At 32.1% G+C, this 115,343-nt stretch carries 103 protein-coding genes, 8 tRNA genes, 1 pseudogene and 1 riboswitch (2 of these 113 cut by a window edge); of the genes and pseudogenes, 75 read left to right on the top strand and 37 right to left on the bottom strand.

From position 1 onward, the window contains the following. From DER71_RS00835 to DER71_RS00735, 21 genes and pseudogenes are all read left to right on the top strand, one after another. A protein-coding gene (locus tag DER71_RS00835) for a polyribonucleotide nucleotidyltransferase (protein ID WP_114474193.1) crosses the window boundary here: on the top strand, nt 1-536 show its final stretch. 1,555 nt of this gene lie to the left of the window's left edge; only the last 536 of its 2,091 coding nucleotides appear in the window; the start codon falls outside the window, past its left edge; it ends in the stop codon at nt 534-536. A 50-nt stretch (nt 537-586) separates the two neighbouring features. After that, a pseudogene (locus DER71_RS00830) lies at nt 587-775 on the top strand (endonuclease); the annotation flags it as partial. Between the two features lie 2 nt (nt 776-777). After that, nucleotides 778-3,249: a helicase C-terminal domain-containing protein gene (locus DER71_RS00825; protein WP_114456988.1), complete on the top strand. Its 2,472-nt coding sequence runs from the start codon at nt 778-780 to the stop codon at nt 3,247-3,249. Beyond that, entirely contained in the window at nt 3,239-4,150 is a 912-nt protein-coding gene (locus tag DER71_RS00820) for a cell wall hydrolase (protein WP_114474192.1), read from the top strand. Before DER71_RS00825 ends, DER71_RS00820 begins: the two co-directional genes overlap by 11 nt. A gap of 10 nt (nt 4,151-4,160) precedes the next feature. After that, a complete protein-coding gene (locus tag DER71_RS00815; RefSeq protein WP_158531775.1) occupies nt 4,161-4,379 on the top strand; it encodes a polysaccharide deacetylase family protein in 219 nt (72 codons plus the stop codon). After that, nucleotides 4,376-4,813: a dUTP diphosphatase gene (gene dut / locus DER71_RS00810; RefSeq protein ID WP_114456985.1), complete on the top strand. Its 438-nt coding sequence runs from the start codon at nt 4,376-4,378 to the stop codon at nt 4,811-4,813. The genes DER71_RS00815 and dut overlap by 4 nt, the downstream gene beginning before the upstream one ends. A gap of 111 nt (nt 4,814-4,924) precedes the next feature. Further along, nucleotides 4,925-5,965, top strand: a complete 1,041-nt coding sequence (gene mtnA, locus DER71_RS00805) for an S-methyl-5-thioribose-1-phosphate isomerase (protein ID WP_199505516.1) — start codon at nt 4,925-4,927, stop codon at nt 5,963-5,965. A gap of 12 nt (nt 5,966-5,977) precedes the next feature. Beyond that, entirely contained in the window at nt 5,978-6,931 is a 954-nt protein-coding gene (locus tag DER71_RS00800; RefSeq protein ID WP_369834873.1) for an alcohol dehydrogenase catalytic domain-containing protein, read from the top strand. Nucleotides 6,932-7,019: 88 nt separating this feature from the next. Beyond that, nucleotides 7,020-7,955 (top strand): homoserine kinase, encoded by a 936-nt coding sequence (gene thrB / locus DER71_RS00795; protein WP_114456982.1) that lies wholly within the window; start codon nt 7,020-7,022, stop codon nt 7,953-7,955. A 2-nt stretch (nt 7,956-7,957) separates the two neighbouring features. Further along, nucleotides 7,958-9,232 carry a homoserine dehydrogenase gene (locus tag DER71_RS00790; protein ID WP_158531774.1) on the top strand — a complete coding sequence of 425 codons (1,275 nt, stop codon included), beginning with the start codon at nt 7,958-7,960 and terminating at the stop codon, nt 9,230-9,232. Between the two features lie 96 nt (nt 9,233-9,328). Continuing rightward, complete coding sequence (locus DER71_RS00785) at nt 9,329-10,552, top strand: aspartate kinase (protein WP_114456980.1); 1,224 nt, start codon at nt 9,329-9,331, stop codon at nt 10,550-10,552. 87 nt (nt 10,553-10,639) lie between these two features. Continuing rightward, nucleotides 10,640-10,765 carry a desulfoferrodoxin FeS4 iron-binding domain-containing protein gene (locus DER71_RS00780; protein WP_114456979.1) on the top strand — a complete coding sequence of 42 codons (126 nt, stop codon included), beginning with the start codon at nt 10,640-10,642 and terminating at the stop codon, nt 10,763-10,765. 203 nt (nt 10,766-10,968) lie between these two features. Next, nucleotides 10,969-12,360, top strand: a complete 1,392-nt coding sequence (gene asnS / locus DER71_RS00775; protein WP_114456978.1) for an asparagine--tRNA ligase — start codon at nt 10,969-10,971, stop codon at nt 12,358-12,360. Nucleotides 12,361-12,379: 19 nt separating this feature from the next. Then, nucleotides 12,380-14,227 carry an FAD-dependent oxidoreductase gene (locus tag DER71_RS00770; protein WP_114456977.1) on the top strand — a complete coding sequence of 616 codons (1,848 nt, stop codon included), beginning with the start codon at nt 12,380-12,382 and terminating at the stop codon, nt 14,225-14,227. After that, on the top strand, nt 14,211-14,750 hold the full coding sequence (locus tag DER71_RS00765; protein WP_233486929.1) for a methylated-DNA--[protein]-cysteine S-methyltransferase: 540 nt from the start codon (nt 14,211-14,213) through the stop codon (nt 14,748-14,750). The genes DER71_RS00770 and DER71_RS00765 overlap by 17 nt, the downstream gene beginning before the upstream one ends. Next, entirely contained in the window at nt 14,743-16,539 is a 1,797-nt protein-coding gene (pepF, locus tag DER71_RS00760) for an oligoendopeptidase F (protein WP_114474189.1), read from the top strand. Before DER71_RS00765 ends, pepF begins: the two co-directional genes overlap by 8 nt. A gap of 129 nt (nt 16,540-16,668) precedes the next feature. Next, entirely contained in the window at nt 16,669-18,063 is a 1,395-nt protein-coding gene (gene pepV / locus DER71_RS00755) for a dipeptidase PepV (protein WP_114456975.1), read from the top strand. 56 nt (nt 18,064-18,119) lie between these two features. Next, nucleotides 18,120-19,409 carry a M18 family aminopeptidase gene (locus tag DER71_RS00750; RefSeq protein WP_114456974.1) on the top strand — a complete coding sequence of 430 codons (1,290 nt, stop codon included), beginning with the start codon at nt 18,120-18,122 and terminating at the stop codon, nt 19,407-19,409. Between the two features lie 31 nt (nt 19,410-19,440). Next, the gene (locus DER71_RS00745) at nt 19,441-20,646 is read left to right on the top strand and encodes a MalY/PatB family protein (protein ID WP_233486928.1); all 1,206 of its coding nucleotides are present in this window, start codon (nt 19,441-19,443) and stop codon (nt 20,644-20,646) included. A gap of 4 nt (nt 20,647-20,650) precedes the next feature. Beyond that, the gene (locus DER71_RS00740; protein ID WP_114456972.1) at nt 20,651-21,460 is read left to right on the top strand and encodes a M55 family metallopeptidase; all 810 of its coding nucleotides are present in this window, start codon (nt 20,651-20,653) and stop codon (nt 21,458-21,460) included. Nucleotides 21,461-21,508: 48 nt separating this feature from the next. Then, nucleotides 21,509-22,738, top strand: a complete 1,230-nt coding sequence (locus DER71_RS00735) for an NAD(P)/FAD-dependent oxidoreductase (protein WP_114456971.1) — start codon at nt 21,509-21,511, stop codon at nt 22,736-22,738. 38 nt (nt 22,739-22,776) lie between these two features. Here the strand turns inward: DER71_RS00735 and DER71_RS00730 are convergent, their stop codons facing one another. Further along, nucleotides 22,777-23,127: a YlbF family regulator gene (locus DER71_RS00730; protein ID WP_114456970.1), complete on the bottom strand. Its 351-nt coding sequence runs from the start codon at nt 23,125-23,127 to the stop codon at nt 22,777-22,779. A 190-nt stretch (nt 23,128-23,317) separates the two neighbouring features. Here DER71_RS00730 and DER71_RS00725 point away from each other — a divergent pair, with 190 nt between their 5' ends. From DER71_RS00725 to DER71_RS00665, 13 genes are all read left to right on the top strand, one after another. Next, a complete protein-coding gene (locus tag DER71_RS00725) occupies nt 23,318-23,599 on the top strand; it encodes an acylphosphatase (protein WP_114456969.1) in 282 nt (93 codons plus the stop codon). Nucleotides 23,600-23,648: 49 nt separating this feature from the next. Further along, the gene (gene pncA / locus DER71_RS00720) at nt 23,649-24,254 is read left to right on the top strand and encodes a bifunctional nicotinamidase/pyrazinamidase (RefSeq protein WP_114456968.1); all 606 of its coding nucleotides are present in this window, start codon (nt 23,649-23,651) and stop codon (nt 24,252-24,254) included. 3 nt (nt 24,255-24,257) lie between these two features. Then, on the top strand, nt 24,258-25,397 hold the full coding sequence (locus tag DER71_RS00715; protein ID WP_114457029.1) for a class I SAM-dependent RNA methyltransferase: 1,140 nt from the start codon (nt 24,258-24,260) through the stop codon (nt 25,395-25,397). Continuing rightward, nucleotides 25,352-26,341 carry a DMT family transporter gene (locus DER71_RS00710; protein WP_114456967.1) on the top strand — a complete coding sequence of 330 codons (990 nt, stop codon included), beginning with the start codon at nt 25,352-25,354 and terminating at the stop codon, nt 26,339-26,341. The genes DER71_RS00715 and DER71_RS00710 overlap by 46 nt, the downstream gene beginning before the upstream one ends. 1 nt (nt 26,342) lies before the next feature. Continuing rightward, nucleotides 26,343-27,359: an aspartate-semialdehyde dehydrogenase gene (locus DER71_RS00705; protein WP_114456966.1), complete on the top strand. Its 1,017-nt coding sequence runs from the start codon at nt 26,343-26,345 to the stop codon at nt 27,357-27,359. A gap of 179 nt (nt 27,360-27,538) precedes the next feature. Further along, the gene (locus DER71_RS00700) at nt 27,539-29,215 is read left to right on the top strand and encodes a ribonuclease J (protein ID WP_114456965.1); all 1,677 of its coding nucleotides are present in this window, start codon (nt 27,539-27,541) and stop codon (nt 29,213-29,215) included. A 115-nt stretch (nt 29,216-29,330) separates the two neighbouring features. Beyond that, nucleotides 29,331-30,113, top strand: a complete 783-nt coding sequence (locus tag DER71_RS00695; protein ID WP_114456964.1) for an undecaprenyl-diphosphate phosphatase — start codon at nt 29,331-29,333, stop codon at nt 30,111-30,113. Nucleotides 30,114-30,149: 36 nt separating this feature from the next. Continuing rightward, the gene (locus DER71_RS00690) at nt 30,150-32,405 is read left to right on the top strand and encodes a DNA translocase FtsK (RefSeq protein WP_114474188.1); all 2,256 of its coding nucleotides are present in this window, start codon (nt 30,150-30,152) and stop codon (nt 32,403-32,405) included. A 53-nt stretch (nt 32,406-32,458) separates the two neighbouring features. Next, a complete protein-coding gene (locus DER71_RS00685) occupies nt 32,459-33,982 on the top strand; it encodes an ABC transporter ATP-binding protein (RefSeq protein WP_114457028.1) in 1,524 nt (507 codons plus the stop codon). Beyond that, nucleotides 33,972-35,072, top strand: a complete 1,101-nt coding sequence (locus tag DER71_RS00680) for an ABC transporter permease (protein WP_233487350.1) — start codon at nt 33,972-33,974, stop codon at nt 35,070-35,072. The genes DER71_RS00685 and DER71_RS00680 overlap by 11 nt, the downstream gene beginning before the upstream one ends. Beyond that, complete coding sequence (locus DER71_RS00675; protein WP_114456962.1) at nt 35,062-35,988, top strand: ABC transporter permease; 927 nt, start codon at nt 35,062-35,064, stop codon at nt 35,986-35,988. The genes DER71_RS00680 and DER71_RS00675 overlap by 11 nt, the downstream gene beginning before the upstream one ends. 194 nt (nt 35,989-36,182) lie before the next feature. Next, nucleotides 36,183-36,962, top strand: a complete 780-nt coding sequence (locus DER71_RS00670; RefSeq protein WP_114456961.1) for a DUF3388 domain-containing protein — start codon at nt 36,183-36,185, stop codon at nt 36,960-36,962. Nucleotides 36,963-36,984: 22 nt separating this feature from the next. Beyond that, a complete protein-coding gene (locus DER71_RS00665) occupies nt 36,985-38,052 on the top strand; it encodes a helix-turn-helix domain-containing protein (protein WP_114474187.1) in 1,068 nt (355 codons plus the stop codon). Nucleotides 38,053-38,120: 68 nt separating this feature from the next. On the opposite strand, the gene DER71_RS00660 is transcribed toward DER71_RS00665, so the two are convergent. Beyond that, a tRNA-Tyr gene (locus tag DER71_RS00660) sits at nt 38,121-38,205 on the bottom strand. A 4-nt stretch (nt 38,206-38,209) separates the two neighbouring features. After that, nucleotides 38,210-38,285 (bottom strand) — tRNA-Glu (locus DER71_RS00655). A 193-nt stretch (nt 38,286-38,478) separates the two neighbouring features. Between DER71_RS00655 and surE the strand changes: the two genes are divergently transcribed. The 3 genes from surE to DER71_RS00640 all read left to right on the top strand — a co-directional run bounded on the left by surE (nt 38,479) and on the right by DER71_RS00640 (nt 41,282). Next, nucleotides 38,479-39,267 (top strand): 5'/3'-nucleotidase SurE, encoded by a 789-nt coding sequence (gene surE / locus DER71_RS00650; RefSeq protein ID WP_114456959.1) that lies wholly within the window; start codon nt 38,479-38,481, stop codon nt 39,265-39,267. Then, nucleotides 39,260-39,829, top strand: coding sequence for a class I SAM-dependent methyltransferase (locus DER71_RS00645; RefSeq protein WP_114456958.1), 570 nt, complete (start codon nt 39,260-39,262; stop codon nt 39,827-39,829). The genes surE and DER71_RS00645 overlap by 8 nt, the downstream gene beginning before the upstream one ends. Before the next feature lie 169 nt (nt 39,830-39,998). After that, nucleotides 39,999-41,282, top strand: a complete 1,284-nt coding sequence (locus DER71_RS00640) for a DUF362 domain-containing protein (RefSeq protein ID WP_114456957.1) — start codon at nt 39,999-40,001, stop codon at nt 41,280-41,282. Nucleotides 41,283-41,358: 76 nt separating this feature from the next. Here DER71_RS00640 and DER71_RS00635 read toward each other — a convergent pair whose 3' ends face one another. The 3 genes from DER71_RS00635 to DER71_RS00625 all read right to left on the bottom strand — a co-directional run bounded on the left by DER71_RS00635 (nt 41,359) and on the right by DER71_RS00625 (nt 43,211). After that, the gene (locus DER71_RS00635) at nt 41,359-42,762 is read right to left on the bottom strand and encodes an NAD(P)/FAD-dependent oxidoreductase (protein ID WP_114456956.1); all 1,404 of its coding nucleotides are present in this window, start codon (nt 42,760-42,762) and stop codon (nt 41,359-41,361) included. Between the two features lie 289 nt (nt 42,763-43,051). Beyond that, a tRNA-Thr gene (locus DER71_RS00630) sits at nt 43,052-43,127 on the bottom strand. An 8-nt stretch (nt 43,128-43,135) separates the two neighbouring features. Further along, a tRNA-Trp gene (locus DER71_RS00625) sits at nt 43,136-43,211 on the bottom strand. Nucleotides 43,212-43,619: 408 nt separating this feature from the next. Between DER71_RS00625 and DER71_RS00620 the strand changes: the two genes are divergently transcribed. From DER71_RS00620 to DER71_RS00510, 23 genes are all read left to right on the top strand, one after another. Then, nucleotides 43,620-43,913 carry a DUF2103 domain-containing protein gene (locus DER71_RS00620; protein ID WP_114456955.1) on the top strand — a complete coding sequence of 98 codons (294 nt, stop codon included), beginning with the start codon at nt 43,620-43,622 and terminating at the stop codon, nt 43,911-43,913. A gap of 125 nt (nt 43,914-44,038) precedes the next feature. Continuing rightward, a tRNA-Pro gene (locus DER71_RS00615) sits at nt 44,039-44,115 on the top strand. A gap of 67 nt (nt 44,116-44,182) precedes the next feature. After that, entirely contained in the window at nt 44,183-45,529 is a 1,347-nt protein-coding gene (gene rimO, locus DER71_RS00610) for a 30S ribosomal protein S12 methylthiotransferase RimO (RefSeq protein ID WP_114456954.1), read from the top strand. Beyond that, nucleotides 45,513-46,052 carry a CDP-diacylglycerol--glycerol-3-phosphate 3-phosphatidyltransferase gene (gene pgsA, locus DER71_RS00605; protein ID WP_114456953.1) on the top strand — a complete coding sequence of 180 codons (540 nt, stop codon included), beginning with the start codon at nt 45,513-45,515 and terminating at the stop codon, nt 46,050-46,052. Before rimO ends, pgsA (DER71_RS00605) begins: the two co-directional genes overlap by 17 nt. 12 nt (nt 46,053-46,064) lie before the next feature. Beyond that, on the top strand, nt 46,065-46,511 hold the full coding sequence (locus tag DER71_RS00600) for a phosphatidylglycerophosphatase A (protein WP_114456952.1): 447 nt from the start codon (nt 46,065-46,067) through the stop codon (nt 46,509-46,511). A 72-nt stretch (nt 46,512-46,583) separates the two neighbouring features. After that, nucleotides 46,584-46,805, top strand: coding sequence for a DUF2905 domain-containing protein (locus DER71_RS00595; RefSeq protein WP_114456951.1), 222 nt, complete (start codon nt 46,584-46,586; stop codon nt 46,803-46,805). 78 nt (nt 46,806-46,883) lie between these two features. Next, complete coding sequence (locus DER71_RS00590; RefSeq protein WP_114456950.1) at nt 46,884-48,104, top strand: competence/damage-inducible protein A; 1,221 nt, start codon at nt 46,884-46,886, stop codon at nt 48,102-48,104. Nucleotides 48,105-48,142: 38 nt separating this feature from the next. Beyond that, nucleotides 48,143-49,306: a tetratricopeptide repeat protein gene (locus DER71_RS00585; protein ID WP_114474186.1), complete on the top strand. Its 1,164-nt coding sequence runs from the start codon at nt 48,143-48,145 to the stop codon at nt 49,304-49,306. A 25-nt stretch (nt 49,307-49,331) separates the two neighbouring features. Further along, nucleotides 49,332-49,898 carry an RNA 2',3'-cyclic phosphodiesterase gene (thpR, locus tag DER71_RS00580; RefSeq protein ID WP_158531683.1) on the top strand — a complete coding sequence of 189 codons (567 nt, stop codon included), beginning with the start codon at nt 49,332-49,334 and terminating at the stop codon, nt 49,896-49,898. A 94-nt stretch (nt 49,899-49,992) separates the two neighbouring features. Beyond that, nucleotides 49,993-51,033, top strand: coding sequence for a recombinase RecA (recA, locus tag DER71_RS00575; protein WP_147267741.1), 1,041 nt, complete (start codon nt 49,993-49,995; stop codon nt 51,031-51,033). Between the two features lie 5 nt (nt 51,034-51,038). Next, complete coding sequence (locus DER71_RS00570; protein WP_114456947.1) at nt 51,039-51,488, top strand: regulatory protein RecX; 450 nt, start codon at nt 51,039-51,041, stop codon at nt 51,486-51,488. Nucleotides 51,489-51,707: 219 nt separating this feature from the next. Continuing rightward, nucleotides 51,708-53,252, top strand: a complete 1,545-nt coding sequence (rny, locus tag DER71_RS00565) for a ribonuclease Y (RefSeq protein ID WP_114456946.1) — start codon at nt 51,708-51,710, stop codon at nt 53,250-53,252. Nucleotides 53,253-53,340: 88 nt separating this feature from the next. After that, complete coding sequence (locus DER71_RS00560) at nt 53,341-54,117, top strand: TIGR00282 family metallophosphoesterase (protein ID WP_114456945.1); 777 nt, start codon at nt 53,341-53,343, stop codon at nt 54,115-54,117. Between the two features lie 100 nt (nt 54,118-54,217). Then, on the top strand, nt 54,218-54,478 hold the full coding sequence (locus tag DER71_RS00555; RefSeq protein WP_114456944.1) for a stage V sporulation protein S: 261 nt from the start codon (nt 54,218-54,220) through the stop codon (nt 54,476-54,478). Between the two features lie 120 nt (nt 54,479-54,598). After that, entirely contained in the window at nt 54,599-55,543 is a 945-nt protein-coding gene (locus DER71_RS00550; protein WP_114456943.1) for a dipeptidase, read from the top strand. A 13-nt stretch (nt 55,544-55,556) separates the two neighbouring features. Next, nucleotides 55,557-56,246, top strand: coding sequence for a response regulator transcription factor (locus tag DER71_RS00545; protein ID WP_114456942.1), 690 nt, complete (start codon nt 55,557-55,559; stop codon nt 56,244-56,246). Then, nucleotides 56,246-57,655: an ATP-binding protein gene (locus DER71_RS00540; RefSeq protein ID WP_114456941.1), complete on the top strand. Its 1,410-nt coding sequence runs from the start codon at nt 56,246-56,248 to the stop codon at nt 57,653-57,655. Before DER71_RS00545 ends, DER71_RS00540 begins: the two co-directional genes overlap by 1 nt. A 135-nt stretch (nt 57,656-57,790) precedes the next feature. Then, nucleotides 57,791-58,396, top strand: a complete 606-nt coding sequence (locus DER71_RS00535) for a MotA/TolQ/ExbB proton channel family protein (RefSeq protein ID WP_233486925.1) — start codon at nt 57,791-57,793, stop codon at nt 58,394-58,396. Next, entirely contained in the window at nt 58,377-58,781 is a 405-nt protein-coding gene (locus tag DER71_RS00530) for a biopolymer transporter ExbD (protein WP_114456939.1), read from the top strand. The genes DER71_RS00535 and DER71_RS00530 overlap by 20 nt, the downstream gene beginning before the upstream one ends. A 15-nt stretch (nt 58,782-58,796) precedes the next feature. Further along, nucleotides 58,797-59,738: an energy transducer TonB gene (locus DER71_RS00525; protein ID WP_114456938.1), complete on the top strand. Its 942-nt coding sequence runs from the start codon at nt 58,797-58,799 to the stop codon at nt 59,736-59,738. A gap of 3 nt (nt 59,739-59,741) precedes the next feature. Then, nucleotides 59,742-61,724 (top strand): hypothetical protein, encoded by a 1,983-nt coding sequence (locus tag DER71_RS00520; RefSeq protein ID WP_114456937.1) that lies wholly within the window; start codon nt 59,742-59,744, stop codon nt 61,722-61,724. Next, nucleotides 61,724-62,485 carry an S-layer homology domain-containing protein gene (locus DER71_RS00515; RefSeq protein WP_114456936.1) on the top strand — a complete coding sequence of 254 codons (762 nt, stop codon included), beginning with the start codon at nt 61,724-61,726 and terminating at the stop codon, nt 62,483-62,485. Before DER71_RS00520 ends, DER71_RS00515 begins: the two co-directional genes overlap by 1 nt. Nucleotides 62,486-62,505: 20 nt before the next feature. After that, nucleotides 62,506-63,090 carry a cell wall hydrolase gene (locus DER71_RS00510; protein ID WP_114456935.1) on the top strand — a complete coding sequence of 195 codons (585 nt, stop codon included), beginning with the start codon at nt 62,506-62,508 and terminating at the stop codon, nt 63,088-63,090. Between the two features lie 101 nt (nt 63,091-63,191). On the opposite strand, the gene gyrA is transcribed toward DER71_RS00510, so the two are convergent. Further along, nucleotides 63,192-65,576 (bottom strand): DNA gyrase subunit A, encoded by a 2,385-nt coding sequence (gene gyrA, locus DER71_RS00505; RefSeq protein WP_114456934.1) that lies wholly within the window; start codon nt 65,574-65,576, stop codon nt 63,192-63,194. A 155-nt stretch (nt 65,577-65,731) separates the two neighbouring features. On the opposite strand from gyrA, the gene gyrB reads away from it, so the two are divergent. From gyrB to DER71_RS00450, 11 genes are all read left to right on the top strand, one after another. Beyond that, nucleotides 65,732-67,642 (top strand): DNA topoisomerase (ATP-hydrolyzing) subunit B, encoded by a 1,911-nt coding sequence (gene gyrB, locus DER71_RS00500; protein ID WP_114456933.1) that lies wholly within the window; start codon nt 65,732-65,734, stop codon nt 67,640-67,642. 17 nt (nt 67,643-67,659) lie between these two features. After that, nucleotides 67,660-68,922: a chloride channel protein gene (locus DER71_RS00495; protein WP_114456932.1), complete on the top strand. Its 1,263-nt coding sequence runs from the start codon at nt 67,660-67,662 to the stop codon at nt 68,920-68,922. Nucleotides 68,923-69,068: 146 nt separating this feature from the next. After that, on the top strand, nt 69,069-69,230 hold the full coding sequence (rd, locus tag DER71_RS00490; protein WP_114456931.1) for a rubredoxin: 162 nt from the start codon (nt 69,069-69,071) through the stop codon (nt 69,228-69,230). 170 nt (nt 69,231-69,400) lie between these two features. Then, complete coding sequence (locus DER71_RS00485; RefSeq protein WP_114456930.1) at nt 69,401-70,048, top strand: TrkA family potassium uptake protein; 648 nt, start codon at nt 69,401-69,403, stop codon at nt 70,046-70,048. Between the two features lie 18 nt (nt 70,049-70,066). Beyond that, nucleotides 70,067-71,401, top strand: a complete 1,335-nt coding sequence (gene miaB, locus DER71_RS00480) for a tRNA (N6-isopentenyl adenosine(37)-C2)-methylthiotransferase MiaB (protein WP_114456929.1) — start codon at nt 70,067-70,069, stop codon at nt 71,399-71,401. 68 nt (nt 71,402-71,469) lie between these two features. After that, complete coding sequence (gene mutS / locus DER71_RS00475; RefSeq protein ID WP_114456928.1) at nt 71,470-74,073, top strand: DNA mismatch repair protein MutS; 2,604 nt, start codon at nt 71,470-71,472, stop codon at nt 74,071-74,073. 1 nt (nt 74,074) lies between these two features. Beyond that, complete coding sequence (gene mutL, locus DER71_RS00470) at nt 74,075-75,934, top strand: DNA mismatch repair endonuclease MutL (protein ID WP_114474185.1); 1,860 nt, start codon at nt 74,075-74,077, stop codon at nt 75,932-75,934. Beyond that, on the top strand, nt 75,934-76,857 hold the full coding sequence (gene miaA, locus DER71_RS00465; protein ID WP_114456926.1) for a tRNA (adenosine(37)-N6)-dimethylallyltransferase MiaA: 924 nt from the start codon (nt 75,934-75,936) through the stop codon (nt 76,855-76,857). Before mutL ends, miaA begins: the two co-directional genes overlap by 1 nt. A 210-nt stretch (nt 76,858-77,067) precedes the next feature. Continuing rightward, entirely contained in the window at nt 77,068-77,310 is a 243-nt protein-coding gene (hfq, locus tag DER71_RS00460) for an RNA chaperone Hfq (protein WP_114456925.1), read from the top strand. Nucleotides 77,311-77,357: 47 nt separating this feature from the next. After that, nucleotides 77,358-77,981: a lipopolysaccharide assembly protein LapB gene (locus DER71_RS00455; RefSeq protein WP_158531682.1), complete on the top strand. Its 624-nt coding sequence runs from the start codon at nt 77,358-77,360 to the stop codon at nt 77,979-77,981. Between the two features lie 18 nt (nt 77,982-77,999). After that, nucleotides 78,000-78,632 (top strand): uracil-DNA glycosylase, encoded by a 633-nt coding sequence (locus DER71_RS00450; protein ID WP_114456923.1) that lies wholly within the window; start codon nt 78,000-78,002, stop codon nt 78,630-78,632. Between the two features lie 59 nt (nt 78,633-78,691). Here the strand turns inward: DER71_RS00450 and lexA are convergent, their stop codons facing one another. Continuing rightward, nucleotides 78,692-79,318: a transcriptional repressor LexA gene (gene lexA / locus DER71_RS00445; RefSeq protein ID WP_114456922.1), complete on the bottom strand. Its 627-nt coding sequence runs from the start codon at nt 79,316-79,318 to the stop codon at nt 78,692-78,694. Nucleotides 79,319-79,475: 157 nt separating this feature from the next. Here lexA and DER71_RS00440 point away from each other — a divergent pair, with 157 nt between their 5' ends. Further along, nucleotides 79,476-79,805 carry a LysM peptidoglycan-binding domain-containing protein gene (locus DER71_RS00440; RefSeq protein ID WP_158531681.1) on the top strand — a complete coding sequence of 110 codons (330 nt, stop codon included), beginning with the start codon at nt 79,476-79,478 and terminating at the stop codon, nt 79,803-79,805. A 32-nt stretch (nt 79,806-79,837) separates the two neighbouring features. Continuing rightward, the gene (locus DER71_RS00435; protein ID WP_114456920.1) at nt 79,838-80,497 is read left to right on the top strand and encodes a recombinase family protein; all 660 of its coding nucleotides are present in this window, start codon (nt 79,838-79,840) and stop codon (nt 80,495-80,497) included. Between the two features lie 310 nt (nt 80,498-80,807). Here DER71_RS00435 and DER71_RS00430 read toward each other — a convergent pair whose 3' ends face one another. The 3 genes from DER71_RS00430 to clpB form a co-directional block, all read right to left on the bottom strand. Further along, nucleotides 80,808-81,308 (bottom strand): flavin reductase family protein, encoded by a 501-nt coding sequence (locus DER71_RS00430; RefSeq protein ID WP_114456919.1) that lies wholly within the window; start codon nt 81,306-81,308, stop codon nt 80,808-80,810. Between the two features lie 22 nt (nt 81,309-81,330). Further along, nucleotides 81,331-82,536, bottom strand: coding sequence for a tryptophan synthase subunit beta (trpB, locus tag DER71_RS00425; protein WP_114456918.1), 1,206 nt, complete (start codon nt 82,534-82,536; stop codon nt 81,331-81,333). 315 nt (nt 82,537-82,851) lie between these two features. Next, entirely contained in the window at nt 82,852-85,452 is a 2,601-nt protein-coding gene (gene clpB, locus DER71_RS00420) for an ATP-dependent chaperone ClpB (protein ID WP_114456917.1), read from the bottom strand. Between the two features lie 302 nt (nt 85,453-85,754). Between clpB and xerA the strand changes: the two genes are divergently transcribed. Beyond that, nucleotides 85,755-86,693 (top strand): site-specific tyrosine recombinase/integron integrase, encoded by a 939-nt coding sequence (gene xerA, locus DER71_RS00415; protein ID WP_114456916.1) that lies wholly within the window; start codon nt 85,755-85,757, stop codon nt 86,691-86,693. A gap of 76 nt (nt 86,694-86,769) precedes the next feature. Here xerA and DER71_RS00410 read toward each other — a convergent pair. From DER71_RS00410 to nth, 11 genes are all read right to left on the bottom strand, one after another. Beyond that, nucleotides 86,770-86,845 (bottom strand) — tRNA-Phe (locus DER71_RS00410). Between the two features lie 70 nt (nt 86,846-86,915). After that, a tRNA-Met gene (locus DER71_RS00405) sits at nt 86,916-86,992 on the bottom strand. Nucleotides 86,993-86,998: 6 nt separating this feature from the next. Continuing rightward, nucleotides 86,999-87,074: transfer RNA gene (locus DER71_RS00400), tRNA-Lys, on the bottom strand. A gap of 226 nt (nt 87,075-87,300) precedes the next feature. Continuing rightward, complete coding sequence (locus DER71_RS00395) at nt 87,301-88,707, bottom strand: LysM peptidoglycan-binding domain-containing protein (RefSeq protein WP_114474184.1); 1,407 nt, start codon at nt 88,705-88,707, stop codon at nt 87,301-87,303. A gap of 74 nt (nt 88,708-88,781) precedes the next feature. Further along, on the bottom strand, nt 88,782-89,273 hold the full coding sequence (gene trmL, locus DER71_RS00390) for a tRNA (uridine(34)/cytosine(34)/5-carboxymethylaminomethyluridine(34)-2'-O)-methyltransferase TrmL (protein WP_114457025.1): 492 nt from the start codon (nt 89,271-89,273) through the stop codon (nt 88,782-88,784). Between the two features lie 111 nt (nt 89,274-89,384). Continuing rightward, complete coding sequence (locus DER71_RS00385) at nt 89,385-90,143, bottom strand: MBL fold metallo-hydrolase (protein ID WP_114474183.1); 759 nt, start codon at nt 90,141-90,143, stop codon at nt 89,385-89,387. An 80-nt stretch (nt 90,144-90,223) separates the two neighbouring features. Next, a complete protein-coding gene (locus tag DER71_RS00380) occupies nt 90,224-90,775 on the bottom strand; it encodes an ECF transporter S component (protein ID WP_114456914.1) in 552 nt (183 codons plus the stop codon). A gap of 77 nt (nt 90,776-90,852) precedes the next feature. Further along, nucleotides 90,853-90,975, bottom strand: a riboswitch (FMN riboswitch). 53 nt (nt 90,976-91,028) lie between these two features. Further along, entirely contained in the window at nt 91,029-93,131 is a 2,103-nt protein-coding gene (locus tag DER71_RS00375; protein WP_114474182.1) for a SpoIID/LytB domain-containing protein, read from the bottom strand. 15 nt (nt 93,132-93,146) lie between these two features. Further along, nucleotides 93,147-94,463 (bottom strand): PhoH family protein, encoded by a 1,317-nt coding sequence (locus tag DER71_RS00370; protein WP_114456912.1) that lies wholly within the window; start codon nt 94,461-94,463, stop codon nt 93,147-93,149. A 24-nt stretch (nt 94,464-94,487) separates the two neighbouring features. Next, nucleotides 94,488-94,904 (bottom strand): PPC domain-containing DNA-binding protein, encoded by a 417-nt coding sequence (locus DER71_RS00365; RefSeq protein WP_114456911.1) that lies wholly within the window; start codon nt 94,902-94,904, stop codon nt 94,488-94,490. A gap of 2 nt (nt 94,905-94,906) precedes the next feature. Beyond that, nucleotides 94,907-95,542, bottom strand: coding sequence for an endonuclease III (gene nth / locus DER71_RS00360; RefSeq protein WP_114456910.1), 636 nt, complete (start codon nt 95,540-95,542; stop codon nt 94,907-94,909). Nucleotides 95,543-95,643: 101 nt separating this feature from the next. On the opposite strand from nth, the gene DER71_RS00355 reads away from it, so the two are divergent. Beyond that, nucleotides 95,644-96,243, top strand: a complete 600-nt coding sequence (locus tag DER71_RS00355; protein ID WP_114456909.1) for a hypothetical protein — start codon at nt 95,644-95,646, stop codon at nt 96,241-96,243. Here the strand turns inward: DER71_RS00355 and DER71_RS00350 are convergent. The 15 genes from DER71_RS00350 to DER71_RS00280 all read right to left on the bottom strand — a co-directional run. Then, nucleotides 96,208-97,851, bottom strand: coding sequence for a nucleoside kinase (locus DER71_RS00350; RefSeq protein ID WP_114474181.1), 1,644 nt, complete (start codon nt 97,849-97,851; stop codon nt 96,208-96,210). The genes DER71_RS00355 and DER71_RS00350 overlap by 36 nt on opposite strands. A gap of 119 nt (nt 97,852-97,970) precedes the next feature. After that, nucleotides 97,971-99,059, bottom strand: a complete 1,089-nt coding sequence (queG, locus tag DER71_RS00345; RefSeq protein ID WP_114456907.1) for a tRNA epoxyqueuosine(34) reductase QueG — start codon at nt 99,057-99,059, stop codon at nt 97,971-97,973. Between the two features lie 77 nt (nt 99,060-99,136). Then, a complete protein-coding gene (yfmH, locus tag DER71_RS00340; protein ID WP_114457024.1) occupies nt 99,137-100,423 on the bottom strand; it encodes an EF-P 5-aminopentanol modification-associated protein YfmH in 1,287 nt (428 codons plus the stop codon). A gap of 5 nt (nt 100,424-100,428) precedes the next feature. Then, complete coding sequence (gene yfmF / locus DER71_RS00335) at nt 100,429-101,700, bottom strand: EF-P 5-aminopentanol modification-associated protein YfmF (RefSeq protein ID WP_114474180.1); 1,272 nt, start codon at nt 101,698-101,700, stop codon at nt 100,429-100,431. 9 nt (nt 101,701-101,709) lie between these two features. Beyond that, nucleotides 101,710-104,472 (bottom strand): UPF0182 family protein, encoded by a 2,763-nt coding sequence (locus DER71_RS00330; RefSeq protein ID WP_114456905.1) that lies wholly within the window; start codon nt 104,470-104,472, stop codon nt 101,710-101,712. A gap of 35 nt (nt 104,473-104,507) precedes the next feature. Next, complete coding sequence (locus tag DER71_RS00325) at nt 104,508-105,806, bottom strand: amidohydrolase (protein ID WP_114456904.1); 1,299 nt, start codon at nt 105,804-105,806, stop codon at nt 104,508-104,510. A gap of 24 nt (nt 105,807-105,830) precedes the next feature. Beyond that, nucleotides 105,831-106,343 carry a CDP-diacylglycerol--glycerol-3-phosphate 3-phosphatidyltransferase gene (gene pgsA, locus DER71_RS00320; RefSeq protein WP_233486923.1) on the bottom strand — a complete coding sequence of 171 codons (513 nt, stop codon included), beginning with the start codon at nt 106,341-106,343 and terminating at the stop codon, nt 105,831-105,833. 355 nt (nt 106,344-106,698) lie between these two features. Continuing rightward, on the bottom strand, nt 106,699-107,511 hold the full coding sequence (locus tag DER71_RS00315) for a mechanosensitive ion channel family protein (RefSeq protein ID WP_114456902.1): 813 nt from the start codon (nt 107,509-107,511) through the stop codon (nt 106,699-106,701). A 132-nt stretch (nt 107,512-107,643) separates the two neighbouring features. Then, nucleotides 107,644-107,943 (bottom strand): HU family DNA-binding protein, encoded by a 300-nt coding sequence (locus DER71_RS00310; RefSeq protein ID WP_114456901.1) that lies wholly within the window; start codon nt 107,941-107,943, stop codon nt 107,644-107,646. A 133-nt stretch (nt 107,944-108,076) separates the two neighbouring features. Beyond that, nucleotides 108,077-109,108: an NAD(P)H-dependent glycerol-3-phosphate dehydrogenase gene (locus DER71_RS00305; RefSeq protein ID WP_114456900.1), complete on the bottom strand. Its 1,032-nt coding sequence runs from the start codon at nt 109,106-109,108 to the stop codon at nt 108,077-108,079. Beyond that, a complete protein-coding gene (gene plsY, locus DER71_RS00300) occupies nt 109,105-109,725 on the bottom strand; it encodes a glycerol-3-phosphate 1-O-acyltransferase PlsY (RefSeq protein WP_114456899.1) in 621 nt (206 codons plus the stop codon). Before plsY ends, DER71_RS00305 begins: the two co-directional genes overlap by 4 nt. Nucleotides 109,726-109,735: 10 nt before the next feature. After that, nucleotides 109,736-111,052, bottom strand: coding sequence for a ribosome biogenesis GTPase Der (gene der, locus DER71_RS00295; RefSeq protein WP_114456898.1), 1,317 nt, complete (start codon nt 111,050-111,052; stop codon nt 109,736-109,738). Next, nucleotides 111,045-112,349 (bottom strand): DUF512 domain-containing protein, encoded by a 1,305-nt coding sequence (locus DER71_RS00290; RefSeq protein ID WP_114456897.1) that lies wholly within the window; start codon nt 112,347-112,349, stop codon nt 111,045-111,047. The genes der and DER71_RS00290 overlap by 8 nt, the downstream gene beginning before the upstream one ends. 126 nt (nt 112,350-112,475) lie before the next feature. Beyond that, a complete protein-coding gene (locus DER71_RS00285) occupies nt 112,476-114,710 on the bottom strand; it encodes a bifunctional 4-hydroxy-3-methylbut-2-enyl diphosphate reductase/30S ribosomal protein S1 (RefSeq protein ID WP_114474179.1) in 2,235 nt (744 codons plus the stop codon). A 152-nt stretch (nt 114,711-114,862) separates the two neighbouring features. Continuing rightward, nucleotides 114,863-115,343 carry the 3' portion of a 1-acyl-sn-glycerol-3-phosphate acyltransferase gene (locus DER71_RS00280; protein WP_114456895.1) on the bottom strand. 107 nt of this gene lie beyond the right edge of the window, so the window shows 481 of its 588 coding nt (coding positions 108-588); the start codon falls outside the window, past its right edge; its stop codon occupies nt 114,863-114,865.

Raw genomic sequence — 115,343 nt, 5'->3', positions numbered from 1 at the left:
TGGAAAAAGCCAAAGAAGGTAGAATGTATATTATGAGTAAAATGCTAGAGGTTATACCAGAGCCTCGTCCAGAATTATCAGAAAATGCTCCTGCAATTATTACTATGAACATTGATCCAGAAAAAATTAGATTTGTTATAGGTCCTGGTGGAAAGATGATTAATAAAATTATTGATGAAACTGGAGCCAGTATTGATATAGAAGATGACGGCCTGGTAAAAATTATGACTGATAACCAGGAAAGTGGAGAAAAAGCAAAAGAAATGATTGAACGTCTGACTAAAGAAGTTGAAGTTGGTGAAATCTATCAGGGTAAAGTTAAAAGAATTATGAACTTTGGCGCCTTTGTAGAAATTCTGCCAAATAAAGAAGGACTTGTTCACATTTCTAAATTAGCTGACCACCATGTAAAAGAGGTTGGAGATGTTGTTTCGGTCGGAGATGAAATTCCTGTGAAAGTTATTGAAATAGATAATCAGGATAGAATTAATTTATCACTTAAAGATGCTAAAAAAGAGTTAGAAAACAAAGAATAAACAGCAGTACTGTAATAATGCTGGAAAATGTATCCGGGGCAGGAAGTAGTATTGGAGAAAACAAAGATGAACATGCTCATATAGGTGAGGGAAAAATAGGCAGAAATGGATCTGCAAATATTATAAATCATCCTAAATTAAAGAATATTCCATTTAATCTAGAAACCCCATGGTTTAATGATAGACCTGATGAAGATAGAATTCTTCTAAAAAATCTTAATAAAAGTCAGGAGGAATAAAAGTGCAGGCCAGCTCTGAACTATTAATTAATGTAAAAGGTAAAATTAAAAATGAAATTGATAATGCATCTGGAAATGAAATCTTTATACGAGCTAAATTATCTGAAAAAAAAGATATAATAGAGGATTTTGAAGTGCTGGCACGTGGTAATAGTTATTCTGCTCCAGCAGTAATTAACAATCTTATGGCTGGAGAAATGATTATTCATAATCACCCCTCTGGAGATTTAACACCTTCAGCTGCAGATATCAGACTTGCTTCAAGAATGGCTCAGCGAGAAGTTGGATTTGCTATAATTAATAATAGTGCAGACAACATTTATGTAGTTGTAGAAGCTGGAACAGCAAAAAAAATTAACCAACTAAACGAGGAAGAAATTCTATCTTTTTTTAAAAAAAACAGTAAGCTATCTGATAATCTAACTAATTTTTCAGAAAGGAAACAGCAGCTGCAGACAGCAGCTGAAGTTATTGATTCTTTTAATAGCAGCAAATATTCTTTTATAGAAGCAGGTACTGGTACAGGCAAATCTTTTGCCTATCTTATTCCTGCTCTTTTTTGGAATAAGATAAATAGCACCAGAGTTGTTGTATCAACAAATACAATTAATCTGCAGGAACAGCTGATAAATAAAGACCTTGTTTTGCTGAACAGGGTTCTTCCTTTTTCTTTTAATTCTGTATTAGTAAAGGGAAGAGGCAACTATTTATGTTTAAGAAAATTCAGAAATTTTAAGAAGGACTTTAAAAATAAAAATGAAAACTCCGTTAAAGATAAATTATTTGTTCAGCTTGTAGACTGGAAAAATACCACAAAAAGTGGTGAAAGATCAGAAATTAAATTTCCACTCCCGTCAGATATCTGGATGGATATTGCTTCAGAAAGTGATCTGTGTTTAAAAAGCAAATGTCCCTATTTCAGCAAATGTTTTTTTATGAATGCACGAAAAAAAGTTTTTACAGCAGATATTTTGATTGTAAATCATCATTTACTTCTTTCAGATGCAAGACTTAAGCAGGAAACAGGTTCAGTAGATAGAGGAATACTGCCAAATTATAACAACCTGATTATTGATGAGGCACACAATATTGAAGAAATTGCAACAGATCATCTGAGCTACAGTGTTTATTCAGCCGTTATAGAAAAATGGCTGAACAGATTAAGTGGAGAAAAAAATTCTCTGCTGTCAGTCATACGTGAGGACATTAATTTATTTGCAGCTGATCAGGAAAAAGAAAAATTAAGAAATATGCTTGATCAAAAAATTATTCCTTTAACACAAAAAGTTCGAGATATTTATCCACAGTACTTTAATTTTCTTTCAAATTTGATTAAGGATAAAAATATGAAAATAATTGTTGATGAAAAGATTAAAAAAAGTGAAGAGTGGCTAGAAATAGTTGCAAATGGAAGAAAATTATCAGGATTTATAAAAAATATTGCAGGATATCTTCAGCTCATATATAATAAACTTTATTTAAACCTTGAAGACAATCTTGATGAAAACGAAATGAAACTTACATCTGTAATCGACCGTTCTCAGGATCTCGTTAATAGAATAGATTTCAATTTAAACAGTGATGATAGTGATTATGTTTTCTGGATTGAATCTGGATATTTTAGAGGTAAAAGTCAGCTTGTACAGCAATCAGCCCCGATAGAAGTTGGCAAATTTCTGCCCGATTTGCTGTGGAAAAAAATGAACAATATAATATTTACATCCGCTACTTTAACAGTTGCCGATTCATTTGATTATATAAAAAATAATACAGGTATTAATGATTGTGCTGAACTGCAGGTGGATTCACCTTTTGATTACTCCAAACAGGCTGAATTAATAATTCCCAAAAAACATCCCGAACCCGGTAAAAAAAATTTCCTTAATACTGTCAAAGATAATTTATCCAGATTGATTTTAAAAAGCAGAGATTCTACTTTAGTTTTATTTACATCTTATAAAATGCTGGATTACTGCTTCCAAAATTTAAAAGAAGAATTTAATGAAAATGGAATAAGAATTCTTTCCCAATCAGAACTGAGCAGAAAATTTATAATTGAAGAATTTAGTTCTTCTTTTAATACTGTTATTTTTGGAACTTCAAGTTTTTGGGAAGGAGTCGATCTTCCTGGTTCTCTTTTAAAATACCTAATAATGGTCAAATTACCATTTCCAGTACCGGGAGAACCCCTTTATAAAGCTAAAGAAAAGCGCCTCAGGGAAAAAGGGCAAAATCCTTTTTATAATTTATCTTTACCAAAAGCAGTTATAAGATTTAAACAGGGGTTTGGCAGGTTGATCAGAACTAAAAACGATAAAGGGCTTATAATTTTATTTGACAGGCGAATAATAAATAGAAAATACGGTAGAGTTTTTCTGCAGTCACTTCCTGCTGGTTGTCCTATAAACGAACTATCTATTGATGAAATCTGCAAAAAAATAGACAGAAATGGAGTAAAGTTAGATGAAGGGTAAATATTTTAGTACAGTATTTTTTGTTTTTTTATTAGTTTTTAGCTCTAATTATACTGCTGCTCTAGAATTTAAACTTGTATATGTTGTACAGGATGGAGATACACTTTCTGAAATAGCAGAAGATTTTTCAATGTCAGTTAAAAAACTTAAAACATCTAATAATATTGAGTCTGATACTGTTATAAAAGTGGGAGATGAACTTATAATTCCAGAGATAAAAGAAAAAAATGGAAACTGGGAGTATAAAATTTTTTCTGATATAAAATCACCTGAAGAAAAATTATCTTTTCAGACAAACAGCCATTTTGCTGTACGCGTTGATCCAGGTTTTAAACTACCTGATGTAAATATTTCTGCTGACAAATTAATTGATTATTATGTCAGTCGTGGAGATACTTTATATGATTTAGCCAGAGATTTTAATACGAGTATTGGAGTTATTATGGCTTTAAATGATCTACAGCAGAGTAGTTTAAGAATTGGTCAAAAAATAAAATTACCGGTACATAATTTAACTCCTCATCAAATTTTAGGAAAAACTGTCAGCAAACAGGAGCTCAATCTGCTGGCACGAGCTATTTATGGTGAAGCAAGAGGTGAACCATTTATAGGTCAGATTGCAGTTGGAGCTGTAATTATTAACAGAGTTTTAAGCAGTCAGTTTCCTAATACATTTGCAGAAGTAATTTATCAAAATGGGCAGTTTTCTTGTGTATCAGATGGACAGATTAATTTAAGGCCCAATAACACTGCCTTCAGAGCGGCCAGAGAAGCAATTAATGGTAAAGATCCTACAAAAGGAGCATTGTATTTCTATAACCCTAAAACAGCTGCAAATAAATCCTGGTTTAAAAGCAGAAGAGTTATAGTTGATATAGGGGAACATGTTTTCACAAAATAGAGGTGATTTTTTGTCAAAAAAAATTAACATTATATTTACAACGGAACCTGGGGAAACAGCAGTATTTTTTCGTCCACCATATGGTGAATATAATAATACATTGATAAATATTGCCAGCCAAGCAGGATATCAGATTGTTCCTCTGTCTGAATTGATTTTTAAAAATGATTATAAAATTAAATCATTTGATGAACTGCAGTATCAAATTTCTGGAGGTGAATATAAGTGAAAATAAAAGTTCAAAAAGTTAATAAAGATGTTAAACTCCCTAAATACCAACATAAAGGAGAAGACTGTGGATTGGATCTTCATTCAGCAGAAAGTACAGTTATTTCTCCAGGTGAATATAAAATAGTAAAAACCGGTATAAAAATTGCTGTACCGCCAGGATATGGAGCTTTTATTTATCCAAGGAGTGGTTTAGCTCTTAAACACGGAATTACTGTTTTAAATGCTGATGGAGTTATTGACCCTGGCTATAGGGGAGAAATTGGTATTATACTCATCAATCACGGAAAAAAAGATTTTAAAATTAATTTTAATGATCGGATAGCACAACTTATTATTCACCACACTTTTGACATTGACTGGGAGGAAGTTGATAACCTCTCCAGTACAAATAGGGGTAGAGGTGGATTTGGTCATACAGGCCATAAAAATTAGAATTTTTATGGCCTGTAATTCGATTCTATTTCTCTTTTTTTCTTTAGTTGATATAATTTTTAAATTACATATAATTGAATTATAATAAAAAATAGGATAAGAGGTGAAATTATGAGATATAAAACTATTGAATTTAAAGAAAACAAATTAATTTTATTAGATCAGAGAAAACTGCCGACAGAAGTTAAATTTTTTGAATGCAGTAATTATAAGGATGTAGAATTTGCGATTTCTAATATGGTAGTAAGAGGAGCCCCTGCCATAGGTGCGGCTGCTGCTTATGGATATTATCTTGCAGCTGAAGAATTTTCTAATTTAGATAAAAATAATTTCAAAAAAGAATTAAAAAAAGCGGCAGACTTCCTTGTTGATGCAAGGCCAACTGCTGTAAATTTAAGCTGGGCGGTAAATATTATGTATCAGTTAACAGAAGAAAATGATGACAGGAATGTTGAGGATATTGTAGATCTTCTTTATAAAAAAGCCTGCCAAATTGCTGAAGAAGATATTAAAATAAATAAACAAATGGCTGAAGTTGGAAATAAAATTATTCCAGAAGGTGCTGTTATTTTAACTCACTGCAACACTGGTGCACTGGCTACTGTTGATTATGGTACAGCTCTGGGGGTTATCAGAGAGGCACATTTCAGCGGCAAAAACATTAAGGTTTTTGCAGATGAGACAAGACCTCGTCTTCAGGGAGCAAGATTAACAGCTTTTGAACTTGTAGAAGAGGGAATTCCATCTACATTAATAGCAGATAGCGTTGCAGCTACTCTAATTCGAGATGGAAAAATAGATGTTATTTTAACCGGTGCAGATAGAGTGGCTGCTAATGGAGACAGTGCAAATAAAATTGGAACTTATATGCTTTCTGAGATTGCAAATAAATTTGACGTTCCTTTTTATATTGCTGCACCACTTTCCACAATTGACAGGGATATCAACAGTGGAGATGAAATAGAAATAGAAGAAAGACCTGATAGAGAAGTAACCCATATTGAGGATGTTCAAATTGCCCCAGCGGGAATTAATATTTATAATCCGGCTTTTGATGTTACCCCTGCAGAAAATATTAGTGGTATAATTACAGAAAAAGGCATAGCCAGAAAACCATTTAAAGAAAGTATCAATTCTTTATTCAAAAAATAACAACAGGAGGAGATAACAATTAAGGCACTATTTTACAATGGAGAAAATCTTGAATTTATAAACAGAAATATTCCACAGCCTGATAAAGATGAAGTCCTAATAAAAGTTAAAATGGCAGGTATCTGTGGAACTGATTTAGAAATACAGGCAGGATATAAAAATTTTGTTGGGATACCTGGTCACGAATTTGTGGGAATCGTGGAAAAAGATCCCTCCTGTAAATTTACAGATAAAAGAGTTACAGCAGAAATTAATATCCCCTGTAATGACTGTTATTTATGCAAATCAGGGAAAAAGAATCATTGTGTTAACAGGAAAGTTGTGGGAATGCTAAATAAAGATGGTGCATTTTCTGAATATATGACAATAAAACGCGAAAATTTACACGTTATTCCTGAAAAAGTGAGTGATCTGGAAGCAGTTTTTATTGAACCACTGGCAGCTGTTTTGGAAATTCCAGAAAAAATTCATATTAAATTGACAGACAGTATAATTGTTTTAGGTGATGGCAAGCTTGGTCTTCTTACAGCTGTTACCTTACATCATCTTGGCTATAATATTAGTATTATCGGCAAACATCAACAAAAACTCGCTATAGCTGCTGAATATGATATTCCTGCATTTTTATTAAATGAAAATACGGAAAAATATGATATTGCAATCGACACAACCGGTAGTAAAAGCGGCATTCGGGATGCTCTAAAAGCAGTTAAACCGGAAGGAACAGCTGTTTTAAAAACAACTGTTGCTGATAAAACTTTTCTTGACCTCAGTCAGATTGCAGTTAATGAGTTATCAATTATAGGTTCCAGATGTGGTCCTTTTGCAGCTGCTATTCGGCTTCTTTCCCTACATGATTTAAAGTTACATAAACTGGTTGAAAAAATATTTAATTTTGATAATGCACTAAAAGCTTTTCAATATGCTGAAGAAAAAGGACCTCTAAAAATAATTCTGCAGTTTTAAATGATAAAGATTAAGTTTTAATGTTTTAGACTTTTTTTGATTTTAAGTCAGATTCTCTGAAAATAATTTTATTTGAAAGGAAATACTTATGATTAACTTTAATGTTCCTTCAACTTCAGCTAATTTAGGTCCTGGATTTGACACTTTAGGTCTTGCTTTAAATTTATTCAATAAATTTGAAGTAAGAAGCAGACCCGATAAAAAAATAAATATTTCGGTTATTTCTAAAAATAATAAAGTAAACTTTGATGATGCTGACAATCTTATTTTAAATTCTTATTTAAAATACTATGAATACATAAACAAAAAAATAGATGGAATCGATATTACAGAAAAAATGAACTCACCACTAGCAAGGGGAATGGGAAGCAGTGCTTCTGCAATTGTAGGAGGCCTTTTTTCTGCTGCCTGGAATGCAAAATCTTTGATTTCAGCAAAAGAATTCATTGACCTGGCTGTGGATATTGAAGGTCATCCTGATAATGTAATTCCTGCTATTTTTGGCGGTCTGGATATAAATTATAAAAAAGGTGACCGATTTTCTTATCATAAAATAAATATACCTGAAGAATTGAAATTCATAGTAATTATCCCGGACTTTGAATTAAAAACTTCAGAAACAAGAAAAATATTACCTAACAGATTGGATTATACTTCTACTGTTTTTAATCTGGGCAGGATAAGCCTTCTAATTACTGCATTTTTAGAAAAAAATTATTCTCTACTGGCAGAAGCAATGGAAGATAAACTGCATCAGCCATTTAGATCAAAATTAATTCCTGGTTTTGAACATGTAATTAAAACTGCAAAAAAGGAAGGTGCTTTTGGAGCATCTTTAAGTGGGGCAGGCCCTACAGTTATTGCTGTTACAACTTCAAATGAAAATCTTATCGCAGATGGTATGATTTCAGCATTTTTAGATCATAATGTTACAGCAGAGAAATATATATTAAAAGGATATAATATTAGCCTGTACAAAATTATTGAAAATATTATAGCTGATAATAAAAAAGGAGGTAATTAATAGTGATTAGCATTGCTCTGCTCGGTTTTGGTACAGTTGGGAGCGGTTTTTATGAAATTTTAAAAAGAGAAGAAGAAAAAATTGAAGAAAAAATTAATGATAAAGTATCTATAAAATATATTTTAGTAAATGATCTGAGCAAAAATAGAGAGCAGATTTCTTCTGATACAATAGTAACCGACAGTTTTGAAAAAATTATAGCTGATGAAAATATAGATATAATTATTGAATTAATTGGTGGAGAAACACCTGCTTTAGATTATATAAAAAGATCGTTATCAGCAGAAAAAATTGTTATAACAGCTAATAAACTGTTAGTAGCAAATTATTTTAAGGAATTAATAAAATTGGCTGAAAAAAACAAAACTCATATTTTTTTCGAGGCAAGTACTGCTGGAGGTATACCTGTCATCAATATGGTAGAGGACTATCTTGCAGGAGATAAAATAAATGAGCTGCACGGTATTTTAAATGGAACTACAAATTACATATTATCTGTTATGGAAAAAGAAACTGTAAGTATGCCAGAAACCATCAAAAAAGCTCAGGCATTAGGGTATGCAGAACAGGACCCAAGTTCTGATCTGGGAGGATTGGATGCTCTTTACAAAATAGTTATTCTGGCCAATCTTGCCTTTTCCTGTGCTGTTAATCCAGAAGATATTTACTGTAAGGGTATTAAAGGTATTACAAGCTATGACATTATGTATGCAGAAGAATTGGGATATAAAATTAAATTGATTGCAGCTGCTAAAAGAGAGGACAGCGGCTTAAGAATTTTCGTTAGTCCATTTCTAATCAAAAAAGATGATGATTTTGCTTCTACAGTTGGTGCAGATAACTCTTTAGAAATTAAATCAGAAAACCTCAATCACCTATTTTTAAAAGGACCCGGTGCAGGTAAATTTCCAACTGGAAATGCAGTAATTTTTGATTTGATAAAAGCTTCACGCTTTTTACTTGGTGATTATAAAAAAAGCCGAAGCAAAAAATTTAATAACATAAAAATTAATCGAAAATCTGATTTTAAACAGTCTTTTTATATTAGACTTCAAATTGAAAAAAATGATAGTATAATAAAAAATATTAAAAGCATGTTTGACGAAAGCAATCTTGCTGACATGATTCTTAAAGATGGAAGTTCAGATACACCTCTACTTCCTCTAATAATTTTAACCAGAAAAATTTCCATTCAAAAAATCGAAAAATTTATGGAATATGTTGAAAATATTAATGGTGTATTAACTATAAACAATATAATACCACTAAAAGAATAATAAATTATATTTAACAGAGCGGAATAAAAAAATATATTATTAGATGTTTCAAAAAATAGTTTATAGAAAATGAAGTTTTTAAGGAAGGTGTTTTGATTGTCTCTTATAGTACAAAAATATGGAGGAAGTTCAGTTGCAAATACAGATTTAATTAAAAATGTTGCAAAAAGAATTGTAAGCAATTACATATTGGGTAATCAGATGATTGTAGTTGTTTCTGCAATGGGTAATACAACAGATCATCTGATAGATCTGATGAATGAAATTAGCAGTGATCCTGACCCGCGTGAAGTTGATATGCTGCTTACAACTGGAGAACAGGTTTCGATAGCACTGCTTACTATGGCTGTCCAATCCCTAGGCTATCCTGCAATTTCATTAACAGGAAGCCAGATTGAAATTAAAACAGACGAAAAACACAATAGAGCAATGATAAAAGAAATAGACACACGCCGCATTTTAAAAGAATTAAATCAGGATAAAATTATTATTGTCGCCGGATTTCAAGGAATAAATGACAATCATGATTTTACCACCTTAGGTCGAGGAGGTTCAGATACCACAACAGTTGCTTTAGCGGCAGCTATGGAAGCAGATAGATGTGAAATTTATTCTGATGTTGATGGTATATATACTGGAGACCCCAGAATTATAAAATCCGCCAGTAAACTTAATTATATTTCTTATGAAGAGATGCTGGAACTGGCCAATCTTGGTGCAAATATTCTCCATCCCCGTGCTGTAGAACTAGCAAAAATCTATAATGTAGATTTATATATTGCTTCCAGCTTTAATAAAAAAAGAGGAACAGTAGTTAGAGGAGTTGAAGATATGGAAGGTAAAAAAAATGTAGTTGGTGTAACCTGTGATCTTGAAGATATTAAAATTACAGTTGAAAAAGTTCCTGATAAACCCGGTATTGCAGGATTTTTGTTTTCTTCTCTTGCTGATAAAGGTGTAAATGTTGATATGATTATTCAGAACCTTCAGCGTGATAATCTAAATGATATAACTTTTACTATTAAGAAAAATAATGTAAATAAAGTCAAAAAAGTTTTGGCTGATATTAAAAATGAGCTTAACTATAACAATTTAGAAATTGATACAGAAGTTGCAAAAATATCTATTGTAGGTGCCGGTATGAAATCCACACCGGGAATTGCAGCCCGAATGTTTAAAGCTCTTGGAAAAAATAATATTAACATTGAAATGATAACAACCTCAGAAATAAAGATATCATGTTTAATTGAAAGGAATATGGTTGATGGAGCACTCAACATACTGCATGAAGAGTTTGAATTAGATAAAATTAATGATTAAAAATTAACAAATGAATATTATTAAATTTTGCAAAAATTTACTTTTTAGATTATAATAAAATTAAAATATATGAGGGGGTAATTTTTAATGGCTGTAAAAAAAGCTGGTGAAGTTTATTGCTGTGAAGTCTGTGGTAATGTAGTTGAAGTAAAAGAAGTAGGTGGAGGAGAACTTGTTTGCTGTGGTCAGCCAATGAAACTGCAGGAAAATTAAAAACTAAACTTACCCGGAGAAAAGCTCCGGGTTTTTATTTGTATTGATAAGACAATTTTTTTAACTAATATCTTTTTTTAAGAAAATAAAAATTAAATTTGATATGATAAATTTTTCTTATAAAAAAGGAATTATCTTATCTTACGAGAATAAAATATATTACGAGAATAAAATATTTCGAAGAAAAAACAGGAGGGTTTTTGGTGGATTATTATTCTAAAGAAAAGATAAAAAATATACTCAAAGAAAATATTGAAAATTATAATGATGTTACTGTTATGGGATGGGTTAGAACAAAAAGAGTTTCAAAAAATATAGCATTTTTAGAAGTTAATGATGGAAGCAGTCTGGAAAATTTGCAGATTGTAATTCTGGATCCCGAAAAATTCCCTTTAGAAGATATTAACACTGGTGCCAGTCTTAAAATCAATGGATATATTGACAAAGTTGAAGGTAGAGAGCAGAATGTAGAGATGAAAGCTGAAGAAATTGAATTAATTGGTGAAGCTCCTTCAGATTATATTCTCCAGAAAAAAAGACACAGCTTTGAATTTCTGCGGGAAATTGCACATTTGCGTGCTAGAACAAATACCTTTGGTGTTGTAAATAGATTTAGAAGCAAAATGTCGTTTGCTGTACATAAATTTTTCAATGAAAGAGATTTTTATTATATTCATTCTCCTATTATAACATCTGGTGATGCTGAAGGAGCAGGGGAAATTTTTAGGGTTACTACTCTTGACCTGAACAATATTCCCAAAAAAGAAAATAACCTTGTTAATTTTGAAGAAGATTTTTTTGGAGAAGAAACTGGTCTGACAGTAAGTGGCCAGCTTGAAGCCGAACTTATGGCATCTGCGTTAGGTGATGTTTACACTTTCGGTCCTACATTTAGAGCGGAAAATTCGAACACATCAAGACATGCTTCTGAATTCTGGATGATCGAACCAGAAATGGCATTCTGCAATTTAGATGAAATGAAAGTACTTATAGAAAATTTCATTAAATATTTATTTAGATATGCACTTGAAGAAACAGATGAAGAAATGCAGTTTTTTAATAAGTGGATTGATAAAGGAAGAAGAAATAAAATTGCCGATATTATTGATTCAGATTTTGGCCATATAACTTATACTGAAGCAGTAAATATACTGGAAAAATCAGGTAAAGATTTTGAATATCCTATTTACTGGGGAGTAGATCTGCAGTCTGAACATGAAAGATATTTAACTGAACAATATTTTAAAAAGCCAATTATGGTTACTGATTACCCTAAAGAAATTAAAACTTTTTATATGAGGCAGAATGATGATAATAAAACTGTTGCAGCTGTTGATTGTCTTGTTCCAGGTGTAGGTGAAATAATAGGCGGCAGTCAGCGTGAAGAGCGCTATGATGTTCTGGAAAATAGAATGAAAGAATTAAATATGGATCTGGAAAAATATCAGTGGTTTTTAGATATAAGAAAATATGGTTCAGTGCCACACTCAGGTTTTGGTCTGGGATTTGAAAGACTTTTAATGTATTTATCGGGAATGCAGAATATAAGAGATGTTATACCATTTCCCCGTACACCCGGTAATGCAAAATTTTAGTCAGGAGAAGTCCAAAGTAATGAATAATAAATTAAACTACAATCTAATTATTACAGCAGTTTTTATATTTATTTTTTTAATAGCAGCAGCAGTTTCCGCAGATAATCACTCTATTAAGTCAAATGTCATTGTTTTTGGGGGAGAACCTGAAGGAGTTGCTGCTGCATGTGCATCTGCCCGTGCCGGCATGAATACAATAATTATTATGGAAAGAGAGAATCCTGGAGGTTTAATGACATATGGAGCGCTCAATTTTCTGGACTTAAACTACAATAAAAATGGTAAAAATATTAATAAAGGTTTTTTTAATGAATGGCACAAAATGATAGGTGGAAAAATTTCTTTTGATCCTCTAAAAGCAGAAAAAGCTTTTTGGAGGTTGCTCAATAATGAAAACAATATTGAAATTTTAAATAATGCCAGATTAAAAAAAGTTACAGTAAAAGAAAATAAAATTGAAAATATAGTAATAATTAAAAATGGTATACGAAAAACGCTAAAAGCAGATATAATTATTGATGCTTCTCAAGATGGAAAACTGGCAGCAGAAGCAGGAAACCCCTACTTTTATGGTCAGGAAGATATTAATATACCAAATAGAGTAATGGCTTCTACTCAGATATTAAAATTTAAAAATATAAATTATCATAAATTATATAAAAGTATTAAAAATAAAGAATTTTCTGATACCTATATTAATGAAAATCACGCCTGGGGTTTTCCTGATTTTGGAAAAAAATATATGCCGGTGGATGATATGCTGAAATTAAGAGGTCTTAATATAGTATTTACTGAAAATAGAAAAACAGCATATATTAATGCTTTACTCCTTTTTAATGTTAATCCACTTGATCCTCAATCAGTTGAAAACGCTAAAATAGGAGCCCACAGAGAAGCAGACCATATTTTGAAATATTTAAATGAAAATTTGCCTGGGTTTTCTAATGCTGTTCTGGCTGATTTTCCATCAGAACTTTACAGAAGAGAAAGTCGTCATTTTTTGACCAGGTATCAGCTCAGTGTTAAAGATCAGTTTATGCAGCGGATATTTAAAGACACAATTACCATTGCTTCTTATCCACTTGATTATCAGGCTTCTGGTAAACAATATCCTGGATTTGTGCTTTTTAATCCAGAATATTATGCTGTCCCACTCAGGTCATTATTATCTATCAACATAAATAATTTAATGATAGTTGGAAGAAGCAGTGGCTATAGTTCACTGGCAGCATCAAGTGCTCGTGTAATCCCTGTAGGAATGAATACAGGACAGGCGGCTGGTATCGCTGCTGCTGAAGCTGTAAAAAATAACTTGGAACTAATTGATATTGTATATGACAAAAATATATTAGAAAAAATAAGACAGAGTTTAAATATTGATTTAAAAAAATATCCTCAAGAAAAACCTCTTATCAGCGATGAAAAGGTTCTCCCATATTTAACCGAATTATTATCCTGGGGAATTAGTATTGGAGGATATAGTAATGATTTTAAATTAGAAGATAAAATTAATGAAAAAACATTTACTGCTATGATTCTTAAGGGGATGCAGAGAAAAGAAACTGAATTATTATATGAATGGGTTCCGGGAAGTCTGGAAACTTTGAGTAAAAATAGAAATTTAACATCTCAAAATGCCTTAAAACTATTATTAGCCGCCATGAGTAGACCTGTTCTGAAAATAAATCCAAAAGATTATTTTGCTCTTGCCGACAAATTAAACATTATTCCTGCAGAGATTAGAGATGTTTTTAAAAAGAATTCTGTGCTCCAAGGGCGGGAAGCAATAATTTTGGCAGGTCATTTTATAAATCAGTTTGAAACTCCGGAAAGACTAAAGTATATCAGAGGTGAATATTTTGACTGATTCAAATTACATTACATATTACCCTTCACCATTAGGACTGCTGAAAATAAAATTTAATATTTATGGGCTGGTTGGTATTGATTTTGAGGAAAAACTTAAAGAAATAAAAAGCAACTGTAAGGCGAACTTTTATCAGGATAAAAGACTTCTCCGTAATTATAATTTAATTTTTGATCAGTTAAATGAATATTTTACAGGTAAAAGGCATATTTTTGATTTACCACTTATTTTAGATGGTTCAGAATTTGAAATGAAAGTATGGAGTTATTTAATGAAAATACCGTATGGGAAAACAGCTGCATACAGTGAAGTGGCCAGTTCTATAGGCCATCCAAAAGCTGCTCGGGCAGTTGGTAATGCCAATAAAAAAAATCCTATAGCTATTGTAATACCATGCCATAGAGTGATTGGAGCTGATGGAAGCCTGCACGGTTATGCAAGCGGTGTATGGAGAAAAAAATGGCTTTTAAAACATGAATTAAAAAACAGTATCAAACTAGAAAGGAAGAACTGTCTTGTCTAAAGAACTACCCAAAAGAAGTGAATTATCGGAAAAATATAAATGGAATCTGAAAGATATTTATAAAAATGATGAACAGTGGGAAAAAGAATTTACTACACTACAGCAGGATATAAAAAATACGACAGAAATAAAAGCAAACATTATATCTGATGAAAAAAATCTTTTAAATGGTCTGGAAACAATATTTAATATTGAAAAAAGAATTTCCAGACTCTATACATATGCACATATGAAATATGATCAGAATACTAAAAAAGAAAAATATCAAAACTATAATAACAGAGCCATGATGCTTTATAATCAATTTTCTAACTTTGTATCTTTTTTAGTTCCCAAAATACTGGAATTAGGAGAGAAAAAATTAAATAATTATCAAGATAAAGAAGAAGATCTAAAACTATATCAGCATTTTTTTGACAATATTTTAAGGCAAAAAGATCATTACCTTTCTGAAGAAGAAGAAAAAATAATTGCACTGACAGGTGATTTAACTCAAGCTCCAGAAAGCATCTTTAGTATGCTGAATAATGCAGACCTGGAATTTCCAATTATTAAAGATGAAAAAGGTGAAGAAAAAAGACTTACACACGGTCGATATATTGATTTTTTAAAGACACAGGATAGAAATGTCCGCAAAAATGCATTTAAGGCAATGCACCAGGAATATGAAAAACTGGAAAACACCTTTGCGGCGGTACTTAATTCATCTGTGAAATCTGATATTTTTTATGCAAAGGCCCGGAAATATAGTGATTCTTTAACTGCATCACTTGATAATGATAATATTGATGTCAAAGTTTATAATAATCTGCTGGAAACAGTAGAAAAAAATCTTGACCCACTACATGAATATATGGCATTAAAAAAAGAAATTTTAAATCTGGATGAACTTCATATTTATGATACCTATACACCTCTTATTTCCAGTGTCAATTTACAGTACAAATATGAAGAGGCAAAAGAAATTTTTAAAAAAAGTATTTCACCACTGGGAAAAGATTATTTAAATATAGTTAAAAATGGGTTAAACAGCAGATGGATTGATGTTTATGAAAATGAAGGCAAAAGATCTGGTGCATATTCAAGTGGCTGTTATGGTGTACACCCTTATATTTTGCTAAATTATACTGAAGATATAAGCAATTTATTTACACTTGCTCATGAAATGGGACATGCAGTACACACCTATTATTCCAACAAAAATCAGCCTTATATATATTCAAATTATAAAATATTTGTTGCAGAAGTGGCTTCAACTTTAAACGAAAATCTTCTTGTTGATTATCTGCTTGATAATACCGATAAAAAAGAAGAAAAACTGTACCTTTTAAATCACTTTTTAGAAGGATATAGAGGTACTGTTTACAGGCAGACAATGTTTGCAGAATTTGAAAAAATTATCCATGAGATGGTAGAAGCATCTGAACCATTAACTGCCCAGAGTCTAAAAAATTTATATAAAAACCTCAATACAAAATATTTTGGAAAAGTATTAACCACAGATAAAGAACTCGATGTAGAATGGGCCAGAATTCCTCATTTTTACTACAACTTTTATGTTTATAAATATGCTACAGGATATTCAGCTGCAGCTGCGCTGGCAGAAAAGATATCTAATGAAGGTAAAAATGCATCTGAAAAATATATAAAATTTTTAAAAGCAGGTGGAAGTGATTATCCGCTCAATATTTTAAAAAAAGCAGGAGTCGATATGACAGTTCCTGATCCTATCAAAAAATCCGTAAATCGATTTGAACACTATCTAAAAATGCTTAAGGAATTAATATAAAACATGTCGTGCCTGGCCTGTGATTATTCAGCCAGGCATTTTGCAAAATAGACTTATAAATTATTTTTCGCAAGATTTAGAAAAACTATTAGATTTGACGTAACGTAAAATTATAGAGGAGTGATTAATATGAAAGAAATAATTACAAAAAAAGCTGAAAATTTACGTGAAGATATTGTTTCAACTATTCAGGAATGGATTAAAATCCCAAGTGTTGAAGGTGAACCAGCTGATAATATGCCGTTTGGTAAGAAAGTACACAAAGCTCTTACAGCTGCTTTAAAAAAAGGAGAAGAGCTGGGATTTAAAGTGAAAAATGTAGATAATTATGCTGGACATATAGAAATTGGTGAAGGAGAAGATATACTTGCAGTCCTCTGCCACCTGGATGTAGTTCCAGAAGGAAGTGGCTGGACATATCCGCCATATGCAGCTGAAATACATGATGGGAAAATATACGGTCGCGGAACAATAGATGATAAAGGACCTGCTGTGGCAGCATTATATGCACTAAAGATTGTAGATGAATTGGATATAAAATTAAATAAAAAAGTAAGACTTATACTTGGTACAAACGAAGAATCAGGAATGAAAGGAATTGATTATTATCTAAAAAAAGAAAAAATGCCTGACCTTGCCTTTAGTCCTGATGCAACTTTTCCTGCTATATATGCTGAAAAAGGAATACTTGATCTTGAATTTACGTACCCCCTGAAAAAAAGTAATTCCAGTGTCAGTATTTTATCTATAAAAGGTGGTAGTGCCAGAAATATGGTACCTGACTTCTGTGAAGTAAAATTGGAAGGTATTGATAAAAAAACAGCTGAAAATCTTTTATCAGATCTTGATTATGATAAAGGTGCTTTAAATTTAGAAGAAAACAATTCTATTTTAACTGCCAGCTATAAAGGTGTTTCAGCCCATGGAAGTACTCCTCAAGAAGGAGTTAATGCTATTTCTAGATTACTAAGACTACTGCCTGTTTTAGTAAATGATGACAACCCTGCTGCTGAATTTATCAATTTTTACAACAAAAAAATTGGATTAGAATCTGATGGTAAGTCAATCGGCTGTGCTGATAATGATCAGGTTTCCGGTGATCTTACTTTTAATGTTGGAGTTATTGATCTTGATACTGATAAAGTTAAATTTTATGTAAATATTAGATATCCTGTAAGTTCAGATGGAGATAAAGTTATTAATGATATTAAAGAAAGTATCCCGAAAAAATTAATTGTCAAAAAATATAGTGAAGCAAAACCTCTATTTGTAGAAAAAGATGATCCATTTATTGTAACTTTAATGAATGCCTATCGAGAATTTACAGGTGATGATAGAGATCCTATTGCAATTGGTGGAGGAACATATGCTAGAAAAATGAAAAAAGGAGTTGCCTTTGGACCTCTATTTCCTGGTGAAAAAGAGCTGGCCCACCAAAAAGACGAATTTATTTCCATTGATAATTTAATTAAAAGTACTGCAATTTATGCTAAGTCAATAATTGACATTGCTGGTGCAAAATAGTTGGTTTTAAAATTCAATGTTTTTTTAGGTTTATTAAAAACAGAGGAGGGATTATTATGAACCTGAAAAAAGAATATGCAGAAAAATTAATTTCTTTTTTGAATCAATCACCTACTGCATATCATGCTGCTGCAAATACTGAAGAAAAACTTAAGGCTGCTGGATTTCTTGAGCTGAATCCAGAATCTGACTGGGATCTACTGCCGGGAAAAAGTTATTTTTTGAGCAGGAACAAATCAGCTTTAATAGCCTTTACCATAGGTAAAGATGAGTTGGAAGAGGGGATTAGAATGATTTCCGCTCATACTGACAGTCCATCTTTAAAACTAAAACCAGAACCAATATATCAGAGCAGTGACAATTATATTCTTCTTAATACAGAAATTTATGGTGGTCCAATACTTAATACCTGGTTTGACAGACCATTATCAGCTGCAGGCAAAGTTGTAACAAAGGGGAAATCTACTTTTGAAGCAGAAGTTTCTCTTATTGATTTAGAAAAAAACATAGCTGTAATTCCCAATCTTGCTATTCATCTGAATAGAGATATTAATAATGGTATAAAAATAGATAAGCAGAAAGATTTAAGAGCAGTAATTGATTTAGCAAGCAAAAAAAATCCTGATTATCTGAAAGAAATTATTGCAGAAAAAATTGATAAAAAAATAGATAAAATACTGGATTTTGAATTATTTTTGTACAGCAGGCTGAAGGGAAGTTTTTGTGGAACAGATGATCAGTATATTTCTGCTGGCAGACAGGATAATCTGTCCATGGTACATGCAGGACTTACCGCACTGCTGGAAAGTAAAAATCAGTCGTGTTCTAAAATGCTCATTTTATATGATAATGAAGAGATTGGCAGCAGAACCCGTCAGGGAGCAGATTCTCCTTTTTTGCTTGATACAATAAATAGAATTCTGAAAAGCCTTAATAAAAGTGATGATTTTTACAAAATTATGGAAAAATCTTTTTTGATATCAGCAGATATGGCTCATGCTGTTCATCCCAATTTTGAAAAAAAATATGATGAAACAAATAAACCACTTTTAAATAGAGGATCTGTATTAAAATATAATGCAAATCAGAATTATACCACCAATTCAGAAACAGCTGCTGTTTTAATAGATATTATGAAAAATAATAATATTCCATTTCAGACATTTGCTAATAGATCTAATCAAAAAGGAGGTTCAACTATTGGTCCACTTGCAGCAACTCAGGTAAACATAAAAAGCATAGATATAGGCAGCCCATTACTGGCCATGCATTCTATTAGAGAAATGGGTGGAAGTAGTGATCATTACTATATAATTAAAACTATGCAGAACTTTTATGATATTTAATATTTTTGAATAATTTAGGGAGATGATATATTTGCAGAATTCTTTTGATAAATTTGATAAAATAGTCGAAAGAAAAAATACTTTATCGGTCAAATGGGATAATTGCCAGTCAATATTTAATAATGATGATATTTTACCAATGTGGGTGGCTGACTCTGACTGGAAAACCGTTCCAGAGGTTATTGAAAAATTGAAAAGCAGAGCTGAACACGGAGTTTTTGGCTACTGCTATGCAGATGACAAAATAAAAGAAAGTATTATAAACTGGATAGAAAGAAAATATAACTGGAAAATAAAAAAAGAGTGGATTGTATTTGATACAGGGGTTGTGCCTGCACTTAATTTTACTCTAAACATGATTACAGATCCATCAGACGGAGTTATTATTCAGCCACCTGTATACCGGCCCTTTTTTGAAGCAGTAGATAACAATCACTGTGAACTGATAAAAAATAACCTAATCTACAAAAATGGGAAATATGAGATGAATTTTAATAATCTGCAGAAAATAATAGATGATTATAAAAATAATAATAAAACTGTCAAAGCGGTCATTTTATGTAGCCCACATAATCCAGTAGGAAGAGTCTGGAATAAGAACGAAATAAATAAATTAATAAAAATTGCAGAAAAAGAAAACATTTATATATTATCAGATGAAATTCACTGTGATTTAACATATCCAGGTATCAAACACTTTCCTACCGCACTTATAGGTGAAAATTACAGAGAAAAAATTATTACTTATATGGCTCCCAGTAAAACTTTTAATATTGCAGGACTACATACTTCATATACAATTATTACTAATAAAAAGCTGCGTGATAAATATACTGATATTAAACACGGTTTTTCTTCTGGAAACAGTCCTTTTGGCCTGGATGCACTAAAAACTGCCTATAATAAAGGGGATAACTGGCTTAATAATCAGCAGCATTATTTAAAAGGAAATCTGGATTATACAGCTGATTATTTAAAAAAAGAGATTCCAGAAATAAAATTGATCTATCCAGAAGGAACTTATCTGCTCTGGCTTGACTGCAGAGATTTGGGGTTTGAAAACAATGAAAATTTAATTGACTTTTTCAATAATAAAGCTGAGGTTGGACTCAACCCAGGCATTTGGTTTGGAGAAAGCGGCAGCGGATTTATGAGAATGAATATAGCCTGTCCAAGATCAATTTTAAAAAAAGGGCTGGATAGGATTAATAAGGCTGTTAAAAAAATTAGGGGATGATTTTATGAAAATATATATATCTGCTGATATGGAGGGTATTTCCAGTATAAATTCTGGCGATGAGACATACAGAGAAAATAAAAAATATCCTGCTGCCTGCAGGAAAATGGTTAAAGAAGTTAATAAAGTAATAGAATATCTGCAGGCTGAAGGGGTTAATGAAATCCTGGTCAATGACTCACATGGTGATATGAAAAACATCAAACGCAGTGAACTTTCTTCTGCAGCTGAATTAATTACTGGTAATGAAAAATCACTGAGTATGATGGAAGGTATAGATGAAAGCTTTGATGGTGCAATTTTTGTGGGTTATCACGCGCGAGCTGGAACATCTGAAGCAATTTTAGATCATACTTATACAGGTAAAATACATAATATTAAAGTCAATGGAAAATTGATGGGCGAAATAGGAATTAATGCCAGGATAGCAGGATATTTTTCTGTGCCTGTAATTGCTGTGACCGGTGATCAATCTGCTATCAGAACTGCAAAAAGTGAAATAAATGATCATATTGGAATAATAGTTAAAAAATCTTTGGGCAGAGAGTGTGCTATAGTATCTGACTTTTCCGCAGTAGCTAAAAAAATAAAAAGTGGAATTTCTAAAGCAATATCCCAAATAGATGAATTTAAACCAACTATGGAAAAAGGAGAAATTAATTTTGATGTTGAATTCAGCAAATCAATATTTGCAGAGAGAGCAGCTGTAATACCTGGTATTGAAAAACTAGATACGAGAACAATTAGAATAAAAGATGAAGATTATATAGATGTCTTTAAACTATTTAGAGCAGTTATTAATATAAACAGCTGACTAATTTAAAAATATGCTGAATAACAGCAATTTTGTAGGAGGATTAATTTGAAAAAGATAATTATTATCGGCGGTGGACCAGCAGGTATTATGGCTGCACTGCAGGCTGTTTCTAATAACAGTGATGTAAAAATAATAGAGAGAAATAAAAAACCTGCTCAGAAAATTCTCTATACAGGAAAAGGCCGCTGCAATATTAGTAATTATTCGGATATTAATGTACATATAAACAATATAGTTGATAATGCCAGATTTTTATACAGCTCTCTTGCTGAATTTGATGCTTATTCTTTATTTTCCTTTTTTTCCAAACTTGGTTTTGAACTAAAAATAGAGCGAGGCAACAGAATATTTCCAGCTTCTGATCGAGCCAGGGATGTTCAAAATATATTAATAAAAGAACTTAAAAAGAACAATATTGCCGTAATAAATGATTTTGCTGAAGAAATAACTGTAAAAAACAAAAAAGTTGCCGGAGTTAAATTAAAAAAAAGAGGTTACTTAAAGGCAGATAAAATTATACTCGCAGCTGGTGGAGCTGCTTATCCTTTAACAGGTTCAGATGGTAACGGATTTGCGTCTGCTGAGAAATTAGGCCATACAATTATTACTCCAAAACCTGCCTTAGTACCGCTGCGCACACAAGAAAAGTGGATAAAATATTTAAAAGGTTTAAAATTAAAAAATACTGCTGTTTATGTATACGGCAACAGTGGAGAAAAAATATATGAAGATTTTGGGGAAATGGAATTTATAAAAGGTGGAATTTCCGGCCCGATTGTTCTGTCAGCAAGTATGTATATTGATTTCAGCAAATCTCCAAAATACACATTTTCAGCAGATTTAAAACCTGCTCTAACTACTGAACAGTTGAATAAAAGACTGATTAGGGACTTTAAAAAATATGGCAGCAAAAAATTTAAAGACGGTCTTGATGCTCTACTACCACAGAAACTGATACCAACTTTTGTAGAATTATCAAAAATTCCATATGATAAAAAGTGCAGCCAGATAACTGTATTGGAAAGAGAAAAAATTGTTCATCTGCTAAAGAATTTTAATTTAACAATAACGGACAAATTTAGTTTTTCCAGAGCTATTATAACAAGGGGAGGAGTATCTACTGCAGAAATCGATCCTCAGACTATGGAATCAAATTTGATTAAAAATCTCTATTTTGCAGGAGAAATAATAGATTGTGCAGCTTTAACCGGTGGCTTTAATCTGCAGATTGCCTTTTCAACAGGCTATAAAGCAGGCAGAAACGCAAAAGAATAGCCACAGCTAAAAAGCTGTGGCTTTATATTCAGCATGAGTTATTCAGCATTTTCTTTGTCATAATTCTGCAGTTTGTTAGTAATAACCTGATTTACAGAATTCATCAACTGATTAAAATGTTTCTGTGCTTCATTAAAATCAGAGATAAGTTCGTTTTTTTGCATTTTTTGTTCCATTGCAGCTAATTCTTGCTGCTGATCCTGAGTTATCTGCTTACCATTCTGCTGCATCATCTGTACCTGCTGATATTTGGCATTTAACTCATCTAACATTTCTTTTGCCTCACTATCTTCTACCATGTTAGATTCCTTTTCTTTCAGGTCCTGAAATTCTTTTGATTCTACAATTGCATCTGCCAGTTTTTCGGCATGATTCATTACTGTTGCCATTATTTCACCTCATTTTTTAGTTTTATCAACCAATACTTATGTTAACATCTGCATAAGCCAATGTCAAATTAGCAGTATTCGATAAAAAAATAGAGTATAATAGAGCTAAAAATATCTTAAAATCTTATTTGCATATATAATAAATTTTTGATTATAATAGATTAAAGAAAAGCTGATGGAGGTGTATTAATTGAGCAGTAATATTGTTCAGAAACACATTTTTGTATCAGGACGAGTACAGGGGGTTGGTTTTAGAGCCTTTTTGCGCAGTCAGGCTGCCGGACTTAAAATAAAAGGATGGGCTAAAAACCTCCGTGATGGCAGAGTAGAAATAGTAATTCAGGGAGAAAAAGAAAAAATAAAACAGATGATTTCTTTTATTAAAGAAGGACCTTCATTTGCAGATGTTAAGCATATTGAAATTCAGGATGAAAATCTCGGTGAATTTGAACAGTTTGAAATAAGATTTTAAAAACAAAATCTTAAATATCAAGATACAGATTAAAAGGGAGGGAAAAACTTTGCGTAAAGCCTTATTACTTGTTGACCTTCAGAATGATTTTTATGAAAATGGTAATCTTGCAGTTTCTGAAGCATCTAAAATTAATCCTGCTGTAAATAAACTGCTATCTAATAATAGTTATAATATTGTTATAGCATCACAGGACTGGCATCCTGCCGGCCACAGGAGTTTTGCCTCCACTCATAATATGGAAGCATTTACACCTTATGAAAAAGAAAAGGGAATTGGTCCTGTACTATGGCCTGATCACTGTATTCAGGGCACATATGGGGCTGATTTTCACCCGGATATAGATAGCAATAAATTTGATTATATACTGCGTAAAGGTACCGAAAATGATGTTGACAGTTATTCTGCATTTCAGGATAATGATGGTACAGACCTGGGCTTAAATGGACTGTTAAAGGGATTAAATATTAAAGAAATAGATATCTGCGGCCTTGCATTTGATGTCTGTGTAAAATATACGGCTTTAGATGCAGTAAATAATAATTTTAAAACAAATATATTTCTACCGGCTGTAAAAGCTGTAGATAAAAAAAATTTTAATCAGCATGCAGATGATTTAAAAGAAAATGGTGTTAATTTAAAGAGGGAGGTTTAATTGTTGGATGATATATTAATCACAGCTACAAGTACTTTTGGAATGGAAGCACTTGTAAAAAAAGAAATAAAAAAATTAGGATATGAAATTACTGAAGTAAAAAACGGTAGAACAACTTTTAAAGGAGATCTAAAGGCAGCAGCAGAAGCCAATCTCTGGTTGAGAACAGCAGAAAGAGTATTAATTAAAATGGGAGAATTTAAAGCGGAGAACTTTGATCAGCTTTATGAAGGAGTAAAAAATCTTCCCTGGAGTGAGTGGCTTCCTAAAAACGCTGAATTTCCTGTCAGTGGAAAATCTATTGATTCAAAACTTGACAGTGTACCTGCCTGTCAGTCTGTCACCAAAAAAGCTGTCGTAGACAGTATGAAAGAAAAATATAATATCAGCTGGTTTGAAGAAGATGGAGCAGAATTTCCAATAGAAGTGGCACTTTATAAAGATAAAGCAGTACTTACAATTGACACTTCTGGAACAGGACTCCACAAAAGAGGCTACAGAAAAGCTTCTGTAGCAGCTCCCCTGCAGGAAACTATTGCAGCAGGTATGATTTATCTAAGCAGATGGGACAGAGATCGCATACTGATTGATCCTTTTGCTGGATCAGGTACCATACCTATAGAAGCTGCCATGATGGCAAAAAACATTGCACCAGGTTTAAATAGGGATTTTGCAGCAGAAAAGTGGTCCATCTTTGAAAATGGACTCTGGGGGAAAGTAAGAAAAGAGGCTGAAGAAAAAATAAACCATTCTGCAGATGCTAGATTAATAATGGGATATGATAGTGACCCGGATTCTGTAAGTGCAGCGCGTTATAATGCTGAGAATGCTGGAGTATCTGATCTGATTCACTTTCAGGAAAAAGATTTTAAAGACTTTTCTACAGGTCGAAAGTACGGCTATATTATCTGTAATCCACCTTATGGGGAAAGGCTGTCAGAACGTAAAGAGGTAGAAGAACTTTACCGTCAGATGGGAGAAAAACTTCTTCCTCTTGAAACCTGGTCCTATTATATTCTATCATCACACTCTAATTTTGAAGATATTTTCGGAAAAAAAGCCAGCAAACGACGCAAACTATACAATGGTGGTATAGAATGTCAGTATTATCAATATTACGGCCCCTGGCCGCCGAGAAATTAGTTGAAAGGAGCTTAATTTTGTTTAAAAATATAAAATCATATTTACCTTATATTTCAGGCTCTATTTTCAGCATAATATTCGGATTTTCGTTTTTGTTCACCAAGGAGGGACTGGAGATAATATCTCCTTTTCACCTGCTTGGTTTTCGTTTTGCACTTGCAGCAGTTTCCCTGACTATTTTAAAAATAGCTGGATTTATTGATATCAGCTTTAAAGGAAAAAATATTAAAATGCTGTTAGTTCTGGCACTGTTTCAGCCCGGCCTTTATTTTATATTTGAAACAAGTGGAATAATGTATACTACTTCTTCAGAAGCCGGAATGATGATCGCACTAATTCCTGTTATTGTAACTATAATAGGTGCCATTTTTTTAGATGAAAAACCCACTTTCAAGCAGATATTATTTGTCATACTATCTGTGGCCGGTGTGTTATTTATAGTATTAAACAGAGGCAGCAGTAAAATAGAAGGTAATTTTTTAGGACTGGCTTTATTATGTGGTGCTGTTACTGCAGGTGCCTTATACAATGTCCTTTCGCGAAAATTATCACTACATTTTCGTCCGGTAGAAATTACTTATATTATGATGTGGTTTGGAGCCATATTATTTAATCTTATATCTTTAGTTAATAAAAATTTTTCTTTAAGCAATTATTTTACTCCATTAACCAATATAAAGGTGCTAAGTGCTGTTATATATCTTGGTATATTTTCATCAGTAATTGCATTTTTTATGATGAATTACACTCTTTCGAGAATCAATGCAGCTCAGGCTGCTGTATTTGCCAATTTAACTACAGTTGTCTCAATAATTGCCGGTGTTTTTTTTAGAGATGAAAGTTTTTATTTCTTTCAGGGTATTGGTGCTTTTATGATTATACTTGGAGTTTGGGGAACAAATTATTTTGCAAAACCTGTAAAATTAAAGAAGGAGGAATTATAATTTGAAAAATTATAATATAGCTGTAGTTGGTGCCACTGGACTTGTTGGCAGAGAAATGCTTAAAATTTTTAAAGAAAGAAATTTCCCGATAAATACTCTCCGCTTATTTGCTTCCAGCCGCTCTGCAGGAAAAAAATTAGAATTTTTAGGGAAAGATATAATAGTAGAAGAGGTAGAGGAAAATTCTTTTAAAAATATCGACATAGCACTTTTTAGTGCAGGCAGCAGTGCTGCTGAAGAAATTGCACCTCTAGTTACAAAAAATGGTGGTGTAGTTATTGATAACAGCAGTGCTTTTAGGATGAATAAAGATGTTCCATTGGTAGTACCTGAAGTAAACGGCAGTATACTTACTGATAAGGTGTCAATAATTGCTAATCCAAACTGTTCTACCATACAGATGGTAGTTGTTTTACAGCCACTATTAAAAAAATATGGTCTTAAAAGACTGGTTATAAGTACATACCAGGCTGTTTCTGGAGCCGGTAAAAAGGCAGTAGATGAACTGCTTTCTCAGAGTAGATCATTTTTAAATAATGAAGAAATTAAAAAAGAAAATTTTAACCATCAGATAGCGTTTAATTCTATTCCTCAAATTGATGATTTTTTGGAAAATAATTATACAAAAGAAGAGATAAAAATGGTAAATGAAACCAGAAAAATTTTAAATGAGAACAAACTGTCCATTACAGCAACCTGTGTAAGAACTCCTGTAATATTCGGACATGCTGAATCAGTTAATGTGGAACTTAAACGCGAATTTGATCTTGAGGAATTAAAAAATGAATTAAATAATTTTAAAAATATTAAAGTAGTAGATAATCCAGAAAAAGAACTTTATCCTTTGCAGACTGATACTGAAAAAACAGATAAAATTTTGGTGGGACGTATTAGAAGAGATTATTCTCAAAAAAATTCTGTTAATCTCTGGATAGCTGCTAATAATCTCCGCAAAGGTGCTGCTTTAAATACTGTTCAGATTGCTGAATACTTAATTGAAAATAATTTAATAAGTTAAGAAAACTATTTGGCCACTTGTTTTTTTATCATCATCAATGTATAATAGTAATAACGCTTTGAGAACGGATATGTATTATTTTGTCGTTAATTATATTTTATTTTAAGTATGGTAGTTGTTGTTTTAATTTGATGAAAATGTTTGTTTTTTAAATATTTTGGAGGTGTTTTGTTTTATAAATGAGTAAGAAAAATAAAATAAGTGAAGTTACGATGACTCCTCTCGGTGGAGTGGGAGAGATTGGAAAGAATATGATGGTACTTGAAATCGGGGATGAAATGTTAATTGTAGATTCAGGTGTTAAATTTCCGGAAAATGATCTTTTAGGGATTGATCTAGTTATTCCTGATTTCAGTTATGTCCTGGATAATAAAGACAGGGTTAATGGAATTGTTTTAACACATGGACATGAAGACCATATAGGAGGACTCCCATATCTGCTTAAGGATCTGGATGTCCCTGTTTATGGAACTAAATTAACTCTCGGTTTTCTGGAAGGGAAGTTAAAAGAACATCAGCTGTTAAAGGATAGAAGGCTCAAAGTTGTGCATCCAGGTAAAAAAATCAATGTCGGCAGTTTTACTGTAGAGTTTGTACGGGTAAATCACAGTATTGCTGATACATGTGCACTGGCTCTTCATACTCCTTTAGGTCCAATTATCTATGCAAGTGATTTTAAATTTGATCAGACTCCTATAGATGGTGAAGTTGCTGATTATCACAAACTTGCAGAACTTGGTGATAGTGAGCAGGGGGTGCTGGCCCTCTTTTCTGACAGCACCAATGTTGAAAGAGAAGGATATACTCTTTCTGAAAGAGTTGTCGGTAAAACAGTAGATGAAATTTTTAGAGGGGCGCGAGAAAGGATTATTGTTGCAACATTTGCTTCTAATATTCACCGTGTACAGCAGGTTGTAGATGCGGCTTTTAAATATGATAGAAAAATTGCCTTTACCGGCAGAAGTATGATAAACAATGTTGATATTGCCCGTCGACTTGGATATCTGCAGATTCCTGATGACATGATTGTAGATATTAGAGAATGTTCAAATCTGCCTGACAGTAGAGTTACACTGCTTACAACAGGGAGTCAGGGAGAACCTATGGCTGCTTTAACTAGAATGGCAAGAGGTGATCATTACCATATAAATATTAAAGATGGTGATACAGTTATGATCTCTGCTTCAGCAATACCGGGCAACGAAAAATTTGTAGGTGAAACTATAAATAAATTATTTAAGCGCGGAGCAAATGTTATTTATGAAAATGTATCCGGTGTCCATGTTTCCGGACATGCCAGTCAGGAAGAACTTAAGTTAATGTTAAATCTTGTTAAACCAAAGTTTTTTGTGCCAACACATGGAGAATTTAGACATCTTTACAAACATGCAGACCTAGCTGAGAAAAATGGTATACCTAAAGAGAATATCTATATTGCAGAAATTGGTGATAAAATTAAATTTACTGACAGTTCGGTCAGTAAAGAGTGCAGTGTTCAGTCCGGGGATGTTCTAATAGATGGTCTTGGTATTGGAGATGTCGGAAATATTGTACTGAGAGACAGAAGACTTTTATCTGAGGACGGTATTATCATTGTTGTTGTTACAATCGACAAAAAAGGTAATATACTTGCTGGACCGGATATTATAACAAGAGGATTTGTTTATATTAGGGAATCTGAAGAACTAATCGAAGCAGCAACACAGCGTGTTGAGGATTCTCTAAAAGAATGTGAAGAAAAAAATATTACAGAATGGTCTGTGCTTAAAAATACTATCCGCAATTCATTAAATAATTATATATATAAGAAAATTAAGAGAAATCCAATGATTTTACCAATAATAATGGAAGTATAATTATTTTGATTTTAACCAACTGCTTAAAAACAGCTGGTTTTATATGTTTGCACATATTTACTGCATAATATAGAATAATAGATAAGTAAATAAATTTTGAGGAGTTGGAGAATAAATGTCATTTTTTCAGGCAGTTTTTTTGGGATTAATACAGGGATTAACAGAATTTTTGCCTATCAGCAGTTCAGGTCACCTTGTATTATTTCAGTATTTTTTTCAAATAAAAGAAAAGCAGATGCTTTTTAATGTTTTTTTACATTTAGGTACACTCATACCAATTTTTATTATTTTTTGGACTGAAATAAAAGAAATATTATTATTAAAAAAAAATCGACACAGAGAAACTATTTTTATTTTATTGGCAGTAATACCAACAGGAATTATCGGCATTTTATTTGAAGATTTTTTTGAAAGCTTATTTTCCAATCCTATTGTAACAGGATTTATGCTAATAATTACTGGAATTATTTTATATATTACTGAAAAATACAGTAGTGGTGATAAAGAGATAGAAAATCTTAAATTCTGGCAGCCTGTTATTGTTGGACTGGCTCAATCAGGTGCAATAATTCCTGGAATTTCTCGTTCTGGTTCTACAATTGCTGCTTCACTTCTACAGGGATTAAACAGAACATCTGCAGCCAGATTTTCATTTCTTATTTCTATACCTGTCATTGCCGGTGCAGGAATTTTACAGCTTAAGGATATTCCTACAGCTGGACTGGGCAGCTTAAATGTTATCCCAATTTTGGCAGGTATTATTTCTGCTGCATTATCAGGCTTTTTTGCCATAAAATTTTTATTAAAAATTTTAAAAGAAGGAAAATTGGTCTATTTTAGTTATTACTGCTGGATAATAGGTATATTTGTAATTATATCTGCAGGATTATTAAAGTAATTAAAGAATTATTATTGATAGAAGGGAGGACTCAGGGTGAGCCGAAACACCAACAACAAAAATCATATAGAAAAAAGAAAAAACGAGATTCTGGGCATTTTTTTTATTACCCTGGGTATAATCAGCGGAATTTCTCTATTAAGCTCTTCAGCAGGAATGCTCGGAAGTTTTATTTCCAGATTATATTACTATTTGCTCGGCTATGGAGCCTATACAGTTCCCATTATTTTTGTATATCTTGGAATTAAATTTATTAAATCGGAAAAAATTAAATTTTCTCTCCGTTCTGCCGGTTTTTTTATAACTATAATAGCTGTAATTAGTATAATAAATTTAACTGACAGAAATTTTAATAATATCGAACAAGCTGCTGACAGCAGTGGTGGTATTATTGGTCAATCTGTAAGCTGGTTTTTATTTAAATTATTTGGGAAAACAGCAGCATATACAGTTCTTTCAATAGTTCTTTTTACAGGTATATTTCTCTGGTTTGATATATTTTTGGACAGCTTATTTGCAAAAATTAAAAAAGCATTTTTATTTCCATTAGAATTATCTGCAAAAATAAAAAATAAATTTTTAAATGAAGCCGACAGTTTAAAAATATTTTATTATAATACAATGAATAAAATTAAAAATATATCTCAAAGTAGGAAGAAAAAGGAAGATAACAGACAAAAAAATCAAATTAACAGAGATAGTTTAGATATTACAGAAGATACTTCTGAAAGTAGTTTGGAATCTTATAACAATTCTGATGTAATGGAAGAAGAAAATAAAATTAAGCCTAAAAAAACATTATCAAAAAAGAAACTGATTGAAGACTTTGATTTGACAAAAGATCAGTCTAAAAACATTAAAGAAAAGGGAGAAAAAAGAGGAAATTATAATTTTCCGGGGATTTCACTATTAAACAGCAGTGGCAAGAAAAAAATTAAACTTGAAAATAAAAGCAAACTTTTAGAAGAAACTCTGGCAAGCTTTGGAGTTAATGCAAAAGTAATTAATGTAAATCACGGTCCAACAATTACAAGATACGAAATACAGCCTGCTACAGGAGTCAAAGTAAGCAAAATCGTAAATCTATCAGATGATATAGCTCTTGCTTTAGCGGCTCGTGATGTACGTATTGAAGCACCTATTCCTGGTAAAGCTGCTGTTGGAATAGAGGTACCCCACGGTAAAAATGTAAATGTATCTTTTAGAGATGTAATTGCTTCTAATGAATTTCAAAATGCAGATGCACAGCTAACTTTAGCTCTGGGTAAGGGTATAGATGGGGAAACAATAGTTTTTGATCTAAGTAAAATGCCTCATCTGCTGGTAGCTGGTGCTACGGGTTCAGGAAAAAGTGTATGTATCAATACAATGATAAGCAGTATTTTGTACAGATCGCATCCTGATGAAGTTAAGCTGCTGCTGGTTGATCCTAAAAAAGTAGAATTAAATACATATAGAGGGCTGCCCCATCTGCTGACACCAGTGGTAACCGATCCGAAAAAAGCAGCAAATGTTCTAAAACTGGTGGTCGATGAAATGGAAAGCCGCTATGAGCTGTTTTCTGAAACAGGCAGTCGGGGTATAGAATCATATAATAAACAGTGTGAAATTGAAGAAGAAAAACTCCCTTATATTGTTGTCATTATAGATGAACTGTCTGACTTAATGATGGCTGCACCCGGTGAGGTAGAAGACAATATCTGTCGGCTTGCCCAAATGTCCAGAGCGGCCGGCATTCATTTGATTATTGCAACTCAGAGGCCTTCAGTTGATGTAATTACTGGATTAATAAAAGCTAATATACCGAGCAGAATTTCTTTTGCAGTATCTTCTCAAACTGATTCTCGAACTATTCTGGACATGGGGGGAGCAGAAAAACTGCTGGGTAAAGGTGATATGCTTTTTGCCCCTGTAGGAATACAGAAACCGCTCCGCATACAGGGGGCTTTTTTAACAAATGAAGAAATCAATAAAATCACTAATTTTGTAAAAAATCAGGCTTCAGCAGATTATAAAATAGAAACTGAAGATATAAAGGATGTTGAACTTTCTTTAGATGATGAACAGGATGCATTATATGAAGAAGCGGTTAAATTAGTGGTAAAATATAGAGCTTCTATTTCCATGCTTCAGAGGAGATTACATATCGGTCATTCCAGGGCAGCTAGATTAATAGATCAAATGGAAGAAGACGGTATTGTCGGCCCTTATGCTGGCAGTAAACCACGTGAAGTACTAATAGAGGAAGATGATCTGGATCAAATAATAGAAGATAATTTTAACAATATCTAATTCAATTTTGAGGGGGGATTTTAGTGCATGAAGATGCTAATTTTGCAGTTGAAATGATAAATATCACAAAAAGATTTCCGGGTGTCACAGCAAATGATAAAATTAATTTTCAGTTAAAAAAAGGAGAAATTCATGCTTTACTCGGGGAAAATGGTGCAGGAAAATCAACATTAATGAAATGTCTTTATGGACTTTATCAGCATGATGAAGGTCAGATATTTATTAACGGCAAAAAAGTGGAGATAAGTTCACCCAATATTGCAATTAAATATGGAATTGGTATGGTTCATCAACATTTTATGCTTGTACCTCCATTTACAGTCGCTGAAAATATTGTACTGGGTAGTGAACCTACAAAAAATTTTATGATAGATCGAAAAAAAACTGTTGAAGAAGTTAATTCTCTTTCAAAACAGTACGGATTAAATGTCGATTCTCAGTCAGCTGTACAGGATATCTCGGTTGGAATGCAGCAGAGAGTTGAAATTTTGAAGGCCCTCTACAGGGGAGCAAATATACTAATACTAGATGAACCAACAGCAGTTTTAACACCCCAGGAGGTAGATGAACTAATAGATATAATGAAGAGCCTAACAGATGAAGGAAAATCTATAATTTTTATTACCCATAAGCTTAAAGAAGTTAAAGCTATTGCTGATAGAGTTACAGTAATTAGAAACGGAAAATTAATAGATACTGTCTATACTAAAGATACTACTACTAATGAACTTGCGAAAATGATGGTTGGAAGAGAAGTAATTTTAGAAGTTGATAAAGATAAAGCAGAACCGGGGGAAGTCATTCTTGAGGCTGCTGATCTGTATGCCAAAAACAATAGAGGTCTTACTGCTTTAAATGGGTGTTCTTTTAATGTACATAAAGGGGAAATTCTGGGGATAGCTGGTGTTGAAGGAAACGGTCAGAGTGAGCTCACTGAAGTTTTAACAGGTTTAAGAAAACTAGAAAAAGGTGCTGTAAAATTAAAAGGAAAAAATATTTCCAGTTTTAGTACTAGAGATATTATTGAAAATGGTGTGGGGCATATTCCTGAAGACCGTCAGAAAAGAGGACTTGTACTGGAGTTTACTATTTTTGAAAATTTAATACTTGGTAATCATTACAAATTCCCTTATGCAAAAAATGGAAAAATGAATTACAATAAAATTAAGGCATCTGCCCGAAAATTAATTAAAGATTTTGATATTAGGACTCCTAGTGAAAATGTAATGGCAAAATCTCTTTCTGGAGGAAATCAGCAGAAAGTTATTCTGGCAAGAGAATTTGCCAGAGATCCTGATCTTCTACTGGCTGCACAGCCAACAAGAGGTGTTGATGTAGGTGCAATAGAATTTATCCACAGCAAATTAATAGAACAGAGAGATGCAGGAAAGGCAGTTCTTCTTATATCTCTGGAACTTGATGAAATTCTTTCACTTTGTGATAGAATTGCAGTTATATATGAAGGTGAAATTGTTGATATCCTTGAGCAAGAAGAAGCCACAGAAGAAAAACTTGGTCTAATGATGGCCGGAGCAGAAAATGATAAAGCTAAGGGAGATGATACAGATGGCCGATAATGATAAAATAGTGGCAGAAAAAAAAGAAGAAAACCGCTATTATAAATGGTTGGCCAGTATGATTATTCCTGTACTGGCTGTTATTACAGGCCTTTTAGTCGGTGCTATATTTATGCTTGCAATTGGAAGAGACCCTGTCCAGGCTTATATTGTTCTTTTTAACAGTGCGTTTGGCAGTTTAAACGGATTTGCAGAAACACTTGTTAATACTACACCACTAATTTTTACAGGCCTTGCGGTAGCATTTGCCTTCCGCACAGGACTTTTTAATATTGGTGGTGATGGTCAGTTTTTAATCGGATATATCGCATCTACCTGGTTGGGCTTTTTCTTTCAGCTGCCTTTATTTATACATCTTCCTCTGGCTCTACTTGGTGGAATGGTAGCAGCAGGACTGTGGGGAGGATTTGCAGGTTTACTTAAAGCAAAGCTGGGCGTACATGAAGTTATAACAACTATTATGATGAACTATATAGCTTTATATCTTGTCTCTTATTTAACCGGTGGTCCACTAAAAGCAAGTGGATTTATGCCGGCTACTCCTAAAATAGCTGATACAGCCAAACTAATGCGTCTGCTTCCTTTTGGAAGATTAAATGCAGGTTTTATTGTGGCTCTTGTTGCTGCTTATATAGTTTATTATATTTTGTGGAGAACAACTTTAGGTTACGAAATTAGAGCTGTTGGATTAAATCCTAATGCAGCTGAGTATGGAGGAATTAAAGCTGCCAGAAACATGATACTGGCTATGTTTATAAGTGGATGTCTTGCCGGTCTGGCAGGTGTAACCCAGTCACTTGGTTTGGAATTTAGAGCCTACCAGCCTTTTGGATTTATTGGTTATGGTTTTACAGGTATAGCAGTTGCACTGCTGGGTAAAAATCATCCTGCTGGTGTGGTCCTGGGAGCATTTCTCTTTGGTATACTGCAGCGGGGGTCAATGCTGATGCAGAGTATTGCAGGAGTTCCAAAAGAAGTAATTGAAATAATACAGGCAATTATTATACTCTTTGTAGCTGCAGAATATTTATTTACACTTCTTTCTAATAGAATTAAAAAATACAGAAAGGAGACTCCAGATGTTAATTAATAATATTATTTCTTTATTGAATACAAGTTTAAGAATGGCAGCTCCACTTATACTAGCAGCTCTGGGAGGAGTTTTTTCCGAACGGTCAGGTGTTATAAATATTGCCCTGGAAGGTATTATGCTCATAAGTGCATTTATGGCTATGGTAGGCTCTTATCTAACTGGAAACCCATGGATTGGGGTATTGGCCGCTGTATTTTTTGGTGGTCTTGTAGCAGCAGTACACGCCTTTGTTTCTATACATTTAAAAGCTAATCAGGTTGTTAGCGGTACAGCTATCAATATTTTTGCAGCAGGAGTTACAAGCTTTATGCTGAGGGTTATGTTCGAAAGTGCGGGCCAATCTCCAAGTGTTACTAAAGTTAAAGACTGGACTCTGCCGATAATTAATGATATCCCCATTTTAGGAGATATTCTGGGCAAACATACACCATTTGTATATATATCTTTAATTCTGGTTGTATTTTCTTACTGGCTGCTGTTTAAAACACCATTTGGCCTCAGGGTTAGATCTGTAGGAGAACATCCTGCTGCAGCAGACAGTGTTGGTATAAATGTCTACAAAATTAGGTATATTGCTGTAATTATGAGTGGACTTTTTGCCGGCCTGGCAGGTGCAAGCCTTTCGATTGGACTGCTTGATCTTTTTGTAGAAAATATGACATCAGGTAGAGGATTTATTGCTCTAGCGGCAATGATTTTTGGTAAGTGGACACCTCAGGGAGCACTGCTGGCTGCCCTTTTATTTGGATTTGCAGATGCATTACAGATGCTGGCTCAAACAATGGGATTATCATTTATTCCTAGGCAGTTTTTACTGATGGCTCCATATATTCTTACAATACTGGCCCTGGCAGGGGTAATAGGTAGTGCCAATCCTCCTGCAGCAGATGGAGAATCATATGAAAAAGAATAGCGGTTTTAATTTTCCAAACACTAAATTCAATATATTAAACAAAAAAAAGTTCCCCGAAAATTATTTTTATAGTTACAAAAAAGTTTCGTCATAAATAAGATTTTTAAATTCATCTAAAACTAAAAAATGGGGAAACTTTTTATTAAAAAAGGTATTTGTATTTTCTTATAGAATTTAATAATGGAGGAGTCTCTATGTCAGTATATTTTTTAGAATATAAGATTATAAAAAACAGAACTGGATTACTGGGAGATGTTGCTTCACTGCTGGGATTAATGGATATTAATATACTGAAAATTGCCAGTATAGAAGGTAATCTAAGAGGATTTTTGATTGAAATTAAAAATGAAAAACAAAAAAATATAATAATGAATTCTCTAAAAACCGTAAAAAATATAGATTTATGTTCAATTCGAAAACCATCTCTCAATGATTTTTTGGCAATGAAACACGGCAAAAAAATCATTTCCAGAAAAACAGATATTTATGAAAACAAAAATTATTACCGTTTTCAAAAAACAGACCTCGACCTTTTAATTGATTTTTTAAGTGCTCATTTAAAAACTAAAGACTCCTGTTTTATTGGTTTAATAGGTGAACCAAGAGTAGGAAAAACAGAAACAGCAATAAGTGCTTCAGTTCACGCAAATAAATACTGGCAGCTTTTATCTACAACTCTTTTAAGAAAAATAACACGAACAAGAATCTCAGATGATTATCTTAATAAAAATTTTGTTTTTATTATCGATGCTCTTACAACTTTTCACCGCTCACGTGCAGAACATATTAAATTTATAAAAAATATTCTGGAAAAAAAACTTTTACTTATTATAGAACATCCGGATGTTCTGGTAAGAGAAAGCAAATATACCTGGTTGGATTTTGATTTTTTAATTGAAATTATTAATCCAGATCACAGCAGTAATGACAAAAACAGATATCTGCACAATTATTCAAGTTTTGACATAGGTTAATAATTTTGAAGGAGGCTAAAAATTGGAGCTTGGGACATTATTAAAAGAAGCTAGAATGGAAAAAGGCCTTACTCTAGATGATATTAAGGAGCAGACCAAGATCCGCAAAAAATATCTTGAAGCAATAGAAAATAATAATTTCGATATTATACCTGGAAATGTTTATGTAAAGGTTTTCATAAAAGGCTATGCAAGACAGGTAGGTCTTGACTACAGTTCTTTAATAGAAGAATACGAAATTTTAAAGGAAAACAGTGAAGCTGATACATCGTTCAACAAAGATCTTCTACCAGATGGAAAATTTAAATATCAGCCCTTCCACAACAAGAAAAAATCAAAATTTTTAAAAATTATAATCATAATATTTATTTCACTTTTTGCGGCAGCTACCGCCTTTTTTATATATCAGTATTTTTTTCTTTCGGATAGTATTAATAATGTTGTTAATAATATGTCAAACAGCAGTCAGTATACTGTTTCTGAATCAAATGACAGTACTAATAACATATCGGAAGAAGAAACCATTTCTCCCTCAGCTGCTGAAGAGAGCAGCTTAAATGAGCTAAATATAGTTGATCCACAGAAAATACCGGAAGAAAGTGAAGAAAGTACGGATCCCGATGGTAAAAATAGTACAAATACTGAAGATAGTGTAGAAAATAGTGAAAATGAAACACTGCTTACAGATCAAAAAACAGTTTCAAAAACTGAAGAGACTGCCGTAAATGAAGAAACCGCTGTCAGCAGTACTGATAACACAAACCAGCTTAATTTAGAAGAACAGCAAACTACTGATTCAGAAATAACAGATAAAACATTAGAACTTCCAGTTATAATTAAAGCATCAGATTTAGCATGGGTTAGGGTAGATGTTGATGGAGAAAATATTTTTAGAGGTCTGTTAAAAGAAGGAGATAAAAGAAAATTTTTTCCTAATGATAATCTATATATAAAAATTGGTAATGGTGCAGCTGTAACAGCTGAAGTTGAAGGAACAGACTACGGTCCCTGGGGCGGTAGTGGTGAAATTGCTGAAGCTGAAATAAAAATAAAAGATGGAGAAATAACAGTTGATAATCTTCGTGATTAAATATTGTTCATTAAAATTGTTCATTAAAAAAAAGACCACATTTTTAAAGGTGTTCTTTTTGTTTGAAATGGTGGAGGGGAAAGGATTTGAACCTTTGTAGGCATCGCCGGCAGATTTACAGTCTGCTCCCTTTAACCACTCGGGCACCCCTCCATATTGGCACCCTCAAGGGGATTCGAACCCCTGCCGCCAGGATGAAAACCTGGTGTCCTGGACCCCTAGACGATGAGGGCAATCTTTTTTTCGTAAGCACATGAATTAGTATATATTAAATAAATAAATTCGTCAATTGTATTTATTTGCTTTTTTTAATCTTTATATAAAATAAAATCTTTTATACTCCGTTTTAAATAAATATTCACCATAATATTTCATGTTTTAATCTCAAAATATAAATTAACGATATATTTGGAGTGAGGTGGTAAAATGAAAATACTATTAACTAATGATGACGGTATTTATGCTGATGGAATTACAGAATTAGGAATAAAACTGGTAGATGAAGGACATACTATTGTGCTTGTGGCACCGGACAGAGAACGAAGTGCTTCAGGTCATGCAATAACAATTAACGACCCCCTGCGTGCCAGAAAAATTGTGCGATCAGCTCTTCCTGATGTGCCATTATTTAGAGTGAGTGGAACTCCAGCTGATTGTGTAAAACTTGCTTTAGAAAAACTGATAAATTTTGAACCTGATTTAGTAATTTCCGGCATTAATCATGGTCCAAATCTTGGTTTTGAAATTTTCTATTCTGGAACAGTTTCAGCGGCCATAGAAGGATGGATGCTTGGTTATCCTTCTATGGCAGTATCTATGGCATATAATGAAGAAAATAATTTCAAAAAAGCTGCCGAATATATTGCAAAATTTATTAAATCAAAGGATGTATTTAAATTAAACAGCTGTTTTTTGATGAATATAAATTTCCCAGAAAAGCTTGATGATAACAGTAAAATTTGCATTACAAAATTGGGTAAAACCCTTTACAGTGATACATTCGATGAACGTACTGACCCAATGGGCAATACTTATTACTGGCTGTCAGGAAGTAATAAGGATATAAAAGATGATGGAACTGATATTGCAGCCTATTTATCCGGAAATATATCTATTACCCCACTGAAAATTGATTTAACTGACAGCAAGCAGTTGATTTACCTTCAAGAAAACTTTCTGAAAAACTACAGAAAGGGAAGTGAAAATCATGAATAATGATTTTTTGACACCGGTAGAATTTTCTCATTTTCTTTTAAATAAACATGTTCAGCCGGGAGACACTGCTGTAGATGCAACTGCTGGAAATGGTTATGATACTCTATTTCTGGCAGAATTAGTTAAAGAAAAAGGTACAGTTTACTCTTTTGATATTCAGGATGAAGCTGTTGCAAACACTATTAAACTACTTAATGATTATTCTTTTTTAGATCGAGTTAGGATATTTAATGACAGTCATGAAAATATAGATAATTATCTTGAAGAGACCAATGTATCGGCTGTTATATTTAATCTTGGATACCTTCCGGGCGGAGATAAAACTATTAAAACTAAAGCTTCTTCTACAGTTACTGCAGTAAAGAAAAGTATGAATTTTTTAAAAAAAGGTGGTATAATAGTTTTAGTAGTCTACAGTGGACATAGAGGAGGAGTAGAAGAAAAAGAAGCTGTCTTAAACTTTCTTAAAGATCTTAATTACAAAAGATATAATGTTATTAAGTATTCTTATCTTAATCAACCTGATTTTTCACCGGAATTACTTGCTTTAATAAAAAGGTAAAATTTTTACTGAATAAACTTTTTTGCTGATGTTTTTCACATACAAAGATGAGTGTGGTTGTATGTCTTTTTATTCTTTCACTTAAAGAGGGAGGTGAAAATAGGAATAAATACTGCTTTATATTTAGTTGTCGAAAAATTCTAATAACATAACTAGAAAGGGGATTAAAATGAGTACAGATGTATCTATTGTAAAAGTTGATAATTTAAAAGGTAATAAAGAATTTATAGACGGCCATTTTGAAAGACATGAGCAGGATATTAAAGAGATTAAAGATTCTTTGCGAGAAGTTATTAGCCTTGCTGTTGGAGATATTGATAATCTTATTAAAAAGGGTGATAGAGTTTTAATTAAGCCTAATCTTGCTTTTTTAGCTCCACCAGAAAGTTTTTCTGTAGTTGATCCACGAGTAATAGAAGCACTGGTTTCTTTTCTAAAAGAGGAATCTAAAGCAGGTGAAGTCTGGGTTGGAGACAATCCATCACTAGGTAAACATGTCGGAAGAGCAAGACCTGCATTTAAAGCAGCAGAAATGGAACAGGCTGCTTATAGAGGTGGTGCTGACAAAGTCCTATATTTTGATGAAGAATCTTCAATAGAAGTTGATATTCCAATGGCTAAAGTATTTAAAAAAGCTTCTGTGTTTAGACCTATTCTGGATGCTGATGTACTAATAAATCTTCCCAAAATGAAAACTCATTTGGGTGGAACGGTTACTTTAGGACTTAAAAACTGGCAGGGCATTATTCCCAATGTTCATCCATCAGGTCAACAGCAGGATACCCATAGAATTGATCTAGACCAGAAGATTTCGGATCTTTTAAGAATAAGAAAAGCTGACCTAACTTTAATAGACGGTATTATTGCTATGGAAGGGCAGGGTCCCCATGCCGGCACTCCAAAAGAAATGAATTTACTTATAGCCGGACAGGATACTGTAGCAGTTGATGCTTTAACTTCTTATATAATGGGATATGAACCACATGAAGTTCCTTCCACTCAGATTGCTTTTTCAGAGGGTTTAGGAGAAATGTGTCTTGATAAAATTAAAGTTAAGGGAGTATCTGCTGAAAGTGTAAGAACATTCTTTAAAAGACCAGCCAACAATCCTGTTGGCCTTATCCCTGGAATAAATGTTTTAATTCAGCAGACATGTCCTGGCTGTTATAAATATATCCGCGGTGCTTTAGACAGCTTTAAGCTGGATATTGATACTAAAAAATTTGTGGAAGAAAAAGGAGAGACACTAATAATTGCTGGAGGGGTTCCATCATTAGATTATACTGATGCAGAAGGAAAACATCTTTTTGTGGTAGGAGACTGCTGGAAAAAGTTTGAGTCCAGAGAAGAAGTTGAAAAAGCAATGAAAGCTGCAAAAACTGTGACAGAATATCCTGGCTGTGCACCAATATATGTTTTTGCTCAGCTTAATACTGATCTGCAGGCACTGTAATATTGAACATAAAAAAGAGGGGTAGCTTACCCCTCTTTTTTTAATAATTCCAATTATAAATTATTTGAACTTTATTTTATATAAATTTTTTAGCAAGTTTAGAAATAAAACCAGAATTAGTTTTACCCATCATCCATTTTTCTGCAACTCGCTTATTCATTAAAGAAATAGTTGGGAATGAATGCTGTGTCATCATAATATCAAATAGTCCAATATCATGCTGTATGGCCAGAATCCATTCATGTATCAATTCACTTGCAGCTTCCCCAACAATGGTAGCTCCAAAGACTTTTCCTTTTGAATTTGTAATAACTTTGACAAAACCTTCAGGTTTCCCATCTGCAATCGTTCTACCATAATCAGAATAATTTTCTTTTACTATCTGATAATCCAGACCTTTTTCTTCAGCTTCTTTTTCTGTAACTCCAACCTGAGCTATTTCGGGTTTTGTAAAAACAGACCAGGGTACTAAAAAGTCATCATAATTAAACTGTTTTATTGGAGTAGGATTAATGGCATTCATTAAAGCAATCATCCCCTGATGCATTGCTGCATGTGAGAGGAGAGCTTTTCCATTACAATCTCCAACTGCATATATTCCCTTAACATTTGTTTCCAATCTTCGGTTAACTTTTATTCCACCTTTACCGTATTCGATTCCGGCATTTTCGAGATTTAAAGAATCCAGTACTATTTTTCTACCTGTAGCAACAAGAATTTCATTAGATTCAAAAACTCCAGCCTCAGTATGTATAATTATTTTCCTATCTTTTTCTTCCACTTTATTGATACCTGTACTATTATATACACCAATACCTTCTTTTTTAAACTTTTCTTCCAGCACCCGTCCGGCTTCTTCATCACCAATAGGAACAAGATGATCATCAATCTGAAACATATTTACCTCAGAACCAAGTCTGGAAAAAGCCTGAGCCATTTCTGAACCAATTGCCCCACCACCAATAATGGTTAATTTCTTCGGAATATCCTCCTGTGCAAATATATTTAAATTTGTTAATAGAGATACATCTTTAAGACCTGGAATAGGAGGTACAAGTGGTTCAGTTCCTGTTGCAATAAAAATCTTATCTGCAGTATATCTTTCTCCATCAACTTCTACAATTTTTTTATCAACAAATTTTGCTTCCCCTTTATCTATTATCAAATCAGCTCTTTCAAAGGCTTTCATTGTTTTATTTCCACTTATTTCTCCCACTTTTTCTCTAACAATTTCAAGGGGATTTTCAATTTCAGTATCACCATTAAATTGAATACCGAACTGACGCAAGTTTTCGGTAATTTCATTTACTTCTCCGGCTTTAAGAAGTGCTTTGCTCGGCACACAGCCGTAATTTAAACATTCTCCACCAACCTTATGCTTTTCTATGGCTAAAACATTTAAATCCATATTTGAAGCCATAGCAGTTACTGCCATTCCAGCAGGACCCATACCAATAACAATAAGATCATACTTTTTCATATTATAACCACCTTATTTATATCATTATATTTGGATATTACGATATTATAATAATAATACATAATCTAATTTATTTCAAGTTATACTGCAAAAAAATAGTTTTCTCATTTTAAATAAAAAAATGTGAGAAAACTTAATATTATACAAAATATATTTTAAACTTCTCTCTTTAAAATCACAATAAAGTAATAAGAAAAATTTTCTTTTAATTTTTTTAAATAATCGATTGATAAATAAATGCTGATAAATTAAAAAAAGAGCCGAAAAAATCGACTCCTGTAAAATTCAATGGAGCTGATGACCAGACTTGAACTGGTAACCTGCTCATTACAAGTGAGCTGCTCTACCAATTGAGCTACATCAGCCTATATTTTGGCAGGGGAGGCAGGAATTGAACCCGCAACCAACGGATTTGGAGTCCGCTACTCTGCCAGTTGAGCTACTCCCCTAAATATTATTGAGCTTTTTGCTCAAGCACTACTTATTATAACCAAGTACTATCGATAGGTCAAGTATTTTTTTTGTTTATATTAGTGCTGAAATTAAATTAAACATTTTATTCTTTATTTTTCTTATAATATCTTTAATTTAAACTGTTTTCTGTCATCAATTATTACTAAAATAATTAATATATTTAAATAATTACAGCAGAATACTTTATTTCTTTAAAAGTTTTATAATATTTTATATTATAAAAAAGAAAAAGATAAAAAAAGGGATTGATCTTTAAATGAATCTAAAGATTTAGGTGCTGATAAAAATTTTTTTACATATTTAAAATGAATTTGAGGAAACCATATTGTTATTATTTGCCTTAAAATTTTGTCAGTGTTATAATGTAATAAGGATGTGATGTTATGAGTAATAAATACAGAGATAATAAAATAAAACAGGAACATACAATAATTGAAGATATTTTTCCTTTTTTACTGGAAATTTCTCGTTCTAAATTAATTAAAAGTATAATTCCAGGTAGGATTAGTAGAAGAAAGGGAAGTGGTGTTCCAGCTTACCTGCAGCTAAAATACAATACTACAAGTGGTATAAAAATAATTGCAAAAAACAGTTCTTCTCTGCAGGAAGTATTTATTGTAACAGATTACCCGGATAAAACTATGGATTATCTCAAAAAATTAGACTTTGTTGACTGAAAATCTTATATCATTTTTTATTTAATATTTTTTAATCTGAAAGAAATTATATAAAAAACTCTTAGCTGCTAAATTTTGACATTGACATTAAGTTATTTTTCTTATATAATATTGTCTACTGACAGCGGGTTGTAGCGCAGCTAGGTAGCGCGCACGTCTGGGGGGCGTGAGGTCCCGGGTTCAAATCCCGGCAACCCGACCATTTAAAGAATTTGTAAAGCCCACCAGGGCTTTTTTCTATTTATAGAAACAAAGGAGCATAGAAATTAATGATAAAATACAGTTTAATAACTCTTGGCTGTCCTAAAAACGAAGTTGACAGCCAACATATGAAAGGATTTTTATCTGATTACAGTGAATTTATAGAAACTGATGACTTTAAGGAAGCTAAAGTAATTATTATAAATACCTGTGGATTTATACAAGATGCAAAAGAAGAATCAATTGAAACTATTTTAAATGCAGCATCATACAAAGATAACCATTCCTGCAGATCTTTAATAGTTACAGGCTGCCTTACTCAAAGATACAGCAGTGATCTTATAAAAGAAATTCCAGAAATAGATGCAGTTTTGGGAACGGGAAATTTTGACAGAATTGTAGAAGTAATTAAAAACAGTCTTTCCGGAAAGAAAAATAAAGGTGTATCAGAACCGGGATTTGAATATTATTCTGAACTGCCGCGGAAGCTTAATAACGATTATTTTGCATATTTAAAAATTGCAGAAGGATGTAATAATAACTGTACTTACTGCAGTATACCTAAAATAAGAGGGCCAGTTAAAAGTAGAAAAATAGAAGATATAGTAACGGAAGCAGAAAAACTTGCCAAAAAAGGTATAAAGGAATTAATTATAATAGCTCAGGACACAACACAGTATGGAGTTGATATTTATGGAGATTCTGCACTAACTCCTCTTCTAAAAAAACTTATCAAAGTAAAAGGAATCCATTGGATTAGAATACTCTACAGCTACCCTGAATTCATTAAAGATGATCTTATAAATCTTATTTCCAGAGAAGATAAACTATGCAGCTATTTAGACCTCCCCATCCAGCATTCTGTAAATAAAATAAGAAAATTAATGAACCGCAGAGGAAAAAGTGAAGATATCTCTAATTTAATAAATAAACTGAGGAATAATATTTCAGATATTGTTATTAGAACTTCTTTAATCGTTGGATTTCCAGGTGAAACAGAAGAAGATTTTTTGGAGCTAAAAAATTTTATCAAAAAACACGAATTTGATCGATTGGGAGTATTTAAATTTTCTCGAGAAGAAGATACAGCTGCCTATAATTTTTCAGATCAAGTATCAGAAGAGGTTAAAGAAAAACGTTATGAAGAAATAATGGAATTACAGCAGCAGATTGCTCTAAAAAAAAATCGCAAACTAATCGGTGAATCTCTGGAGGTGATTATTGAAGATATCGAAGATGAATACTATCTTGCCCGTTCTAAGTATGATGCTCCAGAAATAGATAATCAAATTTATATTAAAAAAAATTCAAACCAGCACAGCAGGTTAAAAATTGGTGATTTTGTTATTTGTAAAATAAAAGAAGCTTATGAATATGATTTGATAGGAGAGATTTCAAATGAATCTACCGAATAAATTATCAATGTTGAGGATTTTTTTAGTTCCAATAATAGTTGCTTTATTACTTTACAGTGCAAATTTCCCGTTTTATGGTGATCTGACAGCTTTAATTATATTTTCAGCTGCTGCACTTACTGATAAGTATGACGGCTATTATGCAAGAAAATATAACATGATTACACAGCTGGGAAAAATTTTAGATCCACTTGCAGATAAGCTTTTAATTTCAGGAGCTTTAGTAGCTTTTGTAGATCTGGGGAAAATATCTGCCTGGGTTGCCCTGGTTATTATAGGGCGCGAACTAGCAGTTACAGGTTTAAGAGTTGTTGCTGCAGGACAGGGAATTATCATTCCAGCCAATATGTGGGGTAAATGGAAAACTACTATTCAAATTATTACAATAATAGCACTAATCATTGATCCTATATTGTTTAATCTGCCGTCTGTTTTGATAACATCTCTTGTCTGGGCAGCAGTTTTAATCACTATTTACTCTGGATATGTTTATTTTGCATCAGCTGATGTAGATTACAGTTAAGGTGGTAAAATTATGCTTCAGAAAATAAATCATTTTTTTGCAACAGGTTTTTTTTCAGGATATCTGCCTTTTGCTCCTGGAACATGGGGTTCTTTATTAATGATAGTCCTTATAATGGTTTTTCCTGTCATTAATAATGTTTATTTTTTAAGTTTTTTAACAATTTCTGGTGTTTTCATCTGCAGTTATGAAGAAAAAATGACTGGAGTCAAAGACAGCGGCAAAATAGTTATTGATGAAGCTGCCGGCCAGCTGATAACCTTTATGACATTAAATACAGGTATACCTTTACTGATTAGTGGTTTTATTTTATTTAGAATATTTGATATTACAAAACCTCTAATTATTAAAAAGTTAGAAAAACTTCCCTCTGGCTGGGGAGTTATAGCTGATGATATTGCAGCCGGCATTTTTTCTCTAATTATATTGAAAACAGCAGTATACTTTGGAATCTTATAATAACTGGCCTTTTGTAATATTTTTTAGAAAAAATTTAAAATACTGAAGTTGAATACAGTGGTGATTTTGATAATGAATTCATTTTCCAAAATACTAATAATAATTGGATTGATATTAATCACAGCTGGAGCTGTATCTCTATTTTTCAAACCATTTTTTTCCTGGTTTGGCAGTCTTCCAGGGGATATAAAGATAGAAAAAGAAAATTATAAACTGTACTTTCCTATAACATCAATGCTTATTATAAGTATTATATTAAATATTGTTTACTGGATATTTAAATTTTTTAAATAATATTTTTAACCAAATCGGCCCCTAAAGGCCGATTTTCTTTTGTTCAACTCTGTGATATAATAATTTAGAGGTGAGTTTATGGATGTTTCAATTATTGTGACAGGTTCTGAAATTTTATATGGAAAAGTACAGGATACTAACTCTAAGTTTTTAGCTCAGAAATTAACTGATATAGGATTGAATATTAAAAATATAATTGTCTGCAGTGATGAAAAGTCTGATATCAAAGAAAAACTGAATTTTGCTGCTAAAAATACTGATTTAATTTTTATAACAGGTGGTCTTGGCCCAACTAAAGATGATCTTACTAGAGATGCACTTGCAGAAGCTGCTGATCTTAAACTCAAATTTTCTGATAGGCTGGCCGAGCGCCTTCATTCTTTTTTTGAAAACAGCAGCTCTAAAATGACTAAAAATAATTTAAAACAGGCCTATTTGCCGGAAAATGCAGAAGCAGTACTTAATGATAATGGAACTGCACCGGGAATAAAATTAAATCATAATAATAAAACTTTTTATTTAATGCCTGGTGTTCCGTCCGAAATGCGGTCTATGTTTTTAGAACAAATCTATCCAGACTTAAAAAAGATAAATAATAACAGCATTTTTTTTAAAGAATATAATTTTATTGGGATTGGTGAATCTACCCTGGCAGACAAAATTGAAAAATTAACCATTCCAGAAAATGCTGTCTTAAGCTATCAGGCAGGCCGGGGAGAGGTTAAACTGAGGTTGAAGGTGGAAAATGATGATGCTGAAAGTACAATTGAATTTTTTGATAATCTCATCTCCACTAAATTTACTGATTACTTTTATGGTACTGGAGACATGTCTTTGCTGGAAATTTTTTGTGACAGACTCAAAAAAAGTGGTTTAACTATCGCTACTGCTGAATCATTTACTGGTGGTCTTCTCGGCAAGAGACTAACAGAACTGGAAGGAAGTTCAGCTTATTTTAAAGGTGGAATTATTGCATACAGCAGTAAAGCAAAGAAAAATATTTTAAAAATTAATCCTAATATTCTTGAAAAATATGGTGCTGTAAGCCATGAAACTGCTCTGGCAATGGCAGGTAATATTGCTGATATTTTTGCTGCAGATATAGGTGTTTCCACCACCGGTGTTGCTGGCCCGGACAGTATGGAAGGAAAAAAAGCAGGAACAATGTTTGTTGGAATTAAATATTTTTCGCGATTATTTTCCTTTAAATTGAACAAAAATTATAATCGAAAACTGAATAGATGGTATGCAACACAGATTATTTTGTTTAAAATTATGAAACTGCTGGAAAACTATTAGATTTGACGTAACGCATATTATTCAGGGAGGTATAAATAATGAACAAAAAACTTTGCATTTATTTAATTATTTTATTTTTTGTATTCAGTTTTAGTGCTGAAGCTCAAAATGTAAACTATAACAACTTTTCTGGAGGAGTCAATTTATATTATCAGGGAAGATATTCAGAAGCAGAAGCAATTTTTTCTGAAATACTAAATGATCCCTCCATTAATCATGAACTTAAACATGATACTCTTTATTATTATACATTAACTGCTTTAGATAATAACCATACACAGCTTGCAATAGAGCAGATTAATACATTAAAAGAGCTTGGATATGAAAACGGTAGGCTCTACTGGAAACTGGGCGCTTTATTTTTGAACAAAGATCATCAGTTTGACAGTGCTTCTTTTGACAGTGCACTGAAAAATTTACAAAAAGCTTCAAAACTTGGAGTGAATTCTATCCCATTTAAACGAGATCTTGCAGCAGCATATACTGGATTAAATGAAAAAGAAAAAGCTAAAAAACTTTATGGAGAAATAATTTCAATTAATCCTACAGTTGATGATTATTTAAATCTCGCTTTATTAAACAAAGAGCTAGGTAATTTAGAAACAGCAGTAAAATATTATGAGTCTGCTCTTGATATTGATTCGACCAGACAGACTATTTATCTTAACCTGGGAAACCTTTATCAGGAATTAAATAATTATAATGCTGCTGTTTCGATCTACAAACAGGGAATAAAACTGCAGAAAAATTTTACACCATTTTATGTAGGTCTGGGAGAAAGTTATATAGCTTTAGAAAAGTACAATGAAGCAGAAAATGTACTTAAACAGGTAATAGAAATAAATCGTCATTCCTATTACTCCTATTTTCTGCTGGGAATGATAAATAGAAAATTAGAAGATTATGATACAGCCCTAGACTATTATGATCAGGCAATTAAATATAATGAAGATTATGTAAATGCCTATCTTGAACAGGGAAAAATTTATTTGAATAGGGAAGAATATTATAAAGCAATTTCTAAATTTTCCATTGCTGTTGGGAAAAACACCAAACATGCCGAAAGCCATTATTATCTTGCCTTAGCCTATTATGGTGCTGATATGAAAGAAGCTGCTGTAGCAGAATTAAAAAGAACTTTACATTTAAACAATAAATATCCAAACGCAAGAAAACTGCTGAATGAAATTGAAAAACAATAATAATTTTCACTGGAGGTACTGGTTTATGCGTCTGTTTATCGCAGTTGATTTAACTGAACGTGCACGAGAACTTATTTTTAAAAAAGTAACAAAGCTAAAAAAAGAAATTAATGAGAATATAAAATGGGTGGAAAAAGAAAATTTTCACCTAACTGTTAAATTTCTAGGGGAAAATGATAAAAATAAAACTGATGCAGTTATAAAACAGCTGCAGAAATTAGACTTTAGCTGCCAGCACAATTATATTCAGTTTAAAAAACTGGGAGCTTTTCCTGAACTAGGCACATTTAAAGTTCTTTTTGTCAGTGTTTTCCAGGGCAAAAATTCTCTTATCAGATTAAATAATAGTATTGAAAATTCTATGCAGAAAATTGGATTTAAAAAAGAAAAGAGAAAATTTATTCCCCATTTAACTTTAGCCCGCAAAAAAAATAACAGACAAATTAAAAAACTAACTGACAAAAATTCAAAATTTCTGGATGAAAATTATATAAATGTTTTTAGTAAATTAAATACAGTAACACTTTATGAAAGCATATTAAAACCATCAGGTCCAGAATACAAAAAAATATTTTCCAAAAAATTACAATAATTACTTGCAAAAACTAAACATCTGTTCTATAATAGAATTAGAAATATAAAATATACAGATAAACGATTAACAGCAATTGAGGAGGAAGATTATATTGGTAAATAAAGACAAAGAAAAAGCTCTGGACATGGCTTTAAAAAAGATTGAAAAACAGTTTGGTAAAGGTTCAATAATGAAGCTGGGTGATACTACATCACTAAATGTTGAATCAATTCCTACAGGATCCCTACCACTTGACCTGGCATTAGGAGTGGGGGGTATTCCAAGAGGTAGAATAATTGAAATCTATGGTAACGAGTCTTCTGGTAAAACTACTCTAGGACTTCACATTATAGCAGAGGCACAAAAATTAGATGGTATAGCAGCATTTATTGATGCTGAACATGCACTTGACCCGCGTTATGCAGAAAATTTAGGGGTGGATATAGATAATCTTTTGATATCTCAGCCCAATAATGGAGAAGAAGCTCTTGAAATAACTGAAGCACTGGTTAGAAGTAATGCTGTTGATCTGATAATAGTCGACTCCGTAGCTGCTCTTGTTCCAAAAGCGGAACTTGAAGGTGATATGGGAGACACACATGTCGGTCTGCAGGCAAGACTAATGTCACAGGCTATGAGAAAACTGTCTGGTGCAATAAGTAAATCTAAAACTGCTTGTATATTTATTAATCAAATTAGAGAGAAAGTTGGAGTTATGTTTGGAAATCCAGAAGTAACTCCAGGTGGACGTGCACTTAAATTTTACTCTTCAGTTAGAATCGAAATCCGCCGCTCTCAAACTATAAAAGATGGAGACAAAATAATCGGAAGTACAGCCAGAGTTAAGGTAGTTAAAAACAAGGTTGCCCCACCTTTTAGAAAAGCAGAATTCGATATCATGTATGGAACTGGTATTTCTCAAGCCGGATCTTTGATAGATCTGGGAGAAGAAATTGGAGTTATTGATAGAGCTGGATCCTGGTATTCTTATGGTGATGTCAGGCTTGGTCAGGGTCGGGAAAACTCTAAAGATTTTCTGAATGATAATCCCGAAATCAAAGAAGAAATAGATCATAAAATACGTGTAAAAGTCGGTCTTGCTGAAAGTGATGAGAAAGAAAACGAAGATGAATCAGAAGAAAAAGAGGATTAAATTATATGGATTTAAATGAAATTCAGAAAGCTAAAAACAAAGCTTTTCATCTTCTCACATATAGAGAAAGAACTGTAAAGGAAATGCAGGATAGATTATTTAAAAAAGGATTTAATAATGACGTTATTGAACAGACAATCAATTATCTGCTCGAAAATGATTTAATCAATGAAGATAGATTTGCAGAACAGTGGATTAGATCCAGAATAAATAACCATCCGCGGGGGAAAAAATTAATTTATAGAGAACTGCTAAAAAAAGGGTTAAATAGAAGTTTAATCGATAAAGCATTAAATAAATATTTAAGCCCAGAACAGGAAATTGAAATGGCCAAAACACTTATTAAAAAATGGCTTAGAAAACATAAAGAGGAAGATAAAGGCAGCCTAAAACTTAAAAATTACCTTTCTAATAAAGGTTTTTCATATGATATAATCAATAAAACAACAGATTAATGTAAATAACAGGGTCTGTATTTAAAATACAGTCCTTTTTTATTTTAAATAATGCTCTTTATTTTACTAAGGAGTTTCCTCATTTTTTAAATTATGCTACAAAAAATAATTTAAAGGAAACGCCTTTTATTCTACTTTCTTGACAGAAACATATAAAAAAGTTAAAATATTATTAGTAAATGAAAATAAAAAAACTAAAAATTGAATATAGAATAGGGGGTGAATAATATTAACGGAGGTGTTTTGTATTTAATAATAGCCCTACCTCTTGGATTACTAATAGGATATTTTATTAGAAAATATATTGCTGAGGCTCGTATTCAATCAGCAGAAGAAGAAGCCAAAAAAATTCTTGAAACTGCTGAAAGAGAGGCAAAAGCCAAGAAAAAAGAGATTACTCTTGAAGCAAAAGAGGAAGCTCATAATATCAGAGAAGAAGCTAATCGCGAAAGCCAAAAAAGACGTGACGAATTGCAAAAACTCGAAAATCGCTTGATGCATAAAGAAGAAAACCTTGATAGAAAAGCTGAAAATCTGGATCGAAAAGAGCAGAGTATTAAAGATAGAGAAAAAAATATCAGCCGTGATGAACAGGAAATTAAAAAATTACAAGAAGAACAGATAAAAAGACTGGAACAAATTTCTGATTTATCACAGGATGAAGCTAAAGATTATCTTCTTAACAAAGTTGAGTCTGAACTTGATCATGAATTTGCAAAAATGATTAAGGAAAAAGAAGCACAGGCCAAAGAAGAAGCAGAAAAAAAGGCAAGAGAAATTATTTCTCTTGCTATTCAGAGATGTGCTGCAGACCATGTCACAGAATCTACTGTTTCTGTTGTATCCTTACCCAATGATGATATGAAGGGAAGAATAATTGGTAGAGAAGGCAGAAACATCAGAGCATTAGAAAGCCTAACAGGTATTGATCTTATCATCGATGATACTCCTGAAGCTGTTGTTATTTCTGGTTTTGATCCAATAAGACGTGAGATAGCCCGCATAGCTTTAGAAAAATTAATTATTGATGGAAGGATTCATCCTGCTAGAATAGAAGAAATGGTTGAAAAGGCCCGCGAAGAACTGGACCAACATGTAAAAGAAATTGGAGAACAGGCAACATTTGATACTGGAGTTCATGGTTTAAATCCTGAACTTGTTAAACTACTTGGCCGTTTGAAGTTTAGAACAAGCTATGGCCAGAATGTTCTTCAACATTCACTTGAAGTTTCATATTTAGCAGGAATTATGGCAGCAGAACTAGGCGCAGATGTAAATCTTGCCAAAAGAGGTGGACTTTTACATGATATTGGAAAATCTATAGATCACGAAGTAGAAGGACCACATGTCAAAATCGGTGTTGATACTGCTAGAAAATATGGTGAGAGCGAAAAAGTTCTCCATACTATTGAAGCACATCACGGTGATGTAGAATTCCATTCAATTGAAGCAGTTCTGGTAGCTTCAGCAGATGCAATTTCCGCAGCTAGACCAGGTGCAAGAAAAGAAACCTTAGAGTCTTATATTAAGAGACTTGAAGAACTTGAAAAAATTGGTGAATCTTTTTCTGGTGTAGAAAAAGCTTACGCAATTCAAGCAGGTAGAGAGATCAGAGTAATTGTTGAACCGGATAAAATAAATGATATTGAAACCAGTAAACTGGTTAGAGATATTACAAAGAAAATTGAAAATAGCCTTGATTATCCTGGACAAATCAAGGTGGTAATAATTCGAGAAACCAGGGTAGTTGATTATGCTAAATAATTAGATCTGAAAACAACAGGGCTCCTCATTTGAGGGGCCTTTTATTCATATTATTAAAAATATATAAATTAAACAGAGGAATGATAAAATGAACATATTATTTATAGGCGATATTGTAGGAAGATCCGGTAGAAGAGCAGTCAGACTATTTTTGAATAAAATTATTGAAGAATATGATATATCTCTTGTCATTGCCAATGGAGAAAATTCGGCTGGTGGATTTGGAATAACAAAAAAAGTTGCCGATGAGCTGTTTGGATATGGTATAGACTGTTTAACTATGGGCAACCACACCTGGGATAACAAAGATGTTTTCAATTTTATTGATAAAGAAAGACGCATTATAAGACCGCTTAATTATTTTCCTGACAATCCCGGTTACGGCTGGACTGTTATAGAAAAAAACAGTTTAAAAATTGCCGTTGTAAATTTAATCGGTCAGGTATATATGAATAATTACAATTCTCCCTATCATATTTTTAAGAAAAAAATTAGCGATATTAAAAATAATTCAGATATTATTATTGTTGATTTTCATGCTGAAGCTACTGGAGAAAAATTGACCTTTGCTCATTCAGTTGATGGAAAGGTTGCAGCTGTTGTTGGTACCCATACACATGTTCAGACATCAGATGCACAGATACTACCTGGTGGAACAGCTTATATTACAGATGCAGGTTTAACAGGCGCTGTTAATTCCATACTTGGTATGAAAGTAGAAAAAATGGTTGAAAAATATATAACCCAATTACCAGTCAATTATGAAGTGGCAACAGGTTCAGTTAAATTAGAAGGAGTTTTAATAAAAGTAGATAAAAACAAAGCTTTAGGTAAACAAATCATGGAAATCAAGAAAAATAATTAAAAATTATATTTATTTTTAAAATAAGGCAGGAATTCATTTCATCTGTGACTAATATATTATATAGAGGGAATTAATTTATAGAGGGAGGTAATTTACGAACATGGAAGTATTAAAAGTATCATCAAATTCAAGTCCAAACAAAGTTGCAGGGGCATTAGCCGGTGTTTTGCGTGAAAGGGGAAATGCCGAACTACAAGCTATCGGCGCCGGGGCCCTAAACCAAGGTGTAAAAGCAGTAGCTATTGCAAGAGGATTTGTGGCACCCAGTGGAATTGACCTTATTTGTATCCCTGCTTTTACAGATATCGAAATTGATGGGGAGGAAAGAACTGCAATAAAATTAATTGTTGAACCACGTTAATAATTACTATAAATCTGTTTGCTGTAAAAGGCAGACAGATTTTTTTATTATGGCTTGTTTTATTACAGTAAAAAGCTATATAATATAAATTAAAGAGAACTTTTTAGGAGATGAATTAAATTGGATTATAAAATTGCTGATGGACACACAGATATGCTTTTAAATTTTAATAGAGACAAAGATTTTTGTTTTAATAAAAATAATAAAAACTTTCATGTTGATCTCCCTAAACTCAAAGAAGCTAATATCGCTTTAGAAGTTTTTGCAGTTTTTATAGAAGATGGATATTTTCCAGAAAATGCATTAAAAAGAACTCTGCATTATATTAATATTTTTCGAGAAACAATAGCTTCTAAAAAAGATATTGTTCATATTAAAGATAGCACAGATATTATAAGAGCAGAAGCGGAAAATAAAATATCTGCTGTGTTAAGTCTTGAAGGTGCTGATGCAGTAACGGAATTGAGCCAAATAAATAGCTTTTATAATCTTGGAGTTAGATTAATTACACTGACCTGGAACAGGCGCAATATGCTTGCAGATGGACTTACAGTTAATAGTGGTGGAGGTTTAACAGATCTTGGCAAAAAAGCAGTAGAACTTATGAATCAGCTTAAAATTACTATAGACCTTTCTCATATAAGTCAGGAGGGCTTTTGGGATATTATTGATTTAAGCTCTAAACCAGTTGTAGCTTCACATTCCAATGTAAAAAAAATTAGAAGTATAGAAAGAAATTTAGATGACAGTCAAATCAGAGCAGTTGCTAAAAATGGTGGTTTGATAGGAATTAATTTCTGCCCTCAATTTTTAAATACTTCTGCTGCTGATGTCGACGGCAGTGATATAATAAAACACATTGATTATATAGTTAAATTAGCCGGTATTGAGTCTGTAGCACTTGGCTCTGATTATGATGGTATTACTAACACACCCGTTGGTTTCGAAAATATCGGTAAACTGCAGCTGCTTGCAGAAAAATTAAATAAAAATGGATATAAAAGCAGAGAAATAGAAAAAATATTATACTTAAACTGGAGAAGAGTTTTTTTGGAAAATCTCTAAAAAAGGTGTTCATATGCAAAATAAAATTTTAATTGTTGAAGATGAAGCAAAAATCAGAAAACTGATAAAAACATATTTAGAAGACAGTGGTTTTACCACTGTTGAAGCTGAAGATGGTAGAAAAGCTCTTGATATTTTTCATTCAGATAATAATATTGACTTTATTGTACTGGATCTTATGCTGCCAAAAATTAGTGGGGAGGAAGTCTGTCAAAAAATAAGGCAGGTTTCTGATATTCCAATTCTGATGCTCACTGCCAAAAGTAGTGAAGAAAATAAAATTGAAGGATTTGATTATGGGGCAGATGATTATCTTACCAAACCTTTTAGTCCAAGAGAGCTTACCGCAAGAATAAAAGCTATTTTAAGAAGAACAGATATGAATAAAATAAAAGCAAATATACTTTCATTTGCAGATGGTAAAATTAAAATATTTCCTGAAGAAATGAGGGTATTATTAAATGATTCAGATGTAGATTTAACAAATACAGAATTTAAAATTTTACTTGAACTTGTTAATAATGCAGGACAGGTTCTTTCCCGTGAACAGTTAGCTGACAAAGTTATGGGGCTCGAATTTAACGGTTTTGATAGAACCATTGATGCTCATATTAAAAATATAAGAAAGAAAATGGAACTAAACAAAGATGAATATATAATAACAGTTTATGGAGCAGGTTATAAATTTGTTGGTGATAACTAATGAGCAAACTCAGTTTTAAATTATTTTTTATATTTATTATATTAATTGTGCTGAGCCTTTCTGTAGCTGGATTTTTTATTAATTTTTCCGTCGGAGAACACTTCAATGATTTTGTGAACATGCAGAGAGAAGACAGTATAATTGAACTGGCGGAAATATTAAAAGATTATCTGTCCAGAGATAATATTAATACTTCTGAATTAAATAAAATTATTAATAATTTTACTAGAGCTAATAGAATTCCAATTTGGCTTAGATTGGCAAAACAGAAAAATGGAGAATATATTTACAGACCAGGTACAGAAGGTCATATGAATAATATGATGCGGAGAATGGGGCCGATGATGGGAGCTTCCCATATGCCAATTCACAGTCAAATTTCTCCTGATGATTTTCCTGGTAAAACAAGAATAAACGAAATCAAAATTAATGACTCTACTAAAGCATATATTTACTGGAAAGAAATTGCTGTCAATGCAGAATCAGAGGCAGGTATTTATCAGTATTTTAAAAAGAGTGTTTTTAATGCTATTTTTATCAGTGGAATATTTGTAGCTACCGCAGCCGGTTTAATGGCATTTTTTCTTTCCAAATATATTACCAGACCCCTGCTGAAGCTAAATCGTTCTGCTTTAAATGTTGCTGATGGAAACTATAAACAGAAAGTTAATATAAAAGGTAATGATGAACTTGCTCAGCTTGGAGAATCATTTAATATAATGACTGATAAGCTTGAAAAACTGGAAAAAATAAGAAAAGACTCTACATCCGATCTGGCTCATGAGCTGCGCACACCGGTGACTACTATTAAAGGCTATTTAGAAGCTGTTGAGGATGGTTTAATGGAAATGGATAATCAAACCATTAAAGAGCTGCAGGAAGAGTCTGAACGCCTAATTAGACTTATTAATCAGCTTCAGGAATACAGTGAAGCACAGAATAAAATTATCAATTTAAATAAAGAAAGACTTGACTTAAGCTCCATTTTAAGCGAAATATTGAACAAATATCAATTTAATATAAAAGACAAAGACATTTCTGTAAATTTAGACCTTGCACAAAATACATCAATAACTGCAGATAGAGACAGCATGATACAGATTTTAAGTAATTTAATAGAAAATGCTGTTAAATATAATAGAGTAGGAGGAAAAATAAATGTAGAAAGCAAAAATCTAAACGACCATATTGCTGTAAAAATAATTAATACTGGCCCAGAAATAGATCAAAAAGATCTGCCATTTATTTTTGAAAGGTTTTATCGTGCAGACCAATCCAGATCTAAAGATACGGGGGGTACAGGTATAGGACTTGCTGTTACAAAAGAGCTGGTGGAAGCACATGGTGGAACAATATCAGTAAAAAGCAAGAAAGAAGAGACTATTTTTACTATTATTCTACCCTTATAATCCTCAATTTAAAGAAAGGATTATAATCGTTTATGTAGAACTTATGTATTAGCAAACTTATAATATTATTAATAAAGAGGAGTGATCAATTTGAATTTGAGTCGTATATGGAATTTTTTCTCACTTGGGGGTCCAATGTCTATCCCACTTCTGCTTGCATCAGTTTTTAGTCTTGCAGTTATTATAGAAAAAGCGATATTTTTTGCCCAACATAAAGATAATAATTTTAGACTTATAAAAAGAATAGAAATATTGGTTGAAGAGGGAGATATTTTAAGTGCATTAAACGAATTGAAAGGAAAAAAAGGACCAAATGCCAAACTTCTATCAACGGCATTAGCTCATAATAGTGAAAACCCGGCCAGACTAAGGGAAGTTCTTCAGGCAGTAGGTGAAAATGAGATTAAAAAAATGGAAAAGCATCTTCCAATTCTTGATGTAATAGCTATGATATCACCACTGCTGGGACTGCTGGGTACAGTTATAGGTATCATCAGCAGCTTCAATATACTCGGTACAGCTGCAGGAGCTGCTAATCCGGCTCAGATCAGTTCCGGGATTGCTGCTGCTCTTATCAGTACAGCTATGGGATTAATTATAGCTATCCCTACAGCAGTATTTTATTCATATTTTTCCCAAAAAGTTGAGAAAAAAGCACATGAAATGAATTTAAACATGGTTGAAATAATAGATGTCGTTGGCAGTAACAGAGGTGAGGATAATGTTCAGAACTACTCTTAAAAAGAAAAGTTCTATCAATATTATCCCTATGATTGATGTAATATTTTTTTTATTGGTTTTCTTTATGCTATTTACCACTTTTAGATCAAATCCATATGGAATAGATATGCAGCTGCCGCGTGCTGTCACTGCTACCGAACAAACAAACAAAAACTTTTTAGTCGAAATAGACGAAAATGGTAATTATTTTTATGATGGAAACAACCTACCACTGTCTGAAATTGTTGCTCAGGCTGAAAACAGGAACTCTGAAACTGATTCTTTAGTTGTTATCATAAGTGCTGATAAAAATACAAAATATGAAAATGTCGTTTCAGTCATGGATGGAATGCGTCAGGTAGGAATATATAAGCTGGCCCTTGCGGCAGAAAAAGAAGGTAATTAATAGGATGGTGAAGTTATGTCTGGAAATGATAATCAAAATAAATTAGCAGCATATGTTGTTTTTTCTATAATTCTTCATCTCCTACTTCTTTATTTTATTCCTTTTGGATTTATGCAGGGGAATGTTAGGGGTGAAAACACTGATTTAAATGATTATGGCTATATTCAATTGGTTGAATATCAACCTGCTCCACTGCAGACCGAAGAACCTGTTCCCCAGGAAGAAATAGAGGAAATCACTGCAGAACAGGAAAAAATTACTGAAGAAAAAGAAGATACAGAAGCTAAAGAAGTAGAAGAACCTGAAGAAATTAAAAAACCAGAACCGGAGCACGAACCTGAAATTGAAGAAAATATAGAAGTGGAATCTGATATTACAGAAGAAGAATTATCACAGGAAAACACGTCAGCTGAAGAAGTGAAAAAGGAAACTGAAGATATAAAGGAAGAAATTACGGATACAGAAACTAATGATAGTGAAAATACAGAAACTAAAGTTTTAAGCAGTGAAAAAAGTGATGTGGAAGTAGAAATAGAAGAAGAACAAAATACTGCAGAAGATAGTGCTCAAAGTGCAGAAAATATTAAGCCTGGTGAAGAAGAAGTTGAACAGACTCCACCCCCACCTCCACCACCTACATCTGGTGAGTTAATCAGTATAGTAGTTAGACCTGCTTTTCCAAAAGATCTAGTTGGCAGCAGGGCTGAAGGTACTGTTAAATTAACTGTTGAAATTACCCCTGAAGGAACTGTTAAAAATGTCACAATTAATGAAACTTCAGGTTATGATACAATGGACAGGGTTGCAGTTTTAACAATAAAAAGAGGCTGGAGTTTTAAATCATATAATAAAGCATATGTAATACCAATAGAAGTAAAATACTATATTGATGAATTTGATAATTCACAGGTAGATGTTAATCTTGGAAATGTTGAATTTTTAACAGGAGGTGAATAATTTATGAGAAAAACTATTTCCTTAGCTTTACTTTTATTTCTTGCATTAAGTTCAGCTTCAGGCTGTGTAATGGCCCAGGATAAATTTTTTAAACATATAGATCAAAATAATAACCTCAGACTGGGTAATGATTATATTGTACTTGTTGTTAACCAGCAGGAAAACAGCCAGGGCAGATTTGCAATTGAAACAACCGGTGGAGCACCTTTGAGAAATAATGATAATAATAAACCACTGATTTATGGAAGACCCAGTCCCTGGACATCCTATACAACACTCTGGATAAATAACAAAAAATATATTTTTGGCGGTAAAACTGAACGCAGAGCTGGGAATAATGGTAATTATGGTGAAATTATAACTCCTCCTACAGTTGAGGGGGACAGTATTATCACCCGCTCAAAGTTTGGAGATATTATAGTTGAACAGATATTAAGTATTGTAAAAAGTTCTACCACCGGACTTCCGGATACAGGGCAGATAAAATATAGGATCATTAATAACAGTAAAGAAGAGCAAAAAATTGGTCTAAGGATAATGCTGGATACTATGCTGGGAGAAAATGATGGAGCTCCTTTTAGATTAGGTACTGATGCTGTGACTACAGATAAATTGTACTACAAAAAAGAGCTTAATAATTTCTGGCAGGCTTTCGACAGTTTGGCTGCCCCTCAAGTTACCTCACAAGGTACTTTTTTAGGACCAGATGTTACCCCACCTGATAAAGTTTATTTTGCTGACTGGGGAAGTCTGGCTGATGGTATATGGGATTTTGACTTTAATCCCGGCCAGGAATTTATTCGCAAAGGTGAATATGAAATAGACAGTGCAATTGCTATGTTCTGGGTGCCGGAAAAAATTCCAGCAGGTGAAAGTAAAACTTATATAACTAAATATGGTCTTGGTGGAATTACCATTGTCCCTGGACTTATTTCTCTGGGAGTAACTTCACCGGCAGAAGTAACACTGGATAAAGACAACGAAAGTTTTCCTATTATTGCCTATTTGGAAAACACTTCAGAAATAAATGCCAGAAATGTTTCAGTAAAACTGGAACTTCCTGATACATTTGAAGCTGGTAAAATAACAAGAGAACTTGGAAATATGAAAGCTGGTGAGTCTGCTCAGCTTAAATGGGATGTTAAACCAGCCGGTTCAGAAATTCCAAAAGAAATAACTTACAGAGTACTGGTGGAGGCAGATAATACTGATTCAAACCAGGTAGAAAGAAATGTTAAATTTGTTGGTCCTCCAGTATTAAATGCAAAAATTACACTACTGGAAGATGTAGGCATAATTAATGGTCAGCTGAAGCCCAATCCTTTTAAGCTGCAGGCAAAATTAAGTAATAGTGGAGAATCATCTCTATATGGGGTCGAAGCTGAACTAATATTACCACCTGGTCTTGTCCCAGGTCCCAGTGAAAAACTCAAAAAGCACCTAGGCTACCTTCAATCTCAGGAAAATTTAAAAGTAAACTGGTTAATAGAGGCTTTAAGAATTGATGGAGAACTTCCTTTTGCAGTTAAGGTTAGCGGTATTAATGGGTATGAAAAAACAATTGTCGAAAAAATTAGTCTGCCGGAATTAAAACCTATTATATATCTGAATGTGGTAGAAGAAGATGACAGCAACTTTATTTCTATTGAACTTAGAGCAGCCAATATTGCAGAGGCAGAAAATTTAAGTTTTAACTTTAATTATAACACTGATAAATTGAGATTAAGTTATATTTCTCGAGGCAATTTATTTGTGACCGAAGGAAATCTGCTTCCATGGAACAAACCTAAAAAAATAAAGGATGGTTTAATTGAATTTAATCAAGAGCTTCCATTTAGCAGAGCTACAGGAGTTCTGGCAACACTTCACTTCAGAAAAAAAGAAGAGAATATTGGTAATATTATTGTCAATAATCTAAAAGCATTTGATGGTTTGGGTAATGAAATACAGCTTGATATTAAGAATATTAAACAGGAGGCTAAATAATGAAAATTAAAGTTACAGTATTAATAATGATTTTACTGCTCACATTTAGTGTCATTGGGCAGGCAGCAGAAATTAAGGATGTACCAAGAGACCACTGGGCATATGACAGTGTTCAGCAGCTGATAGATAGAGGATATCTTTCACTTTATTCCGATGGTACTTTTAAGGGTAATGAAAAAGTTTCCAGATATGAACTGGCCGAAATTATTGCCAGAATGTTAAACAATATGGAGGCTGGTACTCAGGAATTATCTGAAGAAGATGTAGACGTAATTAGAAAATTATCGCTTGAGTTTAGAGATGAATTGGTTGCAGTAGCCCAAAATCAGAAAGTTTTTGAGGACAGAATTAAAAAGGTTGAACAGAAGAATATGATTCAGGATGAAGATATTGGTAATGTAAACGACAGGGTTTCTTCACTGGAAGGTGAAGTATCAGATATTATTGATCAAGTTGTAGAAATTAAAAATCTACAGGAAGAAGTTACTTCTCTTTCGAGCAGAATATCTGATTTAGAACAGGAACTTGCTTTAACTAAAAGAAATATTGGAGTTGATGGTGAACTGGCATCAAGCTCCACCATACAAAATCTTCAGGATAGTCAGAGTGTTGCTATGACAAAAATTAATCAGCTGGAAAATAGAATTTCCGACCTGGAAGAACAACTTGAAGTAAAAAATCAAAAGCTGGCAGAAAAGAAAGGATCAGGAAATACTGCGTATATTTTAGGAGGACTGGCTTTGCTGGCCCTATTACTATAATTTAAAGGAGATTTTAGCTTATGCAGCATTTAAGGTGGAGAGGAGTTTCACTTTTATTAATAATATTTCTTCTAACAAATACATTTATGTTTTTCTTTTCTGGGGTAGGCAGCAGTAGAGCTGCTGCTGCTTCAATTGAAAACGAGGATGTTGTTACAGGTATTGGATTAATGCTTCTTCTGTTAATTTTTGCTGATAATGACAAAAGCAGTGCAGAAAATTTAAACAACATATCAGTTGACAGATTTTCTACTGAAGATATTAATATTCTGGCAAAAGCAGTTCATGCGGAAGCACGAGGAGAAATTTATATGGGTAAAGTTGCAGTAGCTGCTGTTATAATTAACAGAGTTTATCATCCATCCTTCCCGAACACTATAAAAGAAGTTGTCTATCAGAGTGGTCAGTTTACTTCAGTAGAAAATGGACAAATTAATTTGTCTCCCAGCAGTGATTCATATAAAGCTGCTTATGAAGCTGCTGAAGGAAATGATCCGAGCAGAGGAAGCCTTTATTTTTATAATCCTGATAAATCAAAAAATCCAGAGTTTTTTGCTAAAAGAAAAAAGGTTGTTAAAATAGGTAATCATGTTTTTCTAAAATAATTAAAAAAGCTCATGAACAAAATATCCTTCGAACTTTTTTATTTACAGTAAGATTAAATTAAGAAAAGCGGCCAGATAGGCCGCTTTTCTTAATTTAAGTATTAATTATCTGTTTTTATTAAATTTTTGCTGATGAAAACAGCTTTTTCAAATTCATCATCTTTCACAGTACTATACATATTACCACCTGGAGCAGTTTCGGGTATATCAGAAACATTGACAGTATAAAGCTTGCTATTTTTATCTACAATAACTATCTGATCATTATTTTCTGCTTTAACTGCACCTGCTAATTTATAACTGCTGTTTGAATAAATCCTCTGACCTCTGCCGTTTCTGTTCTGTAACCTAAAAGCCTTCATTCTAATTTTATTTGCTCTTCCACATTCTGTTATTGATACAATAAATTTATCCTTATCATATATTTCAAAATTTATAACTTCATCATCAGAATTTAATTTAATTGCTTTACTCCCAATTGTATTTCTGCCAGTAGTGGAAAAACTTTTCCCGTTAAATCTTATTAAATATCCATTTTTACTAATAAATATTAAATCATTTTCTACAGAAGTTTGATGAACATTGATCAATCTGTCATCATTTATTTTTATGGCCCTAATATGTGTGTAGTTGGTATCATATTCATCAGCTTCAGTTCTCTTCACAACACCACTGCTTGTTGCAAAAGTAAGGAATTCTCGCTGATTAACATCTTTGGGTAGTATATTGAGAGAAACAATCTTTTCCTGTATAGGTATCTGGATGTAGTTAGTTAAACTCTCTCCGGTAGATAGTCCGTGGTGTTCTTCAATCTGATGAATAGAAAGATTATAAACCTCTCCAGAATCAGTAAAAAACATCAACTGATCTAAAGAAGAACCACTAACAATATAATTAATAAAATCATTTTTGCTCTGACGCAAATTAGAGATTTCGTCATTTCTTTTTATAATACCTCTATATGATAGAGAAATAACAGCAGATTTTTCTTTAATTAAATCCTGCTTATTAATTACAGCCTTTCTATCATCCGCAATAATTTCTGTTCTTCTTCTGTCAGCAAATTTATTTTTAATTTCTTTTAATTCTTTTTTCATAACTTTTTTTAATTCTGATTCACTAGAAAGAACTTTTTTATAATAGGATATTTTTTTTGCCAGTTCGTTTCTTTCAGATTCAATCTTATTTATCTCGATTCCAACCAGTCTCTGCAGCTGCATTTCTAAAATTGACTGGGCCTGTCTGGCGCTAATACGCAGACCTTCAATTAGTTTTTTCTTTGCTTCCTTTTTTGAATCAGAGTTTCTAATTATATGAATTACCAGATCAAGATTATCAACGGCTTTTTCTAAACCTTCTAAAATATGAAATCTATCTTCAGCTTTATCTAAATTGTATTTTGTGTAATTGCGGATTACTTCTTTTCTGAAGTCTATAAAATGAGATATCATTTCCAAGAGACTCATTACTACTGGTTTGTTGTCAAGCAGGGCCAGTAGATTAATTCTGAAACTTCCCTGCAGTGATGTATATTTATAGAGCCTATTCAATATTAGGTCTGTATCTGCACCAGATTTCAGTTCAATCACTATTCTTATTCCATTTTTATCAGATTCGTCCCGAAGATCAGAAACTGTAGACAGCTTATCTTTATTAACAAGTTCAGCAATTTCTTCTATTAACTTTGTTTTATTAAGCTGATAGGGTATTTCTGTAATAATAATCTGCTTATGTCTCCCTTTTTTTTCAATCTCAGTTTTCCCTCTGAGTATAATTTTCCCTTTTCCACTTTGATATGCCTCTTTTATTCCATCATCACCAATTATTTTTCCTCCAGTAGGAAAATCAGGACCAGGCATATAATTACTTATAATTGTATCCAGTCTGGCATTTGGATAATCAATTATATGCAGCACAGCATCTATTACTTCAGCTAAATTATGAGGAGGTATAGATGTACTCATACCAACAGCAATACCGCTGGATCCATTTACCAAAAGGTTCGGTATTTTTGAGGGAAGCACAACAGGTTCTTTAAGGCTTCCATCAAAGTTATCAGTAAAATCTACTGTATTTTCATCAATATTTTCCAGCAGAGACTCAGCAAAATTAGTCAGCTTTGTTTCTGTGTATCTCATGGCAGCAGCACTATCACCATCAATAGAACCAAAATTTCCATGTCCATCTATAAGCGGGTAACGCTGATTAAAATCCTGGGCCATTCTTACCAAAGCATCGTAAACTGCTGAATCACCATGAGGATGGAATTTACCTAAAACCTCTCCAACCAGCCGGGCAGATTTTTTATGTGGTCTGTTGTGCAGTAAGCCAAGCTCTTTTGCTGCAAAAAGTATCCTCCTGTGTACCGGTTTTAAACCATCTCTGACATCAGGCAGAGCTCTACCTATAATAACACTTAAAGAATAGTTTAAATAAGCATTCTTCATTTTATCTTCAATTGCGATTGGATATATTTTTTCTGACATATTATTTCTCCTCTCAACAAATATTTGCATGTTTATAATTGCTAGTATATAATATCATTTTGATAGTATCATATGCAAACATTTATTTGCAAGGTTTAGCTGGAATTTAAAACTCCTCTCTGTTATAATAATAAACATGAAGGATGGTGAGTGTTATGTCACTTTTTACAGAAACTGATTATAATGCAGATCAAATACAGGTTTTAGAAGGTCTTGAAGCGGTAAGAAAAAGGCCAGGTATGTATATTGGAAGTACAGGTATACGAGGCTTACATCATCTAGTCTGGGAAGTAGTTGACAATAGTATAGATGAATTTTTAGCTGGATATGGTAGTAAAATTAAAGTTACCATACATAAAAATAATGAAATAACAGTTGAAGATTTTGGAAGAGGTATACCAGCTGATATACATAAAGATACAGGTTTGCCAGCAGTACAGGTTGTTTTGACCACTTTACATGCAGGTGGTAAATTTAATAATAATAGTTATAAAGTTTCCGGTGGACTGCACGGTGTAGGAATTTCCGTGGTAAATGCTCTATCGGAAAAATTGATACTTACTACTCACTGGAAAGGTAATAAATATCAGCAAATTTTTAAAAGAGGTCTGGCAGCTGACAAATTAAAAAAACTGGGGAAAACAGATAGAAGTGGAACAATTATTCGCTTTAAACCTGATCCGGAAATTTTCCCTTCCACAGAATTTAAATTCGAAAATTTATCCCATCGACTACAGGAATCCGCCTATTTAAATAAAGAATTGACCCTTATACTAGTAGATGAACGTGGAGAAGAGGCAAGAAAAAAGACTTTTCAATATGATGGAGGAATAAAAGCCTTTGTACAGTACCTCAATAAAGACAGAAATCTTATTCATGATAATATAGTATATATTCAGGCAGAACCAGAAGAATATTCTATAGAAGCAGCTTTTCAATATAATGACGGTTATAGTGAAAGAATTTATTCTTATGCCAATAATATTAACACAATAGATGGAGGCTATCATTTAACAGGATTTAAAATTGCTTTGACCAGAGCACTTAACAATTTTGCCAAAAAAAATAATATGCTTCCTTCTAAAATTACATCATTAAAAGGAAATGATGTTAGAGAAGGAATTACTGCAGTAATTAATATTAAGCTGCCTGAACCACAATTTGAAGGTCAGACAAAAACTAAATTAGGAAATAGTGAGATCAGAAGTGTAGTGGAAACAGAAATATATAATTATTTAAGTCTATATTTTGATACAAATCCTGAGGTAGCTAAAGCTATTGTTGATAAAGCAATTCAGGCTGTAAGAGCCAGAAAAGCATCCAAAAAGGCACGTGAACTGACAAAGAGAAAAAGTGCATTAAATTCCAATTCTCTACCAGGTAAATTAGCAGACTGTACAAGTAGAAAACCAGAAGACAGCGAACTATTTATTGTTGAAGGGGATTCTGCCGGTGGCTCAGCTAAACAGGGGAGAGATAGATATTTTCAGGCTATTCTGCCGTTAAAGGGAAAAATACTTAATGTGGAAAGAGCAAGGCTGGATAAAATTTTGAACAATAATGAAGTTGCATCAATTATCACTGCACTCGGAGCTGGAATTGGTGAAGAGTTCAATATCAATAAACTAAGATATCATAAAATTATAATTATGACAGATGCTGATGTTGATGGAGCTCATATAGCAACTTTGATATTGACCCTTTTTTACCGCTATATGCCGAAATTAATAGAAAATGGTTTTATTTATATAGCACAGCCTCCTCTCTATAAAATTACTGAAAGAAAAAAATCTACCTACATTTTTAGCGATAAAGAGCTAAACGAATATCGTCAAAACAAAGATAAAAATTTTTCTCTACAGCGTTATAAAGGCTTGGGGGAAATGAACCCGGAACAGCTCTGGGAAACAACCATGGACCCCAAAAAAAGAGTTTTGCAAAAAGTAGAAATAGATGATGATATTGAAGCTGACAATATCTTTACCCGCCTGATGGGAGCAAATGCTTCGCTGAGAAAAGAATTTATATTTAATAATGCAGAACTAGCTGATGAGTTAGATATTTAAATTTTGGTGGTGATTTTTTGCAGAATGGATATGAAAATCAATATAAAAAAATATTAATAGCAGTAATTCTAGGCTTTATAGTAGGATGTATTGCTTTAATATACAATAAATTCCTTGATTATATAATAATAAAAATTTTATATTTGAATAATCTTCAGTCACTTACATTTCGTATAATATCTATATTTTTTCCTGCTCTGGGTGGCCTTATAGTCGGGTATATGATTAAATATGGCAGTATTACAGCAAAAGGACATGGTATACCTGCTATACTGGCTTCAATTAAAAGCCGGGAAAGGCATCTGACATATAAAGATCTTTTAACAGAAGGTTTTGCCTCTGCTGTTACTATTTCTTCTGGTGGTTCAGCAGGACGGATAGGACCAATTGTAGAAATTGGTGCCGGAATCGGTGATTTAATAGGTTTTAAATTAAACTACACTCTGTATGATTACCAGACACTGCTTGGGTGTGGTGCAGCAGCTGGAGTTGCCGGTTTATTCCATGCTCCATTAGGTGGAATTATGTTTGCAACTGAAATACTTTTCAACAAAATAGAAAAAAATCGTCTAATAATGCTTACAATAAGTGCTGTTTCAGCAGATATGATCATAATCTTAAACTCAGATAGCTTGTTTTTACCAAAATTAAATTTCAATATCCCTGACATACGTTTTGGTTTTATATCTATATTTATAGGTTTGTTTGCAGCTATACCTGGTGTTTTGTTTATATGTTCTCTAAAATTAAGTGAAGAGCTTTTTTCAAAATTAAAGTTTAAAGATATTTTGAAACCTGCTGCAGGTGGTTTAGCAGTTGGTATAACAGCATTTTTTATTCCGGATATACTTGGTTCTGGAAGTCAGATTATTGTTCAACTTTACAAACACCCTAACTATTTAATGAGAGGCCTTATATTAGTAATGGTTTTTAAAATAATTGCAACTGCCTTAACACTAGGCTCAGGTGGATCAGGAGGGATTTTTTCCCCATCACTGCTGATCGGTTTAACATATGGACTGTTGATAGAGAAAATTATAAACATTATTTTTCCATTCTTATGCATATCAATACAGCTGTATGCTCTTGTTGGTATGGCTGCGGTCTTGAGTGCAGTAATAAGGGCTCCTCTTACTTCAGCTTTTATTATTGCAGAATTTACCCATAATTATGCACTTATACTTCCTTTACTGATCGCTGCACTTACAGCTGAACGATCTGCCAATTTAAGTGGTCTTAAGTCAGCTTATTCTCCAGAATATTTTAAGCGTTTTTATTGATTTGATAGGCATCATAGGGAATTTATTGTTTCAATTTTTTTCTGTATTAAATTGGTAATGCACAACACTTTTATTTGCTTGACTTTTTAAGCTTTTATGTTATAATTAAGGCAATAAAATATAATTGGGAAGGAGCGATTTTCTTAATGACAAAATATCAGTGTACTGTTTGTATGTATATTTATGATCCTGAAGAAGGTGATCCTACAAGCGATATCGAACCTGGTACAGCTTTTGAAGATCTCCCAGAAGACTGGACCTGCCCTGAATGTGGTGTAGGTAAAGATATGTTTGAGCCTCTTGACTAATTTTAGAAAAATAATTTTTAACAGCTGGGGTTTTTAACCCCAGTTTTCCATTATTAAATATATGATTCTAGAGATTTAGTAATTCTTTACTTTTAAATACTCATATAGTATAATTAGCACAAAAGTTTATAAATAATCGGCCGTTTTTGTTTATAGGAGGTATTATATATATGAAGCAGTTTGTCGTAATAGGTCTGGGAAGATTTGGTGCTAGTGTTGCAGAAACCCTTGCTGAAAATGGATTTGATGTACTGGCCATAGATAAGAATCCAGAAAGAGTACAGTCAATTGCTGATATAGTCACACATGCTGTAGAAGCAGATGCTACAGATGAAGAAGCATTAAAAACACTGGGAGTCAGAAATTTTGATGTAGCAGTGGTTAGTATTGGTGATAATGTATCTGCTAATATACTCTGTACTTTGATTTTAAAAGAACTTAATGTTCCCTATGTGGTTGTTAAAGCTCCCGATTCACTGCATGGAAAAGTTTTAACAAAGGTTGGGGCAGATAGGGTTGTCTATCCAGAGAGGGATATGGGAGCCAGAATAGCAAACAATTTAATTTCTTCTAATGTTTTGGATTACATAGAATTTGCTCCTGAATATGGTGTTATTGAAATACTTGTATCAGAAAAAATGATAGGAAAAACTCTGGGAGAACTTGCTCTGCGGAGTAAATTTAATGTTAATGTAATGGCGATTAAGAGAGGTCAGGAACTATTTATCTCACCAGGAGCGGATGATAAAATATTAGAAGAAGATAGATTGGTTGTAATAGGGAAAAACGAAAATCTAGAACAGCTGAAAAGTTTTTAGATAAGCAGGAGTGATTTAATGTCTCAAAAAATTAAAAAATATCATATTATAACATATGGCTGTCAGATGAATGAACATGATTCTGAACTGCTGGCAGGTATGTTAGAAAATTTGAATTACAGATATACTTCAGAATTGAAAGATGCAGATATAATACTCTTAAATACATGTATTATTCGAGAAAATGCAGAACTGAAAGTTTATGGAAAACTGGGTGAACTAAAACAGTATAAACGCAAAAATCCCGATCTTATTATTGGTATTGGCGGATGTATGATGCAGCAGAATGATCCGGTAGAAGAAATATACAAAAAATATAAGCATGTTGATTTAATTTTTGGAACCCATAATATTCACCATATTCCTGAATTAATAAGACAAATAGAAAAAAATAAAAATAGAGTTGTTGAAGTCTGGGATGAAGCAGAAGGTTTAATGCCTGATCTTCCTTCAAGAAGGGATTCTGACTATTCAGCCTGGATATCAATTATACAGGGCTGTGATAATTTCTGCAGTTACTGTATAGTTCCATATGTTCGCGGTAGAGAAAGGAGTAGACCTCTAAATTCTATAATATCTGAAGCAGAAAAACTGGTTGATGATGGTGTGATGGAAATTACTCTTTTAGGACAAAATGTGAATTCTTACGGAAATGATCTGGATAATAATATAGATTTTCCAGATTTGCTGACAGAATTAAATCAAATTAAAGAGCTCAAGAGGATAAGATTTATGACTTCACATCCAAGAGATTTATCCAACAAACTGATTGATAAAATCAATATCCTGGATAAAGTATGTGAACATATACATTTACCTGTACAGTCAGGTAGTAATAAAATTCTAAAACAGATGAATAGAGGTTATACCAGAGAATATTATCTTTCTCGTATAGAAGAAATTAAAAACAAACTTCCAGATGCATCTATCTCAACTGATTTTATTGTAGGTTTTCCTGGAGAAAGTAAAGATGATTTTGAAGACACTCTTAATCTGGTGAAAAAAGTCCAGTTTGATATGGCATATACCTTTATTTATTCACCCAGAAAAGGAACACCTGCAGCAGAAAAAAATAATCAAATTCCAGAGAAAATAAAAAAAGAGAGACTCAATAAGTTAATGGATCTTCAGAACCAAATTAGTTATCAGAAAAACCAAAAACTTATCGGAAAAAAACTAAGGATTTTAATCACAGGAGAAAGTAATAATAATCCGGAAAAGTTAGAAGGTCGGAGTAGAACTAACAAAATATGTTTTGTGGATAAAAATAAAAATCTAATTGGAAACATTGCTGAAGTAGAAATAAAAAAAGCAAAAAGCTGGACACTGGAAGGTGAAGTCCTTAATATATAAGAAATTGTCAAAACCTGAGGGAATTATACTTTCAGGTTTCTATTCTTTTAGAAGATGGAGTGATTACTTTGTCAGATTTAACACCTATGATGGAGCAGTATAAAAATATAAAAAGCAAATATCAGGATGCAGTATTATTTTTCCGCCTGGGTGATTTTTACGAAATGTTTGGAAAAGATGCAGAAACTGCAGCTAAAAATTTGGATATTGCCCTCACTTCACGCAATAAAGGAGGAGGAGAAAAAATTCCTATGGCAGGTGTACCGGCACATTCTTCTGCTTCATATATTTCAAAATTAATTAAAAAAGGATTTAAAGTTGCAATATGTGAACAGCTTGAAGACCCTTCTGAAACCAGTGGAATAGTTAAAAGAGATGTAATTCGGGTAATTACACCTGGTACTGTTATAGAAAATGAAATCTTAAAAGAAAATGAAAATAATTATCTTTCTGCTGCAGTTAGCTATCAGGGAAAAATAGGGTTTGCATATACAGATATATCTACAGGTGAATTTTTGATTACTGAATTCCCGTTAAAAGAAAAAGAAAAACTAATAGATGAAATTCACCGTATAATACCACAGGAAATATTAATAGATATAAAAACAAAAAATAACATTAATCTAGATCAGCTGCAAAATATATATAAATTTTCCTGTAATGAATGCAAAAATAAAGATTATAAGTATCTTAAAACAGAATTAACTGAACACTTTAATGTTCAATCTTTGGAAGGATTTGGTTGTGCTGATATGAAAGCAGCTGTATATGCAGCTGGACAAATACTTATTTATTTAAAAGAAACTCAAAAAAGAAATATAAAACACTTAAATAAACTTCAGTCATACCATTTGGAAGATTATATGGTACTTGATGCAGCAACCCGCAAAAATCTTGAGTTAACTTCTACAATTAGAGATAATAAAAGATCAGGATCACTGATATCTGTTATTGATAAAACAGTTACATCTATGGGGGGGCGTAAAATTAAAAAATGGATAAATCAGCCTCTAATAAAAAAGAAAAAAATTATTGAACGACTGGATGCAGTTGAAGAATTAAAAGATAATTTTATTGAATTACAAAAGTTAAGAAAAAAACTTGAGGATATCTATGATTTGGAAAGAATCATGAGTAAAATAACATACCAATCAGCAAACGGAAGAGATCTGGCAGCACTAAAAAATTCTCTTTTTAATCTTCCTGAAATAAAGCAGAAGCTCAAAAATTTTAATGCTGAATTAATAAAATCAATGACTGATAATTTTGATTCTCTTACTGATATATATGAGCTAATTGATAATTCTATTGTAGATGAACCTCCTACAACTGTTACCGAAGGAGGAATAATAAAAAAAGGATTTAATAAAGAACTGGATAAATTAAAAAAACAGGTAAGTGAAGGTAAAGAATGGATAACATCTCTGCAAAAAATAGAAAGAGAAAAGACAGGTATTTCGTCATTAAAAGTTGGTTTTAATAAAGTTTTTGGTTATTATATCGAGGTTACAAACTCAAACTTAGACAGTGTACCTGAACATTATACAAGAAAACAAACCCTAAGCAACAGTGAAAGATATATTATTCCAGAGCTAAAGGAAAAAGAATCTCAAGTATTAGGTGCAGAAGAAAAAATGAATGAACTTGAATATAATCTTTTTATTCAAGTTAGAGAAAAAATAGCAGAAGAATTTGCCAGAATAAAGTTAACTGCAGATATAATTGCAAAAATTGATGTTCTATTATCATTTGCTGTGGCTGCAATAGAAAATAATTATACTAGGCCTGTAATAAATGACGATTGTCATATAAATATAAAAAATGGCAGACATCCGGTTGTTGAAAAAATGTTTAAAGAACAATTTGTTCCTAATGATACTATACTGGATCATAAAAATAATAGATTTATTATCATTACTGGTCCAAATATGTCTGGAAAATCAACTTATATGCGCCAAGTTGCACTAATAGTGCTGCTGTCCCAAATTGGAAGTTTTGTTCCTGCGGAAAAAGCAGTTATAGGTCTCAGCGACAGAATTTTTACCAGAGTAGGGGCAAGTGATGATTTAACAACCGGTCAGAGTACATTTATGGTAGAGATGAATGAAGTAGCTAATATCGTCAATAACAGTACAAAAAAAAGTCTAATTATCCTTGATGAAGTAGGAAGAGGTACAAGTACTTATGACGGTGTCAGTATAGCCTGGGCTGTCAGCGAATATATTAACAATCCGGAACGTATTGGTGCACGAACTCTTTTTGCAACACACTATCACGAACTAACACGTCTTGAAGATGAGTGTGAAGGTGTAAAAAACTATAATGTACTGGTAGAAGAAGATAGTGATGGGGTACACTTTTTACATCGTATTGTTGAAGGTAGATCTAGTGATAGTTATGGAATAGAAGTAGCCCGTCTTGCTGGACTTCCCAATGAGATAATTATAAATGCTCAAAAAATTCTTGAACGTCTAGAAAAAAATAACCAGACTCCAATAAGAAAGCTGGAAAAACAAGCTAAAAATAAGAATGTTAAACAGCTGCAGCTTTTTTCTGAAGATAATCCTGTAATAAAAAAGCTGCAGAAAAAAGATATTATTAATATGACTCCAATGGAAGCTATTAACTTTTTGTATAATTTAAAACAGGAATTAAATGATAAGGAGAATTAAAATGGGTATAATTAAACAACTCCCACAAAATGTTGCCAATCAAATATCTGCCGGAGAAGTAGTTGAACGACCTGCTTCAATTGTTAAAGAATTAATAGAAAACTCTATTGATGCAGAAGCAAATAAAATAGAGGTCAACATTTCTGAAGGAGGAAGAGAAAAAATACATGTTAAAGATAATGGTACCGGTATTCTTCCTGAAGATATGGAAATGGCTTTTTGCAGATATGCAACAAGCAAAATTAAAAATATAGATGATATTTACTCACTTTTTACTCTCGGTTTTAGAGGAGAAGCGCTTTCCAGTATATCTTCTGTTGCAAAAATAAAGATGATAAGCCGACATAAAAGTAAAGAATCCGGTATGGAAATAAAAATAATCGGCGGCAAAATAGAATCTAAAAAACCAGTAGGCTGTCAGATAGGAACTGAAATTACAGTACGTGATATATTTTATAATACACCGGCAAGATATAAATATTTAAAAACTACATCTACAGAATTTGGACATATAAGCAAAATTGTAAGCGCTGAAGCTGCTGCATATCCAGAAATCCAGTTTAAACTTAATCACAATAAAAACAATGTACTTACAACACCGGGTAATGGTAAATTAGAAGATACTATTTTTGCTATTTATGGTGAAGAAATTGCAAATAACTTAATTGAAGTGAATATAGAAGACCGCTATATAAAATTAAATGGATATATAGGTAATACTAATATATCCCGCGCCAGCAGAAGCCATGAGCTTTTTTTTGTAAATAAACGTCCAATATTGAACAGAACTGCAACCAGTGCAGTGGAAAAAGCTTATAAAAGACTGCTCGATCCAGGTAGATATCCAGTTGTATTTTTATTTATTGATGTAAATCCTATTCTAGTTGATGTTAATGTTCACCCGGCAAAAAAAGAAGTTAAATTCAGCCGTAATCAAATTATTTTTGATGTTATAAGTAAAGGTTTAAGAAAAATATTAAAAAATGAAAATCCAACTCCAATTGTTAATGTTAACAAAAACAATACTAATAAAAATAATAGTCAGCCTAAAATCAGCCCTGAAAAAATTCAGCAATCTTTTGATCAAAATACTTTTTTTAGCACAGTTAATAATAAACAATTAAATAATAAAAATTCTATTCATGACAGGTACAGCAGCTATCAAAATAAGCAATATACAAATTATATTTCGAAAAAAAATATTAAAAATAATCCACCTTATAAAAAACAAGTAAATTATGAAGATAATTATGAATATTCAAAAGAACACTATGTAAGTGAGGAAAATATAAAATTTAAATATCTTGGTCAAATTTTTAACAGCTATCTAACTATAGAAACTGAAACAGGAATAAAAATAATTGATCAGCACAATGCCCATGAGAGAATCCTTTTTGAAAATCTTTTTGCAGAATATAATAGTAAAAATAACACAAATCAGGCTCTGCTGCTGCCGGTAAAAATAGATCTATCACCAGAAGAAAAAGAAATAGTAAATAAATATAAAGAATCTCTTAACAAGCTTGGTATAGTATTTTCTGATTTTGGTGGTAATACAATACTTATTGAGGAAGTTCCATCATTATTAAAAGATAAATCAACAAGAAATATAATCGAAAATCTTATAGGTAATTTACTTAAAGAAGGAAAAACTCTTAATATAGCTGAACAAAAAGAGGTAATGATTAAGTATCTAGCCTGTAGAAGTGCAATTAAAGCAGGGAGGCCGCTCAATAAAAATGAAAGTATCAAATTAATTAAAGATCTTTTAACCACAGAAAATCCGTATAGATGTCCTCATAGTCGTCCAATAATGATAGAAATTAGCAAAAAAGAAATAGAAAGAGGTCTTGGGAGATAATGGATAAATTATTAGTAATAACAGGTCCAACAGCTGTAGGAAAAACAGATCTTTCTATAAAACTAGCTGAAGTGCTTAATGGTGAAATAATATCTGCTGATTCCATGCAGATTTATAAAGATATGAATATCGGAACCGCTAAAGCAGATAAAAAAATACGCAGTACAATTCCACACCACTTAATAGATATTATTACACCAGATAAAGAGTATTCTGTCAGTTTGTTTCAGAAAGATGCTGATAGAATAATAGAGGATATTAGGGCAAGAAATAAAATTCCTATCATTGTTGGTGGAACAGTTCTTTATATTAAAGCTGTTCTGGAAGGTTTTATGCTGCCTGATATAGAGCCTGACTATAAATTAAGAAAAAAATTAAATTATCTGGCAAAATCAAAAGGAACAGAACATGTTCACAGTATTTTAAAAAAAAGGGATCCCAAACTTGCAGAAAAACTCCATCCCAATGATTTAAGAAGGGTTATCAGAGGAATAGAAATTTTTGAGCAGACAGGCAGAACAAAAACTTACTATAAAAAAATGCAGAAAAAAAAACCTCCTCGCTATCATTCAGTAAAATTTGTTGTAAAGCGGAAGAGAAAAAATCTATACAATAGAATTAATCAAAGAGTAGATTTTATGATAGAATCTGGCTTAATAGATGAAGTAAAATACCTGCTGGACAATTATGATTTAAGTAAAACTGCAAAACAGGCACTGGGTTACAAAGAAGTTATAGAATATTTTAACAAAAAAATTTCGTTAAAAGAAGCCATAAATAATATAAAGAAAAGGACAAGACATTTTGCCAAACGCCAGTTGACATGGCTGAGAAAAGAAAATAATTTGATAGAATTAAATGCAGATAAAAATTCTCCAGAAGAAATGAAAAATAATATTTTAGATATAATAAAGGAGCAGTAAATAAGATGAAAGACATAACTATCAATAAAAAAAATCCCAAACCAGTTTAAACTGGTTTTTTGAGGTAAGAATGTCCTTTGAGGTAAGAATGTCCAATGATCTTTATTATCGGCTTAAATATTTTTATAATTTTATAACTTTGCAGGATTTTTGACCTATATATTGAATTTTTAAGTATAAGAATATATAATAATAGGAGGCTGCATAATTATGAATAATAAGAAGAATTATCAGGATGAAATTCTTAATCATGTGCGCGAAAATAATATTGAAGTAGTTGTTTATTTTGTTAATGGCTATCAATTAAAAGGCGAAATTATAGGTTATGATAATTTCACAATCATATTAAAAAGTGATCAAAGAGATCAGATGATTTATAAACATGCTATTTCTACTATTGCACCTGTTGAAAAGATAAGTGGACTTCTCGAAATTGTTAAAGAAGATGATTAAATAAATATTCTACTTTAAATAGGAAGTTGATAAGGAAGTTGATAATTTTGAAAAAAAAAATATTAATAATAATTATTTTTACAATATTTTTATCTATATTTTCCTTAAATGCCTGTGCTTATTCCAATTTTAATTGGAAGTTATTAAAATCCAACAGCAAATACATTTTACAAACCGCTCCTAATAATATTATTGCAAATTATAATCTTGCTCTTTCTTATGCAAATACAGGGCAAATTGATAAAGCATATGATATTATAAATAGTTTTGACGGTAGTATTAATAGAGAAGAATTCAATGCTGCCGTTCAGAACTATCTTAAACCACTTGACCAATTTTCTGATACTCAAAATATTTTATTATTAAATTATGCTGCTTTTAAAGAAGTAATTAATGAAAATTATAATGAAGCAATAAATATTTTTAAATTTGTTATTAGAAATGATCCCAAAAATCAGTGGACAAGAAATCATATAGCTGCAGCATATTTAGAACTTGAAGATTATGATAATGCTTTTAAATATATCAATTCTGCTTTAAAAATTAAAGACAATAATTATTCACATTTACTAAAAGCAGTTATATATTATGAAAAAGATAATTTAATTAAAGCTTTTTTTGAAGCTTCTCAGGCAGGTTCACTTGTAAATTCACTACTTGAAAGGAATTAATATTTAGGAGGCTTTTGAATGCTTTTTGACAAGGAAGGAAATTTTAATATTGTACAGCTCTTTTCCTATCCAGATAATGATTATAATAAATTAAAAAATGAAGCACTAAAATGCAGTAGATGCCTCTTACGAAAAAAATGTAATGGTGTGGTTATGGGAGAGGGCAGTTTAACCGGCAAGATAATGCTTATTGGAGAAGGACCTGGTGCAAATGAAGACAGGTTGGGGAGACCTTTTGTAGGACGAGCCGGCAAACTGATGAATGAAATACTAGAAGCGGTTAATTTAAAAAGAGAAGATATTTACATAACCAATATTGTTAAATGCAGGCCTCCAGGGAATAGAGTCCCAACAAAAGAGGAGTTCGAATCCTGTGTTTCAATTTTAATGGCTGAAATTAATCTTATAGAACCAAAAGTTATAGTTCCTTTGGGATCAACAGCTTTGAAATTTTTAATTGACCCAGATGCCTCTATAACGAAATTGAGGGGGAAGTGGATCCAGCGAGGAGAGTATTTTATTCTCCCTACTTTTCATCCAGCCTATCTTTTGCGCAACAAAAAAATGAAAAAATACAGCTGGCATGATTTTAAAATAATAAAAAAATCCGCTGATAGAATAAAAGAATTAAAAAGCAGCGGAAGTTTGTAAATTATTAATTCTCCATCTATATAGATGGAGAATTTTTTATTTAAATTACAAAATTAAAATTAAAAACTGAGATTTCTATAAAGGCCAATAACTTTTCCTAAAACAACTACATTTTTAGAAATAATGGGCTCATATGCAACATTTTCTGGCTGCAGCCGTATATAATCGTCTTCTTTAAAAAATCTTTTTACAGTTGCTTCATCATCAAGCAAAGCTATTACAATATCTCTATTTTCTGCATGATTCTGTTTTTGTGCAATTACATAGTCATGATCATAAATACCTGCATCGTGCATACTATCTCCACTAACTTGAAGCATAAAAATTTCTTTATTTCTAACTTTTAGATAATCAACCGGAAAAGGGAAATAATCTTCTATATTTTCTTCAGCCAGGATAGGTTCACCTGCTGTTACCTTACCTACAACTGGAATTTTTAGCATTTCTTTTTTATCCTTTTCTATATTATCATTCTCATAAATCACTTCAATAGCACGGGGTTTAGAAGGATCTCTGCGCAGATATTTTAATTTTTCTAATGTTTTTAGGTGGCTGTGAACAGATGCAGGAGATTTTAACCCAACTGCACTTCCAATTTCTCTCACAGATGGAGGATAACCTTTTTCATCTATTTCTCTCATAATAAACTTTAATATACTCTTTTGACGGTCGGATAATTCATTCATTAATAAATCCCTCCTGACTATAATATATTATACCATATGATATTAAATATAACAAACAATCGTTCATCTTTTTCTTGACAATGAACATATGTATTGTTATAATTACATTAAAGAACATGTGTTTAGTACATTTGTATGTATAAAGGGGGAGTTGATTATGTATACAGCTAATTCTATTAGAAAAAAGAAACAGTATAATACAGACAGAGGTAAAAATGTTTTATTAAAACTGACTTTTATACTAGTAACAATATTTATCCTGTTAGTATTAATAACAGTGATCTTTACTCTAATTTCTTCCGGGAATAATGAAATTGAATATAATCAATACATTGTCAAAAAAGGAGATTCATTATGGTCAATTGCAGATAATCATTATGGTAATAAAGTTGATTTGAGAAAAAAAATCTATACAATTAAAAAAGTGAATAATTTAGATAATTCTATAATATCACCCGGGGAACAGATAATTCTCCCTATAAATTAGAAAACATCTTTAATTAGAAAGGATTTTTTATAATGACTAACAAACAAAAAACAGTAATTTATACAAGAGTCAGTACAGAAAAAGATAGTCAGGCAGGCAGTTTAAAAAGGCAAAAAGAAGAATTAATAAATTATGCATCCGAAAATAATATGGAAATTATAAAAATTATTGAAGAAAAAGAAAGCGGTTTTGATGAAACAAGAAAGGGAATGCTGGAGGTTTTAGAGCTGATAAGAGATAAAAAGGCAGACACTCTCCTCATACAGGACAGCAGTAGATTGGGGAGAGGAAATGCAAAAATGGCTTTAATACATCAAATATTAAATATGGACGGGAAAATCATTTCTTATGCTGATAAAGGTGCTATTGCTTTAAATGATTTGGAAAATATGATTCTGGAAATTTTATCTGTAATTGAAACATATCAGCAAAAACTGACAAACAGAAAAATAAGTAGAGCAATGAGAAAAAAAATAAATGAAAGCAGATTTAATCCCGCAGATAATTTAAAAAACACTGATAAAGGAGGAAGACAGCGAAAAGATATTCCTATTGAAGAAATAATTCGTTTAAAAAAACTTGAACTTAGTTTTAAAGATATTGCAGCAACACTTAGAGGACTGGGATATGATGTATCAAAATCAACTGTACATAGAAGATATAGAGAATTTATGCAAAACAGCTTAAAATAAAGCTAAAATAAAGTTGAAAAATGAAAATTATAAAAATATTTATATAAAAATATTTTTATATTATAGTAAAAACTAAAATAGTAAAAACGGCCTACCAAAAATTTGACTGTACAAACTTTTGATTTTTATTTTTAATATCCCATAATCTTAAGTAAACTTAAGATTATGGGATATTTCTAATTTTAATAACATATATAATTTCTAGCATAATACTTCCCAAATTTATAATAACTTCGTAAAATAATAATTTTACGAAGTTATTATTTAAAATAATTTATAGATTACATTTTTACATCTAATTCAATTATTATTACTCTTTATATACTGCCACAACTTCTCCATAATAAAATGTATGCATAACTTCATCTGGATATTTCTTTTCTAAAATATCTTCATCTAGATTTTCTTTGATCATATCCTGATGATATTTAATTTTACATATAAAATGCAGATCATTTCCGTTTATAATTGGAACTTTAGTTTCTTCAACTTCCATCAGTGTTAGACCCAATTCTTTAATTTTATCATGATCTCTACCGGATCTAGTTCCACAAAACTGCAGTTCCTTTTTAAACTGGCCATTCAATGGTACACTAATTGTAAAATAATCACTATTTTCTATAAGCTGATGTGTATGGCGTGACTTTCTGACAGGCGCCATTATAATATTTTGATTCCAAACAAATCCTGCCGTTCCCCATCCCATAGTCATTGTATTTACTTCACCATTATATTTAGTTGTTAAAAATACTCCTCCAGGTAAAACAATATTATAATCATTTAAAATCTGATTAAATTCTGCTTTTTCCACTAATATCACCTCTTAAACTTAATCAATTTATTTTTCCTTTTTCATGTAATTCTTTAATTTGGACTACATCTTTGTCTCCCCGTCCAGAAAGATTAATTATAACAATTTGATCCTTTGTTAATTCAGCAGCTACTTTAAGACCTCCAGCCACAGCATGAGCACTCTCTAAAGCAGGTATAATACCCTCTTTTTCTGATAATAAATGAAATGCATTTATTGCTTCCTGATCATTTGCTGTAGTATATTTAGCTCTACCTGATTCTTTAAGATAGCTGTGCTCCGGACCCACTCCAGGATAATCCAGACCTGCTGCTATTGAATGCGTATGTGAAACAATATCATCATCATATAAAACATAACTTTTAAAACCATGCAGTTCACCAGGTTTACCATAGCTTAATGGTGCAGCATTTTCACCGGCTTTAACACCTTTACCACCTGGTTCAATACCCAAAATATTTACTGTTTTATCATCTACAAAAGGTGCAAACAGACCTATAGCATTACTGCCACCACCCACACAGGCAACTATATAATCTGGCAATTTATTTTCTTTTTCTTGAATTTGTTTTCTAGCTTCTTTTCCAATAATTGACTGGAATTCTTTTACCATAGTTGGATATGGATCCGGACCAACTGCAGATCCTAGCATATAAAAAGTATTATCAGCATTTTTTACAAAATCTTTTAAAGCTTCATCTACAGCTTCTTTTAAAGTTCCATCTCCAGCACTGACAGCCTTTACTTCTGCTCCCAAAAGCTCCATTCTAAAAACATTTAACTGCTGTCGTTTAATATCAATTTCACCCATGTAGATAATGCAATCCATACCAAATAAAGCACATACAGTTGCAGCTGCTACTCCATGCTGACCGGCACCGGTTTCTGCAATAATTCTTTTTTTACCCATTTCCCGAGCAAGTAATGCTTGACCAATACAGTTATTAATTTTATGGGCACCTGTATGATTTAAATCTTCTCTTTTTAGATAAATTTTTGCTCCACCAATTTCTTCAGTTAAATTTTTGGCAAAATATAAAGGACTTGGTCTACCGACATAATCTTTAAATAAATTGGCAAGTTCATCCTGAAAATCCTTTTTATTCTTAATTTCATAAAATGCATCTTTTAAGTCCTTTAAAACAACTGCTAATTCTGAAGGTACAAAACTACCTCCAAAATCACCAAAAAATCCTTCCCTGTTCTCTTCTCCACTCTTCTTATTCATTCTCTCATCCTCCATCTCATTTTATTAAATTCAATATTTTATTGAATTTAATAAAAGTTTAGCAGATATATTGTCAGGTGTCAACTTATCTTATCAAAGATTATTCCCATTTTTTTGTAATTTTTTTACACATCTTTTTCTAAACAGCAAATAGTACGTATATTTTTAATAGCAATTTGATAAAATTAAATCTAAGTGAAAATATATATGAGCAGGAATACTGGTAATTTCTATTATAAATTACTTAAGAGCAGGTCTTAAGACCTGCTCTTCTTTTGATCTGCCAAATTTATTAACTGTAGATAATTTTATTGTTTAAATAACTTTTTCTTGTATTAAATTGAACTTAAATTTACCATTTTCAAAATCTACTTCTACCATATCTCCTTCTTTAATTTTTTCTTCCAATAAGAGCATAGCCAATTCATCTTTAATCTGATTTTGAATAACTCTCCTTAAAGGACGAGCACCATAAGCAGGGTCAAAACCAAGTTCTAAAAGTTCTTCTTTTGCTGTTCTTGTTAGTTCAATTTCTATATTCTGTTCAGATAAATTTTCCTGCAGATAAGATATTTGAATATCAATAATATTAAATATATCCTCTCTGCTCAAAGAATGGAAAATTATCTTTTCATCAATTCTATTTAAAAATTCGGGCCTAAACTGAACTTTAAGTGCTTCATCAATTTTTTCTTTAATTTTAGCTTCATCATCTAAATCCTGAATATACTGTGAACCAACATTAGAAGTCATTATAATTACTGTGTTTCTAAAATCAACTTCCTTACCCTGACTGTCAGTTAAAACACCATCATCAAGTATCTGCAGCAGAATATTAAAAACATCCGGATGAGCTTTTTCTATTTCATCAAATAAAATTACAGAATAAGGGTTGCGTCTTACTTTTTCTGTCAGCTGTCCACCCTCTTCAAAACCAACATAGCCTGGAGGTGAACCAATTAGCTTAGAAACTGCATGTCTTTCCATATACTCAGACATATCAATTCTAATCAGAGCCCGTTCATCATCAAAAAGATATTCAGCCAGTGTTTTGGCAAGTTCAGTTTTACCAACTCCGGTTGGTCCCATAAACATAAAGGAAGCAAGTGGTCGATTTGAATCCTGAAGACCTGTGCGTGAACGGCGAATTGCATTGCTGACTGCTTTAACAGCATCATGCTGCCCGACAACACGTTTTTCCAAATGATCTTCTAAATGAATCAACTTTTCTTTTTCTTCTTCCATCAGTTTCTGCAAAGGAATATCAGTCCAGAGTGAAACGATTTCTGCAATATCTTCTTCTGTTACTTCTTCCTTAACCAAATGGCCGGCTTCATTTTGCGATTCTTCTACTTTCTGGCTGACCTCTGTTAATTTTTTGCGAAGCTCATTAAGCTCACCATAGCGCAGGCGTGCTGCTTCTTCATAATTAGCATCTCTTTCTGCAGCTTCAGCCTGATATTCAACCTGATCAATTTTTTCTTTAAGTTCCTGTATTTTTGCCAGTTGATCTTTTTCGTTTTTCCATTTTAAACGAAGTGGGTCACGCTGATCTTTTAATTCCTGGAGTTTTTCTTCAATTTCAGTTAGTCTTTCCTGAGCTTCATCTGTATTTTCATTTTTAAGAGCTTCTTTTTCTGTTTCCAGCCTGCGTACTTTGCGGTCCAGTTCATCTATTTCCATTGGCATAGAATCAATTTCAATTCTAATTTTAGAGGCAGCTTCATCAATTAAATCAATAGCCTTATCAGGCAGAAACCTTTCGGTTAAATATCTATCAGAAAGCTTAGCAGCTGCAACAATTGCATTATCTGTTATTTTAATTCCATGGTGAATTTCATATTTTTCTTTTAATCCTCTTAAAATTGAAATAGTATCTTCAATATTAGGTTCAGAAACCTGTACCGGCTGAAATCTTCTTTCTAATGCTGCATCTTTTTCGATGTGTTTTTTATATTCTGCTAAAGTAGTTGCTCCAACACAGTGCAGTTCTCCACGTGCTAAAGCAGGCTTTAAAAGATTGGCAGCATCCATTGATCCTTCTGTAGCACCTGCCCCAACCAGTGTATGCATTTCATCAATAAAAAGAATTATTTGTCCTTCAGCTTTTTTAATCTCTTTTAAAACTGATTTTAACCTCTCTTCAAATTCCCCTCTAAACTTTGTTCCAGCAACTAATGACCCCATGTCAAGAGAAATCACTTTTTTGTTTTTTAAGTTTTCTGGGACATCACCGTTTACTATTCTCTGTGCCAGCCCTTCTACAATTGCAGTCTTACCAACACCCGGTTCCCCTATTAAAACAGGATTATTTTTGCGCCTTCTTGAGAGAACCTGCATTACTCTTCTAATTAGATTATCTCGTCCAATAACTGGATCTAAATTACCTTCTCTAGCCTGGTCAGTAATATCAATTGTATATTTTTCTAAAACATTGAAATTATCTTCGCCCTGCTGTGAATCTATTTTATCTCCTCCACGGAATTCTTTAATGATCTGCTTCATTTCATTGTAATATATATTTTGCTCATAAAGTAATTTACCTAAATTAGTTTTTCTATCCTTTAACATTGCCAGCAAAAAGTGTTCAGTAGATATATATTGGTCTCCAATACCTTCTGCCTCTTTTTTTGCCTCACGCATAATATCATTTAACTGTGATGACATATATACCTGCCCACCCTGTTCAGAATAGACCTGAGGTAATCTTTTTAACAGCTTTTCATTTTCTGCTTTAAGTTTCGTCAGGTTAGCTTCCGACTTCTGTAGAAGTGGAATAACAATACCATCATCCTGATTTAATAATGCCTGAAATAAATGGGCAGGGAATATCTCCTGATGCTGATAGTCTTTGGCAATATTTTGTGCCTCAACCAAACTCTGCTGTGCTTTTCGAGTAAAGTTTTCCATATCCATTTTTATTCCCCCTTAATAATTTATATACAATTTTTTAATTTCTATAAATATTATAATATAAAGGTCAGAGAAGGTCAAGAGTTAATATAAAAAGGATTTACGGATCTTTAATTGAATAATTGATATATAGGTTAAATATATTATCCCAATCAATATAAAATTATAATTATAATTATAATTTATAATAAGATATAATAAGATATAATAAGATATAATAAAAATAAAATGTATAATTTTATGTGCTTTTTGGCAAGCATAAAATTAAATTACTAAATAAACAAATATAAACTTAAACAAAGGAAGTGATTAATATTTCTCAGCTCAATTTTTTACAGGCAGTAAATAAATTTAAAAAATATCTTGAGATAGAGAAAGGTTATTCCAGACTTACAATTAAGGAATATGACAGTGATCTGCATCAATTATATGATTATTTGCGAGAAGAATTAGACTTTAAAGAAAATTTTAGTGCAGGTGAAGTTGATAGGCTGGATATATCAGAATTTTTGGCAGATGCTGTAATAGTAAATGATAATAAAGCAGTAACCAGAAACAGAAAATTATTTGCTATTCGCTCTTTTTATAAATACCTCTTACATTATGGTATAGTAAATAAAAATCCTGCAGAAGCAATAGAAAGCAGTAAAACTGATACTCGTCTTGAACCAATTTATTTAAAACTAAAAGAAGCACAGCAGTTTATAAAAGCTATCGATGAATATGGGGGTATCAACCGCCTACGAGATCTTGCAATAGTAAAATTATTTCTATATGCAGGTCTCAGAATTTCGGAACTTGTAAATTTAGATTTCGATAACATTGATTTTGATGACGGTTCAATAAAATTTTATGGAAAAGGCAAAAAAGAACGTTATGTACCACTGCATAATGATGTAATTTTAGCTATCAGACGCTATATGAGGGAAAGAAATTCAATTAAAATTACGGAAAGTGATGCCAGACAGGCAGTCTTTATATCACGGCATGGCAGACGAATTAATCCAAGAACTATTCAGCTTTTTGTAAAAAAATATGCAAAAAAAGCAGGATTAAGCAGAGCGGAAAAAATAACTCCACACAAACTTCGCCATACCTTTGCTTCTACACTATATCGTCAGACTAAAGATATTAAGGTGCTTCAGGATCTTCTGGGCCACTCAAACATTTCAACCACACAGATTTATACACATGTAGATAATGAAGAAAAGAAAAGCGCCATTGATGAAATGCCGGATCTATAATTTTAAAAAAATAACTTATAAAAAATATAATCAAAAAAAAGGCAGGCAAAAACCTGTCCTTTCATAATTCATAAAATGGTGGTGAGAGACAGAATCGAACTGTCGACACGTGGATTTTCAATCCACTGCTCTACTGACTGAGCTATCTCACCATAAAAATATTAGTGCCTTATAGGACACTAATTAATGGACCCTAATTAATTTAAATCAAAAAAATAAAAATGGTTGCGGGGGCCGGATTCGAACCGACGACCTCCAGGTTATGAGCCTGACGAGCTACCAGACTGCTCTACCCCGCGGCAATGTGGTGAGCCATGGAGGAATCGAACCTCCGACGCCCTGATTAAAAGTCAGGTGCTCTACCGACTGAGCTAATGGCCCTTTTATCTTGCGACGTTATATATAATAACACTATTTATTTTACTTGTCAATAGTAAAATTATAAAAAAGCAGATAAATTTTATCTGCTTTTTTAATATCGAGGTAATTATACTAAATGGTTTATTGTGGATATAATTTATAGATCCATAATTTACGATATCAACAAAATTTAACTTACTGTAATAAAAAGTTCGAAAGATTTTTTCTAAAGAAAATTTTTTCAAATTTAAGGAAGATAATTAACAGGGTTAATAGGTTTCCCATTTAATAAAACTCCAAAATGAAGATGAGATCCTGTACTTAATCCGCTGCTTCCAGCCAGTGCTATTTTTTGTCCTGCTTTAACTTCTGTACCAACAGATACAAGCAGTCTGGAATTATGAGCATACAGAGTTTCTACGTTATTGCCATGATCAATAATTATAGTTCTGCCAAATCCAGTCATCCAGCTGCTTTGCGTAACTGTTCCAGAAGCAGCCGCTTTAACAGCAGTTCCATTCGGTACAGCAATATCAAGCCCATTATGAAATTCTCGACTTCTTTTAACAGGGTGGTTTCTCCAGCCAAAATTAGAAGAAATCCTGCCCATTACAGGCCATATAAAAACTCCTTTTTTTAACTGTATTGGTCCAGATGAAGTGAAATTTCTAATAACCAATTCCTGTCCAGCATAAATTTTATCTCCATGCAGATTATTAGCCTGTTTAATTGTATCTACATCAGTTCCATACTTTTTCGCAATTATGGTAAGAGCTTCTCCTTTTTTTACCTTATGTACAATGCTTTCAATATTATTTACTTCTAGTTTTGAACTTCCAATTCCATTATTATTAATCAAAAGTTTTTGTCCAACTTTTATAAAATTAGATTTAATACTATTTTCTCTTTTAAGTTCAGAAACAGTAATATTAAATCTATCAGCTATTTCAGATAGTGTATCACCTTTTCTAACTTCATAAAGAATACTATCTTCTGAGGATTGATCTTCACTGCTGGCATCAGCATCAATCTTACTGTTCCTAATAATAATTTTTTTGCCAATGCTTAAAAAATCACCATTTAAATTGTTTTTTTCACGAAGTGCCTTTATAGAAGTGTTATATCTATGTGCTATTTCTGAAAGTGTATCACCAGATTTTACTTCATGAACAATAAGAATATTATTTTCTTCATCATTTTTATTTTCTGATTTATTATCCGTTATATAATTATTTTTTATGTTCAGTTCCTGTCCTATTTTAATTATATTGGAATTTAAGCCATTTATTCTTTTAAGTTCAGAAATAGTAATATTAAACTTATCTGCAATATCAGATAGGGTATCCCCTTTTTTAACAGTATAAATTTCGCTTTGAGTTCTAGCTTTTAAAAGCTGATATGTTTTATTCCCAACAACACCATCAACTTTCAAACCTTCTTTTTGCTGAAATTCCTCAACAATTTCTTTGGTTCTTTGACCAAATATACCATCAGGACTTACATCATAATCCATCTGCTGCAGCATCCTTTGAACTTCTTTTACATCTTTACCTCTACTTCTGATATCTACTTTAAAGGCAGATACTGAAACAGAAAAAACAAATAAAAATATTAACAAAATTAGAAAAGCACTATTAAATTTTTTTTTCGCCATCTCTTCCCTCCTTTCACAACTATCATATTTTATTCTATTTATTCTACACTATTTAATATAATTCAATATATATTTTAAAATTCCTTTTTTAAAAGACCACTTTTTTCTAATCCAGAAAAATTATTCTGTCTTAAAGCCTCATATATAATTATAGATACTGAATTAGCCAAATTTAATGACCGCAGATTCTGCTTCATCGGTATTCTAATACATTTATTTAAGTTGTTTTTAAGAAGTTTGTTATCAAGACCGGCAGTTTCTTTACCAAAAAGAAAAAAATCATCTTTTTTATATTTAAACTCATGATATGATTTTGGAGCTTTCGTCGTAACAAAGAAAAAACGGCCTCCCTGATTTTTTTCAAAAAAATCATCCAGATTATCATAATATGTTATATCCAGCTTATCCCAGTAATCCAATCCAGCTCTTTTTAAATATTTATCAGAAGTTGAAAATCCAAGCGGACGAATCAAATGCAGAGATGCACCGGTCACAGCACATGTGCGGGCAATATTTCCAGTATTTTGTGGTATCTCAGGCTCTACTAATACAACATTCACTATTATCAACCTCTCTTAATATTATAAGCTAAATTTTAAAATTTAAAAATTTTGTTAATGATAAAAATCCCCCCTCTGGCAGCATTAAAGCTAATTTTAGGGGAACTATTTATATTCCTAAACTTCTATAACCATTCCATCATAAGCTGGTTCTATATAATCAGGTAGATAATCATTTAATTTTTCATGATCTAACTGATGAGAAATATGAGTTAAATATCCTTTTTTTATATTTAGCTCATTTATTAAATCAACGGCTTCATCAACTGAAAAATGAGTGGGATGTTTTGAATACCGCAGTGAGTCAACTGCTATATAATCTACTCCAGTCAACAGTTTTTTTGTCTGATCAGGAATGCTACTGCAGTCAGTAATATATGCAAATTTCTTAATTCTGTAACCTAAAATCAAATTTTTACCGTGATAAATAGGAAGCGGAATAATATTTTCTCCATAAATTTTTAACTCTTTTTTTATCTCAATTAATTCTACCTGTGGTATTCCACCACCATGATTTTCTTTAGAAAATATATATGGAAAAATTCTTTTCAAACTTTCTAATGTTTTTTTATCAGAATAAACCGGCATTTCATGGCCTAACTGCCAGTTTAAAGCTCTTATATCATCAAACCCCATAATATGATCTGCATGTGCATGTGTAATCAGTACTGCATCTACATGCTGAATATTGTTCATTATTAACTCCAACCGCATTTCCGGTGGTGTATCAATCAGCAGATTAGTATTTTTAGTTTTTATATGAATTGATGTTCTATTTCTTTTGTTTTTGGGATTTTTTGATTTACATACCTTACAGCTGCATCCAATAACAGGTACTCCATGTGAAGTACCTGTACCTAAAAATGAAATACGCAAATGAACCTCTCCCTTCAATAGAATTTTATCTCAGGAAAGGTTTATTGTCAAACACCTAAAATATGAATTTGTAAAAGATATTAATTGCTTTCCGCCGCTGAAATTAGGCCTTTTTCTCTTAAAAAATTTGCCAGCCTCTTATAGACAAAGATAGTTATACCTGAATTAAGAAAAGCTTTTGTTAAATTAAAAGGAAGAATTCCAGGCAGCATCATATTTATTACCTGTTCTCTGGGAATACCATAAAAAATAGGATTTAATAATATATTAGCTCCTGCCATAACAGCAGTCATACTTATAGAGCCCATAATAAGTCCAATAACAGCACCTTTTTTGGTGTGATTAATATGGTATATATAGCCAGCTACACCCACAAAAACACCTGTAGCTAGGAAATGCATAAATGCTCCAAATGGACCTCCCAGACCTGTAAATACAGCCATTAAAACTGAAAGCAAGAAAGTTGCTCCAAGTGCATGTAGTGGACCATATAAAAAAGCAATAATCAATATTGGAATATCACCTGGTTCATAAATAAGAAATGGCAGAAAAAGTGGAAACCTTACTGTCAGCATCATCACTAATGAAAATGCTGATAATACAGCGATATTTGTTATTTTTTTTGTAGCCATGTTTAATACTCCTTTTTATTATTTTTATCTTCCGGGAAAAAAATAATCCCTGGTTTAACTCCAGGGAAATTTTTTTAAATTATCTTCTCTCATCCGGACTTTACCGTCGGTACTGGAATTTCACCAGTTCAGCATATGCTCGTGGACTATCACCACCGGTCTGGAATTGGTTTTCACCTCACCAAACCCTGAAGATATTATTTTCTTTTAAATAATTATACATTATCTTAAAATAAATTTCAAGTGTTTTCATTTAATCACTTTTCGAAAATTTTCTTATTTCAGTTTCTGGATAAAAGTGATTTATTATTTCCCGATAACTCCATCCCTCTGCTGCCATACCAGCTGCTGCAGACTGGTCAAAGCCTAAATTATGTCCCCATCCAGCTCCATATATATTAACACTTAAAAATTCTCCCGAATTGGAGTATATGGGCTCCAAAATAATCCTGCTGTTTCTAATACCAGCAAATACTCTTCTTATCTGATAACCTGAATATATTTTCTCTTCAGAATCTCCAATTATCTTCAATTTAGTAACAGTTCCACCAGAAGCTCTGTCTGTTATAGATATTTTATTAATATTTTGTAATTTACTACTGTATTCAAGTACCTCTTTACTAATATTCAGCTGCCATCTGTATCTATTGCCGCCGTATTTTTTAGAATATGATTCAGGCTCAGTAACTATCCACTTCTTCAACTCGTATGGAGAAAGAGGAAAACTGTAACTTTCATCTATCATCTGATTTGCCCCTCTAAGATAAGGTAAATCACTCTGCCAGATTTCATCACTTCTCTCCGTAAAACCACCGCTATTGCTGCTGAAAACAGCTTCTATTATATTATCTTTATAATAAGCAGTTTCCCCTTGTGTAAATAGTACAGCCTCTGTTGTATTGGGGTGTTCGCTTTTTACACCATTATATGTCGCGCAGTGAACTGTTGAACACAAATCATAACCATCATCCTTATGTCTTCCTAAATTAGAAAGAGTATAGCTTCTGGCTGCAATTGCCTGTGCTTTCAAGGCCTCATCAGGCCAGGAAGCATAAATTTCAGAAGGTACTACAGATATTAAATATGATGTTAAATCTATATTGTTTATGATAGTAAATTGAGAACCATCTCCTTTTATAAGGAGATCACCTCTATACTGACGACTTTCTCTTCCCTGCCAGAAATATCCCTCTCCATAATTTAAGTTAAATATATAAAAAGAAGAATATTCTTCATTTGAAATTTCGTAATTACCTTCTACCTCACCTAGTTTTGTCCTTCCAGTTTTATACTCTATATAAAGATTTCCTGTGTCAATATTTAATATATAGTTTTCCATTTTTTCTCCATTAAAAAGGACTGTACTGTTTTTTATTATTTTAAAATCAGATTTAGATTGAAAAACTAAATTTTTATTATTTTCCTGCAGACCTACTTTTATTTTTTTTGATTTTTCTTCAAAAGAAATTTTACTGAGTTCAGTCCAATCTGCCTTTAAGTTGAAGGGATTTATTTTTTCTGGTGTTTCTTTTTCCCCTTCTATTCTTAAAGAAGGATATTTATCCTTATAATAATTTATTTTTTCCAGGGCCAGCCCCTTAAACCAACCATAAGCAAAGGCTTTCTGCCAATGATTATAAGCTTTAATTTCTTCATCAGCTTTTTCCAATAATAATGCCATATCTTTAAAGAGAAATGTTTTGCTTTTATCATTTTCATATGCTTGATACAAATTTTGATAAGCAGCATAATAATTATTTTTTAGTTCATCTAAAGCAGATTTAAGGATAAAAACTCTGCTGTCACTGAATGAATATTCTTCGGCTTTAATAAGATAATTTTCGGCTTTATCTATATTTTCTTTTTCTATATTTAAAGCAGTCAGCAGAAAATATTTTTTAAACAAAAATTCTTCTAAGCCTAGTTTTTTATCGGCCACCTTGTTTTCAAGCAGAAAAATGGCTGTATCAAGTTTTCCTATCTGATAATAATTTACTGCTAAATCAAGAAAATCACGGCTTTCTCCACTCAAAATTGCAGTTTTTAGAAGAGACATATTTTCTTTTTTTACCTCACCTAAATCTGCATAAACAGCAGATAAATCTCTGCGATATTTTACTTCATATGGTTTTTTAGTAATAAGATCTATATATATATCTTCAGCTGCAGAGTATTCGCCATTATAAAATTTTCTTTTTGCACTGGAAAGAGCAATTTTAGATAAATTGTCATTTGCAATTATAATACCAGCATCCAAATCTGTACCCGGATAATTATAAACACAAAAATCTCCCAGTACGAAAAACAAACCAAAAAGCAGTGCCGATATAATAATCACTCCAAATATTTTATTCATAACCTTTCTCCCACATTAAAGCAATTCACTGGCAATTCTGGCAAGTTCAGATCTTTCACCCTGTTTTAACATAACATGTCCGGCAATTTTTTCTTTATGAAATTTATGTGCAAGATAATTTAAACCATTTTTATGAAGATTCAAATATGGATTATCGATTTGAAATGGATCACCAGTAAACACTATTTTTGTATTTACTCCGGCTCTTGTCACTATTGTCTTAACCTCATGTAGAGATAAATTTTGTGCCTCATCAACAATTAAAAACTGATCAGGAACAGATCTTCCTCGAATATAGGTTAAAGCTTCTATCTGAATCAAACCGGAGTTTAAAAGCTTTTGATATATATATTTATCACTTTTATTTCTGTGAACTATAAAATCTAAATTGTCAAATATAGGCTGCATCCATGGTGAAAGTTTTTCTTCTTTTTCTCCAGGAAGATATCCCAGATCTTTTCCCATGGGCATAATAGGCCGGGCCACAAGTAGTTTGCTGTATTTGTTTTCATCAACTACCTTACTTAAACCAGCTGCAACTGCAAGCAGAGTTTTACCTGTTCCTGCTTTTCCTGATAAAGTAACCAGTTTTATATCATCATTTAACAAAAGCTCAACAGCCAGCTGCTGTTCTCTGTTTCGGGGACTAATTTTAGCAGGAGTACTTCTATTATATTTTAGCTTTTTTAATTTAGTTCCATTATAACAGGCCAGAGCAGTTTTTTTGTTCTGATCTGAAGCTGTAAGCTGTAGAAATTCATTTGGAAACATATCCAGCTTTTCATCCAAATTTAAGTCTTCCAGACTAATTTCTTCTTCAGAATAAAACTTATCAATTACTGAAGAAAGAACCTGAATTTCTTTAAAACCAGTATAAATTTGTTCATCTGATAGCTTTGTTGAGCTGTGCTCTTCAGCTTTTAGACCAAACGCATCAGCAATTAATCTTAAGTTTATATCATCTGAAATTAATACCACCTTCAGATCAGGATTATCTTCCTGTATATGCAGTGCTGTGGAAATAATTCTATTATCCATTTTGCTGGCACTTAACCCTTTAGGGATGCGCAGATCTTTTCCATTTATAACTATACGTAAAATCCCACCTTCTTTTAATTTAACACCTTTATCAAGTCTTCCCTCTGTTCTAATCTCTTCTAGCAGTCGGGAAGTTTCTCTGGCATTATAGCCGAGAACTGAATTATTGCTTTTTAAATTATCTATTTCTTCCACAACAGCCAGTGGTATAATTATATCATTATCTTCAAAAGAAAATAATGCTCGCGGATTATTTAATAGTACATTTGTATCTAACACAAATATTTTTTTCATATTATCCCCTTCTCTGATTCATATTTACCAAAGCGTAAGTCCTGTCTCCTTATCAAATTCTCTCACAAGAGCTTCACCCTCAAGTTCCTGAATATATAATTCAGCGGCAAAAATTTTAGTTCCTTCTGCAAGATGACCTCCAAAAGTGTTTCCCTTATCATCAGCAAATAAAATATGAGCATGTACCATTGGTTCGCCATCTTTTATTGACACATTACCACTAACATTAAGTATCTCAAATTCTCCCTTTCTGGTAATGAACTCATATTCTTCTTTCTGCATATCATAATAGCCAAAAACGGCTTTAGTGGCGGCTCCTATCACATTAATAAAACCTGTTTCAATATTTTTTTCCTTAACAAATGCAGTTATTTCTTTGAGAAGATCATCACCTTTTTGAAGTCTCCCTAAAAAAACCTTTTTTACACTGTATTGTTTCATAATTATTCTCCTTTTTTATTTTTATAGTATTTACATAAATGACTTAAAAAACAGTTTTCACAGTCTGGATTTTGAGCTTTACACACAGCACGTCCATGATTAATAAGCCAGTGGTGGAGATCAATCCAGTATTTTTTGTCTACTTTTTTAGTCAGCTTTTCTTCAGTTTTTTGCACATTTTTCCCATCAGCAAGTCCCAGCCTGGCTGAAACTCTAAAAACATGTGTATCCACAGGAAAGGCAGGTTTATTAAAAGCATTGGCCAGCACAACATTGGCAGTTTTTCTGCCGACTCCGGAAAGTTTTACCAGTTCTTTTCTTTCTTCTGGTACCTTTCCATCATAATTTTTTAAAATCATTTCACTGGTTTTGACAATAAATTTCGCTTTATTTCGGAACAATCCTATACTCTTTATTTTCTCTTCCAGCTCTTTAGGGTCCATTTCTGCAAAATCTTCTGGTCGGGAGTGAGTTTTAAAAAGTTCTTTTGTAACCTTATTTACTTGAACATCTGTTGTCTGAGCTGACAATATAGTAGCAATAAGAAGTTCAAAGGGTGTGGAAAAATTTAATGCTGTAGTTGGATTTGGATAATTTAGTGAAAGAAGATTAACAATTTCTTTTGTTTTTTTCTCCAATTATGTGTTTCCCCCTTTTATTGTTGGACTTATCGTTAAAAAAATGATAACATATTATCTAAAATAAAAGCAAGTAGATAATAGCACACGGGAGGTAAAAAATGCACAATAAACTTGGTATAGATATAGACGGTGTACTGACTGAAGAAGGTCCGAAAAACAACAGTATCTGGCAGCAGAAAATGACTGAATTTTTTGGTCGAAATATAAACTTGCGCAAAAATACTTATAATCTTGCTGAGGCTTTTGGTTTAAATACTGAAGAATTAAATCTTTTTTTAAAAAAAGAGCTGGAAAATATTTATAGACAAGCAACCCCAGCAGAAGGTGCTAAAGAAACTTTAGAAGAATTAAAAGAAAGAGATTTTACACTTATATTGATTACTGCTAGACACAGTAAATACAATACTTTAACCAAAAATTGGCTTAAAAAATATGATATACCCTATGACAAACTTTACCATGAAGACAACAAAGCCCCTCTGGCTGAAAAACTAAAATTAAAGCTATTTATTGAAGATAATAAATTTAATGCTCTAGCAATTTCTAAAAAAAATATCCCTGTTATTCTGGTCAGCAAATATCACAATAAAGATATTGAAAAAAATAATCTCATATACAGAGCTGACAGCTGGCAGGATATAAAAAGGCAGCTGTATACAATTTTATCTGAACACACTGCCACCAATAAATTCTCTTAAAATAGATGTCAGCGGTATTTCATTATCCGGAATTGCTTTAAAACTGCCCAATATTTTCAGGAGCCGCTGTGCCTGAAAGTAATTTTTATCTGTTCTATCAATCTGTTTCAGCAGTGGCTCTACATAATTTTTTAATACTGACAGCTCATATATTAAAGCAGAGTTAAACATTACATCAGCATTTTCCTGAAAAGGAAAGATATTTTTTTCTTCACCCTTTCTTACAGATGTCCATAATTCTAAAGTGCCGGAAGCAGTTTGGCCTCTGTACTGATTATCTCTGACAATTCTTCTTATTAAACGCGTATCTGTAGTAGGTATTCTATTATGACAGTCTATATTTATCTGTGTTAAAGCACTTACATAAATCTTAAATTTTAGATCCTGGGGAATAGTTTCAGTCATCCTGTCATTAAGACCGTGTATCCCTTCTATTAAAATCGGCTGGTCTTCTTTTAAAAACAAAAACTTCCCACTTTTTTCTCTAATACCTTTCTCAAAATTAAACACAGGAAGTTCTATCTTTTTGCCTTGGATAAGCTGTAGAAGATGATTATTAAATAATTCAAGATCAATAGCATTTATAGATTCAAAATTATAACTTCCATCTTTATGACGAGGAGTTTCATCTCTATTGACAAAATAATCATCAACAGATATTTGTACAGGCCTTAATCCATTTATTCTAAGCTGTGTTGAAAGTCTGTGTGTAAAAGTTGTTTTTCCAGAAGCTGAAGGACCTGCAATTAAAATAATTTTATTCCTCGGCATACCCCCTTTAATCTGATCAGCAATTTTTGCTATATTCTTTTCATGCAGTCCTTCTGCTATCCTTATTAGCTCACCATATTCTTTATCTGCTACAACCTGATTTAAATCAACAACATTATTAACATCTAAAATTTCTCCAAGTTTCTCGTACTCCAAATAAACTTTTGCCAGTTTTGGCTGTTCTTTAAAAGGTGGTACAATCTTTTCTTCAAAAAATTTAGGAAATAAAAGGATAAACCCAGGTATACGCAGGTGCAGATCAAATTCATTTAAATATCCTGTTGAAGGCACCATATTATAATAAAAATAATCATAATATCCATCTAATTCATAAACTTTATACAGGTCTTTACCTCTCTCTTTTATAAGTTTTTTTCGAAAATCGCAGTTCTGATTTTCATATATTTTCAAAAGTTCTGCCTGAGAAAATTCTTTTTTAATAATTTTTAAATCTGCTTCAATAATTTCTTTCATCTTACTTTTAATATCATATATATCTTTTTTGCTTATATTTTTTTCTTTTTTTAGTTCACAGTATATACCATTGCTCAGAGAAATTTCAATGTTTAAAATAGCTTCTGGAAACAGCTCATATACTGCTTTTGCCAGAACTAAAAAAAGACTTCTCCTGTAAATTCGATTTCCAAGCTCAGAATTTATAAAAATAGGAGTTATCTCTGTATCATCAGTTATTATTTCATTTAAATCATAAACCTGATTAGCTATAACTGCCGCCATAACATTTTTCTTTTTTTTAACTGAGCTATTTTCTATAATATTTTCTACTGTAACCGGTGAATAAAACTCCAAAGTTTCATCACACATTTTTATTTCCATCAAAAATATTCCTCCCTGTATTTCATATACTGCTGAATTTATTACTACTCAATTTTTAAAGCAGATATAATATAAACAAATTCCCTTTAAAAATGTCTAAAGTTTGATCTGCTGAAAATCTAATAATTATCATTTAACAGCCGTTTTATTTCGGCTTTTACCACTTTGCTGTCTTCTATATACAGAAGTTCTTCTAAAATTTTATATGCCTTGCTTTCATTAATTTCCATTAGTGCCCAGACTGCATAAAATCTAATTATCGGTGATCTGTCTTCCAATTTATTTTTTATTATAGTAAAATATTTTTCAGCTCTTGAATTAGCAGCGGCTATAATTGCATTACGCTGTAAAATACGGAAACCCCGCCAGGATAAAGCCATTTCCTTTAATTCTAAAGGAGGATGTTTCCTATCAATATTTATAAAATATTCAATAACAAATAATTTATCCAGTTTTAATTCTGGATGTCTACTATGTTTAACATTTTTATTATAAGGACATACTTCCTGACATACATCACATCCCCATATATTTTTGCCAATTATTTTTCTTTCTTTTAAAGTTAAAATACCTCTCTTTTGAGTCAGATAGCTTATACATCTACTGAAATCAGTCAGATAAGGTTTTATTATAGCTTCTGCTGGACAGCTGTCTATACACTTTCTGCAGCTTCCACAGTCTATATTTAATTTTTTGTCCGGTTCTATTTTTAAATTTAGCATTATTTCAGCCAAAAATATAAATGAACCATATTCTGGATTAATGATAAAAGAATTTTTTCCGGTAAAACCGACTCCTGCATTTCTGGCAAGAGCTCTTTCCATAAAAGGAGCTGTATCAACAAATTTTTGAAATTTAAATGGTTTTTCAGCTTCTTTCTGCAGCATTTTAATTAAATTTTCCAACATATTGTAAATATATATGTGATAGTCATTTTTCCCAATATATTTTGATAAATAGGGATTATTGTCTGCTTTTTGCTGATAGGATACTGCAAGTACAACGGCAGTTTCTGCATCGGAAAATATTTGTTTAATATCACAAACTTTGTTAATATCTTTATTAAAAAAAGGAGAAGGCCAATATCCACGTTTTTCCCTTTTCTTTAGTATATTTTTTTCGACAGCAAATTCAATTTTATCTGTAATTCTGCATATATCAAAACCTGCTTTTTTGGCAAGTTCCTTAATTTTAGATTTTTTGAGCATAAAAATACTTCCCTTAATTTAAACTGCCTTTTATTTATAGCCATAATATAAAATTATAAAATTTAAAGTGCATAAGATCAATCCTGTTTATTTTTTACAATTGATTCCACCATAAGATCTTCGTTAAACAATATATCCGCATATCCATATAATTCTTCTATTTTTATTTCATCAATAATTTTCATAAGAGAGAATATGTCAATACCAAGCCTTCTATAATTTATAAATTCCGCCGCAAGGCTGCTGAAATTATTAAACATTTTTATATAATTTCCCAGATATTTTTTCTTTATTCTCATAAAGCCTTCATGTATTTCTGACTTTTCTATCTCCTTTAAAGATTCAAGAATAGCTGAAATCATTCTGCCCGTTTCTCTGCTCTCACCATATAAGTGTATATATCCATAATCTTCTTTGCGAATATATGTACTAGAAAAACTGCTGTCTATTATTCCTTTTTCATAAAATTTATTATATCTCACACTGCTTCGAGAAAATAAAATGTCCAGCAGTATATTAACAGCATATTCTTTTTTAATAATTTCTTTTGGAGTAGAAGGAGTTTCTATGTCTTTAAAAGCAATTTGTACAAGGGGACGAGAAATATTCATTTCTTCTTCTACATGTTTTTTATTTACAGTTTTGCTTTCTTCTGGAATAACTTTTACTGGGGTTTTAATATCTGAAAATGATTTCTGCAGTTGATTTTCTTTAACAAGATTTATTATTTTTTCTTCATTAAGATCACCAATTAAAATAAGATCCATATTTGCCGGCTGATAAAAGTTCTTATGACATAAATAAAGATCTTCTGGAGATATACTGCTGACACTTTCAACAGTTCCAGCAATATCATTTTTAACCGGGTGAGTGCTGTAAAGTCCGGAAAGCAAATTAAATAATGAACGCCAGTAGGGGTCATCCTGATACATCTTTATTTCCTGAATAATTATACCTTTTTCTTTATTTACACTTTTATCTGTAAAATAAGGTGTCTGTACAAAATTTAGTAAATTGATTAAAGCTTTATTGAAGTTCTCTGTGCTGGAAAAAAGATAATTTGTACTGTTAAAACTGGTATATGCATTGGCAGAAGCTCCTAAGTCAGCAAATTTATCAAAAATGCTGGCTTCCTTATCTTCAAAAAGTTGATGCTCCAAAAAATGTGCAATCCCTTCCGGAGTGCGAACTTTTTCACCTGTTTCTACATCTATAAATTCAATATCATTGGAACCATAATCTACTGAAACCATTGCATACTGTTTTGTAAATCCTTTTTTATTGAATATATATATATGAAGTCCATTATCTAATTTTTCCTTTATTAAAATTTCTTTCATCTTTTTATCATATACTTTTTCCAAACTGATCATTCCTCACTTCTTAAAAAATATACTGTATCTAATTTAATTTTTTCTGCTGTACTCATTATATCATTTCTACCAACTTTTTTAATATTATTTATTTCAGATATTATTGATTCTGGTTTATCATTAATTACACTCAGCAAATAGTGTGCTGCTAATGATTTGCTGCTGTCAAGATCCTGTTTTAATCGATTAATAATACTTTTTTTAGCCCATTGAAATTCTCTATCAGTAAAATCACCTGCTACAACTGCAGCAATCTGTTCTTTAATTAATTTTAAGACCTCCACATAGTTGTCAGGGTTTATTCCACTGCTTACCATCATAAGACCTTTGGTTGATTCAATAAAGGAATTAATATAATATGCCAGAGAACGTTTTTCCCTTACTTCCTGAAACAATTTGGACTGAGAAAAACCTCCCAGCAGGCTGTTGACAACTAAGAGAGCATAATATTCTTCCATATCCCTTGTAATTCCGGTTCTGAATCCGGCTGTTAGTTTAGCCTGATTTACTGACATTTCTTCAGTAATATACTGTACTTCTCTTTCCGGTACAGTCTTATCAGTAAAATTATCTATAATATCATCTGTAGAAGGCAGTTTTATTTCATCAAAAACATTACTAATAAAAGATTTTTTAAAGTCTCCTACCATAAAAACACTGCTTCTGGCACTGCTTTTTATTTTTTTATATTGATTGTAAAGTTCTTCACAGCTGTTTTCTTTAAGAGATTTAACATCTCCAAGCTTATATATTCCATATTTTTCATCTTTACACATGTTTTGAAAACATTTTTCTACAGCATAATTGTATTTATCATTGATCAAACTATTAATATTTTCTATTTGATTTTTCTTTTCCTGCAGGTAATATTTTTCAACAAATTTTTTTTCTTCAAGAAGAGGATTAAAAATCAAGTCACTCAAAAGCTCAAAACTTTTTCGGCTTAAATTAATATTTTCATCCAGATAGTTTTCATTAACATATTCCAGTGAAAATCTCAGCAGCTGATTTTCTCCCCGTTTTAATACAGAAAAAGAAATACCAGCTCCATAAAGTTTTTCCAGCTCAGTTTTTATTATTCGACTTTCTGGAAATCTATTTGAGCCTCTTATTAATACTGCCGGTATTAATGCATTCATGGCTGCCTCTGACCATGATGTCAGAGGCAGCATAAAATATATTTGAATTAGATTAGTTTTAAATTTATCAGTTGCAAGATAGTGAATACTGTATTTGCTTTTTATTTTTTCGAATTTAAAATTATCCATAATGTATTATTACTCTCCTGTCTCAATCAATTGATTTAATATCTGTCCTAATTGATCTATCAGTTTACCATATTCGGAAAAATTTCCTTCTCTAAGTGCATTTTGAGCCTCATTAAATAATCTGTTTGCTTCAGCAGCAAGTGATTCTACACTGTTTATTACAGCAGATTCATCTTCCTGTAGTTTATCTTCTGCTGCAGGTTCTTCTCCTGGCCCAACTATTTTTGGCTCATCTTCATCAAATAGAGCTCTAAATGCAGCTCCTAGAGACTCCCGCATAACAATATCATTTTTATATGCAGCTACAATTCTCTTTAACTCCGGCAGCCGGCTCGTTTCAGCCTGCAGGTATATTGGTTCTACATACAATATATTATGATCTATTGGAATAACTAAAAGGTTTCCTCTAATCACCTGAGACCCTCTTTGACTCCACAGAGTAAGCAGCTGTGAAATTCCTGATTCCTGATCTATTCTGGACTCTATCTGAGTGGGTCCATATATTAGATTATCTTTAGGAAATTTATATACTAGAATATCCCCATATCTATCACCATCAGATCGAGCTGCCATCCAGGACACCATATTATTTTTATTGGCAGGTGTAAATGGTGACATTAATATAAATTCGGAATCTTCTTCTCCAGGCAGGTTATTTATAATATAATATGGATCAACTTTTACTGCTGTATTGGAATATGTTTCCTTTGGTATATTCCATACATCCTCTTTATTATAAAACACAACCGGATCCTTCATATGATAGGTTCCATATAATTCTGTTTGTATTTTAAAAAGATCCTTGGGATAGCGAAGATGTTTTCTTAATGAATCTGACATTTCTTCTCCAGGAGTAAAAAGATCATCAAATATCTTCATATAAGTCCTGGCTATCGGATCTTTTTCATCAATAACATAAAAATCCATGTCCCCATTATATGCATCTATAACAACTTTAACAGAATTTCTGATATAATTATCTCCCTTATTATAAGGTTGTGAATAAGGATAAGAATTAGTTGTTGTATAGGCATCATAAATCCAGAACAGACGCCCTTTATCTATGACCAGATATGGGTCACTATCATATTTTAAAAATGGGGCAGCTTTCTGAACTCTTTCTTTAATATTTCTGTAGTACATAATACGGCTGTCATTATTAATATCAGTCGAAAGAATTAGCTTCATATTTCTCAAACGCATTGCATAAATTGCTTTGCGGAGGAAGTTATTAATTTTGACACCACCACTGCCATCATAATTAATATATACGTTTTCTGAACCCATTGGATAATGAAATTCTGTTGATTCAGTATTGACAATTACATAATTATCTGTTTTTTCTCCATAATAAACTGCACTGTTATTCAGTTCAATATCTGCATCAATTTTGGGTGGAATATCTTTAATATAAAATTCTGGCAGCCCTTCAGGAGTTATTTTATTTACAGGACTCATAACAACTCCAAAGCCATGTGTATATTTTAGAGTTTTATTTACCCATGTTTGTGCCTCTGGAGATAATAAACTCTGATCCAGTTCTCTAGCTGCAAGCATTACCTGTCTGTATTCACTATTTATCTCATATCTATCTATATCTACATTAATAAATTTATAATACTGCCTCAACTCCTGTATCTGACTGTAGGTATCAAGCAGTGGCCTGTCGTCCCAAAGGCGTATATTGTTGATTGTTTCTGGATTCTCCATTAATTTGTCATAAGTTAGATCATTTTTAATTTCATAATCTTTTTCTTCTACATCATCAAGTCCATAAGCAGAAAGTGTCATATCAATATTATTTTTGATATATTTACTCTCCAAAGTAATTTCATTTGGTTCAACTCTAAACTGCTGCATAAAAGCAGGATAAAGGGAAGAAAAAATAATAGACACTGCAATCCAGGCGCCAATTCCCCAGATAACAAATTTATAATTATTTTTTATAAAACTAAAAACTACTGCTGCTGCAACAAAAAGTACTGTAAAAAAAAGTATTCTGTATGCCAAAAGATTTGCATTTACATCTGTATACCCGGCTCCAAAAACAACACCGCGAGGAGAAAATAATATATCATACATTTTAATTCTATAATCCCAGGCTTTAAAAAGCAGAAATACAAAAACCAGTATCGAAAGGTGCTTTTTCCCTCGACTACTCAGTTTGATTGATAAATCATTAAACGAATGAACTCCGGTAAAAATAAGGTATATAAACCCGGTAAAAATAAGGGATATAATTACCAACACCATTCCCATTTCTCTCACAAAACGTAAAAATGGAAGTGTGAACACATAAAAACCTATATCTTTAGAGAAAATTGGGTCTACTGTCTGAAATGAAGTTCTGTTTAAAAATTTCAGCACCATCTTCCAGCTTTCACTGCTTATAGAACTAAATAAAAATCCGAAAACAATACTGATCGTAAGATAAATAATATTTATTCTTTTTTTATTTAACCAGTTAAAAATATTACTTCTTTCTTCACCAAATAAAGTTTCCACCCGATTATCAGTTTTAATATTAATAAAATTAACAATTGGTTTTTTGGTAAAATGTAAATTTAAATAAATTACTGAGGCAAATATTACTCCAATAATTATACGCAAAATAAAGTTAGACATAAACATTATCATAAAAGTCTTTTCAAAATTAAGCTCTTTAAACCACAGCCAATCAGTAAAAATACTGGATCCTGCTGAAAGAACTATAAAAATTAAAATAAAAATCAAAATGGCTGCAAAAATAAAAAAACGAATAGATTTAGCCATATTTTTCCCCTTTCATAATTAAAGAATTTTTGAACTTAAAATTTGTCTGCAATCCAGGCTGATCTTTTATCCACTTCATGATAAATTCTCTCTACATCCAGTGTCTTTATTATTCTTTTTTCCATTAAAATTTCTCCATCTACAATTACTGTGTCAACCAGATTCCCATGTGAAGCATAAAATAAATTAGAAAGATTATTATGGTGAGGATAGGAAACAGAATCTTTTGTTATATCTACTAAAATCACATCTGCTGCACTTCCTTCTTTCAACATACCTAAATTTTCTAAATTTAATGCTTTGGCTCCATTTACAGTCAGCATTTTAAGCAGATCCCATATATCAGCTGCTGTTGGATCAGAAGTAGATACTTTCTGTAGATATGAAGCCAATCTTGCTTCTTCTATTATATCAAGATTGTTGTTGCTGGAAACACCATCTGTACCTATAGCTACATTTACACCAGAATTAATTAAATTTGTAACAGGAGCTATTCCACTTGCAAGTTTTGTATTGCTGGAAGGGTTGTGAGCCACAGAGATATTTTTTTCAGCCAATATTTCTATATCTCCTTCTTCTAAATTGACACAATGAGCTGCCAGCACAGGGTTCTCAAAAAGTCCAATTTCATTAAGATATTTAACTGGAGACATTCCTTTTTCTTTAATTGAATTTTCCAGCTCTGTTTTTGTTTCTGAAACATGAATATGAATTGTTAACTTTTTTTCATCTGCACATTTTTTAATCTTATTTAGATATTCTGTTGAACAGGTATATGGAGCATGTGGAGCAATAAGGGTTGTTATTCTTCCATTTGCAGCTCCCTGCCAGTTTTTTGCAAATTCACATGATCTTTTTAGGCCTTCTTCCCCATCGTTTTTTTCAATCAGTCCTTCTGCAAGAGCAGCCCTTATTCCACTTTTACCAACCAGTTCTGCCACTTTATCCATTTCAAAATACATATCTGTAAAAAGTGTTGTGCCTGTTTTTATCATTTCAACAATTGAAAGAGCTGAACCCCAGTAAATATCTTCTCTGTTTAGTTCAGCTTCAAATGGCCAAATTTTATCCTGCAGCCAATTTTCTAGAGGAAGATCATCTGCATATCCTCTCATGAGAGTCATACCTGTGTGTGTATGTGTATTTATAAATCCAGGAAGTGCAATCTTGCCCCGACCATCAATTACTCTGTCAAATATATCTTCTTTTGGACATTTTTCCATAGTATTTATTTCAGAAATATGGCTGTCAATAATTTCAATATAAGCATCCTTTATAATTTCATTTCTTTTACCCGAATAAATTTCATTTATATTTTTAATTAATATTCTCATAATACATTACCTCCATCGTATTTTTTAGAGTTTTTTATATGCTTTAATCAAATAATCAACTGCAGATATTATATTAAGAGGAATTACAATATAAAATAAAGCTAAATCGATCACATGAATATTAAGCAGTTTAACTGCAATAGCAACATAGAGTAAAAACATAGATGTTTTACCCAGCAAACTGGGATTGATAAAATTTTTCCCCATAAGATAAGCAATCCCGGAAGAAAAAAGTATAAATATCTCTCTAGAAAGAAGAATCACAGAAATAAATCTGGGAATTATATTCATTTTTACCAGAACAAGCAAAATACCTATAATGGTTAATTTATCTGCAAGTGGATCTAAAATTTTTCCTATTTTGGAAGTCATATTATATTTTCTGGCCAGATAACCGTCCAAAAAATCAGTCAGACCAGAAATAGCAAAAAAAAGACCTGATATAAAATATTCACCTTTAATAAAAAAGTAAAGAAATACAGGTATTAAAAATATTCTCATTATTGTTATATAATTTGGAATTGTAAACAATTGCACCACTCCAGATAAAAGATATAAGCTGGTCCTGGAAAAAGGACAGGCTTCAATATGATTATATAAGAATTAATTTATAATATATTAAACGTATTAATTATATTATACAGCAGTATCAATCTAAAATCCATGCACCTGTTCAATAAATTGTGATTTATTATAATAAGTCCACTTTTTGTAAGTACTTCTGCATCAACAATTTTTTGTTTTAAATAAGCCCTATCTACAATAAAAAATGAGGATTTTTAGACAGGGCTTTAAAAATTTGTTTTGATTTGTTATTAAAAATTAAAAAATTAATTTTTTTCTTTCATTGTTGTTAATTTTATTTAATTTCTGCCTCTTTTTTCGGGAACTTTCAAAATTTTGCACCTTCATCAAAATGTACATCCAGCTGTGGATAAGGAATACCAATTCCAGCAGCATCAAATGCATCTTTTACATCTTCGTGCATATCAAAATAAACATTCCAGTAATCTGCACCTTTAACCCACAGTTTACAGGCAATATTAATTGAACTTTTTGCATGTTCTGTAACTCTAATTAATGGTGCTGGATCATCTAAGACTAATTCGTGTTTATCAGCAAGGTCTTTTAATAATGAGATTGCTTCATGAAAATCATCATCATAACCTATACCAAAAGTCAGATCAACTCTTCTGGTTTCCATAGCAGAAAAATTAGTAATACTATTGTTGGAAATATTACTGTTTGGTATCATAACTTTTTTATTATCAAAAGTAGTAATTATTGTATATAAAATTTGAATTTCCTGTACTTTGCCTTTATATCCATCTACTTCAATTACATCACCAGCAGAAAAAGGTTTAAAAATTAACAGCAGAACACCACCAGCAAAATTAGATAAACTACCCTGCAGTGCAAAACCAACAGCAAATGAAGCTGCTCCTAATACTGCCACAAATGAAGTTACTGCTAAGCCTAAAGTAGATGCAATAGAAATTACCAGTAAAACCATCAATAATGATTTAACAATAGAAACCAAAAATCCAGTTAAAGTTCTTTCAAATCTGCTCTGCATAGATTTTTCTAACATCTTTGTGATGATTTTTATTGCCCATAATCCAACAATAAGTAATACTAAAGCAAGAACAACCTTCATCCCATAATTAACAGCTAAACTTGCCAATCCCCCCTGAATTTGATCCATTCAAAATCCTCCCAGTTTTTTTATTTATCATGTTGTTTTTAATAGTATTCTATAAAATATAATATTTTCCTTCTTTTATAATATTAAAAGAGAGAACCTCTTGTGATCCTCTCTTTTAATATTAAATATATTTTACACATCAACATTTTCTTTAAATGATTTCCCACTTCTAAATACAGGTACTTTGCGGGCAGGAATCATAATTTCTTCATTGGTTTTTGGATTTCTTCCCTTTCTCGCACTTCTATCTCTAACTTCAAATGTGCCAAAACCGATCAGCTGTACCTTATCTCTTTTGTCTTCAGGCTTAGCAGCCTCATCTTTAAGGTGATCCATAATGGTATCAATCATTTCATTGACAACCACACCAGTATCTTTTTTAGTCATACCAGTTTTTTCAGCTACTACATCAATTAATTCATTTTTGGTCATGCAGCTTCACCTCCTTTTAGTCTTAAACTTATGTATGTCATTATTTATTATTCGTGTTATAACAGCAATCTCCTGCATTAAAAGTAAAAAAACTGTAAAAAATGAGTTTTTTATAATTTTAAGGGATAAAAAACTAAATATCCCAAAAATGATTATCAACTACTTCTTCCATTTCGTGCTTGGGTCCTCTAAGCATTAAATCTTCAACAGCTAGATAAGGATCTTTATCATTAAAAAGAACATCATATACTTCATCAGTAATCGGCATTTCGAAGTCAAAAGTATTATTTTTCTTCCAGTTTGTTATTGCTGCTGTGGTTTTTACCCCTTCTACTACCTGTTTTACTTCTTTTTTTGCGTCCTCAAGAGATAAACCTTTTCCGATTTGAATTCCAAATCTTCTATTACGGCTGTGTATACTGGTACAGGTAACAACCAGATCACCCATACCAGCTAAACCGGCAAATGTCATCGGTCGCCCGCCCTGTGAAACACCAAGACGACTCAATTCCATAAGTCCTCTTGTAATAAGGGCTGCACGAGTATTATCACCAAAATTTAGTCCATCACAAATACCACTAGCAACTGCAATTATATTTTTTACAGCCCCGCCCAGTTCCACACCGATTATATCTGGATTGGTATAAACTCTGAAACTTGGAGCCATAAAAAGATCCTGTACATATTCAGCTAACTCTTGATCTGGAGAAGCTGCAACAATTGCTGTCGGCAGCTCATTTATAACTTCCTCTGCATGTGTTGGTCCGGAAAGTACAGCTACTTTATCTACCCCAAAACTTTTTATGATATCAGAGTTAACCATATATGTTTTCTCTTCAATTCCTTTTGCAGTCGAAATAATTATTTTACTATCATTAATATAATTAGAAATATTTTTCATTACACTTCTTGTAACCTGAGTTGGAACAGACATAATTACAGTATCTGCAAAAAGAACAGCAGACTCGAGATCATTTGTAGCCTGAAGAGTATTCTTTAATTTTTTATCTGGAAAATATTTTTTGTTTATATGGTAGTGATTTATTACTTCAACCTGTTTTTTATCTCTGCAATAAATCTGCACATCATTACCATTATGTGCAAGTATATTGGCCAGGGCAGTTCCCCAGCTTCCTCCACCTATGACAGCTATTTTTTTACTCATTTTTTTCCACTACTTCCTAATTTCTTGGGATCCATTCTATTTTCATTGCCGTTTATTAATCTCTTTATATTAGCTCTGTGGGTATAAATAATAAATAGAGAAAGTAGTACTGCAAAATATATATTTATTCTGCTGTAGCCGGTAAAGAAAACTGTAAAAGGTAAAGTTATTGAGCCGAGAATTGATCCAAGAGAAACATATCTTGTTTTAAACACTATCAAAATCCAGATGACAGCATAAACAACAAATGCTGCTGGATAGAGTCTTAATATAACTCCAAAAGTAGTAGCAACTCCTTTGCCGCCAGAAAATCCGAGAAAAACAGACCAGTCATGACCTGCAATAGAGGCAGCTGCTATCAGTAATATATATAATTCTGGTGCAGAAGATCCTAAAATATACTGGCCCACCATCAGTGCAATATATCCTTTTAGGATATCAAAAATTGCTACAAGTATACCTGCTTTAAGTCCCATAACTCTAGCTACATTTGTAGCACCAATATTCCCACTTCCATACTCCCGTACATCCTTTTTCATGACAAACTTTGTTAAAAGAAAACCAGATGGAATAGAACCAATTAGATAACTTAGCAGTAAAGAAATTACTAATTTCATATTATCCTCCTTATTTTCTCTGCTTTAATTTAAATTTTAAAGGATTACCTACATATCCAAAAGCTTCCCGAAGAACATTTTCAAGATAACGCTGATATGCAAAATGCATCAGCTCTGGATTATTAACAAAAAAGACAAAAGTAGGTGGTTTTATATCAACCTGACTTGCATAATATAGCTTTAACCTTTTTCCTTTGTGGCTTGGTGGTTCTCTAAGCTGTACAGCCTCATTGATAACTTCATTTAAAACTCCAGTTTTTATTCTTAAATTGCTCTGATCAACAACATATTCCAGAAGTGAAAGCATCTCTTCAATTCTCTCTCCGGTTAAAGCAGAAATATATGTTATAGGTACATAATTAAGAAATTTCATCTGATAATATATTTCATCTGTATACCTGACTATTGTTTTATTTTCTTTTTCTATCAAATCCCATTTATTAACAGCAATAACAATTGCCTTCCCTTCATCGTGGGCATATCCGGCAATTTTTTTGTCCTGTTCTGTTATCCCCTTTTGAGCATCTATCACCATTAAAACTGCATCAGCTCTATCTACAGAATTCAAAGCTCGTAAATTACTGTAATATTCAATAGATTCTTTAACACGCGATTTTTTCCGCAGACCGGCAGTATCGATTAGATTGAATTTAATATCTTTCCATTCTATAAGTGTATCTACTGCATCCCTTGTAGTACCAGGTATATCACTTACAATAACACGTTCTTTTCCCACTAAATAATTAACAAGGCTTGACTTCCCAACATTAGGTTTACCGATTATAGAAACATTTATAATATCGTCTTCTGTATCTACTCTTTCTTCTCTTGGTAGTTTATCACAAATTATTTCCAATAATTCACCTGTATTTTTACCGTGTTCTGCAGAAATTAATACTGGATCACCAAAGCCAAGTGAATAAAACTCCCAGCTTATTTCCTCCTGGCGGGAAAAATCTTCTACTTTATTTACAACAAGTATAACTTCTTTATTTGTTCTGTAGAGAATCTGTGCAATTTCCTGATCAATGGTTGTTATACCGGTTCTGCCATCCACAACATATAATATTACATCTGCTTCCTCCATTGCCAGTTCTGCCTGATATTTAATTTTATTCTTAATTATATCTGCTTCTCTTGGAACTATACCACCAGTATCAATAACATTAAATACTCTTCCCTGCCATTCAGCTTTTCCATATATTCTATCTCTTGTTACATTTGGTTCTCCCTCTACAATCGCTTTTCTTCCCCCTATAAAACGATTAAACAAAGTTGATTTACCTACATTAGGTCTGCCAACAATTGCAACTGTATAATTATTCATCTTGTATCACCTCCAGCAGTGCCTTTATATCACAAGCTTTTTCTATTCTATACTTTTTAATATCATTTCTAAATTCAGTAAAACTTATATTATCCAAAAAAATTTCATCATCGTTAAATATAACTTCAGGTAAAATAATTTTATCATACTTTTTATTTAAATTATTAATTGTATTTTTAATATCCTTTGCAGTTAGGAGACCAGTAACAGTTACATCTTCACCAAAAAATTCATTTTTTACAACAGCTGCTTCTATATCTAAGTTATTTATTTTATTTAATCTTTTCAAAACCTTTTTTAGAGCTTTATATCCAAGTTCAGAAGTAATTAAAATAATATTGGTTTTTTTCCCGATTTTTTTTGGAATCTTTTCTTCTAACTCATCCAGCTCATCCCATAGAAGACGAGTTAATCCAATACCGTTTTCTAGCTGTGGAAAATCATGGTATTCTTCATATCCAGGTAATTTACTATCAGTATTTAAATAAAACTCATCAGCAGCATAAATAAAGTTTCTCATGCCGTAATTATTTATAAGCCGTTTCTGCCAGCTTTTAATCTGCTGTAACGCATAATCCATCTCTTTTTCAGTCAGAGTTCTTAAATCTGTCAGTCCATCTCTATATTTGGTAAGGCCAACAGGTACTATACCAATTGATAATATATGTGGATATAGGTTTATTAAATCAGAAATCGTATGATCAAGTTCTTCAGAATTATTGTAATTAGGACATAGTACAATCTGTGTATTAAATTCTATATCATTTTCTTTAAACAACTTAAGCAATTCCATAATTCTGGCTGCATCAGGATTTTTCATCATTTTAACTCTTAATTTTGGATTTGTCGTATGAACAGAAATATTTAAAGGTCCAAGTCTTTTTTCTATAATACGATTTATTTCCTGATCATTTAAATTTGTTAAGGTAATAAAACTCCCCTGGAGAAAAGAAAATCTATAATCATCATCTTTTTGATTTAAACTTTCCCTCATTCCTGAAGGCTGCTGTTTTACAAAACAGAAAATACAGTCATTTGTACACTGTTTAAGCCCATCAAACACAATTTTATCAAATTCAATACCAAATGGCTGACCAGCTTTTCTATAAATTTCTTTTTTAACAATATCTCCATTTTCTTTTTTAAGCATCAGTTCAATATATGGCTCTGATGTTTCATATAAAAAATCTATATAATCTTTAATTTTTTTACCATTTATGCTGATAATTTTGTCACCGATTTTAATACCTTCTTCTGCTGCCGTAGACTCGGGATCTATTTTTTTGATTTTTACCATAATTAAAAGTCCTCCTGTAAGCTTGATAATATCATATTTAAAGGTCTCAGGCAATTTCTGCTGCAGGTAATTAAAAAATACGCAAGAAAAAACCCGCCATCCGGCCGGACGGCGGGTATCAGCTGTTTATTCATCCTGTTCAAAAATATCTCCAACTATTTCTCTAATGGTTGCCCCACCTGAAGAACCTTCTTCTTTTTTCTCCTTTTTTGATTTAGAGGGTGCGGATTTCTCCGGCTTATTTTCTTCCAGTTCTTTCAAGCTGAGTCCAACTCTTTCCTGATCAGCATCAATGTTAATAATCTTAGCTTTTCTTTCTTCACCTACAGTAACTACCTCATCAGCTGTTTTTACATGCCGGTTAGAAAGCTGAGATATATGGATTAAACCTTCAATACCTTTTTCAACTTCCATAAAGGCACCAAAATCTACTATTTTTGTTATTTTTCCTTCTATTATTTCTCCTTCATAGTGCTTTTCGGCAAACTCTTCCCATGGGTCAGGTAAAAGCTGTTTTAATCCAAGAGAAATTCTTTCTTCTTCTTTATTAACTCCAAGAACTTTTACTTCTACTTCTTCCCCTTCCGAAAGAACTTCAGAAGGATGTTCTATTCTGCCCCATGACATTTCTGAAATGTGCAGCAGTCCTTCAATTCCACCAAGATCAATAAATGCACCAAAATCAACTAGTTTGGTTACTTTACCATTAACTGTCTGTCCTTCTTCTAGGGAATTAAGTGTTTCTTCTTTCTGCTCAGCCCGTTCTTCTTCAAGAACCTTCTTGGCAGATAAAACAACATTATTATTATCTCTTTCAACTTCAATTACTTTTAATTTTAGAGTTTTCCCAACATATTCGCTCAAATCATCAACATAGCCGATAGCAACATGTGAAGCCGGAATAAATCCTCTTACCCCAACATCTACTACAAGACCACCCTTAACTTCTTTAGTAACTTCTGCTTCAATGATTTCATCATTTTCATATGCTTCTACAATTTTTTCCCAGGCTTTTTCATAATCAGCCTGTTTTTTAGATAAAATCATATTTCCTTCATCATCTTCCAGAGTAAGTATAACAACTTCAATCTTTTCATCCATACTTACAACATCATGTGCATCTTCAACAGAACGATGACTCAAATGGCGCAGAGGAATAAATCCATCTGTCTTATAATTAACATCTACATATACTCCATTTTCATTTATTTCTACTACAGTTCCTTCTACTTTTTGTCCTTTTTTTAGATCTGCAATATCATTATCACTATATTTAAATTCGCCTGCACCTTCAGTATCTGCATCTTCTATTTCTTCCGCTTCTACTGGTGCAGCCTTTTTTGTTTTAGCTGATTCCTCTGCTGCTTCTACTGGTGCAGCTTCTTTGGTTTCTTCCGCTTTTTCTGAAGCTTCAATTGGAGCAGCTTCCTGTTTGTCTTTACTAACCTCCTCTACAACTTTTTCTTCATTTTCTTCATTTTCAGTCGACTGTACTTCAATTTCTTTTTTTTCTTCTTTTTCTTCGCTCATTAACTGAATAACCTCCCTTATTAACCAGTCTGGAGTTGAAGCTCCAGCTGTAATTCCAACTTTATTTTTTCCTTTCAGCCAGTTAAAATTTATCTCACCAGCTGTTTCTATATGATAAGTAGGGGTTCCGGTAGCTGAACATATTTCTGCCAGCCTGTTAGTATTAGCACTATTTCGTCCCCCTATTACAAACATAATATCCACTTTTTGGGCCAGATCTGATGCCGACCTCTGTCTAATTTCTGTAGTATTACATATAGTATTAAAAACTTTAAGTTCTTTTATTTTAATAATAACAGAACTAATTATATTTTTAAACGATTCAGGCGATTTTGTTGTCTGAGCTATAAAACCAACCCTTTTTTTCAGATTTTGCTGAGCAAATTCTTCCATACTATTTATAATAACTGCCTTTTTGTCTGTAGCACCATATATACCTTTTACTTCTGGATGATCTTCGTCACCATATATAAATGTCTGATAACCTTCATCCACAAGTTTTTTAGCATACTTTTGAGCATTTTTTACAAATGGACAGGTAGCATCTATAATTTTTAGATTTTTTTCTTCAGCTTTTCTAATAACTTCTGGTTCTACACCGTGTGAACGAATAATTACTATTCCAGAATCTATTTCATCTAATGATTGGACAACCTGCACATTCTTTTTTTCTAGTTTTTCTACAGCCTGTGGGTTGTGAATCAGTGGACCAAGTGTATAAACTGTCATATTATTATAATTATCGACAGCTTCCAGAACCATATCTATCGCTCTCTCAACACCAAAACAAAACCCCGCTTCTTCTGCTGTAATAATCTCCAGAACCCTCACCTCCTTCCAGCACAACAACAATAAAACTGAGGAATAAATATAACAAAAACACTAATTTATGCCTCTTATTAGTCTTTCTCTATTTATAGATAAAATCCTTCCTTATTATCAAAAAAAGTGAAAAATTTAGACAAAATACTTCAAATTTCAACTTATAAATTAATTTGTTCAATAATTTTGGTCATTATAATCTTTCCTGCTTTATCTCTTTCAGCTTCAGAAAGTTTTTTATTGTAATAATTATCTAAAGTAAATGGTTCACCTATATTTACTGTGACTTTTCCTTTTCTTTTGATATTTTTTATCCCTACAGGAACAATAGGTGCTTCACTTTTAACTGCAAGCATAACAGAACCACTTTTTGGCTGTCCCGGTTTTCCTTCCGGACAGCGTGTTCCTTCTGGAAATATACCAAGTATTTCACCATCTGCAAGAATTCTTAATGCATGTCTAAAAGCTTTTATATCTGTTTTACTTCTGTCAACCGGAAATGCTTCTGCTATATTTAATATAAACCGCATTAGAGGATTAGTAAAAAGCTCTTTCTTTGCCATAAAACGTATTGGTCTTTTCAGCACTGTACAGAGAATTGGTGGATCCAGATTGCTGATATGGTTTGACATGACTATCACT

The sequence above is a fragment of the Halanaerobium sp. DL-01 genome, from assembly GCF_003338615.1.
Classification (GTDB): Bacteria; Bacillota; Halanaerobiia; order Halanaerobiales; family Halanaerobiaceae; genus QPJE01.
This window is presented reverse-complemented; position numbering and strand designations above follow the sequence as displayed.

Bases quoted from the DNA above. Each gene is read 5' to 3' on its own strand.
- DER71_RS00485 (WP_114456930.1), top strand. From the start codon at position 69,401: ATGAAGCAGTTTGTCGTAATAGGTCTGGGAAGATTTGGTGCTAGTGTT.
- DER71_RS00685 (WP_114457028.1), top strand. From the start codon at position 32,459: ATGATAAATATCACAAAAAGATTTCCGGGTGTCACAGCAAATGATAAA.
- DER71_RS00700 (WP_114456965.1), top strand. From the start codon at position 27,539: ATGAGTAAGAAAAATAAAATAAGTGAAGTTACGATGACTCCTCTCGGT.
- DER71_RS00620 (WP_114456955.1), top strand. From the start codon at position 43,620: ATGAGTAATAAATACAGAGATAATAAAATAAAACAGGAACATACAATA.
- DER71_RS00680 (WP_233487350.1), top strand. From the start codon at position 33,972: ATGGCCGATAATGATAAAATAGTGGCAGAAAAAAAAGAAGAAAACCGC.
- DER71_RS00535 (WP_233486925.1), top strand. From the start codon at position 57,791: ATGTCTATCCCACTTCTGCTTGCATCAGTTTTTAGTCTTGCAGTTATT.
- DER71_RS00315 (WP_114456902.1), bottom strand. From the start codon at position 107,511: ATGGATCAAATTCAGGGGGGATTGGCAAGTTTAGCTGTTAATTATGGG.
- DER71_RS00370 (WP_114456912.1), bottom strand. From the start codon at position 94,463: ATGAAAAAAATATTTGTGTTAGATACAAATGTACTATTAAATAATCCG.
- DER71_RS00395 (WP_114474184.1), bottom strand. From the start codon at position 88,707: ATGGCGAAAAAAAAATTTAATAGTGCTTTTCTAATTTTGTTAATATTT.
- rimO (WP_114456954.1), top strand. From the start codon at position 44,183: ATGATAAAATACAGTTTAATAACTCTTGGCTGTCCTAAAAACGAAGTT.
- DER71_RS00585 (WP_114474186.1), top strand. From the start codon at position 48,143: ATGAACAAAAAACTTTGCATTTATTTAATTATTTTATTTTTTGTATTC.
- rd (WP_114456931.1), top strand. From the start codon at position 69,069: ATGACAAAATATCAGTGTACTGTTTGTATGTATATTTATGATCCTGAA.
- DER71_RS00330 (WP_114456905.1), bottom strand. From the start codon at position 104,472: ATGGCTAAATCTATTCGTTTTTTTATTTTTGCAGCCATTTTGATTTTT.
- DER71_RS00325 (WP_114456904.1), bottom strand. From the start codon at position 105,806: ATGAGAATATTAATTAAAAATATAAATGAAATTTATTCGGGTAAAAGA.
- DER71_RS00560 (WP_114456945.1), top strand. From the start codon at position 53,341: ATGAACATATTATTTATAGGCGATATTGTAGGAAGATCCGGTAGAAGA.
- DER71_RS00635 (WP_114456956.1), bottom strand. From the start codon at position 42,762: ATGAAAAAGTATGATCTTATTGTTATTGGTATGGGTCCTGCTGGAATG.
- thpR (WP_158531683.1), top strand. From the start codon at position 49,332: ATGCGTCTGTTTATCGCAGTTGATTTAACTGAACGTGCACGAGAACTT.
- DER71_RS00695 (WP_114456964.1), top strand. From the start codon at position 29,331: ATGTCATTTTTTCAGGCAGTTTTTTTGGGATTAATACAGGGATTAACA.
- der (WP_114456898.1), bottom strand. From the start codon at position 111,052: ATGAATAATTATACAGTTGCAATTGTTGGCAGACCTAATGTAGGTAAA.
- DER71_RS00675 (WP_114456962.1), top strand. From the start codon at position 35,062: ATGTTAATTAATAATATTATTTCTTTATTGAATACAAGTTTAAGAATG.
- DER71_RS00595 (WP_114456951.1), top strand. From the start codon at position 46,584: ATGAATTCATTTTCCAAAATACTAATAATAATTGGATTGATATTAATC.
- clpB (WP_114456917.1), bottom strand. From the start codon at position 85,452: ATGGATATGGAAAACTTTACTCGAAAAGCACAGCAGAGTTTGGTTGAG.
- trpB (WP_114456918.1), bottom strand. From the start codon at position 82,536: ATGAATAAGAAGAGTGGAGAAGAGAACAGGGAAGGATTTTTTGGTGAT.
- DER71_RS00435 (WP_114456920.1), top strand. From the start codon at position 79,838: ATGACTAACAAACAAAAAACAGTAATTTATACAAGAGTCAGTACAGAA.
- yfmF (WP_114474180.1), bottom strand. From the start codon at position 101,700: ATGGATAATTTTAAATTCGAAAAAATAAAAAGCAAATACAGTATTCAC.
- DER71_RS00525 (WP_114456938.1), top strand. From the start codon at position 58,797: ATGTCTGGAAATGATAATCAAAATAAATTAGCAGCATATGTTGTTTTT.
- plsY (WP_114456899.1), bottom strand. From the start codon at position 109,725: ATGAAATTAGTAATTTCTTTACTGCTAAGTTATCTAATTGGTTCTATT.
- DER71_RS00645 (WP_114456958.1), top strand. From the start codon at position 39,260: ATGAATAATGATTTTTTGACACCGGTAGAATTTTCTCATTTTCTTTTA.
- lexA (WP_114456922.1), bottom strand. From the start codon at position 79,318: ATGAATGAATTATCCGACCGTCAAAAGAGTATATTAAAGTTTATTATG.
- DER71_RS00770 (WP_114456977.1), top strand. From the start codon at position 12,380: ATGAATAATAAATTAAACTACAATCTAATTATTACAGCAGTTTTTATA.
- DER71_RS00440 (WP_158531681.1), top strand. From the start codon at position 79,476: ATGTATACAGCTAATTCTATTAGAAAAAAGAAACAGTATAATACAGAC.
- DER71_RS00520 (WP_114456937.1), top strand. From the start codon at position 59,742: ATGAGAAAAACTATTTCCTTAGCTTTACTTTTATTTCTTGCATTAAGT.
- DER71_RS00350 (WP_114474181.1), bottom strand. From the start codon at position 97,851: ATGGAAATAAAAATGTGTGATGAAACTTTGGAGTTTTATTCACCGGTT.
- DER71_RS00545 (WP_114456942.1), top strand. From the start codon at position 55,557: ATGCAAAATAAAATTTTAATTGTTGAAGATGAAGCAAAAATCAGAAAA.
- DER71_RS00530 (WP_114456939.1), top strand. From the start codon at position 58,377: ATGTTCAGAACTACTCTTAAAAAGAAAAGTTCTATCAATATTATCCCT.
- DER71_RS00305 (WP_114456900.1), bottom strand. From the start codon at position 109,108: ATGAGTAAAAAAATAGCTGTCATAGGTGGAGGAAGCTGGGGAACTGCC.
- DER71_RS00590 (WP_114456950.1), top strand. From the start codon at position 46,884: ATGGATGTTTCAATTATTGTGACAGGTTCTGAAATTTTATATGGAAAA.
- DER71_RS00600 (WP_114456952.1), top strand. From the start codon at position 46,065: ATGCTTCAGAAAATAAATCATTTTTTTGCAACAGGTTTTTTTTCAGGA.
- pepV (WP_114456975.1), top strand. From the start codon at position 16,669: ATGAAAGAAATAATTACAAAAAAAGCTGAAAATTTACGTGAAGATATT.
- DER71_RS00515 (WP_114456936.1), top strand. From the start codon at position 61,724: ATGAAAATTAAAGTTACAGTATTAATAATGATTTTACTGCTCACATTT.
- surE (WP_114456959.1), top strand. From the start codon at position 38,479: ATGAAAATACTATTAACTAATGATGACGGTATTTATGCTGATGGAATT.
- DER71_RS00310 (WP_114456901.1), bottom strand. From the start codon at position 107,943: ATGACCAAAAATGAATTAATTGATGTAGTAGCTGAAAAAACTGGTATG.
- DER71_RS00290 (WP_114456897.1), bottom strand. From the start codon at position 112,349: ATGGTAAAAATCAAAAAAATAGATCCCGAGTCTACGGCAGCAGAAGAA.
- mtnA (WP_199505516.1), top strand. From the start codon at position 4,925: ATGAGATATAAAACTATTGAATTTAAAGAAAACAAATTAATTTTATTA.
- gyrB (WP_114456933.1), top strand. From the start codon at position 65,732: ATGTCACTTTTTACAGAAACTGATTATAATGCAGATCAAATACAGGTT.
- DER71_RS00640 (WP_114456957.1), top strand. From the start codon at position 39,999: ATGAGTACAGATGTATCTATTGTAAAAGTTGATAATTTAAAAGGTAAT.
- DER71_RS00380 (WP_114456914.1), bottom strand. From the start codon at position 90,775: ATGGCTACAAAAAAAATAACAAATATCGCTGTATTATCAGCATTTTCA.
- DER71_RS00555 (WP_114456944.1), top strand. From the start codon at position 54,218: ATGGAAGTATTAAAAGTATCATCAAATTCAAGTCCAAACAAAGTTGCA.
- DER71_RS00375 (WP_114474182.1), bottom strand. From the start codon at position 93,131: ATGAATAAAATATTTGGAGTGATTATTATATCGGCACTGCTTTTTGGT.
- hfq (WP_114456925.1), top strand. From the start codon at position 77,068: ATGAATAATAAGAAGAATTATCAGGATGAAATTCTTAATCATGTGCGC.
- miaB (WP_114456929.1), top strand. From the start codon at position 70,067: ATGTCTCAAAAAATTAAAAAATATCATATTATAACATATGGCTGTCAG.
- DER71_RS00740 (WP_114456972.1), top strand. From the start codon at position 20,651: ATGAAAATATATATATCTGCTGATATGGAGGGTATTTCCAGTATAAAT.
- queG (WP_114456907.1), bottom strand. From the start codon at position 99,059: ATGCTCAAAAAATCTAAAATTAAGGAACTTGCCAAAAAAGCAGGTTTT.
- DER71_RS00570 (WP_114456947.1), top strand. From the start codon at position 51,039: ATGGATTTAAATGAAATTCAGAAAGCTAAAAACAAAGCTTTTCATCTT.
- DER71_RS00750 (WP_114456974.1), top strand. From the start codon at position 18,120: ATGAACCTGAAAAAAGAATATGCAGAAAAATTAATTTCTTTTTTGAAT.
- miaA (WP_114456926.1), top strand. From the start codon at position 75,934: ATGGATAAATTATTAGTAATAACAGGTCCAACAGCTGTAGGAAAAACA.
- DER71_RS00540 (WP_114456941.1), top strand. From the start codon at position 56,246: ATGAGCAAACTCAGTTTTAAATTATTTTTTATATTTATTATATTAATT.
- mutL (WP_114474185.1), top strand. From the start codon at position 74,075: ATGGGTATAATTAAACAACTCCCACAAAATGTTGCCAATCAAATATCT.
- pgsA (WP_114456953.1), top strand. From the start codon at position 45,513: ATGAATCTACCGAATAAATTATCAATGTTGAGGATTTTTTTAGTTCCA.
- DER71_RS00365 (WP_114456911.1), bottom strand. From the start codon at position 94,904: ATGAAACAATACAGTGTAAAAAAGGTTTTTTTAGGGAGACTTCAAAAA.
- DER71_RS00355 (WP_114456909.1), top strand. From the start codon at position 95,644: ATGCACAATAAACTTGGTATAGATATAGACGGTGTACTGACTGAAGAA.
- DER71_RS00820 (WP_114474192.1), top strand. From the start codon at position 3,239: ATGAAGGGTAAATATTTTAGTACAGTATTTTTTGTTTTTTTATTAGTT.
- thrB (WP_114456982.1), top strand. From the start codon at position 7,020: ATGATTAACTTTAATGTTCCTTCAACTTCAGCTAATTTAGGTCCTGGA.
- DER71_RS00670 (WP_114456961.1), top strand. From the start codon at position 36,183: ATGTCAGTATATTTTTTAGAATATAAGATTATAAAAAACAGAACTGGA.
- DER71_RS00730 (WP_114456970.1), bottom strand. From the start codon at position 23,127: ATGGCAACAGTAATGAATCATGCCGAAAAACTGGCAGATGCAATTGTA.
- gyrA (WP_114456934.1), bottom strand. From the start codon at position 65,576: ATGTCAGAAAAAATATATCCAATCGCAATTGAAGATAAAATGAAGAAT.
- DER71_RS00510 (WP_114456935.1), top strand. From the start codon at position 62,506: ATGCAGCATTTAAGGTGGAGAGGAGTTTCACTTTTATTAATAATATTT.
- DER71_RS00450 (WP_114456923.1), top strand. From the start codon at position 78,000: ATGCTTTTTGACAAGGAAGGAAATTTTAATATTGTACAGCTCTTTTCC.
- DER71_RS00780 (WP_114456979.1), top strand. From the start codon at position 10,640: ATGGCTGTAAAAAAAGCTGGTGAAGTTTATTGCTGTGAAGTCTGTGGT.
- DER71_RS00710 (WP_114456967.1), top strand. From the start codon at position 25,352: ATGTCAGTATTATCAATATTACGGCCCCTGGCCGCCGAGAAATTAGTT.